96 protein-coding genes, 4 pseudogenes and 1 riboswitch (1 of these 101 only partly in view) are annotated in these 114,171 nt (G+C 69.1%); of the genes and pseudogenes, 47 read left to right on the forward strand and 53 right to left on the reverse strand.

What is annotated here, in order from left to right; translation table 11 throughout:
• The coding region (locus H180DRAFT_RS11750) for a transposase (RefSeq protein ID WP_139151381.1) at window positions 1-310 on the forward strand (310 nt) is incomplete at its 5' end.
• 614 nt (window positions 311-924) lie between these two features.
• Window positions 925-1,863, forward strand: coding sequence for a GHMP family kinase ATP-binding protein (locus tag H180DRAFT_RS11755; protein WP_055485990.1), 939 nt, complete (start codon window positions 925-927; stop codon window positions 1,861-1,863).
• Window positions 1,864-1,896: 33 nt separating this feature from the next.
• On the opposite strand, the gene H180DRAFT_RS11760 is transcribed toward H180DRAFT_RS11755, so the two are convergent.
• The 6 genes from H180DRAFT_RS11760 to H180DRAFT_RS11785 form a co-directional block, all read right to left on the reverse strand.
• The gene (locus H180DRAFT_RS11760) at window positions 1,897-2,718 is read right to left on the reverse strand and encodes an S-methyl-5'-thioadenosine phosphorylase (protein ID WP_055485991.1); all 822 of its coding nucleotides are present in this window, start codon (window positions 2,716-2,718) and stop codon (window positions 1,897-1,899) included.
• Window positions 2,715-3,497, reverse strand: coding sequence for an acireductone synthase (gene mtnC / locus H180DRAFT_RS11765; RefSeq protein WP_055485992.1), 783 nt, complete (start codon window positions 3,495-3,497; stop codon window positions 2,715-2,717). The genes H180DRAFT_RS11760 and mtnC overlap by 4 nt, the downstream gene beginning before the upstream one ends.
• Entirely contained in the window at window positions 3,494-4,078 is a 585-nt protein-coding gene (locus H180DRAFT_RS11770) for a 1,2-dihydroxy-3-keto-5-methylthiopentene dioxygenase (RefSeq protein WP_055485993.1), read from the reverse strand. The genes mtnC and H180DRAFT_RS11770 overlap by 4 nt, the downstream gene beginning before the upstream one ends.
• 4 nt (window positions 4,079-4,082) lie before the next feature.
• Window positions 4,083-4,745, reverse strand: coding sequence for a methylthioribulose 1-phosphate dehydratase (gene mtnB, locus H180DRAFT_RS30390; RefSeq protein ID WP_055485994.1), 663 nt, complete (start codon window positions 4,743-4,745; stop codon window positions 4,083-4,085).
• Window positions 4,742-5,785, reverse strand: coding sequence for an S-methyl-5-thioribose-1-phosphate isomerase (gene mtnA / locus H180DRAFT_RS30395; protein ID WP_254665988.1), 1,044 nt, complete (start codon window positions 5,783-5,785; stop codon window positions 4,742-4,744). Before mtnA ends, mtnB begins: the two co-directional genes overlap by 4 nt.
• A gap of 141 nt (window positions 5,786-5,926) precedes the next feature.
• On the reverse strand, window positions 5,927-6,835 hold the full coding sequence (locus tag H180DRAFT_RS11785) for a class I SAM-dependent methyltransferase (protein WP_055485996.1): 909 nt from the start codon (window positions 6,833-6,835) through the stop codon (window positions 5,927-5,929).
• Window positions 6,836-7,039: 204 nt separating this feature from the next.
• Between H180DRAFT_RS11785 and H180DRAFT_RS11790 the strand changes: the two genes are divergently transcribed.
• The 4 genes from H180DRAFT_RS11790 (at window position 7,040) to H180DRAFT_RS11805 (ending at window position 10,240) form a co-directional block, all read left to right on the forward strand.
• Window positions 7,040-7,813, forward strand: coding sequence for a TauD/TfdA family dioxygenase (locus tag H180DRAFT_RS11790; RefSeq protein ID WP_079100043.1), 774 nt, complete (start codon window positions 7,040-7,042; stop codon window positions 7,811-7,813).
• A 114-nt stretch (window positions 7,814-7,927) separates the two neighbouring features.
• Window positions 7,928-8,098, forward strand: a complete 171-nt coding sequence (rpmF, locus tag H180DRAFT_RS11795) for a 50S ribosomal protein L32 (protein WP_055485997.1) — start codon at window positions 7,928-7,930, stop codon at window positions 8,096-8,098.
• 6 nt (window positions 8,099-8,104) lie between these two features.
• Window positions 8,105-9,292: a GTP-binding protein gene (locus H180DRAFT_RS11800; RefSeq protein ID WP_055485998.1), complete on the forward strand. Its 1,188-nt coding sequence runs from the start codon at window positions 8,105-8,107 to the stop codon at window positions 9,290-9,292.
• Between the two features lie 120 nt (window positions 9,293-9,412).
• Window positions 9,413-10,240, forward strand: coding sequence for a class I SAM-dependent methyltransferase (locus H180DRAFT_RS11805; RefSeq protein WP_074466754.1), 828 nt, complete (start codon window positions 9,413-9,415; stop codon window positions 10,238-10,240).
• A gap of 19 nt (window positions 10,241-10,259) precedes the next feature.
• On the opposite strand, the gene H180DRAFT_RS11810 is transcribed toward H180DRAFT_RS11805, so the two are convergent.
• A complete protein-coding gene (locus tag H180DRAFT_RS11810; protein WP_254665989.1) occupies window positions 10,260-11,426 on the reverse strand; it encodes a GTP-binding protein in 1,167 nt (388 codons plus the stop codon).
• A gap of 865 nt (window positions 11,427-12,291) precedes the next feature.
• Between H180DRAFT_RS11810 and H180DRAFT_RS11820 the strand changes: the two genes are divergently transcribed.
• The 5 genes from H180DRAFT_RS11820 (at window position 12,292) to H180DRAFT_RS11840 (ending at window position 16,567) form a co-directional block, all read left to right on the forward strand.
• On the forward strand, window positions 12,292-12,768 hold the full coding sequence (locus H180DRAFT_RS11820; protein WP_079100045.1) for a Fur family transcriptional regulator: 477 nt from the start codon (window positions 12,292-12,294) through the stop codon (window positions 12,766-12,768).
• A 234-nt stretch (window positions 12,769-13,002) separates the two neighbouring features.
• On the forward strand, window positions 13,003-14,004 hold the full coding sequence (locus tag H180DRAFT_RS11825; protein WP_055486002.1) for an ABC transporter substrate-binding protein: 1,002 nt from the start codon (window positions 13,003-13,005) through the stop codon (window positions 14,002-14,004).
• A gap of 157 nt (window positions 14,005-14,161) precedes the next feature.
• The gene (locus tag H180DRAFT_RS11830) at window positions 14,162-15,166 is read left to right on the forward strand and encodes a FecCD family ABC transporter permease (RefSeq protein ID WP_254665990.1); all 1,005 of its coding nucleotides are present in this window, start codon (window positions 14,162-14,164) and stop codon (window positions 15,164-15,166) included.
• Entirely contained in the window at window positions 15,163-15,954 is a 792-nt protein-coding gene (locus H180DRAFT_RS11835) for an ABC transporter ATP-binding protein (protein ID WP_055486003.1), read from the forward strand. The genes H180DRAFT_RS11830 and H180DRAFT_RS11835 overlap by 4 nt, the downstream gene beginning before the upstream one ends.
• Window positions 15,955-16,267: 313 nt before the next feature.
• A complete protein-coding gene (locus H180DRAFT_RS11840; protein ID WP_055486004.1) occupies window positions 16,268-16,567 on the forward strand; it encodes a hypothetical protein in 300 nt (99 codons plus the stop codon).
• A 168-nt stretch (window positions 16,568-16,735) separates the two neighbouring features.
• Here the strand turns inward: H180DRAFT_RS11840 and rpsN are convergent, their stop codons facing one another.
• Both rpsN and rpmB read right to left on the reverse strand, forming a co-directional pair.
• On the reverse strand, window positions 16,736-17,041 hold the full coding sequence (rpsN, locus tag H180DRAFT_RS11845) for a 30S ribosomal protein S14 (protein ID WP_055486005.1): 306 nt from the start codon (window positions 17,039-17,041) through the stop codon (window positions 16,736-16,738).
• Window positions 17,041-17,277, reverse strand: coding sequence for a 50S ribosomal protein L28 (rpmB, locus tag H180DRAFT_RS11850; protein ID WP_055486006.1), 237 nt, complete (start codon window positions 17,275-17,277; stop codon window positions 17,041-17,043). Before rpmB ends, rpsN begins: the two co-directional genes overlap by 1 nt.
• Window positions 17,278-17,341: 64 nt before the next feature.
• Here rpmB and rpmG point away from each other — a divergent pair, with 64 nt between their 5' ends.
• The 5 genes from rpmG to H180DRAFT_RS11875 all read left to right on the forward strand — a co-directional run bounded on the left by rpmG (window position 17,342) and on the right by H180DRAFT_RS11875 (window position 21,061).
• Entirely contained in the window at window positions 17,342-17,506 is a 165-nt protein-coding gene (gene rpmG, locus H180DRAFT_RS11855) for a 50S ribosomal protein L33 (protein ID WP_055486007.1), read from the forward strand.
• Window positions 17,507-17,529: 23 nt separating this feature from the next.
• Window positions 17,530-17,784, forward strand: coding sequence for a type B 50S ribosomal protein L31 (locus tag H180DRAFT_RS11860; protein ID WP_055486008.1), 255 nt, complete (start codon window positions 17,530-17,532; stop codon window positions 17,782-17,784).
• Window positions 17,784-18,935: a CobW family GTP-binding protein gene (locus tag H180DRAFT_RS11865; RefSeq protein ID WP_055486009.1), complete on the forward strand. Its 1,152-nt coding sequence runs from the start codon at window positions 17,784-17,786 to the stop codon at window positions 18,933-18,935. Before H180DRAFT_RS11860 ends, H180DRAFT_RS11865 begins: the two co-directional genes overlap by 1 nt.
• Window positions 18,936-18,984: 49 nt before the next feature.
• Window positions 18,985-19,221, forward strand: coding sequence for a 30S ribosomal protein S18 (gene rpsR, locus H180DRAFT_RS11870; protein ID WP_055486010.1), 237 nt, complete (start codon window positions 18,985-18,987; stop codon window positions 19,219-19,221).
• Between the two features lie 490 nt (window positions 19,222-19,711).
• Window positions 19,712-21,061 carry a YibE/F family protein gene (locus H180DRAFT_RS11875; RefSeq protein WP_254666007.1) on the forward strand — a complete coding sequence of 450 codons (1,350 nt, stop codon included), beginning with the start codon at window positions 19,712-19,714 and terminating at the stop codon, window positions 21,059-21,061.
• Window positions 21,062-21,105: 44 nt separating this feature from the next.
• Here the strand turns inward: H180DRAFT_RS11875 and H180DRAFT_RS11880 are convergent, their stop codons facing one another.
• The 4 genes from H180DRAFT_RS11880 to H180DRAFT_RS11895 all read right to left on the reverse strand — a co-directional run bounded on the left by H180DRAFT_RS11880 (window position 21,106) and on the right by H180DRAFT_RS11895 (window position 25,383).
• Window positions 21,106-21,999: a metal ABC transporter permease gene (locus tag H180DRAFT_RS11880; protein ID WP_055486011.1), complete on the reverse strand. Its 894-nt coding sequence runs from the start codon at window positions 21,997-21,999 to the stop codon at window positions 21,106-21,108.
• A complete protein-coding gene (locus H180DRAFT_RS11885) occupies window positions 21,996-22,871 on the reverse strand; it encodes a metal ABC transporter ATP-binding protein (protein ID WP_079100048.1) in 876 nt (291 codons plus the stop codon). The genes H180DRAFT_RS11880 and H180DRAFT_RS11885 overlap by 4 nt, the downstream gene beginning before the upstream one ends.
• Window positions 22,872-22,885: 14 nt before the next feature.
• Window positions 22,886-23,824, reverse strand: coding sequence for a metal ABC transporter solute-binding protein, Zn/Mn family (locus H180DRAFT_RS11890; protein ID WP_055486013.1), 939 nt, complete (start codon window positions 23,822-23,824; stop codon window positions 22,886-22,888).
• 263 nt (window positions 23,825-24,087) lie between these two features.
• Window positions 24,088-25,383, reverse strand: coding sequence for a YibE/F family protein (locus H180DRAFT_RS11895; RefSeq protein ID WP_254666008.1), 1,296 nt, complete (start codon window positions 25,381-25,383; stop codon window positions 24,088-24,090).
• 588 nt (window positions 25,384-25,971) lie between these two features.
• Between H180DRAFT_RS11895 and H180DRAFT_RS11900 the strand changes: the two genes are divergently transcribed.
• Together H180DRAFT_RS11900 and H180DRAFT_RS11905 are read left to right on the forward strand one after the other, a co-directional pair.
• Window positions 25,972-27,801, forward strand: a complete 1,830-nt coding sequence (locus tag H180DRAFT_RS11900) for an IS481 family transposase (RefSeq protein WP_055486202.1) — start codon at window positions 25,972-25,974, stop codon at window positions 27,799-27,801.
• A gap of 375 nt (window positions 27,802-28,176) precedes the next feature.
• A complete protein-coding gene (locus H180DRAFT_RS11905; protein WP_338059620.1) occupies window positions 28,177-28,893 on the forward strand; it encodes a YaaC family protein in 717 nt (238 codons plus the stop codon).
• 63 nt (window positions 28,894-28,956) lie between these two features.
• Here the strand turns inward: H180DRAFT_RS11905 and H180DRAFT_RS30400 are convergent, their stop codons facing one another.
• From H180DRAFT_RS30400 to H180DRAFT_RS11915, 3 genes are read right to left on the reverse strand one after another with little or no spacing between them, the layout of a single operon-like run.
• On the reverse strand, window positions 28,957-29,568 hold the full coding sequence (locus H180DRAFT_RS30400; RefSeq protein WP_254665991.1) for a hypothetical protein: 612 nt from the start codon (window positions 29,566-29,568) through the stop codon (window positions 28,957-28,959).
• A 14-nt stretch (window positions 29,569-29,582) separates the two neighbouring features.
• Window positions 29,583-29,861: a hypothetical protein gene (locus H180DRAFT_RS11910; protein WP_055486015.1), complete on the reverse strand. Its 279-nt coding sequence runs from the start codon at window positions 29,859-29,861 to the stop codon at window positions 29,583-29,585.
• A complete protein-coding gene (locus tag H180DRAFT_RS11915) occupies window positions 29,851-30,423 on the reverse strand; it encodes a bifunctional DNA primase/polymerase (protein WP_055486203.1) in 573 nt (190 codons plus the stop codon). Before H180DRAFT_RS11915 ends, H180DRAFT_RS11910 begins: the two co-directional genes overlap by 11 nt.
• Before the next feature lie 393 nt (window positions 30,424-30,816).
• On the opposite strand from H180DRAFT_RS11915, the gene H180DRAFT_RS11920 reads away from it, so the two are divergent.
• Window positions 30,817-32,070 carry an NsdA family TPR-like regulatory protein gene (locus H180DRAFT_RS11920; protein WP_175437765.1) on the forward strand — a complete coding sequence of 418 codons (1,254 nt, stop codon included), beginning with the start codon at window positions 30,817-30,819 and terminating at the stop codon, window positions 32,068-32,070.
• A gap of 9 nt (window positions 32,071-32,079) precedes the next feature.
• Here H180DRAFT_RS11920 and H180DRAFT_RS11925 read toward each other — a convergent pair whose 3' ends face one another.
• On the reverse strand, window positions 32,080-33,006 hold the full coding sequence (locus H180DRAFT_RS11925; protein WP_055486017.1) for an aminoglycoside phosphotransferase family protein: 927 nt from the start codon (window positions 33,004-33,006) through the stop codon (window positions 32,080-32,082).
• 512 nt (window positions 33,007-33,518) lie between these two features.
• Between H180DRAFT_RS11925 and H180DRAFT_RS11930 the strand changes: the two genes are divergently transcribed.
• Window positions 33,519-34,100: an RICIN domain-containing protein gene (locus tag H180DRAFT_RS11930; protein ID WP_055486018.1), complete on the forward strand. Its 582-nt coding sequence runs from the start codon at window positions 33,519-33,521 to the stop codon at window positions 34,098-34,100.
• A 76-nt stretch (window positions 34,101-34,176) separates the two neighbouring features.
• On the opposite strand, the pseudogene H180DRAFT_RS11935 reads toward H180DRAFT_RS11930, so the two are convergent.
• Window positions 34,177-34,337, reverse strand: a pseudogene (locus H180DRAFT_RS11935) (ISL3 family transposase); the annotation flags it as partial.
• A 108-nt stretch (window positions 34,338-34,445) separates the two neighbouring features.
• On the opposite strand from H180DRAFT_RS11935, the gene H180DRAFT_RS11940 reads away from it, so the two are divergent.
• Window positions 34,446-35,072: an SRPBCC family protein gene (locus tag H180DRAFT_RS11940; RefSeq protein WP_254665992.1), complete on the forward strand. Its 627-nt coding sequence runs from the start codon at window positions 34,446-34,448 to the stop codon at window positions 35,070-35,072.
• Between the two features lie 33 nt (window positions 35,073-35,105).
• Here the strand turns inward: H180DRAFT_RS11940 and H180DRAFT_RS11945 are convergent, their stop codons facing one another.
• Window positions 35,106-35,702, reverse strand: a complete 597-nt coding sequence (locus H180DRAFT_RS11945) for a TetR/AcrR family transcriptional regulator (RefSeq protein ID WP_055486019.1) — start codon at window positions 35,700-35,702, stop codon at window positions 35,106-35,108.
• Between the two features lie 126 nt (window positions 35,703-35,828).
• Here H180DRAFT_RS11945 and H180DRAFT_RS11950 point away from each other — a divergent pair, with 126 nt between their 5' ends.
• The 3 genes from H180DRAFT_RS11950 to H180DRAFT_RS11965 all read left to right on the forward strand — a co-directional run bounded on the left by H180DRAFT_RS11950 (window position 35,829) and on the right by H180DRAFT_RS11965 (window position 39,333).
• Window positions 35,829-36,476 (forward strand): peroxiredoxin-like family protein, encoded by a 648-nt coding sequence (locus H180DRAFT_RS11950; RefSeq protein WP_055486020.1) that lies wholly within the window; start codon window positions 35,829-35,831, stop codon window positions 36,474-36,476.
• A gap of 413 nt (window positions 36,477-36,889) precedes the next feature.
• On the forward strand, window positions 36,890-38,518 hold the full coding sequence (locus H180DRAFT_RS11960; RefSeq protein WP_055486022.1) for a radical SAM protein: 1,629 nt from the start codon (window positions 36,890-36,892) through the stop codon (window positions 38,516-38,518).
• Entirely contained in the window at window positions 38,515-39,333 is an 819-nt protein-coding gene (locus tag H180DRAFT_RS11965; RefSeq protein WP_175437760.1) for a class I SAM-dependent methyltransferase, read from the forward strand. The genes H180DRAFT_RS11960 and H180DRAFT_RS11965 overlap by 4 nt, the downstream gene beginning before the upstream one ends.
• A 96-nt stretch (window positions 39,334-39,429) precedes the next feature.
• Here H180DRAFT_RS11965 and H180DRAFT_RS11970 read toward each other — a convergent pair whose 3' ends face one another.
• The 5 genes from H180DRAFT_RS11970 to H180DRAFT_RS11990 all read right to left on the reverse strand — a co-directional run bounded on the left by H180DRAFT_RS11970 (window position 39,430) and on the right by H180DRAFT_RS11990 (window position 45,001).
• Window positions 39,430-41,160, reverse strand: a complete 1,731-nt coding sequence (locus tag H180DRAFT_RS11970) for a PhnE/PtxC family ABC transporter permease (RefSeq protein ID WP_079100050.1) — start codon at window positions 41,158-41,160, stop codon at window positions 39,430-39,432.
• Window positions 41,157-41,903 carry a phosphonate ABC transporter ATP-binding protein gene (locus tag H180DRAFT_RS11975; RefSeq protein ID WP_055486024.1) on the reverse strand — a complete coding sequence of 249 codons (747 nt, stop codon included), beginning with the start codon at window positions 41,901-41,903 and terminating at the stop codon, window positions 41,157-41,159. The genes H180DRAFT_RS11970 and H180DRAFT_RS11975 overlap by 4 nt, the downstream gene beginning before the upstream one ends.
• Complete coding sequence (locus tag H180DRAFT_RS11980) at window positions 41,900-42,811, reverse strand: putative selenate ABC transporter substrate-binding protein (RefSeq protein WP_055486025.1); 912 nt, start codon at window positions 42,809-42,811, stop codon at window positions 41,900-41,902. The genes H180DRAFT_RS11975 and H180DRAFT_RS11980 overlap by 4 nt, the downstream gene beginning before the upstream one ends.
• A gap of 39 nt (window positions 42,812-42,850) precedes the next feature.
• Window positions 42,851-43,759, reverse strand: coding sequence for an Rv1678 family membrane protein (locus tag H180DRAFT_RS11985; protein WP_074466756.1), 909 nt, complete (start codon window positions 43,757-43,759; stop codon window positions 42,851-42,853).
• 132 nt (window positions 43,760-43,891) lie between these two features.
• Complete coding sequence (locus tag H180DRAFT_RS11990; protein ID WP_055486026.1) at window positions 43,892-45,001, reverse strand: radical SAM protein; 1,110 nt, start codon at window positions 44,999-45,001, stop codon at window positions 43,892-43,894.
• A gap of 113 nt (window positions 45,002-45,114) precedes the next feature.
• On the opposite strand from H180DRAFT_RS11990, the gene H180DRAFT_RS11995 reads away from it, so the two are divergent.
• The 3 genes and pseudogenes from H180DRAFT_RS11995 (at window position 45,115) to H180DRAFT_RS12000 (ending at window position 46,700) form a co-directional block, all read left to right on the forward strand.
• Entirely contained in the window at window positions 45,115-45,759 is a 645-nt protein-coding gene (locus H180DRAFT_RS11995) for a class I SAM-dependent methyltransferase (protein ID WP_055486027.1), read from the forward strand.
• 47 nt (window positions 45,760-45,806) lie between these two features.
• Window positions 45,807-45,953 (forward strand): annotated as a pseudogene (locus H180DRAFT_RS29110) (sodium-independent anion transporter); the annotation flags it as partial.
• Window positions 45,954-45,965: 12 nt separating this feature from the next.
• Entirely contained in the window at window positions 45,966-46,700 is a 735-nt protein-coding gene (locus H180DRAFT_RS12000; RefSeq protein WP_055486028.1) for a polyamine aminopropyltransferase, read from the forward strand.
• Window positions 46,701-46,841: 141 nt separating this feature from the next.
• Here H180DRAFT_RS12000 and H180DRAFT_RS12005 read toward each other — a convergent pair whose 3' ends face one another.
• From H180DRAFT_RS12005 to H180DRAFT_RS12035, 6 genes are all read right to left on the reverse strand, one after another.
• Entirely contained in the window at window positions 46,842-47,180 is a 339-nt protein-coding gene (locus H180DRAFT_RS12005; RefSeq protein ID WP_055486207.1) for a hypothetical protein, read from the reverse strand.
• Between the two features lie 143 nt (window positions 47,181-47,323).
• Window positions 47,324-47,447, reverse strand: a riboswitch (cobalamin riboswitch).
• Window positions 47,448-47,747: 300 nt separating this feature from the next.
• Window positions 47,748-48,758, reverse strand: coding sequence for a helix-turn-helix domain-containing protein (locus H180DRAFT_RS12010; protein WP_055486029.1), 1,011 nt, complete (start codon window positions 48,756-48,758; stop codon window positions 47,748-47,750).
• Window positions 48,759-49,121: 363 nt separating this feature from the next.
• Window positions 49,122-49,640, reverse strand: coding sequence for an ATP-binding protein (locus H180DRAFT_RS12015; RefSeq protein ID WP_079100051.1), 519 nt, complete (start codon window positions 49,638-49,640; stop codon window positions 49,122-49,124).
• A 695-nt stretch (window positions 49,641-50,335) separates the two neighbouring features.
• Entirely contained in the window at window positions 50,336-50,698 is a 363-nt protein-coding gene (locus tag H180DRAFT_RS12020) for a hypothetical protein (protein ID WP_055486030.1), read from the reverse strand.
• 64 nt (window positions 50,699-50,762) lie between these two features.
• A complete protein-coding gene (gene ctaD / locus H180DRAFT_RS12025) occupies window positions 50,763-52,469 on the reverse strand; it encodes an aa3-type cytochrome oxidase subunit I (protein WP_055486031.1) in 1,707 nt (568 codons plus the stop codon).
• Between the two features lie 625 nt (window positions 52,470-53,094).
• Window positions 53,095-55,266 carry a DUF1996 domain-containing protein gene (locus H180DRAFT_RS12035; protein WP_254665994.1) on the reverse strand — a complete coding sequence of 724 codons (2,172 nt, stop codon included), beginning with the start codon at window positions 55,264-55,266 and terminating at the stop codon, window positions 53,095-53,097.
• Between the two features lie 1,028 nt (window positions 55,267-56,294).
• On the opposite strand from H180DRAFT_RS12035, the gene H180DRAFT_RS12040 reads away from it, so the two are divergent.
• Window positions 56,295-56,990 (forward strand): CPBP family intramembrane glutamic endopeptidase, encoded by a 696-nt coding sequence (locus H180DRAFT_RS12040; protein WP_055486034.1) that lies wholly within the window; start codon window positions 56,295-56,297, stop codon window positions 56,988-56,990.
• A gap of 111 nt (window positions 56,991-57,101) precedes the next feature.
• On the opposite strand, the gene H180DRAFT_RS12045 is transcribed toward H180DRAFT_RS12040, so the two are convergent.
• The 5 genes from H180DRAFT_RS12045 to H180DRAFT_RS12065 form a co-directional block, all read right to left on the reverse strand.
• Window positions 57,102-58,445 carry an MFS transporter gene (locus H180DRAFT_RS12045; RefSeq protein WP_159033576.1) on the reverse strand — a complete coding sequence of 448 codons (1,344 nt, stop codon included), beginning with the start codon at window positions 58,443-58,445 and terminating at the stop codon, window positions 57,102-57,104.
• Between the two features lie 523 nt (window positions 58,446-58,968).
• Window positions 58,969-61,329, reverse strand: a complete 2,361-nt coding sequence (locus tag H180DRAFT_RS12050) for a GH92 family glycosyl hydrolase (RefSeq protein WP_055486209.1) — start codon at window positions 61,327-61,329, stop codon at window positions 58,969-58,971.
• A gap of 337 nt (window positions 61,330-61,666) precedes the next feature.
• Window positions 61,667-62,833 carry a hypothetical protein gene (locus H180DRAFT_RS12055; RefSeq protein ID WP_055486036.1) on the reverse strand — a complete coding sequence of 389 codons (1,167 nt, stop codon included), beginning with the start codon at window positions 62,831-62,833 and terminating at the stop codon, window positions 61,667-61,669.
• A 220-nt stretch (window positions 62,834-63,053) separates the two neighbouring features.
• Window positions 63,054-63,803, reverse strand: a complete 750-nt coding sequence (locus H180DRAFT_RS12060) for a nucleotidyltransferase family protein (protein WP_055486037.1) — start codon at window positions 63,801-63,803, stop codon at window positions 63,054-63,056.
• A 108-nt stretch (window positions 63,804-63,911) separates the two neighbouring features.
• Window positions 63,912-64,394, reverse strand: coding sequence for a GtrA family protein (locus H180DRAFT_RS12065; RefSeq protein ID WP_079100052.1), 483 nt, complete (start codon window positions 64,392-64,394; stop codon window positions 63,912-63,914).
• Between the two features lie 712 nt (window positions 64,395-65,106).
• On the opposite strand from H180DRAFT_RS12065, the gene H180DRAFT_RS12070 reads away from it, so the two are divergent.
• The 3 genes from H180DRAFT_RS12070 (at window position 65,107) to H180DRAFT_RS12080 (ending at window position 69,469) form a co-directional block, all read left to right on the forward strand.
• Window positions 65,107-65,412, forward strand: coding sequence for a hypothetical protein (locus H180DRAFT_RS12070; RefSeq protein WP_055486210.1), 306 nt, complete (start codon window positions 65,107-65,109; stop codon window positions 65,410-65,412).
• Between the two features lie 622 nt (window positions 65,413-66,034).
• A complete protein-coding gene (locus tag H180DRAFT_RS12075) occupies window positions 66,035-66,745 on the forward strand; it encodes a GNAT family N-acetyltransferase (RefSeq protein ID WP_079100053.1) in 711 nt (236 codons plus the stop codon).
• Between the two features lie 429 nt (window positions 66,746-67,174).
• A complete protein-coding gene (locus H180DRAFT_RS12080) occupies window positions 67,175-69,469 on the forward strand; it encodes an FdhF/YdeP family oxidoreductase (protein ID WP_055486040.1) in 2,295 nt (764 codons plus the stop codon).
• Window positions 69,470-69,511: 42 nt separating this feature from the next.
• Here the strand turns inward: H180DRAFT_RS12080 and H180DRAFT_RS12085 are convergent, their stop codons facing one another.
• Window positions 69,512-69,907, reverse strand: a complete 396-nt coding sequence (locus H180DRAFT_RS12085; protein WP_055486041.1) for a nitroreductase/quinone reductase family protein — start codon at window positions 69,905-69,907, stop codon at window positions 69,512-69,514.
• A gap of 241 nt (window positions 69,908-70,148) precedes the next feature.
• Here H180DRAFT_RS12085 and H180DRAFT_RS12090 point away from each other — a divergent pair, with 241 nt between their 5' ends.
• A complete protein-coding gene (locus H180DRAFT_RS12090; protein ID WP_074466758.1) occupies window positions 70,149-72,971 on the forward strand; it encodes a helix-turn-helix transcriptional regulator in 2,823 nt (940 codons plus the stop codon).
• Window positions 72,972-73,180: 209 nt separating this feature from the next.
• Here H180DRAFT_RS12090 and H180DRAFT_RS12095 read toward each other — a convergent pair whose 3' ends face one another.
• On the reverse strand, window positions 73,181-73,753 hold the full coding sequence (locus H180DRAFT_RS12095) for a hypothetical protein (protein ID WP_055486042.1): 573 nt from the start codon (window positions 73,751-73,753) through the stop codon (window positions 73,181-73,183).
• Window positions 73,754-74,055: 302 nt separating this feature from the next.
• Window positions 74,056-75,873, reverse strand: coding sequence for a LamG domain-containing protein (locus H180DRAFT_RS12100; RefSeq protein ID WP_055486043.1), 1,818 nt, complete (start codon window positions 75,871-75,873; stop codon window positions 74,056-74,058).
• A gap of 769 nt (window positions 75,874-76,642) precedes the next feature.
• On the opposite strand from H180DRAFT_RS12100, the gene H180DRAFT_RS12105 reads away from it, so the two are divergent.
• Window positions 76,643-79,369, forward strand: coding sequence for a helix-turn-helix transcriptional regulator (locus H180DRAFT_RS12105; protein WP_055486044.1), 2,727 nt, complete (start codon window positions 76,643-76,645; stop codon window positions 79,367-79,369).
• A 165-nt stretch (window positions 79,370-79,534) separates the two neighbouring features.
• Here the strand turns inward: H180DRAFT_RS12105 and H180DRAFT_RS12110 are convergent, their stop codons facing one another.
• Window positions 79,535-81,706 carry a LamG-like jellyroll fold domain-containing protein gene (locus H180DRAFT_RS12110; protein ID WP_055486045.1) on the reverse strand — a complete coding sequence of 724 codons (2,172 nt, stop codon included), beginning with the start codon at window positions 81,704-81,706 and terminating at the stop codon, window positions 79,535-79,537.
• 420 nt (window positions 81,707-82,126) lie between these two features.
• Here H180DRAFT_RS12110 and H180DRAFT_RS29815 point away from each other — a divergent pair, with 420 nt between their 5' ends.
• From H180DRAFT_RS29815 to H180DRAFT_RS12130, 5 genes and pseudogenes are all read left to right on the forward strand, one after another.
• The gene (locus H180DRAFT_RS29815) at window positions 82,127-82,267 is read left to right on the forward strand and encodes a hypothetical protein (RefSeq protein ID WP_159033577.1); all 141 of its coding nucleotides are present in this window, start codon (window positions 82,127-82,129) and stop codon (window positions 82,265-82,267) included.
• 199 nt (window positions 82,268-82,466) lie between these two features.
• Window positions 82,467-84,779: a xanthine dehydrogenase family protein molybdopterin-binding subunit gene (locus tag H180DRAFT_RS12115; protein WP_079100055.1), complete on the forward strand. Its 2,313-nt coding sequence runs from the start codon at window positions 82,467-82,469 to the stop codon at window positions 84,777-84,779.
• Between the two features lie 10 nt (window positions 84,780-84,789).
• Window positions 84,790-85,248 carry a (2Fe-2S)-binding protein gene (locus H180DRAFT_RS12120; protein ID WP_055486046.1) on the forward strand — a complete coding sequence of 153 codons (459 nt, stop codon included), beginning with the start codon at window positions 84,790-84,792 and terminating at the stop codon, window positions 85,246-85,248.
• 443 nt (window positions 85,249-85,691) lie between these two features.
• A pseudogene (locus H180DRAFT_RS12125) lies at window positions 85,692-85,970 on the forward strand (hypothetical protein); the annotation flags it as partial.
• Between the two features lie 954 nt (window positions 85,971-86,924).
• Window positions 86,925-88,013 (forward strand): class I SAM-dependent methyltransferase, encoded by a 1,089-nt coding sequence (locus H180DRAFT_RS12130; protein ID WP_079100056.1) that lies wholly within the window; start codon window positions 86,925-86,927, stop codon window positions 88,011-88,013.
• Window positions 88,014-88,302: 289 nt separating this feature from the next.
• Here the strand turns inward: H180DRAFT_RS12130 and H180DRAFT_RS12135 are convergent, their stop codons facing one another.
• The gene (locus H180DRAFT_RS12135; RefSeq protein ID WP_055486212.1) at window positions 88,303-89,361 is read right to left on the reverse strand and encodes a slipin family protein; all 1,059 of its coding nucleotides are present in this window, start codon (window positions 89,359-89,361) and stop codon (window positions 88,303-88,305) included.
• A gap of 324 nt (window positions 89,362-89,685) precedes the next feature.
• On the opposite strand from H180DRAFT_RS12135, the gene H180DRAFT_RS12140 reads away from it, so the two are divergent.
• The 4 genes from H180DRAFT_RS12140 (at window position 89,686) to H180DRAFT_RS12155 (ending at window position 94,279) form a co-directional block, all read left to right on the forward strand.
• The gene (locus H180DRAFT_RS12140; protein WP_055486048.1) at window positions 89,686-91,044 is read left to right on the forward strand and encodes an ABC transporter substrate-binding protein; all 1,359 of its coding nucleotides are present in this window, start codon (window positions 89,686-89,688) and stop codon (window positions 91,042-91,044) included.
• Between the two features lie 64 nt (window positions 91,045-91,108).
• Window positions 91,109-92,086 carry a carbohydrate ABC transporter permease gene (locus H180DRAFT_RS12145; RefSeq protein ID WP_055486049.1) on the forward strand — a complete coding sequence of 326 codons (978 nt, stop codon included), beginning with the start codon at window positions 91,109-91,111 and terminating at the stop codon, window positions 92,084-92,086.
• Window positions 92,083-93,018 carry a carbohydrate ABC transporter permease gene (locus tag H180DRAFT_RS12150; RefSeq protein ID WP_254665995.1) on the forward strand — a complete coding sequence of 312 codons (936 nt, stop codon included), beginning with the start codon at window positions 92,083-92,085 and terminating at the stop codon, window positions 93,016-93,018. The genes H180DRAFT_RS12145 and H180DRAFT_RS12150 overlap by 4 nt, the downstream gene beginning before the upstream one ends.
• Window positions 93,019-93,037: 19 nt before the next feature.
• On the forward strand, window positions 93,038-94,279 hold the full coding sequence (locus H180DRAFT_RS12155; RefSeq protein ID WP_055486050.1) for a family 1 glycosylhydrolase: 1,242 nt from the start codon (window positions 93,038-93,040) through the stop codon (window positions 94,277-94,279).
• A 120-nt stretch (window positions 94,280-94,399) separates the two neighbouring features.
• Here H180DRAFT_RS12155 and H180DRAFT_RS12160 read toward each other — a convergent pair whose 3' ends face one another.
• From H180DRAFT_RS12160 to H180DRAFT_RS12185, 6 genes and pseudogenes are all read right to left on the reverse strand, one after another.
• Window positions 94,400-95,548: a hypothetical protein gene (locus tag H180DRAFT_RS12160; protein ID WP_055486051.1), complete on the reverse strand. Its 1,149-nt coding sequence runs from the start codon at window positions 95,546-95,548 to the stop codon at window positions 94,400-94,402.
• Window positions 95,545-96,273, reverse strand: coding sequence for a hypothetical protein (locus tag H180DRAFT_RS12165; protein WP_055486052.1), 729 nt, complete (start codon window positions 96,271-96,273; stop codon window positions 95,545-95,547). Before H180DRAFT_RS12165 ends, H180DRAFT_RS12160 begins: the two co-directional genes overlap by 4 nt.
• Before the next feature lie 75 nt (window positions 96,274-96,348).
• Window positions 96,349-97,497 (reverse strand): putative T7SS-secreted protein, encoded by a 1,149-nt coding sequence (locus tag H180DRAFT_RS12170; RefSeq protein ID WP_074466759.1) that lies wholly within the window; start codon window positions 97,495-97,497, stop codon window positions 96,349-96,351.
• A 29-nt stretch (window positions 97,498-97,526) separates the two neighbouring features.
• The gene (locus H180DRAFT_RS12175) at window positions 97,527-97,817 is read right to left on the reverse strand and encodes a hypothetical protein (protein ID WP_055486053.1); all 291 of its coding nucleotides are present in this window, start codon (window positions 97,815-97,817) and stop codon (window positions 97,527-97,529) included.
• A 198-nt stretch (window positions 97,818-98,015) separates the two neighbouring features.
• On the reverse strand, window positions 98,016-100,361 hold the full coding sequence (locus tag H180DRAFT_RS12180) for an isoamylase (RefSeq protein ID WP_074466760.1): 2,346 nt from the start codon (window positions 100,359-100,361) through the stop codon (window positions 98,016-98,018).
• A gap of 73 nt (window positions 100,362-100,434) precedes the next feature.
• Window positions 100,435-102,360, reverse strand: a pseudogene (locus H180DRAFT_RS12185) (alpha-amylase family glycosyl hydrolase); the annotation flags it as partial.
• A 571-nt stretch (window positions 102,361-102,931) separates the two neighbouring features.
• Here H180DRAFT_RS12185 and H180DRAFT_RS12190 point away from each other — a divergent pair.
• Complete coding sequence (locus H180DRAFT_RS12190; RefSeq protein ID WP_074466782.1) at window positions 102,932-103,780, forward strand: endonuclease I family protein; 849 nt, start codon at window positions 102,932-102,934, stop codon at window positions 103,778-103,780.
• A 144-nt stretch (window positions 103,781-103,924) separates the two neighbouring features.
• Here the strand turns inward: H180DRAFT_RS12190 and H180DRAFT_RS12195 are convergent, their stop codons facing one another.
• The 3 genes from H180DRAFT_RS12195 to H180DRAFT_RS12205 all read right to left on the reverse strand — a co-directional run bounded on the left by H180DRAFT_RS12195 (window position 103,925) and on the right by H180DRAFT_RS12205 (window position 105,720).
• Window positions 103,925-104,491, reverse strand: a complete 567-nt coding sequence (locus H180DRAFT_RS12195) for an NlpC/P60 family protein (RefSeq protein ID WP_074466761.1) — start codon at window positions 104,489-104,491, stop codon at window positions 103,925-103,927.
• A gap of 269 nt (window positions 104,492-104,760) precedes the next feature.
• The gene (locus H180DRAFT_RS12200; RefSeq protein WP_055486055.1) at window positions 104,761-105,102 is read right to left on the reverse strand and encodes an SCO4225 family membrane protein; all 342 of its coding nucleotides are present in this window, start codon (window positions 105,100-105,102) and stop codon (window positions 104,761-104,763) included.
• Between the two features lie 243 nt (window positions 105,103-105,345).
• Window positions 105,346-105,720: an ATP-binding protein gene (locus H180DRAFT_RS12205; protein ID WP_055486056.1), complete on the reverse strand. Its 375-nt coding sequence runs from the start codon at window positions 105,718-105,720 to the stop codon at window positions 105,346-105,348.
• 335 nt (window positions 105,721-106,055) lie between these two features.
• Here H180DRAFT_RS12205 and H180DRAFT_RS12210 point away from each other — a divergent pair, with 335 nt between their 5' ends.
• Entirely contained in the window at window positions 106,056-106,949 is an 894-nt protein-coding gene (locus H180DRAFT_RS12210) for an RNA polymerase sigma factor SigF (RefSeq protein WP_074466762.1), read from the forward strand.
• 293 nt (window positions 106,950-107,242) lie between these two features.
• On the opposite strand, the gene H180DRAFT_RS12215 is transcribed toward H180DRAFT_RS12210, so the two are convergent.
• The 4 genes from H180DRAFT_RS12215 to H180DRAFT_RS12230 form a co-directional block, all read right to left on the reverse strand.
• The gene (locus H180DRAFT_RS12215) at window positions 107,243-107,416 is read right to left on the reverse strand and encodes a CsbD family protein (RefSeq protein WP_074466763.1); all 174 of its coding nucleotides are present in this window, start codon (window positions 107,414-107,416) and stop codon (window positions 107,243-107,245) included.
• A gap of 122 nt (window positions 107,417-107,538) precedes the next feature.
• On the reverse strand, window positions 107,539-108,972 hold the full coding sequence (locus tag H180DRAFT_RS12220; protein WP_055486057.1) for a prolyl oligopeptidase family serine peptidase: 1,434 nt from the start codon (window positions 108,970-108,972) through the stop codon (window positions 107,539-107,541).
• 714 nt (window positions 108,973-109,686) lie between these two features.
• Entirely contained in the window at window positions 109,687-110,535 is an 849-nt protein-coding gene (locus H180DRAFT_RS12225; RefSeq protein WP_055486058.1) for a SigB/SigF/SigG family RNA polymerase sigma factor, read from the reverse strand.
• A 306-nt stretch (window positions 110,536-110,841) separates the two neighbouring features.
• A complete protein-coding gene (locus tag H180DRAFT_RS12230) occupies window positions 110,842-111,972 on the reverse strand; it encodes a ferritin-like domain-containing protein (RefSeq protein WP_055486059.1) in 1,131 nt (376 codons plus the stop codon).
• 241 nt (window positions 111,973-112,213) lie between these two features.
• Here H180DRAFT_RS12230 and H180DRAFT_RS12235 point away from each other — a divergent pair, with 241 nt between their 5' ends.
• The 3 genes from H180DRAFT_RS12235 to soxR all read left to right on the forward strand — a co-directional run.
• Window positions 112,214-113,170 (forward strand): AurF N-oxygenase family protein, encoded by a 957-nt coding sequence (locus tag H180DRAFT_RS12235; RefSeq protein WP_055486060.1) that lies wholly within the window; start codon window positions 112,214-112,216, stop codon window positions 113,168-113,170.
• Between the two features lie 36 nt (window positions 113,171-113,206).
• Complete coding sequence (locus H180DRAFT_RS12240) at window positions 113,207-113,962, forward strand: TetR/AcrR family transcriptional regulator (protein WP_055486061.1); 756 nt, start codon at window positions 113,207-113,209, stop codon at window positions 113,960-113,962.
• Window positions 113,963-114,122: 160 nt separating this feature from the next.
• Window positions 114,123-114,171, forward strand: partial view of a redox-sensitive transcriptional activator SoxR gene (gene soxR, locus H180DRAFT_RS12245; RefSeq protein WP_055486062.1) — the start only. 428 nt of this gene lie beyond the right edge of the window; 49 of the gene's 477 nt are visible here — the first part of the coding sequence; the start codon lies at window positions 114,123-114,125; its stop codon lies off the right edge, out of view.

Genomic DNA, 114,171 nt, shown 5'->3' on the forward strand with positions numbered 1-114,171 from the left:
CGACGCCGGCCATCTGGCCTCTGCGGCCGGACTGGTGCCGGTCCCGCGTGACTCCGGGCGCCGCACCGGCAACCTGCACCGGCCCCAGCGCTACAGCCGCCGCCTGCGCCGGGTGTTCTACATGTCCGCGCAGACCAGCATCATTCGCGAGGGACCGAACCGGGACTTCTACCTCAAGAAGCGCGGAGAGGGCTGCAAACACGTCCAGGCCATCATCGCCCTGGCCCGCCGACGAGCGAGCGTGATGTGGGCGCTGCTGCGTGACGGAAGGGTCTTCACCTCCGCCCCACCGGTCACGCAAGCCGCTTGATTTCGTCATTGAGACTCCTGCTGGGGTTCTTCCTGCGGGTCCCGTCCCCGCCGGCTGCACTGCTCCGTCATGACGCGCGCCTCCCGCAGGAGGTGAACTCCGAGACATCCCGCCGCAGTTCTCGCGGCCCGGAGCGGCGCACGCCCCGATACGGCACGGCTGAATCCGGGCGGCTGCCTCGCGTCAGCGAGCATCAACCAAATGGAAATGATTGTCAAGACCACTATTGGCCACCGCGCACCGCCGGCAGCGCAGCGAGGCCACTCGACCCCGAGGACACCAATGCGCACAGGCAACGCCGGCTTGCCTCATCGCATCCGGATGAGTTAGAACGATTATCAGTTTCATCTCCACCACGACATCCGGCGTGGGCCCTCGATGCCGGCGTCGCAACAGCCGTCAACTGACCTCACGCGTACGCGAGAAGTCCCGTCCCACATGGCCCTTCAGCCGGGTCCCGTATCTGGTGCGGTCCCCTGAACCCTCAGCTGCCTTCACCGTGATGTGACATCGAGTCGGCCGCCGGCAGGTGTCCGGCGGATCTCGGACACACGCACTCGTGCGGTCGCAGAGCTACGGCTACGAGGAGGCGGCGCAGGAAAAGAGAGGAACACGTGAAGCGCTCCCACGACGTGACACCGCGACAGGGGCTGACGGGCACTGGCACGGCCTTCGGCACCTTCGGCGAACTTCTTCAGGGTGTACTGCCGGGGGATGGCGGCGACTTCCTCGTGACCCTGCCGGTCGCCAGGTGGAGCATGGCGACATTCCGTCAGGACCCGGGGGCAGACGGAATCACCGTCCGGCCCGTGCACAAGAAGAAAGCACTGCAGTTGGCGCACTTGATCGCCGAAGAGGAGCGCCGCCCCGTCGGCGGCGTACTGACCGTCAGCAGTGTGATCCCCGAGGGCAAGGGGCTGGCCAGTTCATCGGCGGACCTCGTCGCCACGGCCCGAGCCGTGGCGAAGACCCTCAGCACGCCGATGCCGCCCGGCCGGATCGAGCGATTGCTGGCCCGGATCGAACCGACGGACGGCGTGCTCTACCCAGGGATCGTCGCGTTCCACCACCGGGAGGTGCGGCTGCGCGCGGTCCTCGGATCCCTCCCGGCGATGACCGTGGTGGGGATCGACGAGGGCGGCGCCGTGGACACCGTCGCCTACAACCGCATACCCAAGTCCTACTCCACAGCGCAGGGTTACGAGTACGCCCGACTGCTGGACAGGCTCGCTGACGCCATCCCGCGTCACGATCTGGCGGAAGTGGGCAGGGTCGCGACCCGGAGTGCGCTGATGAACCAGCCGCTGCGGTACAAGCGGTCGCTGGAGCCGATGCGGGAGATCTGCCGTGAGGTGGGCGGTCTCGGTGTGGCCGTGGGGCACAGCGGCACGACTCTCGGAGTACTCCTGGACTCCCGGGATCCCTCATGTACGCGCAGGGCCATGGAGGCGGCCCGGGCGTGCGCGGAACTGGCTGACGGTGTCGCCGTCTACCGCACGCTCAGCTTCTCCGGCGTGCGAGCCCCCACCGCCGAACCCCTGCTCACGGTCTGAGGAAAAGGGCCGGGTTGGGAGCGTCGCATCGTTTCAGGGCAGTTCGAAGGGCAGTGTCATCCCCTGCGTCGCCCGTGCGCACGGCAGTTCCTGGACACTCTCGGGCAGGAGCTCCACGGCCTGGAGGACGATGCGGCGCAGTCGTTCGACGTTCTGGGCGAACAGCGCGAAGACATCCTCCTGGGCGACGCCGTCCTCGGGGCCGATACCGGCATCCAAGTCGGTCACCAGGGCCAACGACGCGTAGCACATATCCAGTTCACGAGCGAGCACGGCCTCAGGGTGACCGGTCATATTCACCAGCGACCAGCCCTGCGAAGCGAACCACCGGGACTCGGCGCGGGTGGAGAACCTCGGCCCCTCGACGACGACCATCGTCCCGCCGTCGACGGCTTCGCCGCCCATGACGGCAGCTGCCTTGAGGAGCGCCGAGCGTCCCGGCTCGTAGTAGGGGTCGGCGAACGAGACGTGCACGGCACCCTCGTCGTAGAAGGTCTGGACGCGGCCGCTCGTACGGTCCACGAGCTGGTCCGGCACCACGACCGTGCCCGGCCCCAGATCGCGGCGCAGTGACCCGGCGGCACAGGGGGCGAGTATCTGGCGGACGCCCACGGAGCGCAGTGCCCACATGTTCGCCCGATAGTTGATCTTGTGGGCGGGGAAACGGTGCCCCCGGCCGTGTCGCGGCAGGAACGCCACGCGACGTCCCCCGGCCGTCCCCACGGTGACCGCATCGGCCGGTTCACCGAACGGGGTGTCGACCCGGAGCTCTTCGGCCTCGGAGAGCAACTCGTAGAATCCGCTGCCGCCGATCACCCCTACGTCGGCCGCAGGGAGTCGGGGGTCGTCTGTCATCGCGGCCTCTCTGCAGGGGAGTTGGGGACGTCCGCTGTCCGGCGGACGGTTTCCGTGGTCCGGGAGCCGCTCAGCAACCGGAGCTCGTCCAGCGAGGAGACGACGACCCGGTGGCCGTCCACTTGGGCTCCGCGGGGGTCACCGGGGCGCCGTACGGCCACCGTCTGCCAGCCGGCCGTCGCTGCGGCATCCAGCTCGCGGCACTCGTCGCTGAGGAAGAGGATTTCGCCCGGCGGTGTGCGAACGGCCTCGGCGATGTTCCGGTAGGACTCGGCGTTGTGCTTGTTCCCTGCGTCGAGGAGGTCGAAGTGGTCGCACACGAGGCCGCTGAGGTCGCCGTGATTGCTGTGCGCGAACCAGTCGCGCTGGGCCGCGCGCGAGCCCGAGGAATAGATGAAGCAGTCAATGCCGGCGTGCCTCCAGAGGGCGAGCGCTGATGGCACGTCGTCGTAGACGTGGCCCGCCAGTTCGCCGCGTGCGTAGCCGTCGGCCCAGATCAGGCCCTGGGCCCTCTTCAGCGGTGGAGCCTTCAGGTCCTGGTCGGACCAGCGCTCCAGGGCCGTCACGGCCTCCTCCTCCCCGAGCGCGGCGTCGCCGGTGAAGTCCCGTATCTCTCGCAGGAGTTCCGCGTGGGCGCGCTCGCCGCGATGCGCCGCCAGCCAATCGGCGAAGCGCTTCCTGGCGTACGGGAAGAGCACGTCGTGCACGTGGGAGGCCGAGCCCGTGGTCCCCTCGATGTCGAGGACCACGGCCCGCACCGGCGTCGTCTCCGCCGTCATCGTGCCGCCCCGGCCTTGAGAAGAGCGTCGAGGCGGGGGAAGCGCTGTCCGATCGGGTCGCCGGTGAAGTCGCCCACCCATCCGTCGGCCTTCTCGAAGAAGCGGATCGCGGTGAATTCGGGGCGCGGTCCCATGTCGAACCAGTGGCGTGTGCCGGCAGGTACGGAGAGAAGATCGCCCGCCGTGCACACGGTCGCGTAGACGCGTTCGCCGATGTGGAGGTAGAAGCAGCCGGTTCCGTGCGCGAAGAAGCGCACCTCGTCCTCGCCGTGCCTGTGCTCCTCGAGAAAGGCCGAACGAGCCTTGGCTGCCTGCGCCTTCCACTCCTCGGTGTCCTCGGGGTGCAGTTGGGCGACGTCGACGAGGCCGAGCCCTTCGTGCGCGCACAACTCGTCCACCTCGGTCCGGTAGCGGGAGAGGACTTGTTCCTGGCTTGTGCCAGGGGTGACGGTGCCGCGCACGGGCCACCGGCGCAGCGTCACGGAGGAATCGCCCAGCGCTTCGGTGATCCGCTCGTGGTCCTCGGTGCGCAGCAGCACGTTTTCCGGGTCGTCCTCGGGCATGACTTGCAGCAGTGTCATGAGATCACTCCCTCTTCCATGGTTCTGCGAAATCGGTTCTCGTGAGGAGGAGCAGTTGGCAGATCGACTCCAGGCACTCCAGACGGTTTCGGGCCTGCCGGAGGTCGTCCCCCCATGTGGTGATGCCGTGATCGGTGATGAGGAGGCCGGGCGGTGCGTCGGCGGTGGCGCCCAGGTGACCGGCGACGTCCGCCGCGATCCGGGGCACCTCCCGCCAGTTGGGGAAGACGGGGAGATCACAGGCGGCGGGGTGTTTCAGGCCGAGGCCCTTGAGCAGTTCGAAGCCGGTGAGGGGCAATGTCCGGGTCCGCGCCGGGTCACCCGCGCGGCAGGCGACAGCGGTGGCGTAAGGCGAGTGGACGTGCACGACGGCCCGTGCCCGGGTGGTGCGGTAGACCGCCGCGTGGATGGTGGTCTCCGCCGAAGCCCGTGGCAGGCCGGGACTCAGCTGCCCGCCCGTGCCGGTGTCCACGAGTGCCATGTCGTGCCGCGTGAGGGTGCCCTTGTCCCGGCCGCTGCCGGTGATCACGGCATGCCCGTCCGGCAGCCGTACGGAGAGGTTGCCGGCCGTGCCCGGCATCCACCCGCGTTCATACAACTGCCGTGAGAGCGCGGCGAGTTCGTCTGCGACCTCCGTCTGTTGCCCGTGGGCGAGGCCGCCGCTCACGGTGCCACCGGGCTCGTCAGGTCGGCTTGACTGGATCGGGGCCGGAAGATGCGGTGTTCGGAGACGACGGCCGTGACCAGTTCAGCCGGGGTGACGTCGAAGGCCGGATTGTGGACCGCGGCGCGGGCGGGCGCGACGCCAATGCCTGCCAGCGATGTCACCTCGGTCGCGTCACGTTCCTCGATCACGATCTGCGAGCCGTCGGCCAGCTCCTCGTCCCACGTGGACCGCGGCGCGACCACCACGAAAGGAATGCCGTGGTGTGCCGCGGACACGGCCAGTCCGTAGGTACCGATCTTGTTGGCGACGTCGCCGTTCGCCGCGATGCGGTCCGCGCCCACCAGAACGCAGTCCACCATCCCCCGCGCCATGGCCGCGGCTGCCGCGGAGTCGACGCACAGCCGGTAGGGAACATCGGCCTCGCCGAGCTCCCATGCAGTGAGCCGGGCGCCCTGCAGCAACGGTCGGGTCTCGCCGACCAGCACTTCGCTGACCCGGCCGCGTCCGTGCAGGGCCACGATCGCACCGAGGGCTGTGCCGACAGCGGCAGTGGCAAGTCGCCCTGTGTTGCAGTGCGTGAGAAGACGCAGGGGCCCGTGGGGTATCAGCGACTCCACGAAATCGGCACCCCGTTGCGCCGTGGCCGCGTTAGCTGCCGCGTCCTCATCCAGCATGGCAAGGGCCTCTGCCAGTACGGCGCCGGGCCCGTCGTCGAGACGCGCCGCGGCCCTGCGTACGCCCCAGGCCAGATTGACGGCCGTGGGGCGAACCGCGCTCAGGCGTGCGGCATCGGCCCGGACGGCCGCGTCGTCGACAATTCCCCCGGCAGAGTTCCGGTGGGCGGACAGCGCCACGCCGAGGGCTGCCGCCAGCCCGATGGCCGGGGCACCGCGGATCGCCAACGTCCCGATGGCTTCCAGGAGTTGGTCGACTGTGCTCAGGCGGAGCAGGCAGTGTTCATGCGGCAGTACCCGCTGGTCGACGGCGAGGATGCTTCCGTCCTCCCAGCCCAGGGAGTGGTCCAGTTGAGGTGATTGCACCAGGTCACACCCCGTCATATCGCCACGGCCGGCGGGTGGGCCGGAACCGGGGCTGTGCTCGTGCGGCGGGGCAGGTCGTGCGCGTACTGGCAGACGGGCAGAAGGCGGAACATGGATCTCCTGTACGTGAACCGGTGGGTGTCAGAGAGGCGATGGTGGGCGAGTGGCATCACCGGGACGCGTCCTGCCGGGCCTTGGGCCGGCATCTTCGGCGCGTGGGGTGGATGTGACGCGGCACAACGTGCCGGTGCCGATGAGGACGGTGACGTCGAAGGTGTCCCTCCGTCCGGCGAGCAGCACCTGAGCGAACCGCCGCCGCACGCATGCCGTCGTCGCCGGAGACAGCCCATCGAGAACCGCCTTCAGGCGTGTCCTGAGCAGTAGCGGCCAGAGCAGATCCGGGTCGGCGGGCAAGGTCAGACGATGAGTGCGGATGTCGGGGAAGGACAGCGAGCGCTCGGCCAGCCAGTCCCTCAACGAGGCGGGCGTTCCAGTGGGGCTGTCCACTGCTGTCGACCACGAGGCCGAACCGGGAACCGCCTCCACCAGGCTGATTGCCTGCAGGAGCGTTTCAGCGAGCGGTTCGAGCGCCGTCTCGGCCCAGACGCTCACCGTCAGCCGCCCGCCGGGGCGCATCAGCTGGAGCAGCCGCTCCCTCGCGGAGGCCGGATCACGGAAGGCGTCCGTGCCTCCTGCGCAGAGGATGGAGTCGTAGCCACCTCTCCGCGGGGGCCACGTAAGGACATCGCCCTGCACGAAGTCCACGTTGCTCAGCCTGCGGGCGGCGGCCTCGCCGCGTGCCCGGATGATGAGAGGGCCTGAGGGGTCGACAGCATCGACCGTGCCCACCGGACCCGTACGCTCGGCGGCGGCCAGGGCGGTGGCTCCCGACCCGCAGCGCAGGGCGAGGACGTGTGCTCCCATGCGCAGTTGCGCCGCGTCCGCGGTAGCCGCGCCGACCGGCGTCCAGAAGAGCTCGCGCAGCCGTTCGTCACCTGCTGTCTCGCAGCCCACTGGCTCAGGCGCCAGTTCGTGCGTCTCCGTCTTCATGCCCGTCCTCCCAATCGAGCGACGAACCGGAAGCATATATGAAAATGAAAATCAATCCAAGGTCGGCTGTTCATAGGTACTGTTGCGACGGCGGCCGACTGGACCGACCAGGCCACCTGAGGTCGGTGGGGACGGCTCCGCCCGCGGATCTGCGGACCCACGGACGGCGAAGACCCGGTACTGCTTGAAGGGATACGAACAGCAATGCAGGAGATGCTCGCGGCCCCGGCCGATGCCGGACTGGTCCCCGAACGGCTCGACATGGGGTGCGCCGACGCAGTCTCGAGCTGCCTCGCGCGGGACGGCGCCGTCGTCCTGACCGGACAGGCTCCGTCTGCGCGGACCCTCACCGTCGCCGCAGCCTTCGCCCTCGGCGAGCAGCTGCGGCAGCTCTTCCCGCAGCGCCAGCGGTCCTCGTCCGAAGGTTCCCCGGTGCACCTGCACGCGGACAGCTTCGACGTCGTGGTGGACGTGGCCGGGGTGCCCACGAGGCGGCGCCACCCCGATGAGGACTTCGCCCTCGTGCAGCTCACTCGGCCGCCGCTGTCAGGGGGAGAGTCGTTCGTGGCCGACGCTTACCGCTTCGTGGACACTCTGCGAACCGCGGATCCGGAGCTGTGGGAGTTCCTGACGGTGACCGACGTCGACTTCTACGGAGCCTGGGCCGGCTTGCGGGGCCTGCCCTCAACTCCGCGCGCGGGCAGGCATGTCGAGTACACCCGAGGGGGACGTCGGATCGTGCGCCGCAGCGACGGTGCCGTACCCCTGCACCGGGATCCGGACGAGGAGCACATCAAGGTCATGCTGACCCGCTTCGAGGAGAAGGTCCGCGCACTGGAGAGCACGCTCCCCCGGTTCTCACTCGAGGAGGGGGACATCCTCATCCTCGACAACTACCGCTGCTGGCACGGCAGGGACGCACACGCAGGCGACCGCACGACCCGCATCCTCACCCTGCTCAGCGCCGAGGCACGCTGACCCGCGCGGCGGCCCCCTCTCCCCGCAAGCTGCGATTCCCCCCGAACAGACATTGCTAATGGAACCCATTTTCATCTAGTCTGCGGGGGCACGCACTCGTCACGGAGGTGCCCCATGGCCGTCCCCAAGCGCAAGATGTCCCGCAGCAACACCCGCCACCGCCGCGCTCAGTGGAAGGCCACGACGCCGCAGCTCGTGCCGGTCACGATCGACGGAACCACGTACCAGGTACCGCAGCGGCTGGTGCGGGCGTACCAGCGCGGGCTGCTGAAGCCCGGGGACTGAACCGGCATGGCAGGCACGGCACATGAGCGGCTGCCCGTCACGGTGCTCTCGGGTTTCCTCGGCGCCGGCAAGACCACGCTGCTCAACCATGTCCTGGGCAACCGCGAAGGACTGCGCGTCGCGGTCATCGTCAACGACATGAGCGAGGTCAACATCGACGCCGCGCTCGTGCGCGGCGGTGAGGCGGCCCTGTCGCGCACCGAAGAGCGTCTGGTCGAGATGACCAACGGCTGCATCTGCTGCACATTGCGCGACGATCTCCTCGAAGAGGTCGACCGGCTGGCTCGTGAGGGACGCTTCGACCATCTGCTCATCGAGTCCAGCGGGATCTCCGAACCGATGCCGGTGGCGGCCACGTTCGCCTTTCCCCGCGACGACGGTGCCGTCCTCGGGGACATCGCACGCCTCGACACCATGGTCACGGTCGTCGACGCCGCGAACTTCCTGCCGGAGCTGACGGGCGGGGACGGCCTGGCCGAGCGCGGCCTCGACCAGTATGAGAACGACGAGCGCACCGTCAGTGACCTGTTGATGGACCAGATCGAGTTCGCCGACGTCATCGTGCTAAACAAGCTCGACCTGGTGGACGACGGTACAGCCGCCCGCCTCCGGGCAGCCCTCACGCGGCTCAACCCCTCAGCCCGGATCCTGCCCGTCTCTCTTGGCCGCGTGAATCTCGAGGACGTGCTGGGCACCGGACTGTTCGACCTGGAACGTGCCCAGCAGGCTCCCGGCTGGGTCATGGAGCTCAACGGCGACCATGTTCCCGAGACCGAGGAGTACGGAATCTCCTCGACCGTCTTCCGCTCCGAAGTGCCGTTCCACCCGAGCCGGTTGTGGGAGTTCGTGACGGAACAGCTCGATGACGGCTCGTTCGGCCGGATCCTGCGGTCCAAGGGGTTCTTCCGGCTGGCAAGCCGCCCCCGAGTGACCGGTCTGTGGTCGCAGGCCGGCGCCGTGGCCCGGTTCGAACCCTCCGGCACCCACGATCCCGGCTCCCCTCAGGGGCAGGAACTGGTCTTCATCGGCACCGACTTGCGCCCCGCGGCACTGCACGAAGCCTTGTCCGGCTGCCTCATGACAAGCCACGAGAGCGTCCCGTCCGTCGACCCCTTCCCGGAGTGGGACACCTTCGGCATCGACGACGACTGCGAACACGACCACCCGGAGCAGGTTTCTGCCGTGCACAGGTGAAGTCGCCGGGCTGGACAGTGGCCGTGGGGGCCCTCCTGTCCAGCCCGGTCTCCACCGGACCGGAGGCTCCGGCTGAGTTCCCGTCACCCGGTGCGCTTGATGCGAGAGAAGGAGAACCCCGTGACGAAGCACAGTGTGCGGTTGGGGACGGTTCAAGAGACTCTGCTGATCCCGCTGTACGGCCGGGCGGTGGAGAATCGCAAGGCAGAGGCCATCGTGCGGGACCCGCGAGCGGAGGAGATCGTCGCCGCGATCGACTACGACTTCTCACGCTTCGATGACCTGCCGAGCCTCACCGGCGCGGTACTGCGCACCGCCTTGTTCGACCGGTGGGTGACGGACTTCCTCACCGCAAACCCCTCGGGAACGGTGGTGGAACTCGGCTCCGGCCTCAACACGCGTCACGAACGCGTCGACAGCACGCAGGCCCGCTGGTTCGACCTCGATCTGCCCGATGTGATCGCTCTGCGGCAGAACTTCTTCACCGACACCGCGCAGCGGACGACGATCTCAGCGTCAGTGACGGACGAGTCGTGGCCCGCCACGGTGGAAGAGGACGCGGAGGGCCCGTACATCTTCTGCGCCGAAGCCGTGCTGCCGTTCCTGGAGGAGACGCACGTCCACCACGTCCTCGGCATGATCGCGGATCGCTTCCCGGGCTCCCTGCTGGCCCTGGACACCGCCGGCCCGGGGGTCGTCGGCACGCAGGACACCCACGATGCTCTGAGCAAGGTCGAGGCCCGCATGCAGTGGTCCTGCACAGGGCCGGCCGAGCTCGCGGCGTGGAAGCCGGGCACGGACGTGCTCGCCTCGCACACGCTCAGCAGCCTGCCACCCCGGATGTACGAGCAACTGCCGGTCATCTACCAGGACATGCTCAGCCGCCTCGCTGAACAGGGCCTCCCCCAAGTCGAGGAATACCGGCTCAACCTCGTCCGGCTGCCGTAGTCGAGCGTGTGGGTGCGGGTCATGTGGGATCAGTGCCCCCGAGGAGCGGGTCCGGGACAGACGCCCAGAACTCCCTTCCCTGGGCCAGTTCTTCGTCGGTGAGCAGGACGGCGTCCAGCACCGCCTGGATCCGTCGCTCATCGAGATCGACGCCCGTGAAGGCGATCTCGTTGCGTCGCTCACCGTAGTAGTCGTGCCAGAACCATGAGGCGAGCGCACGCCGTTGCGGCGGGGCAGCCTCCCATGCACGGTCATCCTCCGCCTCCAGCCAGCCTCCCGCCTCTCTCAACTCCAGGTGGGCGCCTGCCGAGTGCCAGGTCACGACGGCGTCGGGGCGGCTGGAGAGCCACAGATGGCCGCGGCTCCGTACAACGCCGGACATGACGTCGGCCAGCGCATCGGCCAGCCTTCCGGCATGTACGGGGCGGCGGGTTCGCCACAGTACGGTCCGCACCCCGTTCTCGACGCCACGGTGCGCACTCGGCACGGTCACGGGATCCAGGCGGGCGCGCCGCTCATCGACGGCTCCGGGTGGCAAGCGGCATACGAGCGCCGGGCGGGACTGTGTCCCTGGTGTGCCTGCCCGGGCGAACGGCATTTGAAGGGCTCGCGTGTTGAGATGCCGGGTCAGCGAGGCGACGCCTGCGGTCCTGGGGCCGTCACTCCCGTCCGATGTGGAGGACACGATCAGGATGTCGGCTGCCTCGACCTGACGGGCCGCGGCTTCGGCGATCGTCAGAGGGTCGCCGTGCTCCGGCCCCTTCCACAGACGTACGGCGCGGTGGATACAGCTCATCTCCGCCAGGGACGAGGCGGGGTCGATCCCCACTACGACAGGCCCCGGGGCGAAGTGGTCCGCCAACGAGCTGCTGCCGACCGGAGCACCCCACAGTTCCACCACGAAGGGCAGAACATCGAGGTCCTCCGGAAGAGCAAGGACGATGTGGGGACATCGGGCGGCGTGACGGATGGAGAGAAGAGCCTGGCGGAGGATCACCACCGGGTCGCCTGTTGCTGCGAGGGAAGCTGTCTCCCGCAGGGTCGGGTCCACGCCGGAGAGAAGACGCTGTACCACCGGATACTTCGCGTCCCGGTTCTGGATGGAGACCGCCAGGACGGCGGCGTCCGGGGACGCGCTCAGCAACTCGTCGACGACGGCGCCCCGCACGGCAGGGCTGTTCCCCACCGCCACAGTCAGCAGACACTTGGACACGGTTCAGGCGCCCGTCAGTTGAGGTGGGCGCTGCGATGCGGCGACGGGCCGGCCCGAAGGATGCCTGGCAAGGTGTCATCGTCCGGCATCCCGGTCAGCAACCACGCGACCACCGCCTCCGCATCCGCCTCGGTGCGAATCGGCCCCAGCCGCGTCACCACACCTCTCGGCTCGCGGTCCTCCGAGCACGGCTGAACGGCGGCGTGCAGCCCGCGTGAACTGCGGCAGCGCAGCAGACCTCTCAGACAGCGAGCGGCAACCATCACCCTGTGAGGACAGCGGCTGACTCCCTGACGCAGCCGGTTCACCACCTGCTCATCAGCGGAGTCTCGGCAGTCGGTGCAAGCGACGAGTGTGAAAGGGCGATTCCTCGGGGCGGGTGCCGGACCGTTCATGGATCAGCCTCGCGATCTTGACGGAAGTGTTCACCGTTCGGACGGCATGCCGCACCGGCCCGCATGACCCAGGACTGGGCACGGGTGGCGCCGGTGCATCCGTTTCCGCGACCGAGCGGAGTTCGTCCGACGGACGTTGTCCGTCGGGTCCACGGGCGTTATTCTACAGAAACGACATCCATTTTCATTAGGGGGTCCGCGCTATGGCAGCCACCTACACCTGTCGGGCGTCCGCAGGCCCAGTTGGAGACGTCCGCCCCGCAGGGAGGCTGGGCACCGGCCGGCCACGCTTTGACGGTGGGGGGCGACTCCATCGCTGACAGCGCGACCCGGGACCACTGCGCACAGGACTCGACATCCTCCTGGCCACGCAGTGATTACCCGCCGGCTTCCTCGCTGACGTCCGTCCCCACCACCTCGACACGAGGAGGGCTGCGTCCACCGTGAGTGAGACCCGCGACAAGACTCCGCTCGGTGCCCGGCGCACCCGGCAGCGTCTCGACATCCTTCAACACCTCTCGTCCTCCCCGGACTTCATCTCCGCCCAGGGACTGCATGCGCGCCTCGCGCAGGCGGGGACGCTTGTGGGACTGAGCACCGTGTACCGCGCCCTCAGGGACCTGGAGAGAACAGAGCAGGTCGATGTCGTACGGAACGAAGCCTCCGGTGAGCGCCTCTACAGGAAGCGCTCGACCGAAGAGCATCAGCACTATGTGATCTGCCGCCTGTGCGGACGCAGCGAAGCCGTCGACGCGGCCATCGTCGAACAATGGGCCTCTCACCTCGACCAGCTCACCGGCTTCTCCAACGTGACGCACACACTGGAACTCAGCGGTGAATGCATGGACTGTGACCTCGAAGGCACGGCCGCCCAGCGCCCGGTTGGCGCTTACGCGGGGCAGCCTGCCGGCGGCCGCTGAACGTCTGGAGCCAGAAGCGCACACAGGCGCAAGCCCTTCGCGCCGCTCCGCCGCCCCCACGCCGGAGAAGGCAGGGGTTCCCCCTCGCCCGTCCCAAGTCCTGCCCGACGACGATGGATCGCACCGCAAGGCACCCGATCTGCAAGGGACTTGGCAGGGTGTAACGACAATCGTTGTCACGTTACAGTTGCGTTCACGACCCAGTTGCAACAGAGCTGCAATAGATGGAGGACCATGTCCAAGGGCATACGCATCACGATCGTGCTGGCACTTGCCCTGGGTGCGACGGCGTGTTCCAGCGCGCCACACCCCTCATCCGGCAAGAAGAAGTCGGGCACGGTCGTACGTAGCTGCGGGCAGTCACTTTCGGTGCCCGAAGCGCCCAGCCGGGCCGTCACCCTCGACCAGTCCTCGACCGAGACCTTGCTCGCACTCGGCGTGGCGGACCGTATGGCTGGGACCTCGTATCTGAAGACGAGCATCGCGCCCCGGTACCGGGCCGACTACAAGAAAGTGCCGGTGCTCAGCCCCAAGACCCTCACCAGCGAGCAGCTCCGAGCAGCCAATCCCGATCTGGCAGTTGCTTCCTTCGCCGAGCTCTACGGCAAGGACCGGGTCGGCACGCGCGAGGAGTTGAAGGACGCGGGCCTTCCCTCGTACGTGAGTGCCGTGGACTGTCCCCGGCACAACAAGCCGGGCATGACACCCTTCGATCTTCTCTTCAAGGACTACGAGAACCTCGGGCGCATGTTCCGGACGGAGCATCGCGCTCAAGAGCTGATCGACAGGCAGAAGAAGGAAGTTCAACAGGCAGCGTCCGTCCGGAAAAACGTGAAGGACAAGCCATCCGTCGTATGGATCTACTCGGTGTTCGACGGTGCCCCGTACGTTGCGGGCAAGGGCGGATTGCCGAGCGAGATGAGCAGGCTCGTGGGCGCGAAGAACGCATTCGACGACGTCAACGAGCAGTGGCCCGAGGTGTCGTGGGAAGCAGTTGCCGACCGTGACCCGGACCTGATCGTGCTCGGCGACATCCCCGAACTGGGGCAGCCGGGCGACAGCGCAGGCGACAAGCTGCGCATGCTGCGCGAGGACCCTTTGACATCGAAGCTCTCAGCGGTACGGAAGAAGCGGATACTCACCGTGCCGGGCATCGAAATGGATCCGTCGGTACGCAGCACCCATACCCTCGGCCTGCTCGCGGACGAAATGAAGGACCGCGGGTATGCCCGCTGACCCTGTTGATCAGGGACAAGCCGCAGCGGATCCCGCAGCCGCGCGGGAGGCCGCGCACATCACGGCATCGCTGCTCCACCCGTCCCACCGCGACGCTCCAGTCCCGGACGGGACGTACCACGACCATCGGCCCCGACGGGCGGAGGTCGGTCTCGGGGTGCTCCGGCCTGCACTCTTCCTCGGCGGCATCGCTCTCCTCGTGATTTCGATGGCGATCTCCGTACGCATCGGCATCAGCGACATCGGATATGCAGACCTCGGCAGGGTGCTGGGAAGCCGGCTCGGGCTGGCTGTCGAACCGCTGCCGGCGCTCGTCGACTCCCTTATCTGGGATCTGCGCATACCCCGCGTCCTTCTGGCGGCTTTCGTGGGCGCGACTCTGGCGTGCTGCGGAGCGGTCCTCCAAGCCGTGACCGGCAACGCCCTGGCCGACCCCTATCTGCTGGGCGTCTCCTCGGGGGCCTCCAGCGGCGCGGTAGCGGTCATCGTTCTGGGCATCGGAGCCGGTTCGCTCGGCGTGACGGGCGGAGCCTTCACCGGCGCACTCGCATCGTTCGGCGTGCTGATGCTTCTGCTGCGCCGCAGCGGCCTGGACTCCGTGCGGATTCTGCTGACGGGCGTCGCCGTGGGGCAGTTGTTCATGGCGCTCACCTCGCTGATCGTCATGGCCTCCGGTGACGCGGAGACGACACGGGCGGTGGCCCGCTGGCTCCTCGGCTCGATGGCGTCCGCCCGGTGGGACGGCGTGGCGATCAGCGCAATCGTCACAACGGCCGGGCTGTTCGTCCTGTGGTCGTGTTCCACCGCACTGGACGGCTTCGCCTTCGGTCAGGACACCGCGGCATCGCTCGGCATCAACGTACGGACGATGCAGAACGTGCTGCTCGTGGCGACCGCGCTGCTCACGGCGGTGGCCGTCGCGTTCGTGGGTGCGATCGGGTTCGTGGGGCTCATCGTCCCGCACTGCGTGCGGTTCCTCGTCGGGCCGCTGCACCGGTCCCTGCTGCCGTTCTCGGCGCTCGGGGGTGCGGTGTTCCTCGTGGCCACGGACGCGGTGGCACGGGTCGCATTCGCGCCCCAGGAGGTACCGGTCGGCGTCTTCACGGCGCTCATCGGCGCCCCGGTCTTCGCTGTCATCCTCCGTAAGCGGGGAGGACTATGAGGATCGACGTCGCACAGGTCGGCTGGACGGTCCGGAACAAGACCATCATCGAGGGCGTCGACGTCACGGTCGCGCCCGGGGAGACGGTCGGGCTCATCGGCCCCAACGGCTCCGGGAAGTCGTCGCTGTTGCGATGCGCCGCGGGGCTGCTCAAGCCGACACACGGTGCGGTCCGCTACGACGGGCACGACATCCGGGCATTCGGCCCTCGCAGGATCGCCCAGCACATCGCCTTCGTCGCGCAGACCTCCCACACCGCGGGCGAACTGCGGGTCGCGGACGTGGTCGCTCTGGGACGCACTCCCTTCCGCGACCGCTGGCGTGGCCTCAGCTCCACGGACCACCTCATAGTCGACGCCGCCCTCGCACGCATGGGCCTGACCGGTCTCGCCACCCGTACGTGGCGGACGCTTTCCGGCGGAGAGCAACAGCGAACCCACGTCGCGCGGGCGCTGGCCCAGCAGCCCTGGGGAATTCTGCTGGACGAACCGCTCAACCACCTTGATATCAGGTACCAGTTGGAACTGATGGAGATGCTGGCCGCCACCGACCAGACCGTTCTGGTCGCCGTCCACGACCTGGCCCTCGCTGCCAGATTCTGCGACAGGCTCGTCATGCTGGACCACGGCAGGGTCACTTCGGCGGGAATACCGCACGACGTACTCACGGCCGAGAATCTGCGGAACGTCTTCGGAACCGACACGGAAGTGACCCGCGACAGCCGGGGACGACTCACCATCAGCCACCGAGGTGTCGCACCCGGGCCCGAATCTCCTTCTCCCGGCTGACCTGCGCAAAGCGTCGGCCTCCGTGCGTACCCATCTCGGCGCGACTGCGCCCCCTCGCGAGGTGGGTTAACGGCGCACCCGGTCGTCGATGAGTGGGCGGGAGAATTCCACGTCTTATCCGGCTGGGTACCGGGAGCGGAAGGTGATTTCGATACTCACTGTCGAGTTTTCGACACGTTTGCAAATTGTTGTTTCCGGACCAGCAGCGTGGCACGCTTCAGTGAAATCCCCTAGCGGGATTCGCCCTCTTCCCGCCAGCCCAATCAAGCTGGCTTGACCTCAACGTCGGGAAAACCGACGGGAGTTGAGAAGAATGACAACAACCCAGCATCGTATCCACGACAGTCACAGCCACATGCACGGCGAAGGATGCGGACACGTCGCCGTGCCGCACGGCGACCACGTGGACTACGCACACGACGGCCACCTGCACCGCCATCACGATGATCACACCGACGAATGCGAGACGCAGGAGCACCGGGAACACCCCGGCCATGACCACATGCACGGCGAGGGATGCGGACACGTTGCCGTGCCGCACGGCGACCACGTGGACTACGTGCACGAGGGTCACCGGCACGCCGAACACCAGGGCCACTGGGACGACCACTGACATCGGGACCCACTCGTCCGAGAGTCGGCGATTCACGCTTCGACTGGACGAAACCCGGAAGCGGGGCTCACCGAAGCCGTAGTACTGGTCCGGTGAGCCCCGCTTCCGGTCTGGATCAGGCGCACGAAATGGATGTCACCGGCGGAAGGTAATGGCGACGGCGCAGGGTCACCAGGAGGACTTGGTCACTCCTGGCAGGTATCCCTGGTGCGCGAGCTGGCGCACGCGTACGCGTGAGAGCCCGAAGGTCCGCAGATGACCGCGCGGCCGTCCGTCGACCGCGTCACGGTTACGAACCCGAGTGGCACTGGCGTCGCGGGGCTGACGGCGCAGCTCGCGCAGCGCGGCTTCCTTCTCCCTCTCCGTGGAGGAGGGACGGCGCAGTATCTCCTTCAACTCGGCCCGGCGGGCCGCGTACCGCTCCACCACGGCCTTTCGCTTCTCGTTCTTGGCGATCTTGCTCTTCTTCGCCATCAGACCTTCCCTCCTCGGGCGCGGATCCTCGCGACGGCCTTTTCGATGCCAATCGCGTCGAGCGTCTTGATCCCCTTCGCGCTGAGGGTGAGCCGCACATGGCGGCCTTCGCTCGGCAGCCAGTAGCGCCTGCGCTGGATGTTCGGGTTGAAGCGCCGGCGGGAGCGGCGGTGCGAGTGGGAGACGGTGTTGCCGAACCGGGGCTCGGCGCCTGTCAGTTGGCAGCGGGCGGACAAGCGGTGACCTGCCTCTCATGGTCAGTAGTTTTGTTAATGGAAATCATTTCCATATACTACACGCATGCCAAGGAACGACCTACGCCCGATCGTCAAGCTCCGGTCCACCGCCGGCACCGGCTACACCTACGTGACCCGCAAGAACCGCCGGAACGACCCCGATCGCCTGACCCTGCGCAAGTACGACCCCATAGCCCGTCGGCACGTCGACTTCCGCGAGACCCGCTGACCCGCCAACGAAAGGAGAGCGCTATGCAGCCGGGCATACACCCCGCCTACGGTCCCGTCGTCTTCCGGGACAAGGCCGCGGGATTCGCCTTCCTCACCCGCTCGACCGCCACCAGCGAATCGATGATCGACTGGGAGGACGGCAACAGCTACCCCGTCATCGATGTCGAGATCTCCTCCAAGAGCCACCCCTTCTACACCGGCACAGCACGCGTCCTGGACACAGCAGGGCGGGTGGAGCGCTTCGAGCGCCGCTACGGCCGTCGTGAGGCCCGCTGATGGAGAGGCAGCCGAAGCTTCCCGTGGTGATCGTCTGCGGGCTGCACGCCGAGGCTCGGACCGAGGTCGTGCAGCGTCTGCTGCGGGCCGTGCCCGGCAGCGTCGCACTGCACCACGATCACTCGACGGCCTCACACGGAACCGTGCGGCGGACCATTCGCAGTGACGCCGGTGAACTCAGTGCCGGAGATGCCCCGTTGGTGAACGACTGCGCCTGCTGCGCCCTGCGCGAGGACCTGATCCCCGAACTGGAGAGGCTGGCCGCGGACGGCCTGACCCGGCTCGCCGTGGTGGAACTGTGGGACTCGGTCGAGCCCCAGGCCATGGCCGAAGTCATTGCCGCGCACGCTGAAGACGCGGTCCTCACCAATGTCGTCACGGCCGTCGATCCCGCGCTGGTTCTGCCCTGCCTCGGCAACGGCGACGACCTGGCCGACGCGGGACTCGCCGCCGCCCCCACCGACCAGCGGACCGTCGCCGACACCTTCGCCCGGCAGCTGGAGTACGCCCCCGTACTCGCCCTCGTCGACAGCCCTGACTCGGACGAGGAGGACGCGGCTCTGCTCAACCAACTCCACCCCACCGCCTGGCACATACACCCCGCTTCGCAGGAACTGGCAGCCGCCGCCTTCGCCGGATTCGACGTACGGGCTGCCGCCGCGGCCCAGGAGCCCGCGTGCGCCCTGCTGCCGCAGGAGGCGGACGAAAGCGGAGTGACCACCTACGTCTGGCACCGCGACCGCCCCTTCCACCCGGAACGGCTCTACCAGGCGCTGGAGGACCTCACCTGCGCCGCCGCCCGAAGCCGGGGACGGTTCTGGCTCGCCGACCGTCCCGACACCCTGCTGGCGTGGGACGCCGCTGGAGGCGCACTCAGCGTCGAGAACGCGGGCCCCTGGCTGGCCGCACTCCCGGACGCCGCCTGGGAGATGGTGTCACCGGAGCGCACAGCGGCCGCCGCGCTCGACTGGCACCGCGAACACGGTGACCGCTGCCAGCACCTGGTCTTCACCTCACCGGCCCTCGACCGGGCCGGACTCGAGGAAGTCCTGGAGTCCTGCCTGCTGACCGACGCCGAATACACCGAAGGCCCCGAAGGATGGCGACGACTGCCGCCCGCCTTCGCTCCGCTCCTCGACCACGCGACCTGACGCCACCCGAACAACCCGGCGCCCGCATCCCACCCTTGGAGACCACCCCATGTCCCGTCACAACGCCCCCCGCAAGCCCGCCAAGCCCCGCCGCAACCCGCTGGACGCAGCCGGCATCACCTACATCGACTACAAGGACACCGACCTCCTGCGGAAGTTCATCTCCGACAGGGGCAAGATCCGAAGCCGCCGCGTGACCCGGATCAACGCCCAACAGCAGCGGCAGATGGCACGGGCGATCAAGAACGCTCGCGAAATGGCACTGCTGCCTTACGGGAGCCGGTGAACGCGACTGCGCCGAAGGCCGGAGGAGTACTGCCCGCCGCAACAACGAGCCCTCCGGCTTGTAACAACCGCCCCGCTTGTCGTGAGCACTGCCTGTGAGAAGCGGGTCGGTGGGCTGGATCGCCCTGTACCTGCGTGCCTCCGGGCAGTCGGCTCACCAGTCCTCGGACGATGCTGCATCCGTAGGCATGGCATCACTCAGGACGCGCACTACAGTGAGACGGCGGCGGAACAGTCGCGGACGACGAGATCGGTCGTTCCAGGGCCACGTCCGTTCCGGCGTGGCCAGGGCGACCCTGTGCGGGACGTGTACTCATGACGGAGACAATCCGGCGCCGCACTCCTGAAAGCGTTGGGAGGATCAGGGGGTGACCAGAACTCCTCCGTTCCTCAACGGCAGGCAGGCTCCGGGCTCAGCGGGCTCCCAGCGGGTTCCGGGCCCCGGCCATGCCCAGGAGCGTCGCGAGGAGCCCCCCGCACCGGGCCACGCACTGGAGCACGGACATGCACACGGTCATGGGCCTGCGGCTCCGGTGTCGCGCCGTCTGCGCAAGGTGATCGCGGCGGTTCTGATCCCCTTCGCCGTGGCCGTCCTGGCCGGGCTCGTCGCGCTGTGGCCCGGCGGAGTGCCCGAGAAGGGCGGGCCCAGCGGCGTCGGCTTCGACAGGCCCACCCTCCCGGCCCGTGTCACCGCCGTGCGGGTCGTCGACTGCAAGGACGTGAACGCGCAGCCGCCCGCGGGGCAGCCGGGCCAGACCCCCGGGCAGTCCGCGGGCGCCGGCGGCCAGGGCGGCGCGGGCAAGGCCGGCGGGACGTGCCGCAAGGCGACCGTCGAGGTCACCGGCGGCAAGGACAAGGGCAGCACGTTCACCGAGGTCATCACCCCCGACGCCACCCGCACCTACTCCGCCGGGCAGGACGTCGTCGTCGCCTACGCCGCGAAGGCGCCGCCCGAACTGCGCTACAGCGTCATCGACGTCGACCGGAAGCTGCCGATGGTGCTGCTCGCGGGCATCTTCGCGCTGTTCGTCGTGCTGGTGGGGCGGCTGCGCGGCGTACTCGCGCTGGTCGGTCTCGCGGTGAGTTTCGCGGTGCTGAGCCTGTTCATCCTGCCCGCGATACTTCAGGGTTCGAATCCCCTGGTGGTCGCGGTGATCGGAGGCAGCGCGATCATGCTGGCCACGCTGTACATGTGCCACGGCCTGTCCGCCCGCACCTCCGTGGCCGTCCTGGGCACCCTGATCTCACTGCTGCTCATCGGTGTGCTCGGCTCCGCCTTCATCGGCTGGGCCAATCTGACGGGCAACACCGACGACCAGACAGGCCTGGTGCACGGTCTCTTCCCCGGCATCGGCATCCAGGGCCTGCTGCTGGCGGGTGTGCTGATCGGCTCGCTCGGCGTGCTCGACGACGTGACGGTCACGCAGACCTCGGCGGTGTGGGAGCTGAAGGAGGCCGATCCGGGCGCCGGGTGGCGGAAGTTGTACGGCTCGGCGATGCGCATCGGGCGGGATCACATCGCCTCGGTGGTCAACACCCTCGTGCTGGCCTACGCGGGCGCCGCGCTGCCGCTGATGCTGCTGTTCTCCATCGCGCGCAGCGGCGTGACCGCGGTGGCCACCAGCGAGGTCGTCGCGGAGGAGATCGTCCGCACCCTCGTCGGCTCGATCGGGCTGGTGGCCTCGGTGCCGGTGACGACGCTGCTGGCCGCACTCGTCGTCTCCTCGGACCGGCACAGGGCCCCGGCGGAAGGCGTCCCCGCAGGCGCCGCCGCACCGAGGGAAGCGATGAAGCCGGCAGTTGTCAGCCACCGGGGCGGGAAGAGGAGAAGGCCCAAGTGAGCCGCAAGGCGGCAACAGGCCCTTGACGCCCGGTGCGCATCACGTCAGCCGAGTTCCAGGACCCTTCTTCTGCCTCCTCTTCTGCCCCCGAACTTCCTGGTCCGGCGGGTGCCCGCCAAGCGGCAGACGACGTAGATCACGAACGAGACCGTGGTGACGTACGGGCTGATCGGAATGCTGCCACCGAGGGCGAGCAGGATGCCGCCCTCGATCGAGGCCATCGCGAAGACCACGCTCAACACGGGCAGCAGCACAGGTGAGGCTGTGATCCGGGCCGCGGCAGCCGCGGGGGTGACGACGAGAGTGAGGACCAGCAGCGCTCCCACGATCTGCACCGACAGGGCGACTGCGAGCCCCAGCACGACCATGAAGGCGAACGACAGCGCCCGTACCGGCACTCCCCTGGCTTCGGCCACCTCGGGGTCGGCGCTGGCGAACGTCAGCGGTCGCCATATGACCGCCAGGGCGATGAGCACCAGGGCGGAGGTGCCGAGCAGCCATGACATCTGCGGAGTGTCGACGGCGACGATCTGTCCTGTGAGGATGCCGAACTTGTTTGCCGCCCGGCCCTTGTAGAGGGCGAGGAAGAGGACGCCCAGACCGAGGCCGAAGGGCATCAGAGTGCCGATCAGGGAGTTGCGGTCGCGGGCACGCGAGCCGAGCAGGCCGATCGTTCCGGCCGCGATCAGTGATCCGATGATCGAGCCTGCCACGATGTTGGCCCCCAGCAGCAGTGCCGCTGAGGCGCCGGCGAACGACAGCTCGCTGATGCCGTGCACCGCGAACGGCAGGTCCCGCCTGATCACGAAGACACCCACAAGGCCACCGACCAGACCCAGGGCGGCACCGGCGATGAGCGAATTGCGTACCAGGACGAGCAGTTCCCCGTAGTCGTCGAAGTTGAAGATCTGCTGCCAGACGCCGTCAGCAATGATCAAGACCGTGCTCCGTCCGGCAGTTCGGGGTGATGCGACGAATCCGCCATCTCGTCAGGGGCTCCGACGACCATGACCCGGTCCCGGACGCGGATCACGTCGACTTCGGTGCCGTACAGCTGCGAAAGAGCGGCCGAGGTCAGCACCTCCTCCGGTGTGCCGGCCCGGTAACCACCCCGGGCGAAGTACAGCACCCGGTCCGCCAGTTCCAGCACGGGGTTGATCTCGTGGGTCACGAAGACCACGGCTGTGCCGTGTGACCGGCGCCTGCCATCGACGAGCCCGGTAACGGCCCGCTGGTGATGCAGATCGAGGGAGAGCAGCGGCTCGTCGCACAGCAAGATCCGCGGATCGGTTGCCAGAGCCTGGCCGACGCGTACGCGTTGCCGCTCCCCACCGGACAGAAGGCCGACGGGGACGTCCGCGTACGCGGCGGCCCCGACCGACTCGAGGGCGTCGTCCACCCGGTGGCGGACCGTGCCGCCGCGCAGCCGCGGTCCGAAGAGATGTCCGTCGATGCCGAGCCGGATCAGATCCCTGGATCGGAGGGTGGCGTGTGCGGGCAGTGAGGCCTGCTGCGGGATGTAGCCGATGTGCCGGCTGCCCCTGTGAGGCCGACGGCCGAGCACCGCCAGCTTCCCGGCGGACAGCTGCTGCTGGCCCAGCACGGCGCGGATGAAGCTGGTCTTCCCCGAGCCGTTGGGTCCGAGCACGGCCAGGAACTCCCCCGGCCGCACGTCGAGATCCAGGCCCTGCCACAAGACGCGCTCGCCGTAGGACAGAGCAGCGTCGCGGAGGCTGATCACGGGGTCGTCGGCCGCGGCATCCGCGCCGCGTCCCTCCGTCCTGCCCTGTCGTGGGCGGGGTATTGGCATCGAAGTCCGCTGCCTCACTGGTCCAGCGCGCTCGCGAGCGCGTCGACGTTCGCGGTCATCCAGGCGATGTAGCCCTTGCCCTCCGGGAGGGTCTCGGTCACGGAGACGACAGGAATCCCGGCCTTCTTGGCTGCCCCCTCGACCTTCTTGGTCTGCGGGCCGGTGGTCTGCTCGTTGTAGACGAGGGCCTTGACCTTCTTGCCGCTGAACAGCGCCAACGTGGACTGCAGAGTCTTCGGCGAGACGTCGTCGCCCTCCTCGATGGCCTCGCTGAAGGCTTCGGGGGTCTTGTTCTCCAGTCCGCTCGCCTCGGTGAGGTACAGCGGCACGGGCTCGGTGATGGCCACAGCCTCACCCTCGTGGTCGCTCTTGATCTGCCGTTCCTTGGCTTCCAGCGGCTTCAGCTTCGCTTTGAAGGCCTTCGCGTTCTTGGTGAAGGTGGAGGCGTGGTCAGGGTCGGCCTTGGCCAGGCCGGCGGCTATGCGGTCGGCGAGCTTGGCGACGGAGGGGAAGTCGTACCAGACATGCTCGTTGAGCTCCTCGCCCTCCGGAGCGGTCCTGCCGGAGGTCTTCACCGCGTTGATCACCTCAGGGGACGCGTTGTTCCCGCCCTTCAGCATCCGGTCGACGAAGTCGTCGTACCCGCCGCCGTTTTCGATGACGACCTTCGCTTTGGACAGTGCCAGCTGATTCCGGGTGTTGGCTTCGTAGGAGTGCGGGTCCTGGCTGGGGTCACTGACGATCGAAGTGACCTTCACCCTCCCCGCACCTATCTCCTTGGCGATGTCGCCGTAGACGTTCGTGGAGGCCACCACCGGTACGGCAGATGAGGAAGCAGCGTCCTGCGAGGTGCCGGAGTCGCTTCCGGAATCGGACGAGCTGCTGCAGCCGGTCAGAACGGCCAGGGACGCGACGGCTATCAGCGCTGGATGCCGGGACCAGGACGTACGCATGGTTTTCCTCCGCAACAAGATGGCAGGTACGCCGAGCGCGGGACCTTGCCTCGGCCTCAGCAGCGAGGCTAGATGGAAACGGATGTCAAGACCATCTTCGTGGCGTCCAATATGAAAATCGTTGCCAATTATTGACTGACAGACACTCCCCGGAACCAGGCGGGATCAAGCGGTCCACGGAACGCGAACCCTGGGCACCACCAACCCAGCAGCGGTCTTGGTGGCGAACCAGAGGCTCCGAGTCAGCGCCCCATGCGCAAGGTTCAGGGCGTCGATGACGGGGAGTTGGGCGCCGTCGACGGGCCTTTGCCACCCATGAGGGGCCGGTGCGCGGAAACGACCAGGGCGGCCAGGAGTGTCGTGATGGGCACTGACGCGACCAGACCGATGCTCCCCACAAGCGTCCGCAGGATCTCCTCAGCCACGATCTCGCTGTTGGCGACTCTTCCCAGGCTGCTTCGCGCGACGGAGAAGAGAAGCAGTAGGGGCAGCGCTGCACCTGCGTAGGCGAGCACCAACGTGTTGACCACCGAGACGATGTGGTCCCTGCCGATCCTCATCGCTGCCTTGTAGAGCTGCCTGGCCGACATGGCGGTGTTTGCCTGTCGCAACTCCCACACGGCCGAGGTCTGCGTGACCGTCACGTCGTCCAGGACACCGATTGCGCCGATCACGACACCGGCCAGCAACAGACCGCGCATGTCGATCCCCGGGAAGAGATCGTGGATGAGTCCGGTCTCCTCCGAGGTATTGCCGCTCAGCACGGCCCAGTCGATGAACTGCGAGCCCAACACCCCGATGAGCAGCAGCGACACGAGCGTGCCGAGCACGGCGACCGAAGTGCGCGCGGTGATGCCGTGGCACCCGTAGAGCGCGACCAGCATGATGGCGCTGCTGCCCACCACCGCGACTGCCAGCGGATTCGAACCGTGCAAGATGGCCGGGAGAATGAAGAAGGAGAGAACTGCGAAACTGACGGCGAGAGTGGCCAGGGCCAGCAGCCCGCGCAGCCGACCGACGGCCACGACGACCAGGGCGAAAATCCCTGCCAGCAGGGTCATCGGCAGGCTGCGGTCAATGTCGGCGACCCGGAACTGCGCCTCACGCGGCGCACTGGGCTCATATGCGACCACGACATCCTGGCCGCTCTGAAGTTGGCGAGGCCCATCGGCCTGCACGTCCTCGATGAACCTCCGTCCCTTGTGAGGGCCCGACGTGACCTCGACGATGGCCGTCCTGCAGGTATCGCGACGTCGGTCCGTCTCCCCTCGGCCCAGCCCACTCGAGCCGCTGGACTCCGGGAGCGGTGAGCCGGAATCCGGCTGCGCGCAGTTCCTGGTGTCGACCCTTACGACGCTGCCGCTCTCGGTCTGCTGATCGAACCCGACCCCGCTGCGCTTGCGATCCGGCACCCCGTCAGGCCAAAGCACGAGAATCCCGACCGCGACCGCCACGATGAACGGGATCACGACCGCCGCGATGACCTTGCCCAGGTGCCTTGGCCCGGGTTCGGTAGGTCCATCGCCGGGCGAGTGCCCATGCGGGTGCGGTGCGGCCATCATGGACTCGTCATCGCAAGCGACCCTGGCCGACGAGCGGGAGAAGCAACGCACCAGACAGTGGTGCCGCCTCCTCTGTTGTTCCGACTCCCGCGACCGAACCCGGAGTTTGATCTGATCACTTCTCTTGGCAGCGCTCTGGACAAGACGCTCTTCTCACATGGATGACGCGTTATTCGGGTTTCCGCAAGTATGCATCGGGTCACCGACGCCGAATGGGACCACACGCACAACAGGCCTTCCTGGCGAATCACTGTGAGAACGATGCTGAATGTATCTTCCCCCGAGCCTGGTCAGGGGAATTCATTCTGCGATGACGTGCCACATCCACAGTTGCCGACCCCCGCCTGCGCACGCTCGGCAACCCATCGGGCGCCGTGGTTCCCGCTACGGAAAGAACCCCGGTCCGGTGTTCCTTCCAGGGTGCCGTTCAGGGATTACCGGAGTCCGGCACGGAGTCCGGCACGGTCAATTGTCGGTGTGAGGTCTCAGGAGATGCTTGACCGTTCGTGCTCTGGACATGGTTGACACGTTCGCCTGAACTTCCGCGATGTCCCGTCCCCCGATGAGGCTGGGGTGCTTCGGTCGGTGGTCGTGGATGTACAGCAGTTGGCCGAGTACCGCTACAGGGCCGTCCGCGAGGTGCTCGGCGGGTCTCCAATCGGTGAAGTCGCGGCCCGCTATGGGACCTCGCGTCAGACCCTGCACGACTGGCGGCGTCGGTTCGAGCAGGAGGGCATTCCGGGCCTGATGGACCGCTCCCGGCGCCCGCGAAACAGCCCCACCCGCCTGTCCGCCGAGGTGGAAGCCGAGATCTGCGAACTGCGCCGGCGGCATCCTCGGTGGGGTGCCCGCCGGATCTCCCACGAGCTGGCCGGCCGCGGGCTGGAGTCGGCGCCGTCGCGGGCCACGGTCCACCGGGTGCTGTCCCGCAACGGCCTGGTCCGCGCCGAGGAACAGCAGCACCCGCGCAAGTACCGCCGGTGGCAGCGCGAGGCGCCCATGCATTTGTGGCAGATGGACCTGGTCGGCGGGGTGCCGCTGGCCGACGGGCGGGAATGCAAGATGGTCACCGGCATCGACGACCACTCCCGGTTCGTCGTAATCGCCTCCGTCGTGGCCGTGCCCAGCGCCCGAGCGGTGTGCTCGGCCTTCACCGCCGCAATGCGCCGCTACGGGGTGCCCTTCGAGGTCTTGACGGACAACGGCAAGCAGTTCACTGGCCGTCACACTCGTCCCCAGCCGGTGGAGGTGCTCTTCGAGCGCATCTGCCGGGAGAACGGCATCAACCAGCGGCTGACCAAGCCGCGTTCGCCCACCACTACAGGCAAGATCGAGCGTTTTCATCGCACTCTCCGCGAGGTGTTCCTCGATCACGTGGTGCCGTACGAGTCGCTATCCGCGGCACAGGAAGCGATCGACGGCTGGGTACACGCCTACAACCACTCCCGACCGCACCAGGCCCTGAACATGGCCACCCCGGTCAGTCTCTTCCGCCCCCACGCTCCCGTCCGCGCCGGTGACGAGCATCCCAAACCGCCAGTCGCTGAGCCGGAGTTGTCCATCGAGGTCATCGAACCGCCGCCGGTTCTGCCACCGCAGGGGACCGCCGTCGAATTCGACGTGCGGGTGCCGCCCAGCGGCGAGATCACCCTGGTGACGGGCAGGCAGCGAGTCGGCATCCACCAAGCCCTGGCCGGCAGAACGCTGACCGTCTGGGCGAACCACCGCAGCGTCCACTTCCTCCTCAACGGGCACCTGGTCACCACGGTCCCGTCCCGGCTGCGGCCAGAGGACATCGCCTACCTGACCATGCGCTACGGCGCCCGTCCCGCCGGTCCCGAGCCCGCACCCGCGGCCCTGCCCCGGGCCCGCTGTGGCACGGCCGTCCTCGCCGCCGGCGAACCGGTCGAGGTCGACCGCAAGGTCCGTCGCGACGGGATCGTCTGCCTGGCCGGCGGCCGCTACCAGGTCGGATTCGCCCTCGCAGGCCGCACGATCGCCCTCCGACTCGACGGGCACCTCATGCACGCCATCGCCGACAACGCTCTGATGGGAACCTGGCCCTGCCCTATTCCGGCCGACCGTCTTGGGCAGATTCACGGGGCACGGACGGCCACGTCTCCGCTGCCGCCTCCGCCCCTGCCGGCCGGTGCTATCCGGGCCCAGCGCAAGGTGCATGCGAGCGGCCGTTTCATGATCAACGGCCAGTTCATCAAGCTCGGACCACGGCATGCCGGAAAGATCGTCACCATCGTTATCGAGGACACCCACTACCGGATCCTGCACGGAGAGGACGAACTCGCGGTCAGGCCCCGCAAGAACCTCGGACCGATCACCCGGCTCTACGTCAAAGGCATGGGCACCCAGAAGGATCGTCAAGGATCTCCTGACGACAAAGCGTCAAGGAAGTCCTGAGACCACACACCGACATGCTGGCACGATGGGGAGATGGTTCGCAGGCCGTACCCTACGTATCGTGACCAGACTTACCCCCCAACAGCAGCAGTATGGAGGGCGCTGCGGGAACTTCGTGCTGCCCCGCCCGGCGATGCGAGTAGTAGCAGTTGGCGCCACAGGCTTTTCAGCGCATCGCTGGAGCAGTCGGAACAACTATTCACCGCAGCTGCCACAGTGGGGCCAGCTTCTAGGCCTCTCGTGCTCTTCTACGGGCTGAGCCAGGCAGGTAGAGCCATCGCGGCGTGCGCCCCAGTCCCCAACGACAAGTGTCGCCTGAACGGTCATGGCATATCTGCCACTCAATTGGATCAGTCAGACGTGGGCTCGGTAATCGTGAAGGACAAAGGGAAAGCGGGAGCCGAGTCGTTCACACAGGTCGCGGAGATACTCGGATCGCGATCTCTGCCTGACGAAGCACGCCTGGCGGACGTATGGGCAGCGATCTTGGAAGTCAGCCTCTGGCCCTTGCAGTCGACAACCCATCCGCAGCTTGCAATCAACCGTGAGACTTACCAGGTGGACGCCAGCACCCTGCAGGCCATGGTCTCCGGTTTGCCCGGCGATCTTCAAAACCACGAGGACCCTACGGACCGCGAACAGGCCCTGAGTGCGTGGCTTTCTGACTATCCGGCGTTGAAGGGTTACCGCTTCCGGTCGACTGGCGCCATCCCCGATAGCGGGCCAGAGAGCTGGAATGAGCGGCAAGGCACCATCGGCTGTCGGCTCATTTGGGATGTTGGACATGGCGAGGACGTCGCGGAACGCAAGTTTGACGAAATTGCCCCATGGAAGGGGCGCAGCCTGACGGACTCCGAACGGGCGATCCACGCAAGACTCGGCGGTGACGACCGTCAGCTTCACCCCTTGCTGGCCTGGTGGGCGGTACTCTTCGCCCTTTCGATGCTCGCTCGCTATCAACCGGGGCAGTGGACGATGCAAATTGATGTGAATCGGAGCAAAGACTCTGTAGCGATCGAATACCTCCTGGACAGTGCTCTCGCCACCGTGCCGGAGCTGATCCTTGCTGCTATCGACGAGGTGACGGCCTGACAACCCAATAGCTCCGCCGCCCCCACCGCTAGTACTCCAGCAGCGGTTCGTTACCTGGCCTGGTCAGATAGTGAACCGCTGCTGGACTACTAGCCCCGGGGTCTGCCGTCGTTCGAGCTGCGGCGCTGGGGCGCCGGTCTCGACGAACGGCAGACCCCCACGACGCAGCAGCGTCAATCGCAGATCGTATGTGGCGGGTTCTCGTCGGCACTTGTCGCCATGTTCGCCAGGGCGAGTGACATCAAGGCACAGCATGCCGCAGACATGAAGAGGCCCCCGTACACCGGTCGTTGGCAAGAACGGCCGGGCCGAGCGTAGGGGGCGGTTTTCGGGGCGGTCACTCGCGGGAGCGTCGGGCGGGAAACTGCTCGGCGGACGGGCGACGTTACGAGCCATTTCGATGGACAGGCCGGCCGTCAGGGCGCGGGTCAGCAATTCCGCTGCTGCCGGGCGAACTTCACCGAGGCAGACGATTCTGTCGCCGCGCACATTGACGTCTGCTCGTAGGTTCGGCAGATCGGTTTCCAGGCCCAGAGCTCGAAGAGCCTCGGCCAAGGCGTCGGCCCCGCGACGGCCTTCCATCCAGCCGCGTACGTAGGGCACGCCCGATTGCAGGTCCTCGGCGCTTGGGGCGCATACGTCTCGACGGCCTGTCATTTCGCTCACCTCGTTCACCGCTCGCATCGTTCCTATGGCCCCTCAGTGGTGTGCACGTCGCTCGGACACTCCAGGGCCAGCCGAAGCAGCTCCGCGAGACGTTCCGCGGTCTGGGGCGCGATGCGGCCAAGCTCGATCATTCCATGACCGAAAGCGTTCAAGTCGGCGCGCAGGTAGGGGAAGTCGCGTTCCATGCCGGCTGCAATGAGAACGTCGCGCAGTGCCGCCATCGCATGACGCGCGGCGTACCACTCGCTGCTGTCCAACGGTGACCAACTCGGGTCCTTCGGGAAGCCCCGCTCAGCATTCATGAGCTACCTCCGGCGACAGGGCGTCCAGTCGGCCTTGCGGTTCGCAGAGTGTCGCTTCAAGATCTACGCGTTCGCGCTCGTACTGCTCGGCGCGGTCGATCAGAGCGGAAGTTGCCACGAGCATCGCAGCGAGTGCCGCAACCCGCGCAGGCGTGGCCTCGGGACGCCGTGTCGGAGCACGAAGCCAGGCGTATCGGTCGGCGCTCAGCGGCATTGGTCCAGGGGCGACAATCACTGAGCCTTCGTCCAGGTACCGATAAGAGAGAGCATCGGTCGTCTCGTTCAGCACCATGCGGGTGAAGCGCGCCCGCTGACCGGACGGCAGGAAGAAGCCGGTTCGCCGCGCTGAGCGGTCCATCATTACGGGACCCATGGGCATGTTGTGGCGCGTCAACTGCTCGAAGGTCTCTAGTCCCACTCGCTGAGCGACAGAAACCACGTCGAAGTAGCGGCCAGCCGACAGCGGGTACGGTGCCCTCGGATCAGCGGCCCAGTGCTCCCGGCATGCCTCCGGATCGTCCGCGGAGGCGGAGAGCCATTGGATGCCACGCTTGCTCATCATCTGCACGTCGTCTCACCTCAGTTGGCGACGACCACCGGTTGGCCGCCGTATGACCACCTTCCGGGCAACGCCTGTGAACTGGGGAGATGACGAGAGGTGACGTGGGGTGACACGCCCCGCAGCAGCACGTCTCCTCACGTCACTTCCGGGCTGAGTGGCCGGTTATGAGCAAGGGGAAGACACGGAAGCGTGGGGTCCTTACGGTCAGACGGAAGGGCCATTACAGGTGGAACGGGAAAGGCGATCGTGACGGATCAGGACCAGGTCGCCAGCTCTGCAGTAAACGAACTTCGCGCCGCCCGAAAGCAATTGGGCTGGGGGCAAGGCCGCCTTATCGCAGAGATGCGACGAGCTGCCGCGCGCAAAGGTGACCAGCTACCCGGTGACGCGAGCGTGAAGCGACGAATCGCGAGCTGGGAGAACGGGCACAGCGTCCCGGATGACTTCTACGGGCCTCTGGTATGCGAGGCGCTGGGGAAGTCGCCGGTCGAGTTGGGGCTTGGACACCTACTCGCCCAAGACATCCAGTTGTTGGACGTTCGCTATCCCCCAAACCCGGAGGAAGCGTTCCGGTCGGTCGACCAGCTCTGGCGTGCTGATTTGCACGGTTACGAGCCGCTGCTCCTGTCGGAAGCGTCGCAGCCGGCTTGGAGCGAAGCTTCTCTCCGATGGCTTGTGGCACCCGAGCCGTCGTTTCCGGTCTCGCCCCCGAAAGGGACTCTGCAAGTCGGTCTCGCCGACGTGGACGCGGTCAAGTCCACCAGCGACATGTTCTCTGAGATGGATGACCGATTTGGTGGGGATCACGGTCGGCAGGCAGTCATCCAGTACCTCAGCCGTGATGTGGCCCCGCTCCTCACCGGCAAGTACACGGAAGCCGTTGGCCGCGCGCTGTTCTCCACCGTCGCTGAGTCGACGCTGCTGGCCGCTTGGATGTCGTACGACACCTGCCACCACGGATTGGCACAGCGGTACTTTCTCCAAGCGCTCAGACTCGCGCAGGACGGGGACGACCGTCGACTGGCCGGGAGCATCCTCTCGGCGATGAGTCACCAGGCCACCTTCATCGGCAACTTCACGGAGGCTGCAACGCTCGCGCGTGCAGCCCGCATGGGCATCGCTGGAGTGGCAACGCCGACGCTGATGGCTCAGTTCTACGCCATGGAAGCCCGCGCCCTGGCCCGCTCAGGCGATGCGCGCGGGTGTGAAACGGCTCTGGCCGAAGCGGCGAGGCTGCTGGAGAGCGTGAACAACGACAACGAACCGGAGTGGATCACCTACTTCGACCAGGCCGAGCTCGCGGCAGAAGCGGCCCACTGTTTCCGAGACATCGGGAAGGCTCAGAAGGCAGTCAGCCAAGCCGAGAACGCCATGAGCGGTAGTCACGTACGAAGCGACTTCTTTGCCACGATGGTTCTAGCGGATGCTCACCTTGCGGCTGGCGACGCCGAAGAGGCGTGCATCATCGCGCTGGACGCGCTCGACATGGGGACTCAGCTCAAGTCCAAGCGTTGCGCCGGCTACCTTGCCGAGTTCCGCGCAAATTTGCAGCAGTTGGGCAATGCTGCGCCCGCCCGGGACTTCCACGAACAGGCCGCGGAACACCGTCTGTGGCAGGAGGCCAGCGAAGTGAAGCTCCCGTACTGAGACCAGCTCTCAGTACGGCTGCCAGCCTCGTCGACTTCCTCCCGTGCGGATGTCGTGCACGCGGCGCGGGAACTCCTCTGCTGCACGCTCATTTGTGTGCACCTGCTGGCCGAGCCAGAGCGTCATCATGAGTTCGCGGAGGTCGGCCAGAACCGGATAGCCAGGCCAGTTCATGATGTCGAAGCCGTAGTGATGCACGAAGGACTCGTACTCGCTCCGAGTGTGCCAACCGAAGCGGTCGTAGTAGAGCGCAGTGAGGATCAGGTCCCATTCACGTTGCGCGAGACAGGCGCCGTCCAAGTCGATGAGGAGCGCGCGCCCGTCCTGGCCCCGTAGCGCGTTACCGACGTTGGCGTCTCCGTGGATCATCCCGAAGGGGAGCACGAAGTCCAGCTCATCGTAGTCCTTGCGCAGCTTCTCGGCCCGCTCCTCCAAGAAGGTCCGGTCATCGTCGCCAACAGCGTCCAGGAGGCCGAGGCTATGCCAGACCTTTGCGAAGGGATCGAAGTACGGGAGGCGCAGATCCTCCGGTTCCTCCAGCCAGTGCAACCAGCGGAGCAGGTCCCCGAGTTCGTCCAGACTCGCGTACTCCAGCGTGTCCTGAGCGTTCTCCCAGTACGTCACCACACGGTCGCCGATGAGCGCCGGCTGCTCGACCCCGGAGACGATGCGTGTAGCCGGGAAGCCCTCACCTTCCAGCCAGCGCGCGACCCGCACGGCGTGCGTCATGCTCTCCATGCTGGCCGGGTCGCGGGCGATGCGTACGACCACGGGAGCGTGGGCGAGGCGATAGACGGCGTTGGAGCCGAGGCGCAGCAGCTCCGCCCCCGAGGCATCGAGTTGGGCCGCCGCACAGGCTTCGCGGAGAACGCCCTCCGCGCTCTCCGCGGTGAACTCCCCTGCCCCGTTCTGGGACTCGCCTTCGCCTGAGACCATGCAGTCGACGCTACTTGCCGGAGGAGGCGGCTGACAGACCGCCCACGTAGTAATGGCGTAATGATCTTGACATCATCCACGTCACCAGGCCAGGAACCGCAGGTCAACGACCTACGCGCCAGCCAGCTTCCCCGGCCTCCGGAGCCGTGTGCGCAGGTTCGAATCCTGCCGGGGGTACTTCGCAGCAACCAGCGTGAATCTGCCGCTGACCTGCAAGGACGCCACACACGAAGAGCCGGACTCAGTCCCACTGAGTGCGGCTCTTCGTCATTGCTGGGGACTGATGCAGGGTCTGGTGACATCGCCTACCCCTGCATCAGTCTCTTCCTTCTTGGATGCGGGAAGTTACCGAAAATGCACGCCGCCGGCCTACCCAGCCCGACCAGGCCGCATGCCTCCCCGGCAGTCGGCCTGACACCATCGGATGGTCTCCCCCTGAGAACGCTCCGAGAGGCCACATGTGGCATTCAGGATCGTGCCGGACCACTTGGTTGAGAAGGGAAGGCACCTCCATGCCCACGCTACGCAGTACCGCCATCGCCGCCTCGTCCGCCGTTCTGGCCCTGTCCGGCCTCGTTGCCGCCGGCGCGACGCCGGCAGCCGCCGAGCCCGGCTCCCGGGACCTCATCAACAAGAAGGACGGCTCGCGCCTCGCCCTGGTGGACAACAACACTGCGGCTGAGGGGGCCTTCGCCAACAGCCTGCGAAACCCGGGATGGAAATACAGCACGGAGGAGTGGACATCACAGCTCGTCAGCGGGCGACTGTCTGACGGCACATACAACCGGGTTCTCAAGAACGTGGCAGCGAACAAGTGCCTGCAACCGCAGAGCGCGTCGCCCACGCGCGGAATGCGCGTCGTGGTGAAGACCTGCAACGGCTCGGACCTGCAGCGGTGGAACCTCCAACCCGAGACGGTCGGCGGCACGAATACGGGCTGGTGGATCTGGCGCCCCGCCGTCAACAGCAAGCTCGCGCTGACGATCGACGCGTACGGGAACGGCAGCTGGAACACCCTCTACCTCGACACCTCCTACCCCTCCTCCGACAGGCTCTGGGCCCTGCGGCCGAACGACCAGCCGTGGCGCAACTGACCGTGCACCGCAAGGCGCCGTGTTCCCCCACCTGCTGAAGGGCCTGTCCCCGGTACACACCACTCCGGGGGGCCTTCCGGGCGAGCCGGCGCGGGGAGATGTGACTGCGGTCGGCGTCCGCGCGGCCCTGGTTGACGTACTTGTGCAGGAGGTTGAGGCAGCCGGTGAACCCGAGGGCCTTGACTCTCCGAAGAGGTGCGCACCAGGGGCGGCGGGGTCGAAGGAATGCGCCCGCTGTTACGGGGGGACCGTCGACGGGCAGCAGTTCACGGAGGCCGCCTTGGGCTGCCCGCATCCACATCTGTTCGCCAGTGTCCGCCAGTATTCGCCAGGGAGATCAAAGCCATGTCGCGTTCTCGGACGGCGTCACCGTGGAAGCCGTACCGGAGGCCGGCCGATGACCGGCGCACGGCGGCACGGATCGCCGCGTGGACCGTCGGCATCGGTGGTGTCCTGGGCGGTGCCTACCTGGGACTGGTGACAGGGGCGGTGCCCGTCGACGTGGGCACGGGCAGGCGCACCCGGCCGTTGGGCCCGCAGACCGTGGACATCGCGGCGCCCCGGGAGGTCGTCTTCGACGTGGTGGCACAGCCGTACCTGGGCCGCACTCCGCGGGCCATGCGCGAGAAGCTGCACGTGCTGGAGCGGGGCAGCGACCTGGTGCTGGCCGAGCACTTCACGCCCGTTGCGGGCGGAAGGCTGAGGGCGATCACGGTGGAGACGGTGCGATTCTCCCCGCCTGAGCGCATCGACTTCCGGCTGGTGCGGGGCCCGGTTCCGCAGGTGACCGAGTCCTTCGTGCTGAGCGGGCACGCATCGGGGACACGGCTGGTGTACGACGGGCAGATGGGCACCGACCTGTGGCGGCTCGGACAGTGGTGGGGAGCTGCGGTTGCCGCCCGCTGGGAGGCCACGGTCGCCGCCTCGCTCGCTTCGGTCAAGGAGGAGGCGGAGCGCCGGGCCGGGAGTTGAGGCCCGTGTGACGGTGTGACCGGCTCACCCCGATCACATCGCTGGTCCGCCGAGCGCGTCGAGTGCTGAGTTCACTGTGCTCCTGAGCCGGCGTGCATCCGCCCCGGCGCGGGATCGCAGGTTCACTCCGTGTGCGAGCAGCGCCAGCACATCGGCCGCGGCGGCGGGATCGCTGCCCGGGGCCAGTTGACCGCGCTCCTGTGCGGCGAGGAGGGCCCCGTGCAGTGCGTCTCGCAGGCGGTCGTGCTGCCGGTCGAGGAGGGCCCGCACCTGAGCGTCGCCGTTCTCGGCGCCCACGTGTGCGTTGGAGACCATGCAGCCCCATCCGGCGTACTCGCCCGAGCAGCGCGTATTGATCAGCCCGGTGAAGAACTCGGCGACGGCGGGCAGTCCTCGCCGGTCCTCCGTGAGGCGCTCGAGGACCGGCCGTGTGCGGCTCTCGGCATAGCGCTCCAGAGCGGTGCGGTAGAGCTCCGTCTTGCCGCCGAACGTGGCGTACAGGCTGGAGCGGTTGAGTCCGGTCGCGTTCACGATGTCCTGGATGCCGGTTGCGGCCACGCCCTGGCGCCAGAAGAGGCGGACCACCGTGTCCAGGGCCGCGTCCGGATCGAAGTGCTTGATGTCCGGCATGGCCACCCCGTCATCTTGAAATGAGAGTTCCAAGATACCGCTCCCGCATGGTGACGGAGTCCGGTCGAGGAGCTATCTTGAAACGGTCGTTTCAAGATTTCACCCGGGTCCGTGAGGAGTCCCCCGATGAGCCTCAGTGCCGAGCTGCGCGCCTTCTACGACGCCCGGCAGGAACAGATCCCTGCCGGCATCCGGGAGATCATGAACCGCGCCGGACGGGACCTGTCCGAGTCCGGCCAGGCCCGACGCGCGCTGTCCGTGGGTGCCCGGGCACCCGGCTTCGGCCTGCCGTGCGCCACCGGACGGACCGTCACGCTGGACGGCCTGCTTGCCGAAGGGCCGGTGGTACTGGCCTTCTATCGCGGCGCATGGTGCCCGTACTGCAACATCGCCCTGCGCTCCCTGCAGCAGCACCACGACGCCATCGCTGCGCGCGGGGCCCGGCTGGTGGCCGTCTCCCCGCAGATCCCCGACGAATCCCTGTCCCTGACGGAGAAGCACGAGTTGGTCTTCGACGTCCTCAGCGACATCGGCTCCGACACCGCCAGGCAGTACGGACTCGCCTACGACCTGCCGGGCGACCTGGCCGGGGTCTACGACAAACTCGGCTTCGACCTGAAGCGGGTGAACGGGGGCCACGCACGCACTCTGCCGTTGCCCGCCACCTACGTCATCGACCGGTCCGGCACCATCCAATGGGCCTTCGTCGACACCGACTACACCAAGCGCGCCGAACCGGCCGACATCCTCGCCGCGCTCGACTCGCTGAGCTGACCTCGGCCCGCACGGAGGGCTCATCGGTCAGCGCGTTTGCAGTTCCCGCCCCTCTCGCGGGCCTAGCGTGCGGGCATGAACGCTGCGGTTCGTGGTGCGGTTCGTGGTGCGGTTCGTGTTCGGTGCGCCGTCTGCCGCCACGGCGGCTGCGCAGCCGGCTTCCCTCAAGCCGATGCCCGCGATCGTGACGGCGTACGGGCCGGTCGCCGACGTGGGTGCTGCCCGTCTCGCTGTGGCGCTGGTCGCGGGCGAAACGGTCAGCGGGCTCCGGCTGCCGGCCCGTCCGCGACCGAGGGCGGTCACGCCGGTGCGGGTGTCACCGACGCGGTCGCGCGCCTCCGGCCCGACCCTCCCCGAGCCGGCCGCCCGCCGGTGCCCCGCTGCTCCCGCCCTGACGACCAGGAAGGCCGCGCATGCCTGAGACGCCCCGACGACCCCGGCCGACCGCGGCACGGCACAAGGCAGACCGCGACGAGGTGTTCCTCGAGTTCACCAAGTCGATCTGCCCGCTGTGCAAGACGCCCGTAGACGCGCAGGTCAACATCCGTGACGACAAGGTCTACCTGCGTAAACGCTGCCGTGAGCACGGCGGGTTCGAGGCCCTGGTCTACGGGGACGCCGAGGAATACCTCTCCTCGGCCCGGTTCAACAAGCCCGGCACGATTCCCCTCGCCTTCCAGACCGAGGTGCGGGAGGGCTGCCCGAGCGACTGCGGACTGTGCCCGGAGCACAAGCAGCACGCCTGTCTGGGGATCGTCGAGGTCAACACCGGCTGCAACCTCGACTGTCCGATCTGCTTCGCCGACTCCGGCCACCACGCAGGGGGGTCCTCTAAGGCCGAAGGCGCCGGGGGCGGCTACGCCATCACGCATGAGCAATGCGAACGGATGCTGGATGTGTTCGTGGAGTCCGAGGGCGAGGCCGAGGTGGTGATGTTCTCCGGTGGCGAGCCGACCATCCACAAGAACATCCTCGACTTCATCGACCTCGCTCAGAGCCGCCCGATCAAGAATGTCACCCTCAACACCAACGGCATCCGCCTCGCCACGGACCAGCGGTTCGTCGCCGAACTCGGCCGGCGGAACCAGGTCCCCGGCAAGTCGCTGAACATCTACCTCCAGTTCGACGGCTTCGATGAACGCACCCACTTGGAGATCCGCGGCCGGGACCTGCGTACCTTCAAACAGCGGGCCCTGGACAACTGCGCGGACAACGGCCTGACCGTCTCCCTGGTCGCCGCCGTCGAGCGCGATCTGAACGAACACGAGCTCGGCGCGATCATCGAATTCGGCATCGACCACCCGGCAGTGCGTTCAGTGGCCTTCCAGCCGGTCACTCACTCCGGGCGGCATGTGCCCTTCGATCCGCTGAACCGGCTCACCAACCCCGACGTGATCAAGCTGATCAATGCCCAGCTGCCGCAGTGGTTCCAGAAGGGTGACTTCTTCCCCGTACCCTGCTGCTTTCCGACCTGCCGCTCCGTCACCTACCTGCTGGTGGACGGCCCGCCCGGGGACCGCACCGTCGTCCCGATCCCGCGTCTGCTGAACGTGGAGGAGCACCTCGACTACGTCACCAACCGGGTCATGCCCGAGGCGGGCATCCGCGAAGCGCTGGAAAAGCTGTGGTCCGCCTCGGCGTTCATGGGCACCGAGACGACCGAGGAGAAGCTGCGAGCCACCGCCGAAGCCCTGGACTGCGCAGACAACTGCGGCATCGACCTGCCCGCGGCGGTGAAGGACCTGCGCGAGAAGGCCTTCATGATCGTCGTGCAGGACTTCCAGGACCCCTACACCCTCAACGTCAAGCAGCTGATGAAGTGCTGCGTCGAGGAGATCACCCCGGACGGCCGGCTCATCCCCTTCTGCGCGTACAACTCCGCCGGCTACCGCGAGAAGATCCGCGCACAGATGTCCGGTGTCCCCGTCGCCGACGTGGCGCCCAACGCTCTGCCGCTGGCAGCACAGCTCACCGACACCCCCTACGGTTCCAAGACCGCCCTTCACACATCCGCGACCGCCGGCGAGGAGGGCCCGGGATGACCGACCAGCGACCCGGCCCTTCCGCCGTGTCCGGCGACGGGCTCAAGGACTGCTGCGCGGCCGCATACTCCTCCGACGTGGTCGCCCTGCTGCTCGGCGACTCCTACCATCCTGGCGGCACCGCCCTCACCCGGCGCCTTGCCGAGGGCCTTCGGCTCACGGAGTCGGGCCGCGTACTCGACGTGGCCTCGGGCCGCGGCACCACGGCTCTGCTCCTCGCCGACACCTACGACGTGCGGGTGGACGGCGTGGACTACTCCCCGGCCAACACCGCCTTCGCCCAGGGCGCCGCCTCCACCGCGGGACTCGGCGACCGCGCCGCCTTCATCACGGGTGACGCCGAGGGCCTGCCCCATCCGGACGGGATCTTCGAGGCAGTGGTGTGCGAGTGCGCCCTGTGCACCTTTCCCGACAAGGCCCGGGCCGCCGCCGAGTTCGCCCGCGTCCTGGTCCCCGGCGGCCGGGTCGGAATCACTGACGTCACGGCCGTCCCCGACCGGCTCGCGCCGGAACTGACCGGTCTTGCCGCGCGAATCGCCTGCATCTCCGACGCCCGCCCGCTGTCCGAATACTCACGGATCCTGGCCGCCGCAGGACTGCGTACGGTGCGCACCGAGCGCCACAACCAGGCGATGACCCGCATGATCGACCAGATCGAGGCGAGGCTGAACCTGCTGCGGATGACCGCCTCGGCCAAGCTCACCGCCGCGGGCGTCGACCTGGACGCGGCACCGGCCGTCCTTGCCGCCGCCCGCACTGCCGTCGCCGACGGCACCCTCGGCTACGCCCTGCTGATCGCCGAGAAGTCCCCCTGAACGGCACGGCAGAGGAGGCCGTCATCATCGGACGGGACGGCGCCGCGGAGCGCACCCCGTGCACGTCGGAGGGGCTGAGGTCGTCGCGGCGCGGATTCAGGCCCGCAGCGTGCGCCGCACCCGCCGCCCGAGCATCTCGACGGCGAGGCTGACCAGCAGCGAGGCCAGCAGAACGCCGGTGACCACGGGGTAGTCGAAGGCTGCGAGACGGTCGGTGAGCAGTCGGCCCAGGCCCGCGGCTCCGACGGCACCGACGATGGCGGTGTCCCGCACGCAGATCTCGAACCGGTAGAGCGTGTAGGTGGTCAGATGGTTGGCGGACGGCGCGGTCATGGCCGCAACGGCGGAGACGACGCGTGACGTGCCGGTGGCGCGCAGGGAGTTCCGGGGGCCCAGGTCGATGGTCTCCCAGGCTTCGGCGACCAGCCGGCCGAGGATGCCTCCGGTGTAGAGCCCCAGGGCCAGGGCCCCGGGCAGTACGCCGGGGAAGAGCCCGAGGAGGGCGACGACGGCCCATACCGTCGGGGGGATCGATCGCAGCACCAGGAGCAACAGCCGGGTCACCCACCACACGGCTCTCCGGCTCCAGGCCGCCGGACCGTTCCGTTCGGAGCGCGGGCCGGCGGCCCAGGGCCCCACGGTAAGAGTGATCAGTACGGCCACTGTCATGGCGAGCACTGCCATGGCCAGCGTATCGAGGGTGGCGCCGGTCAGGACCGGCCAACCGCCTTCGGGAAGTTCGGGCGGCCAGAGGTCCAGGAGCAGGCGTGCGCCGAGGTCTTGGGTGCGCGCGGAGGCAAGCCCGGCCGGTGAGAGGCCGACCCACCACCACGCGGCCACCATCGCCGGTGCTGTCAGGATCAGGGACCAGCGGGTCGGACGGGACAGGCCCTGCGGCGGCCGGCCCTCGTCGCGCGGGCGTTTCCGTCCCACCGACCAGTCGGCGCAGGTCACCACTGCGCCGTCGGATCGGACGCGGGTGCTCCACAGTTCGACCGCGGCCGCGAGCAGCAGCAGGGCCGCGACCAGTGTCCAGACCTCGCCCCAGTTGCGGGACTGGAGGCTCACGGAGAGTTCGAGCCCCAGGCCGCCGACGCCGGCGACGCCGAGTACGACGGCGGATCGCAGTGCGCATTCGAAGCGGTAGAAGGAGTAGGACAGCAGCAGTGATGCCGTTGCCGGAATGAGGGCGTAGGCCAGCGCGGGACCAGGGCGGGCGCCTGCGGCGCGGAGGGCACGCAACGGCGCGTCGGGCACGCTGTCGAAGGTCTCTCCGAAGACCTGGGCGCTCTGCGCGCCGAAGGGCAGCGCGAGAGCCAGGACCGCGACGAGGGGGTCGAGGCCGAGCACGCTGACCAGGAACAGCGCCCACACCAGCTCATGGACCGAGCGCACTGCCACCAGTACGCCGCGCAGCGCAAGACGTATTGCACGGACCGGCCACGGCGGCGACGCCTCCCACGCCGCATCGCTGAGGATCAGCCCGCCGGCCAGGCCCACGACCAGCGCTCCCGCTGTGCCGAGCATGGCCAGGGCCAGTGTCGTCGCCGTCGCTTCGAGCACCACGGTGAGGAAGCCGGCCTCGAGGGAGGGGTGCAGCGTGGTGGCAGCGAGGTCGTCGAGCAGGGACAGGCCGCCTCGGTTGACCAGCTCTCCCCCGGCGGGAAGCGCGCGCTGGACCGCCCAGGCCAGCAGCCCGGTTACCGCTGTCAGCCAGGCGAGCCGGCGCAGCATCACCGCCCGGCCGCTCACGGCCTTGCGCCCCGGCGGACCCGTCGAGGACGCGTCGCTCGGCGCTGGTGGCAGAGCGTCGATTTGGAGCGTCATGTGAGCGCGTAGAGATCGTGCAGGGCCGTGTCGCCGACGTCGGCGGCCGGGCGGTCGAACACGATCCGGCCCTCGCGCAGACCCACCACACGTGTGCAGTGCTCACCGGCGAGTTCCGGCTGGTGGAGGCTGACGACGAGCGTCCGTACGGCAGGCGAGGTGCCGAGCAGGCCGAGGACGCCTTCGGCACGTACGGGGTCGAGGCTGGAGACGGGTTCGTCGGCGACCACCAGCTCAGGAGCCTGCACCAGGAGCCGGGCGATCGCCACCCGCTGCCGCTCGCCGCCGGAGAGACGTTCGGTGCGTTCGTGGAGCGCCCAGCCCAGGTCGACACGGTCGAGTGCGTCCCGTACGACGCCGAGCGAGCGCGGCCAGACCAGCGAGGCCAGCGCGCGGGGGGTGCTCCACTGGCCGAGCCTTCCCGCGTTGACGTTGTGGAGCACCCGGACCTGCTCGATCAGGGCGAGATCCTGGCTCACGGAGCCGATGCGTCGCTGAAGCATCCGCCGCCGCGGGCCGGAGAGGAGCGCGGGGTTCTCGCCGAAGACCTCGACGCTGCCCGTGGTCGGCTCCAGCGATCCGTTGAGCAGGGCCAGGAGCGTGCTCTTGCCGGCGCCGCTGGTGCCGAGAACTGCCACGCGCTCACCGGCACGGATCGTGAGGTCGACATCGTGCAGCGCCCGGTGGCCGCCGAACGTGCGGCCCGCACCTCGGAGCCGGATCACCGGCGACGCGTCGGTCACCGCAGGAGCCCGAGGTCGCGGGCGGCGTCCTCGACCCGGCCGTAGGCGGAATTCCCGGCCCGTACGAAGGACTTGGCTCCGAAGAGTTTCAGCAGCTTCGCGTCCTCGGCGTCGTCCCGGTCGAGCCCCAGGAGCAGGTCGAGGACCTTCTTGCGTGTGCCGCTGCCGAAGGTCTTGTCGAGGTCGGGGCGTGCCAGCCAGTGGTAGTCCGGGTAGCCGGGGGTGCGCCACAGCACTTCCACGTTGCTCAGATCGACGTCGTCCGCCTCGGCGGTGGCGTCCCAGACCTGCTCGTTGACGGCACCCGCTTCGAAGCTGCCCTTGGCGACGGCCTCGATCGTGGCGTCGTGCGAGCCGGAGAAGCCCGGCGTCCCCCGCAGGTCGCTCTGCTCGAGACCGGCCTGCCGCATGAAGTACTGCGGCATGAGGCGGCCGGAGGTGGATGTCTCGCTGCCGAAGGTGAAGGTGTGCCCTTCGAGGCCGCGCAGGCCGTCCTGCGATGTGAACGGCCGCAGGCCGGAGCGGCGGTTGGCGATGAAGAGGCTGTGGAAGTCGGGGTCGATGTCGCGCTGGGCGATGGCGTCGGCGCCGGGGGTGCGCTCGCGTGCCTGCACGCCGGTCAGACCGCCCATCCAGGCCAGGTGTATGTCGCCGATCTCGAAGGCCCGTACGACGGCGGTGTAGTCGGTGACGGGACGGTAGGCGACCTCGAGCCCGGTCGCGTCGGCGAACCGCTCGGCCACCGCCGGGTAGAGCCGGCCCAGCAACTCCGGGTCCTGATCGGGGATGGCGGATATCCCCAGTTGCCGCCCGTCCGAGCCGCCTCCGTCTCCCCCGCCGCAGCCGCCCAGCAGTGTCGCGCCGGCGGCGAGGAGCAGCGTGCGGCGGGTCATCGGTCTCACGGACATGGGCACTCCCTTGATGCGAGCCGGATGATGAGCGGGACGTCACTCGCGGGGCGAGGCCCGCCCCGGAGCACGGCCGGCCACCGCGGCGACCAGCGCGACGGTCAGCAGGAAGGCCGCGGACGTCGCATTGCCGCCCAACAGCGGGTCGCCGAAGCCGACCTGGATGTAGAGGGTCGCTGCGGCCGCGGCGGCGACGACGGCCGCCACCCGCCCGGCGAGGGCCTTCCCGCTGAGGGCGGAGAGCAGCAGCAGGCCGCCGGCCAGGACCAGTACGAGTCCGCCGATGACGTTGTATTCGCCGAGGCTGAGCGACGGATCGGCCGAACCCAGGGCTTCACCGCGGGGGTTGAGGGGATCGCCGGCCGAGAGGATCACGCCGACGACCCCGGTGATCAGCGCGATCGCGCCCCAGATCCGGCCGAGGGTGCGGGCCGAGCCGGTACCGGCGCGTACCGCGTCGAGCGCGAACACCCGCCCCGCCGAGGAGAACAGGACGGCCACATGGGCGCCGATCATCAGCCAGTACGCCCACGGCCATTCGTGCGGGCCGTAGGCGACCGAAAGGCCGATCGCCAAGGACTGGAGGACGCCGAGCGCCGCGGCCACCCGTACCCAGGCACCCGTCAGCAGCAGCACCGCCAGGGCGGTCTCGACGATCAGCACCCCCCAACCGAAGATCACGATGTTGGGCAGTACGAGCTCCTCCACGACCCAGCTGTACGGCGGGAACACCGGGTGGCTGACCGCATAGGACGTGAAGTGATACAGCCCGCTGTCGGTGTCCTGCCCGAAATCCGGGGGACGCTTCCACGCCACGTTGTAGAGCCACATCAGACCGAGCAGGACGCGGAGGAAGGCGGCGGCAACGGCCTGCTCGCGCCGTACCTCGTCGGTCGCGGGACCGAGAAGCCAGCGTGGCAGCGTCGTCCTGGGCTTCGTGGCCGTCACCCTTGCCTCCTTCGTCTGCTCTGCCTTCGTGTTACCGGCCGCCCCGGCTGCCGCCGCCTGTCACCGTCGAGCGCCGGAAACGAACTGTCAGCGAGCAGGCGGGAGTTGACTCGGCGAGACCGCGGGACCGGGTCAGGCACAGCGGAAGACCTCCCGTCCCGTACGGGCGGCGGCGTCCTGGACGGCGAGCGTGTCACGTACGACGCCGAACACCTCGGCGAGCGGCAGCGGTGCGTCGGCGATCCGCAGATGCGGGTTGGTGACCGCCACCGGGTGCCACCAGGCGCCATCCGCGGTGAGCGTCGGCTCGGGCTCCAGATTCTCCAGCGAGACGTGCACACCCTGATCGGCGAAGCCTTCCTGGGCGACCGGCCGCACCACCCGGTCCGGCGAGGCGATCCCCAGTTCGTCCAGCCGCCTGTGCAGAGCTTCGACACCTTCCGGGTCCTCGTCGTACAGCGTTGCGGCCACCCGCACCCGGAACCCGAGTGAACGGGCCAGCTCGATCCCTTCGAACGCCCGCGACCACGATCCCGTACCCCGCTGCCGGTCGTGCAGTTCGGGGGTGGCCGAGTCGAGACTGACCTGGAGCACCACGTCACGGTCGAGGTCTTCGAGAGTCTTCCGCCGGCTGCCCCGCGCGAAGATCATGGCATTGGTCAGCACGGTGCGTTCCAGACCGCCGGCCGCCGCGACGAGCGAACCCAGCTCCGGATGCATGAAGGGCTCACCGCCGGTCAGGAACACCTCGCGACCGCCCTGTGCGGTGAACTCCTCGAACACCGCGTCGGCGACAGCCGGCTCGAAGCGCCGCGCGGCGGCCCTGGGCGAGGACTCGGCGCAGCAGTACGCGCAGGCGAGGTTGCAGTCGAAGTTGGTGTAGATCCACAACCGGCGGCCCACCGGCGTCCGCTCGCCCTGGCTGAAGACGGTCGCGGACCGGGCCGCCGACTGAGCGCTCCTGCCCGCCTTGCTCACCGCGAACCACCACGGGCCCCCGTCCGACTCGGCGACCTCCGCGACGACGTCATGTCCCACGAGCCCGGCCCATGCCGGCAGATCGGATACGACACTGACCTCCGCGCTGCGCACACCGAGCACCTGTCCCGGCTCGAGCCGCCGCATCGCGCGCGTGATCAACAGCAGCAGACCGCTTCCGCAGTCCATGTCGCCGCCGTCGACCACCGTCTCCACCTCACCGAGGGAACGCGGCGTCCGATCACCGTCTGCCAGCTCGACCATGGACGTCACCGTAGCGACGAGACCGGACGACCAGCAGGGAATCAGTCCTTACGGAACGATGACAACACCTTGCGAGGACCCGGGCCGGACCCCGGCGGCCTACCATCGGAGACATGACCGACCACGGCGCAGGGCGCCCCGAGGACGCAGCCGCCCGGACGGAGTTCTGGGAGGGCGTCCACCACAGCAAGGACGTCGACGGCGTCTCCTGGTGGCAGTCGGTCCCGGGACTCTCCCTCGGCCTGGTCGACGACACCGGCCTGGGTCCGCACGAGCCGATCATCGACGTGGGCGCCGGCTGGTCGACGCTCGTGGACCACCTGCTCGAACGGGGTTACCGCGACCTGACGGCCATCGACCTGTCGGTCACCGCGCTCCAGACGGTCCGTGACCGGCTCGGCCCCGCGGGCAAGGACGTCCAGCTCACCATGGCCGACGTACTCGACCTGGACATGGGCCGTCAGTACGCGCTGTGGCACGACCGCGCCGTCTACCACTTCCTCACCGAGCCCGAGGAACGCGACGACTACCGCGCCTCGCTGGAGCGTTCACTGCGACCGGGCGGCTGGCTCGTCGTGGCGACCTTCGGACCGGACGGACCGACCACATGCAGCGGGCTGCCGATCGTTCGCTACACCCACGCCCAACTCGCCGACCAGTTCCCCGGCTTCCAGCTCATCGACACCGCCGGCGAGGACCACCTCACCCCGTGGGGTACCTCCCAGCAGTTCACTGCGGTTCTGCTGCGCCGCACCTGAACCACTCGCCTGTCGAGGCGCGGGGCACCTGACTGGACCTGGTCAACGTCTCAGGCGTGGTCGATCCCGACGGCACTCAGGCCGTCCACGCGGTCACCGGCGAGTTGTTCTTCGCCTCCTCCAACGACCTCGACCACCAGTTCGACTACAAGGGCGATCCCGACGAGGTGGTCATCGACCTCTCCGACGCCCACTGAGGAGACTCCATGAGCGCGCGTTTCGAAGAGCTCGACTGGCGACCGACGCCCATGGGCGACATCAGCCTCCGGCGCCGTAGAGACCCAGCCACAGGCTCGGACATCTTCGAGGTCAAACTCGGTGACGAGTTCCTCATGTCGAGCCTTTTCACCGCCGGAGAGGCCGCGCTCGCCCGACTCGGGCTGGCTCAACTGCCGGAGGACGGACTCGACATCGTCGTGGGCGGCCTCGGCCTCGGCCACACCGCCGAGACGGTGCTGAAAGAGGCGCGCGTACGGTCGCTGACGGTCGTCGAGGCACTCGGAGAGGTGATCGAGTGGCATGAACGGCACCTGGTGCCCCTGGGGCCTCGGCTTACTGCCGATCCGCGCTGCCGACTGGTCGCGGGCGACTTCTTCTCCCTGGCGCAGAGCGCGGACGGACTCGATCCGGACCTGCCCGGGCGCCGCTTCCACGCCGTCCTGCTGGACGTCGACCACTCCCCGAGCCACGTCCTGCACCCGAGCCATGCGCCCTTCTACCAGCCGCAGGGGCTGCGGCAGCTGGCCGAAAGACTGCACCCCGGCGGCGTGTTCGCGCTGTGGTCGGACGACCCGCCGGAGGAGAGCTTCAACTCGGCGCTCGCGGAGGTCTTCGCAGAGTCCGCCTCACACGTCGTCACCTTCGGCAACCCGCTGCACGGCGGCACGTCCTCCAACACCGTCTACGTCGCGCGCACCTCGGCGCATGCCCCGGAGCCGTGAGGCGGACCTGCGCCTGAGTGCCCGCTGGGCGACGCCGACTGTCCACTTGCTCCATGTGCGTCGCAGCGCGGCGCAGCACATACGGCCGGCTCCGGCATGTAACCGCTCACGTGCGTCATCAGGGCGGCTGACCTGGCGCTTTCATGGAGCGGGCCGGGCAGGCGCCCGTCGCGGCGGCGTGATGAGGTGCAGGTCGAGAATCTCCGGACGGGGAGCGACACCCGGGCCGCCCGACCGCACCCAGGCCGTGGCGTCCTCGGTCGCGTCCGGGCTGTTGACCAGCCCCAGCCAGACGGGTCGGCCGCCGGCGGCACGGCCGTCGGCGGAAGGCTGTACGACGATGACGTTGGCCTGGTCACAGACGTCCAGACAGTCGGACACGCGAACAGGCGCCTCTTCGCGCAGGCGAGCCGTCTGCGCCGCGTGATCCAGACCGGTCACCTTGGGGCTGCCGCAGCAGCAGTCCCGGCACACGACTATCCGGCACGGAGCAGGGCCGGCCGTCTCCGCTGCCGCCGCTGCCTCCGCTTCGTCGGATGTCTCATCGACCGATGACTCGGGCACGCCGAACCGTTCCTCTCTCCGGGGAGATCCGCCCCGGCACGTCGAGGTGGCGACGGCGTGAGTCTCCTGGCTCCCGGGTCAAGGCTCACCCCGGCCTTCCCACCCGCCTCGGGCAGTGGCCTGTCGGGGATCCGCTCGCCGGTCACAGTGGCGGGACCGCGCCGGATTCACACCGGCTTCCTCGGACCGCCGTCGCCATGACGTCGGCCATCATTCCATCCACGTGCTGACCGTCCCCGAAGGGCACCGCCGGTCCCGGCGTGCTCACTCCCCCCTCTGACACCCCCTGGCATCCGCTGCTCGCGGGGAGGCCCGGCTGGTCCGGGACTTCGACGAGGGGCTGTGGCAAGCGATGCGCAGCAGCGGGAGGGCGCTTCCGGGCAGACGGGTACGTCCCGCCTTTCATGCCGCTCGGCCGCTGCCGACAAACGGGCATGCGCCGCTGCTGCGGCCCCGGTTATGCGCCCTGGGACGGCTGCGCGGTCAACGGGAGTCGGGACTGCCGCGCGGCGTCTGAGCGTCTGCGGTGTCAGTGTCCGTCTCGTGCCGCATTTCGCGCGGGCTCATCCCGAAGCGTTTCCGGAACGCGGTGCTGAGGGCGCTCGGTGACGAGAAGCCCGACGCGTATGCCAGGTCCGTGATGGTCACGTGCCGATAGGCGGGATTCTGCAGGCGTTCCCGTATCAGCCTGAGGCGCTCCTCGCGGATCAGCTCCCGGGGCGTGGTGCCGGCGTGCTGCAGTGCCAGCTGAATCTGCCGCAGTGACCATCCCAACGCACGTGCCACCGCCTCGCCGTTCAGCCCCGGGTCGCCCGCGTGCTCGCGCACATGGCGGCGCACCACCGCCTCCACCTCGGCCAGATGCTCCGGCGCATCCGGACGGTCGTCGCCCGCGGCAAGCATGCACAGCAGCTCGACAATCCGGTCGGACACCGCATCGAACTGGCTGGCGGTGAGCGTCTCCCGTACCTCGTGGAGGCTGGTCACCATGTCCCCCACCACGCGGCCCAGGCCTGATGCCAGGTCAAGTCCCGCGGTCACCGGTGACTTCCGGTTCAGCCGGCTGTCCACCTCGTGAGCAGGGATCGTCATGCTGAGTCCCTCGTAACGATCGTAGAGAGTCTGGTACGACCCGTTCACAGGGATCAGGCCCGCGGTCCCGGGCACCATCTCTGTTTCCTCGCCGTCCTGGCGGTGCACGGCCCTTCCGGACAGCATGATCACGAACCGGTAGTCCTCGTCCGGGTGCCGGCGTACCTGCTGCGGGGTCCGGAGGTATCCGAGCTTGTCCGACCAGCACTTCGCGAGCTGATAGGTCCCCGTCTGCTGTCGGATCGTTCCGGCGCGGAAGGAGTCGCCGTGCGGGAATCTCAGGTCCATCCGACAGTGGACGGACGAGACATGATCGGTCCAGAAGTCGGCGCGCTCACGTGGCGCCACATCCCCGATCGACGACGAGTCGACCACATAGGTCCCTCTGGTCCTCTCAAACACCCTTCATCGCTCCCTCACTGTCTTTGACCTGGTGATGGAAGGGGTGTTCGCCACAGCACCCGGCCGGCAGGACCGTGGCAGAAATCACAGCGGCAGCGTAGTGCCGGGTTTCCGTCGTGTCCGCCGAATCCGACGGAAGTGGCTACGCGATGTGCTCCCCGGCCCGGAGTCCGGGGATTCGGCCTGGGTCGTCCGACCCTTCCGGGTCACGTCTTCCGGAGGCCTGCCGCTTCGTACCGGAGCCGGCTGTCGCAGCAGGTCGAAGCCGGCTTTATCGTTGTCGGCTGTCTGCGACAGTCGGCGACATCACGCGGTGAGACTCGGCAACCCGAACTTGGCACCGCTGCCCAGGGATTGGCGCCCTCATTCGGCGTGACGGCCCGGCTGGGGGTGTGGAAGCCGTCCGGGCGCAGGCCGGTAGGGGAGGTCGGCCCATGTCACGCTGCCTTGACCGTTCTCACGGGCCCGGACTCCCCATGTTTCCGAGAAGGCCTTGACCAGGAGCAGTCCGCGCCCGCTCTCCTCTTCGAAGTCGGCAGACCGCAGGCGCTGTTCCCCCGACCGGCGCCCCTCGTCTGCGACCTCGACGCGCAAATGCAAACCGGTCACGCGCAGTCCGCAGCCGATCTCCACGCTGTCGGTGTGGAGCACGGCGTTGGTGAAGAGTTCGGAGATCACTAACTCCGCGTCCGTGCGCACGTCTTCATGAGCACCCCACTCACGCAGTCGCGACACGACACATCGCCGTGCTTCGGAGACGAAAGCGTGGAGCGCCGGCAGCTGAAAGGCGTCCTGGAGGGTCAAAGGGGCTGCCTTACGGGGCTGTGCCGATCGTGGACCATCGGGAGAAGAAGCCACGGCGTGAATTCCAGGATCAACCATGTGCGTCGTCGTCAGCTCGGCCGCACTGAAGCGCGGGTGTGAGCAGGGAATTCACGGACCGGTCCGGCCAGGGCAGATGACGCGTTCCATCAGACCCGGGTCGGGTCTCGGGACGGGGGCCGCAGACGTCGGCGCCCGTCGCATCGCGGGCGAAGACGCGAAGGGGAACACCGTCGTCCTTGCCGGAGATCACCGCAAGGTGGGCTCTGCCGGGCAGGTGGGTGCCGAGTTGGAGCGGGAACCGGTCGACTGCGCGTGGATGAGGAGTACCGGCCATCACGGTGTCCTTGAAGGTCGATGGGGAGCAACCACCCGGCGGCACAAGGGCAGTTGTGATGCGGAGGCCTGCCCCGTTGCCATTGCTCCATGGATGAGTCTGATTCAGTTGCCCGCCCTGCCGCCTGCAGCGCAGCAGGTACCGGGAAGGTAAAGCGGAATGGGACTCTCGTACTTCTGTCTGCACGCAGAGAAAGTTTCCCCAGTACGCACGGATCGCCGGACCGGTGCTCCTCCACCGTGCAACCCGTCCCGACGTCGCGGCGGTCGACTGAGCCGATGCGGCCCGGAACAGACTCAGCGCCCTGCCTCGGGCTCGGTCCGGCTTCGCCGGAGGCCGGAGTCACACCCCCGGGCGGGATATCCGGAAACCGCCGCCGGACGGTCACGGCCGAGGAGACGCGCGCCGGTTGGCTTCCTCAGCGGTCGAGCACCAACACCAGATTCAGCACGCTCACGCTTGTGGCCACGAGGAGCAGCGCGGTCACCTTGCACAGCAGACCCCGCCGGAGTTTCTCGTACCGGTCTGCGTATTCCCGTTGCAGTTCGGTGCCGCGTCGTCTGATGGTTTTCAGCATGCGCCGGGTGAGGTCCAGACGGTCTGCCGTGTAGATGCGCACGACTTCTTCGTACTGAGCCTCCGTCAGCCACGGCAGGAGGTCGGCGAAGGCCTCGGCTTCCGCGCGTGCCGTGCGCCGGTAGGTGTGCGCCATCAGGTAGCCCTCGATCTGGCGGAGCCCCGAGACGGCCGCCTCGCTTCCCTCACTGTCAGGGCGGGTCACGGCTTGCGCCCTTCCCTTGCCGGTGGTGGGGCGGAGCAGGTGACGACGGGCCGTCCGCCGGACGTCATGAGCGAGATGCTCCGTCTTCGGGTTCGATCACATCTCTTCCGCCCGCCCTGTACCGCTCGTCCATGGTCCGCATCGCAGGGTGGTGCAGGTCGAACGCCGGTGATTCGGAGCGGACTCGTGGGAGCTGGCAGAAATTGTGCCGTGGCGGGGGGCAGGAAGTGGCCCACTCCAGCGACCGCCCGTATCCCCAGGGATCGTCCAGGACGGTCTTCTCGGACGAGTGCGCGGTTTTCCAGACGTTGTACAGGAACGGCATCGTGGAAAGCCCCAGGAGAAAAGCGCCGATGCTGGAGACCGTATTCAGTGCGGTGAAGCCGTCAGCGGCGAGGTAGTCGGCGTAGCGGCGGGGCATGCCTTCGGCGCCGAGCCAGTGCTGAACCAGAAAGGTCGTGTGGAAGCCCACGAACAGGGTCCAGAAATGGATCTTGCCAAGGCGCTCGTCGAGCATGCGGCCGGTGAACTTCGGCCACCAGAAGTAGAAGCCGGCGAACATCGCGAAGACGACGGTGCCGAAGACGACGTAATGGAAGTGGGCGACGACGAAGTAGCTGTCGGTCACGTGGAAGTCCATGGGCGGGGAGGCGAGCAGCACGCCGGTGAGTCCGCCGAAGAGGAAGGTCACGAGGAAGCCCACGCTCCACAGCATCGGCGTCTCGAATGACAGCGAACCCTTCCACATCGTGCCGATCCAGTTGAAGAACTTCACCCCGGTGGGCACGGCGATGAGGAACGACATGAAAGCGAAGAACGGCAACAGCACCGCTCCGGTCGGAAACATGTGGTGAGCCCAAACCGTCACTGAGAGCCCGGTGATGGCGATGGTGGCACCCACCAGGCCGACGTAGCCGAAGATGGGCTTGCGGCTGAAAACGGGAAGGATCTCGGTGATGACACCGAAGAACGGCAGCGCAATGATGTAGACCTCGGGATGCCCGAAGAACCAGAAGAGATGCTGCCACAGCAGAGGCCCGCCGTTTGCGGCGTCGTAGATGTGGGAGCCGAACTGCCGGTCAGCCTGAAGCGCGAACAGTGCGGCGGCGAGGACCGGGAAGGCCATCAGCACCAGAACACTCGTGAGGAGTACGTTCCAGGTGAAGATCGGCATCCGGAACATCGTCATTCCAGGCGCCCGCATGCAGATGATTGTTGTTGCGAAGTTGACCGCCCCGAGGATCGTTCCGAAACCTGACAGGGCCATACCCATGACCCACAGATTGGCGCCCATGCTGGGCGAGTGCTGGCTGTCCGAGAGGGGCGTGTAGGCGAACCATCCGAAGTCGGCGGCGCCTCCGGGCGTGAGGAAACCGATGATTGTGATGAGACCGCCGAAGAGATAGAGCCAGTACGACAGCATGTTCAGCCGCGGAAAGGCCACATCAGGGGCCCCGATCTGCAACGGCATGATGGCGTTGGCGAAGCCGGCGAACAGCGGAGTGGCGAAGAACAGCATCATGATCGTGCCGTGCATCGTGAACGCCTGGTTGTACTGCTCGGCGGAGATGATCTGCATTCCCGGTCGGGCTAGTTCCGCTCTCATCACCATCGCCAGGAGCCCGGCGAAGAGGAAGAAGACGAAAGCGCTGATCATGTACAGCGATCCGATCTTCTTGTGGTCCGTGGTGGTCAGCCACGTCACCAGCACCGCCCCAGGGGTGCGTCTGGTGACCCGCTCCTCCTGAGGCTCGGTCAGTACGGCAGCCATGGGACGTTCCTTCCGATTCAGGTGGACCAGGTAAAAGCCCCCGGCAGGCTGCTGGACCGGGAGATCCTTGAGCAGGGGCCGGCACGGCGCAGACCTTTCGTACCGTCCTCTGCGTCTGAACGGACGCTTTAATCCCTTCGTGGGCCCGGCACGGACCGACGGTTACGTTCCGCGCACCGCGCTCGACGGCTCCCGCCGGTACGGGTGCAGGGCACGCGTCGTGCGAACTCCGTTGCCGGGTGCTCACTTGTGTCGGCCTGCTGGACGGCCCGGAACGTCAATCGTGAATTCGCGGAGACCGGACCGGACGGGTAGCCGGGCCACTTCGTTGACGGCGAGGCCGTAGTGATGCACTGCGGACTCGTACTCGCTGCGTGTGTGCCGGCCGAAGCGGTCGCAGCAGGGCGCCGTGAGGACCAGGTCCATTCACGTTGCATGACCGGACCGGCGCGGAGTGCTCTCCATGTGGGCGAAGCGCAGACGACGCGGACGCCTGCGGGCGCATGGCGAAGGCCATGGGCCGGTCCTATTGGACGCACCAGGTATTGGACGCACGAGGTCCCGTACCCGCTCGCGGTGAGCGGGTACGGGACCTGGGCGTTCACAGCCGCTGGGTCACGGCGATTCAGCGCCGGGCAAGGTGCCTGCGACGCAGCCACCACACCTGGGCGCTACCGGCAGCCACGACTGCGGCCGCGATCCCGATGATCAGGCCGAGCGGGGTGTTGGAGCCGGTGCCTGCGAGGTCGCCGTCCCGGTCCTTCGCCAGCTGGGCCGACTCGTCCGCTTCCGGGGACGGATCATCCCGGTTCACGGCTGCAGGCGTGGAGTTGCCCGCCGCCGAGTCCGATGCCGAGGAGGAGTCGTCCCGGTCCTCGACCGAGGGCTCGGAGTCGTCCGGCTTGGAGTCCGACGGAGTGGAGTCCTCCGGCTTGTCGTTGTCCGGCTTCGAGTTTTCCGGCTTCGAGTTTTCCGGCTTGGAATCCGACGGGGTGGAGTCCTCAGGCTTCGAGTCCGACGGAGTGGAGTCCTCCGGCTTGTCCTCCGGCTTCGACTCGCCCGGCTTGTCGTTGCCCGGCTTCGAGTCGCCCGGGGTGGAGTCCTCCGGCTTCGAGTCCTCCGGCTTCTCGTCCGGCTTCGAGTCGCCCGGCTTCGAGTCCGTTCCCCCTCCGCCTTCTTGGCCTTCTCCGCCTTCCGTGTCCTCGGACTTGCCCGGGCAGTCCTTGTTCTCGTTGATGCAGTCCACGGCTTCCTTCATCAACTTCGTGGGCATGACGTTGATGAAGTCGCTGTGGTCGGTGATGGGCTTGTGCAGCTGCTCCGGGAAGGAGTCCACCGCGAACGGCGTGTCAGCGTCGAGCAGGTTCTTCTGCGGGATGTCGTACTTGATCGTCTGCTGAAGCTGCGGGACGTTCTGGAAGCCCTGGGGGCAGTTGCCCTCGTCGTCCGAGAACTTCATGTGGTCGCGGTGGTTGCCGCTGTCCGTGTTCTGACCGTCCCAGCAGTTCTGGAACTTGAACGTACGGATGGTCGCGCTGCCCTCGGGGCAGATCGGGTACTTGTCCTCCAGCTGACGGTCCTCGAAGCCCTCGCAGCTCCACGAGGCGTTGGCGTTCTCGTCGCCGTTGGTGAAGGACTTCGCGTCACCGGTGATGATGCGCAGGAAGCGCGGCATCTCGACGACCTGGTCGGCACCGCCGGAGGTGAACTTCAGCGTGGCGTCGGGCTGGAGGATGCTGCCGATGTTGAGGTCGTTGGCACCGCCGTCGCCGGGCTGGGCGTCGGCCCCGTCGCCGCCACCCACCTGGTCTTCCTCGCCCTGGCCCTGGTCCTCGCCCTGGCCCTGGTCCTCGCCCTGGTCCTCACCCTGACCTTGGTCCTCGCCCTGGCCCTGGTCCTCACCCTGACCTTGGTCCTGGCCCTGGTCCTCACCTTCGGCCGGGGGCTGCTCCTCGGCCGGGGGCTGCTCCTGACCCTGGTCCTGGCCCTCGGCCGGGGGCTGCTCCTGGCCCTGGTCCTGACCCTGGTCCTGGCCCTCGGCCGGGGGCTGCTCCTGACCCTGGTCCTGGTCCTGGCCCTGGTCCTGACCGGCGTCGTCACCGGTCCGCTGGCCCTGCGGCTTCTCCTGGCCCTGGCTGCTCTGCTTCTGGACGTCGCCTTCCTGTACGGCGCCCCGCTGGTCCTCGTTGCCGTCCAGTGAACGGATGACGGGCCAGTAGTGCGTCGACTGGTCACCCTTGGCGCACGTGGTGCGGGCTGCGGCGAGGGACTCGTCGCTGGAGGCAGCGTTGGTGTCCTCGTTGCCCACGTAGTCGTGCACGTGGTGTGCGCCGTTCAGAACACCCGGCGCGGCGATCACGTTGTCCGAGTTGAAGTGCTCTTCCTCGTTGTTGCCGCACTTCGTCTCGAAAGTGCCGCCCGGGTCCTCCTCCTTCGAGGCGTTGGGCTCGACGTCTTCGATGTTGACGAAGTCGGCGGCGACCGGGCCCTGGATCTGCCGGCCGTCCTCGTCTCCGCCGTCCTGGCCTTCCTGGGTGGCCTGGTCCTGCATCATCTGGCACTGGGCCATGGACTCCAGATCACCGGGGGCCTGGCCGCCGGCGTTCCTGATGTCCTGCCCCATGCTCCGGATGGTCTCCGAGCGCTGCTGCCTCAACTGGCCGAGCGTCTCCTCGGAGGTCTGCTCCTGGGAGTTCCACTGGCCGTAAGCCTGCGCGACCTGCTGGTCCAGAGTGGCGAGCTTCTGACCCACGGGTTCCTTGGCGCCCTTGGGCACCTGGCCCAGTGCAAGGCTCACATCAGGACAGTCGATCGTGCTGGCGGCAGGAGCAGGGGCTTCGTTCGATCCCGCGAAGGCGCTCACGCCTATCGCCGCCGCGCCGCCGCCACCAACCACCAGCGCTGCGACGATCGCTACCGTTCTGTTCGCCGTGCGCGAGCGTCTGTGGCCTTCACTTCTCATATAGCTTCACTCCACTCATTTCGCCTCATTCAGCGCCTCGAATTTCTCGCGCCCCGTGCCCTCCGGGACCGTGAAATGATCAAGGGAAATGGCGTTGGCCCGGGTCGTAGCGAATGACAACACCATTGAATTGCAGGTCTGATCGCGTACAAGGCCTAGGCCTACAAGGCCCGAAGACGGCCGTGAGCCTAGCGCAGCCTCTTCACGAAGATGGAGTTCTCGTACTGATGGCACAACTTTGTCGTGACCGTGGTCGATCCCGTGCGGACGTCCTCCATCGTTCTGAGTACACCACCGAGAGGATTGAGCGGTGTAGCAGGGGATTTGCGGTGAATTGTTGAAGGAGTCCCGACGAGATGACGTCCTGGCTCTTCCCTGCAGCGTCGATGCTCTGGTACTCGGCACCGCTCCGGCCTCGTCGCGGCTGCGCTGTGCCGTCGCGGCGGTTTCCGCGCAGCGGCGGCCGGAGCATCCCGCCCGTCGAGGTGTGCACCCGCGGCCGGCCGCCAGGCGGTAAGCCGCTCAACCGACGGGCTGGGAACTGCGTGTTGGCGGTGCCGACCGGTCTGCGGCGATGCTGCGACCGGGAAGGACTGCCGGAGGACCTCTGCCGGGAGGCCTTGCGCCGGAAGGCTCGCACTTCCGGTGCGTGAGGCGCCTCCCCGGGCCGCAGGCCCCGGGGTCGGGGTCGGGGTCGGGGTCGGGGTCGGTCGTGAGCCTCCGTCGACTCCCCTGATCCAAAGGCGCGACGAGCCGTGATGCGGCATGCCCACCGGACCTGCGCCTCCCGTCAGTGTGGCTGATTGGCTTTCCGGGCTCGGTAAGTCATCGTCGACGGGGCGGAATTCGGAAACGGGAGTTGCATGCAGGACGAGGCGCACGCCGGGATTCTCACCCGACGTCAGGAGCTGGCCGAGACGGGTGTTTTCCTGCTGCTGATCGTGCCGTCGATGGCGTTGTCGTTTCTCGCGGAGAGCCGGGGAGCCTTGCCTTTTCCCGTGGTCGCCGCCTCGACGATCCTGCGTGATGCGGGCCTGGTTGCGCTGATTCTGCTTCTGCTGTCCCGGGCCCGGCAGCCCGTCGCCGCCGTCGGCTGGGTCCGGCGCGACATCGGGCAGGAGATCCTCGTAGGGCTCGCGCTTTCGGTACCGGTGCTGATCGGCGCCGCGTTGCTGGTCGCCGCCCTTCGAACCGCGGGTCTGTCCAGGCCTCGGACGGGTGCTGCGGGGCTGCTGCCCTCATCCGGTTTCGGCGACCTGCTGCTCGCCATCGTCCTCGTTACGGTCGTGGCCGTCGCCGAGGAGACGATTTTCCGCGGATATCTGATTCTGCGGTTCAAAAGCGTTCTTCAAAACCGCGCCTGGGCAGTGCTGTTGTCGACGCTGGTGTTCTCCGTCGGCCACGGATACGAAGGAGGCGCCGGCGTGTTGACGGTCGGTATGGTCGGTCTTGTTTTCGCCGTCGTCTATGAGTGGCGGGGAAGTCTTGTGGCCCCGGTCGTGATGCACTTCGTCGTGAATTTCGTCTCGATCGTGCTGGGGCCGCTGCTGCGTCGCTGACCGCGGCCGCATCCCTCATTGCCGGATCCCTCATTGCGAGGTCCCTCACGGGAGCTCCCTCATACGAGTTCGTAGAAGCTCTCGCCGTCGAGGTAGCGCACGGTGCCCACATCATGCAGGACGGTCTCCTTCACCTCGTGGCGGAGGTTGACGATGAGCGGGTACGTCAGGTCGTTGCCGGTCGGCCGTGCCGGAGTCCTCGGGGGCGGGCTGCGGCGCCGGTATGTCGCGGACCTTGGGCGACAGCACGAGGAACGCCGCGAGCAGACCGAGCACCACCGCACCGCAGACGAACGGCAGCGACACGCCCGTCTGGTACAGCGCCGTCGCGGCGAGCGGGCCGAGGACGAGGGTGAAGCCGTTCGTGGCGGAGATCAGCCCGGCCACGCCGCCCTGCTCGTCGGCGCCGACCCGCAGGCTCAGCACCGAGTTGTAGCCCGGGATGGCCAGGCTGTGACCCATGCCGGAGAGCACGGTGGCGGCGAAGAAGACCGGAAGGCTGTCGGCGAAGACCATCACCACGAAGGCGACGCCGGTCAGCGGCACCCCCACCCGGAGCAGCCGCAGCGGCCGCCACTTGAGGAACGGGATGACGACGCCCTGCACCAGCATCATCGGAAGCCCGCCGGCCAGCAGCACATACCCCGACCACTCGGCGGTCTCCCGCGTCGTCAGGCCCAGCCGGTCCTGGAGGAGGAAGCCCACGCTCATCTGGAGCATGCTGACGGAGAGATAGACCCCGACGCCGGCCAGCAGGAACGGCCAGACCCGCTCGTCCCGGAGGCTCAGCCGCGGCGCCTTCGTCCTCGGCCCGTCGGAGCGCGCGTCCTTGGACAGCCCCACCCATACGGCGAAGGCGGGCAGCAGGATCAGTGCGGGCGCCAGATAGAGAGCGGCGACCAGCCCGAAGTCGGCAAGCAGGCCGCCGAGTCCGGGCCCGAGGACCAGGGCGAGGCCGATGGCCGCTCCCACCCGTGCCATGCCTTTCACGCGGGTCTGCTCGTCCGGTGTGACGTCGGCGACGTAGGACTGCGCCGCGACGGGCAGCGCTGCCAACGCGCCGCCGAAGACGAGGCCGCGGGTGACCAGCAGCAGTGCGAACGTCGCCAGGGCGCCGATGGTGCCGATCAGCCCCAGGTGCGCGGACACGGCGAAGGCGAAGAGGCCCGCGGCGGCGCCGAACAGCGAGACGACGAGCAGCGGTTTGCGGCCGTGCGTGTCGCTGCGCCGGCCCCACCAGGGGCTGACGAGCGCGACCATGGCGGCTGACGCGCTCATCACGATGCCGAACTGGAATTCGCTCAGGGAGAGTTCACGCGCGAGCGGCGGAAGCACGGGCGTGAGGATCTGCTGGCCCGTGTATCCCCCGAAGACCGCCAGGTAGATCAGCAGAAAGCTTCGCCGGGGCGGGCTGCTGGAGCCCGTCGGCGTGGCTTGTGGCGCCGCAGTGGTCATGTTCTTCCCATCGATTCCGGTTCGGCCGACGTCCTGTGGTCCGGCCGGCATCTGCCCGGGCGGGGGATGCCGGCCCTGCTCCCCTCCGGTGCGACGTCGGAGTGGTCAGTCTTGTCCGAGGTAGTGCTGATCTGCTGTCAGTTTCCGCTATCCAGCGGTCTGTTGTGCGGCAGTCGGGGTTGCCGGGCCCCTGGACCGTGAGGCTTCGGCGCAACTGCCCGGCGGTGATCCGCCGCCGTACGCCGCGGTCCGCCGCCGTACGCCGCGGTCCGCCGCCGCCCTCTGCCGCCTCTGCCGCCCACCCGGGCCGCCTGTGCCTCTGCGCCCTCACGAGGGGCGCAGCCCCAGGGGGGCCAGTGCCGCGGTGAGCGCGGCGCTCGCCGTGTCGAGCCCGCGGCGATCTCCGGACCGACGACAGCCGGCCGGTGGAGCTCCTCCGCGCCGCCGCTCACGGAGCCCGTCCCGCGTCGCGTCGGACGCCCCTTCCGCGCGGCCGGTTCAGCAGGGGTGGTGCGGCGGGGGTTCAGCGCGGCCGGTTCAGCGGGGGTGGTGCGGCGTCGGGGGATGTGCCCCAGGTGGACGGGGAGTTGCCGACCACGAAGGACAGCTCTCCCGTCCTCCGCAGGGTGCCGGTGGTGACGTATGTGCGCTCCAGGTCCCGGCCGCCGGTCTCGGCCGACTGGATGTAGCGGTGCGTCCGCGAAGTTCCCGGGGCCTTCACGGTGAACCGGCCGCGGGGGTAGTAGCGCCGGTCCAGGCTGAGGTCGACGCGGTCGAAGACCGGCGTGGACAGGCCCCAGGTGTCGGTGCCGGGCTGGACCGGGAAGATGCCGATCGAGGACAGCACGTTCCAGGCGGACATCGTCCCGAGGTCGTCGTTCCCGGTCATGCCGGTCGGGGTGTCGGTGAAGAGCGTCAGTGCCGCGTGGACCACGTCGGTCGTCTTCCACGGCTGGCGCGTCGAGAGATAGGTGTACGGGGCGATGAGGTCGGGCTCGTTCTGCGGGTTGTACTTGTCCGCGTTGTAGTAGTCGTAGGGGCCGTTGACCCACACCTCCCGGGCTGTCCTCTCCGGGTCCTTCAGCATCTTGTCGTGGGCGAAGAAGGAGTCCAGGCGCTCGTTGGCCGCCTTCGTGCCCCCGATCAGGCCCACCAGGCCGGGCAGGTCCTGCGGCACCAGCCACTGGTACTGCCATGAGGTGCCCTCGTGGAAGCCCACGCTCTTCGCCGGGTCGGCCGGGCCCGCGAACTCCCCGCCGGCGTCCCGCGCGCGGAAGAAGCCCGTCGACTCGTCGAAGATCTCCCGGAAGTTCTGGGCGCGCCGGGCGTAGCGCGCCGCGTCCGCCTCGTGGCCGAGGCCGTCGGCCATCCCGGCGAGCATCGCGTCCGAGAGGGCGTACTCCAGGGTGGCGGAGGCGGCGTGGTCGTAGGCGGAGTCGCCGGGCTTGGTGTGCGGGCGGCCCTTGATGTACGGGACGAAACCACGCTCCAGATACTCCGGGTTCCCCCCGCGGCCGAGCGCCGGTGAACCGGCGGGCGGCAGGCCGTCGGCGTTCTTCTTCAGCGCGCGGTACGCCCGCTCCTCGTGCCCGTGGAGCAGGCCCTGCTCATAGGCGCCGGTCAGGAACGGGGTGACCGGGTCGCCGGTCATGATGTTCGTCTCGACGGTGCCGTAGCCCCACTTGGGCAGCCACCCGCCCTCCTCGGCGTTGTGCAGCACGGAGACCGCCATCTCTCGTGCCTCACGCGGCGCGAGCAGCGACAGGAGCTGGTTCTGCGTGCGGTAGGTGTCCCACAGCGAGAAGTTCTGGTAGTAGGTGAAGCCCTTCGCCCGGTGGATCTTCTTGTCCCAGCCGGTGTAGCGGCCGTCGACGTCGCTGCCGATGCTGGGGGCGAGGAAGGAGCGGTACAGGGACGAGTAGAAGGTGCGCCGCAGCGCCTGGCTGCCGCCCTGCACCTGTACGTCGTCGAGCCTGTCCTCCCACGCGGTCCGGGCGGCCCGGGCGACCCGGTCGAACGAACGCCCGCCCTCGGCACGCAGGTTGAGCCCCGCGCCCCGCGCGTCGACGTACGACAGCGCGGTCGTGGCCTCCACCGTGCGGTCCTCACCGGTGTCGAAGCGCACCCACGCGCCGTTGCCGCCGCTCCCCGCCTGCGACTTCTGCGAGCCCTCGGTGACCTTGCCGCCCTTCCACGTCCCGGAGGCGGTGAAAGGCCGGTCGAAGCGGGTGACGGTGTGAACGGTGTAGGGCTCGGTGTCGTCGCAGAAGCCCCGGCCGGTGATCGCGGTACGCACCGTCCGCTCGTCCACGATCTCCACCTGCGTGGAGACAGTTCTGTGCAGCGACTGGCCCGCGTTGAGCAGGACGTTGGCCTTGTCGGTGGCGGGGAAGGTGTAGCGCTGCACGCCCGTGCGCTGCGTAGCGCTCAGTTCCGCCTCGATGCCGCCCCGGCCGCCGAGCTTCGCGCGGTAGTAGCCGGGCCGTGCCGTCTCGTCCGCGTGGTCGAAGCGTGCCGCGTACTCGGCGTTGTCGGTCTCCGTGACCTCACCCGTGGTCGGCAGCACGGGCAGATCGCCGCCCAACCCGCAGCCCACGCCGGAGAGATGGACGCTGGAGAAGCCGCGGATGCGGTTGTGCGAGTAGTCGTAACCGGTGTTGTGGCCGGTGTCCGGCGACAGTTGCACCATGCCGAACGGGACCGCGGCACCGGGAAAGGTGTTCCCCTCGTTCTCGCTGCCTATGAAGGGGTTGACGAGATCCACCGGCCGGCCCTCGCCCGGAGCGGCCGGCCGCGGGGCCGCACCGGTGACCGCGCCGGCGAGCAGCGCGACGACGGTCAGCGCCACCGCGGTACGCAGGCGCAGGCGCCGGTTCCACTTCATGAAGAGACCCATGGCGGAACCTCCGGGTGCGGGCCGAGGCCCGGCGGTGGCGCGAACTGCGGGGCACCGGCGGGCCGTTGTCCGCGAAGAGCAGGACAACATGGAGACAACGTTGTCAGATTCAGCATTGTTCGGCCCGCGCGGCAGCGCCGTCAAGGGGCAGCCGGGACGCGTTTCACCGGCGGGGTGTGACATCGGCAACCGCACCGAGCCCTGTGCCCCCGAGCCCTTGCGTCCTGAGCAGGAAGTGCGCCGTGGCAGACGTCCCCCGGAACCCTCACGCGCCGTGGGCCCGGGGTGCGCTCAAGGGGCAGGGGCCCGCGGGACCGGGGCGCCGTCACGGTGCCGTGGACGCCCACATGAGCAGATAGACCCCGTACGCGACGGAGAACGCCGCAAAGACCCCGGTGACCGGGACGGATACGCGCAGCCGCGCTCCGGCCGCCGCGATCGCCGCGGGGAGGAGCAGCGGAAAGGCCGGCATGAGGAGCCGGGGCTTGACGGCGAAGTAGTGGGAGCCCCCGATGGCGACCACCGTGATCGCGATGCTGTACACCACCAGGGGCGGGCAGGGGCGGCTCCGCAGCAGACACAGAAGGCCGGCCACCGCAGCGACGACGACGGCCGCCGCCACGAAGTAGGAGAGCCCCACCGACCCCGGAACAAGCTTCTCCGAGGCGAATTCCAGGGCTGAGCGGCCGAAGTCGAAACGCGAGCCCCACCCCCGCTGAACCCTGAAATAGCCCAGGGGTGCGCCGGTGTCGAACCCGACCCAGGCCAGGTACCCCAGGTATCCCAGCGGCGCCACGGCCGGCGCCGTCCACACCCGCCAGTCCCTGCGGGAGGCCGGCTCCCGCCACAGGGTGAGCGCTGCCGCGCAGATGACCGCGAGGGCGACCGCGAAACCGTTCGGGCGCGAGAGCCCCGCGAGCACCGCCAGCGAGCCGGACCGGATCCAGCGGGAGGTGAGCGCCGCATGGAGCGACCATGCGGCCGTCGCCGTCAGCAGGGACTCCGAGTAGGCCGTCGTCTGCACCACGGCGTTCGGCACTACGCCCCACAGAACCGCGAGCCAGATCCCCGTGGTTCTGTCCCGTACGACCGTGCCGACGGCAAAAAGGCCCCACGCGGCGGCGAGTGCGGAGAGGGACGCCACGAGGATTCCCGCTTCGCCGGCGGTGACGGGAAGGACCGTGGACAGGACGCGTTCCAGGCCGGGAAGGAGAGGAAAGAAGGCCCGGTCGTCGTACACGAATCCGGAGGCTCTGAGGACCGTTCCGTAGCCGTCCGTGGCGATGCGCGCGTACCACTTCGCGTCCCAGGCATTTCCCAGGACCGCTCCGAGGTGCTGCCCCTGCGTCCAGGCGTGGACCGCGACGGCCAGCATGCCGGTCAGGCGGATGGCCGCGTAGATGCCGAGGGCGGGCGCCGCCTGCGACAGCGCGAGGCTCGCCTGCCTGAACAGCCGGCTCTCACGCTTCTCGCTCTCGGCCGGGTTGGCCATGGACCCTCCAGCGGGTGCTGTGACCGGTCAGGTTCACCGGCCCGCGACGCCCGGCAAGCCTTCCCGGCCACGGCACCAGGCGGGCGCAACGCAGCCTCAGCGCGTCAGGCCCGGGCTTGTCGGGGCTCGGGGCCCGGAGCCTGATGCGGGCCCCGGGAACAACGCGCCGACGCAACTTGTGCGCACAGCAGTTGCCGGCGTCCCAGGAGTCGCGGCGCGCTCAGTGGACGGAGTTCCCTGCCCGCAGCCCCGGAGGCAGGGCCGCCTCCGACGACTCGATCTCCTTGGAGGCCTCGATCACGTCCTTGACGGTGTCGATCCCTCGCCAGTAGCCGGTCACCCGGTATCCGACGAGCCGCCCCTCCTCGGCCAGCCTCGGAAACGTGGTGTCCTCGTGGTCCCCCGTCGCGGGAAGGAGCCCGACCACATCCGGGTCGAAGACGTAGATCCCGGCATTGATCCAGTACGGGAGCCGGGGTGACTGCGTGAACCCGCGGATCCGGTCTCCGTCGCCGAGGTCGGCGAGTCCCCAGCTCGAACGGTACGGCGACAGCGCGACGGTGACCGACCCGCGTCGACGGGCGTGGTGCTCGGCGAGTTCCCCGAGGGGGAACGTCGTGATCACGTCGCCGTTCAGGGCGAAGAAGGGTGCGTCGGGCTCCGCGAGGTGCGCGGCCCCGAACTTGAGCGCTCCGCCCCGCCCCAGAGGCTCGCTCTCGACGGCGTACCGCACCGTCACGCCGAAGCCGGAGCCGTCGCCCACGTAGTCCGTGATCATCTCGTGCCTGTAGCCGCCGCTGATCGTCACGGACCGCACACCGTGCTCCGCGAGCCACGCGAGCTGGTGGCCGACGATGGGGGTGCCCGCCACCTTCACCATCGCCTTGGGCGCATCGTCCGTGTAGGGCCGCATGCGGGTGGCCCGGCCGCCCGCCAGTATCAGCGCCTGCGTCACCGAGGATCCGGACATCCTGCTTCCTCCGTCGTCTGGGTTCCGGGCTCGGCGCCCGGTGCGTTCCGTGAGGCAGCACCCCGGGTCGTACCGGTTGCTGCGGCGTCCGGGCAGAATCCGATTCCGCTACCCGTCCGCCGGACTGCCGGCACGGCTGCCGACGGTGTCGGTCCGCGCCCGGAAGACCCAGGTCCGGTACGAGCAGAAGCGGAAGCACGTGGCGACTGCGATTCCCAGCCCCTTGAAAAGGTTGCTCTGGAGGCCCGAGTTCCAGCCGAACCAGTTCGTCGCCGAGTAGAGCACCCCGTTCTCGATCGCCAGGCCGACCACGCTGAACAGCACGAAGAAGGAGAATTCCCGGGCATGGCCCCTCCTTTGCCGGTCGCGGTAGGTGTAGTAGCGGAATCCGAGGTAGTTGGCGAATATGGCGGCGCTGGTTCCGGCGAAGCTGCACTTCTCCACGGTCAGCTGGGTTGCGGTCCGGCACAAATTGAAGACCGCGAAGTTCACCGCCACTCCGAACCCGCCCACGACCGCGAACTTCGCGATCTCGTTCGCCAGTGCGGGTATCCGCGGACGTTTAGCACCTGGCGTTTTTCCTTCGGGCATGGGCAGTCCAGGGGCGTGTACCGGAAAGGGCACCTGTGGATGTTCTGCCGGGGCGCTGACGGCGGAGAACGCGGTCGGGCCCCGATGGGCCGGCCCGCCCGGCAGCGGCGCCCGGGCCGGCGAACCTGTGCGGTGCCTCACCCCCGGCGCGCGGAGACAATCCCGGGCAGGATCCACCGGTACTTCGCGGGCACAAGCGGTTCATCCGCACCGGCGGTCCGGACGCGATTTCTCATCGGGTGCTGCGTGCTGTGCTCTGTGCTCATGTTCTGCGTACGGGCGCGCGGAGACGCGGAATTTCGACTGGATGGTGTGCGTGTGGCCGGTTCCTGCACCGACCGCGGCCCCGGTGGAATTTCATGCATGGGGAATCGGTGGAGAGCCGGGCGGACGGCGGAGACAGCGCCGCTTCTTCCACCCGCTGCTCCCACCCGAATTCATTTCCGTCACTCGCCCATGCAAGCACGATTTCCACCGGGCCGCCCGGCGGGTGCGAGTTCGGGCGGCCGGGCGGGTGTCCACTCTCCGCTGCCGGACGTGCACGGGGAACCGGATCACGGCGCCGCGGTGCGGCCGGGGCCGGCCGGAGACCGCAATGACCTTGATCTTCTCCGCGGGGGCCGTTCCCGTCACGGAAACAGCCGCGGTCCCACACCCGGTCTCGCGGCACCTCCTCGTCGGAACGGGGCACCGGCGCCGTACTCTCGGAAGCATGGTTGATCCTCAGAAGTCCGAGCCCGACGCCCTGTACGAGGACGCGAACCAGGGCGTGGAGGATGCCCGTCGGCACGTTCGCGAAGCATCGGCCGGAACGGACATCTCCCGGCTCGAGACAGCACTCGACGAACTGGAAGCCGCGCTCGCCCACCGTGAAGCCGCCCGCCTCCGGCCGCAGGACGACGACTGGCTGCTCACAGCCCTCGGCGCGGCGAACGCGATCGACCCTGAGTACCACGGCGAGACGGCGGACCGTCCTACGGACTCCCCGTCCCGTGCGAACGAGGAGGAACCCGACTGAGCGCCGCCCCCAGCGTGAACAGACCCCGCGAGACGCCCCCGTCACGTGCCGGCAGCACCCAGGCCGTTCCGGTACAGGGAGTGACAGTGGCTTCTGACCGACTGCCGGTTCACCGTCGATCGGCTGCCATCCACTTCTGACCCGGCTGCATCCGCCCTCCGTACGCCCTGTGACCAGCTCGAACGCTGGCAACGGGGCTTTCTTGTGCATACAGGGGCCGTCAGCGCAGGACGGGGGTGCGCCGGGCTCGGGCCGGGAGGCGGGTGGGGACGGGTGGGGACGGGCCTGCACGTGCGGTCACGAGCGCCTCCCGGACGTGGCCGGACCACCGTCGTCTCCCGCAGGGACCGCCCCGGCTTCGGCTTCTGACCGCGGCACCTCCTGACCACGCGGCGCCGCACCGGACCGCGCACCCAGGGGCTGTCTGACAGGAGGCGTGGCACCGCGCCGCCGGTGGCGGGCTTCTGCCACGTTCACCGGCCCGGCGCGGGCCCGGACGCCTCTCCCGCGAAGAGGCGGATGTGAAACCTGACAGGGCCGAGAAGCCGGCGGATTTGTCCAAGTTGAATGACGTGTCACATGCCACTTACGTCGAACGGTGTGCGGCCGCTAGCGTGCCGTCATGACAGCGCGGGCCCCCGCTCCCGTGGCCTTGAACGGCCGGCACGTCATACTGGAGCCGCTCAGGATCGATCACGTCCCGGACCTCTACGCCGCTCAGCGCGGCGTCGAGACGGACTGGGGCTGGCTGCCGGTGCTCGCGCCCCGGTCGCAGGCGGAGATGCGTCTCATAGTGGAGCAGCGTCTCGCCCAGCAGGCCGCCGGGGGCGCCTTCCTCTTCGCCGTGCTGGACGCCCGTACCCGGCGCGCCGCCGGCTGGATCGCCTATCTCAACATCAACGTCATCGATCAGCGGGTGGACATCGGCTGGCACTGGCTCGGGGAGTCGCTGTCGGGCACGTACGCCACCGTGGAGATCCATCTGCTGCTCGTCCAGCACGCGTTCCACCTGGGTTTCTCGAGGGTGGAGTGGCAGCTCGACGACCTCGACCGTGCGGGGCACGACACGATGCTGCAGATCGGTGCGCTCCGTGAAGGGCTGTTGCGCCGGCACCAGAAGAGGCCCGACGGCACGTGGCGGGACACCGCTCTGTATGCGCTGCTCTCCCCCAGCCGCGCCGCCCCTCCCGGTCAGGCGCAGCTGGCGGTTCCCGCGGCCCCCGCTCCCGCCGCCCCGGCGGCGCCCTCCTGGCCGGCGCCGTCGCCGGTGCCGCCGCAGGGCATCCGGCCCCGCGTCGGGCTTCCGCCCGCGGGCCACCGGTACGGGCCGTGAGGTCGCACCGCGAACGGCGGTGACCTGCGACGACCTGGGAGGGCCTGCGGTTGCCTGTGGGTGACCGCCCGGTCCGCCCCCGGCTACCCGCGTGCTCGCCCCGTCCGCGAACCGCCGCCGCCGAGCGGGCTGTTACCACCGAGCGGGCCGTTGCCGCCCCCGATCGTCCCGACCACCGGGGATCGTCCCGCGGATAGACGGCGCCTATCCGCTGATCGGCAACAGCTCTTTGACAGACCCGGTCCCGCGGAACAAGGCTGGAGCAGCCGCGGACAAGGCCGAACGCAGACAAGGGCGGCGATTTCCGGCCCGGCCCGGTTACGCCTCTTGAAGACGCGGCCACCGTGGCCTCGCCGGATCGCACCGGCCTCGACGGAGCGTCAGCGGCGCCGAGTTCGCGCCACACGCCAGAAGGGGACCGAGCAGACCATGCGCAGCAGCAACGAGGATCCGGCCGACGAGCTGTCCGTCACCCCGCCCAGAACCTGGGCGACGGGTGTGCCCGGCGTGACGCACGCCCTCCAGTACTCGCTGAGCCAGACCTCCGTGCGTCGTACGGCTCTGACACTGCTGAACGTCAACCAGGACAAGGGCATCGACTGCCCGGGGTGTGCCTGGCCGGAGCCGGGGGCGGGGAAGCGCAGCCGCAACGAGTACTGCGAGAACGGCGCGAAGCACATCAACGACGAGGCCACGTCGCGCCGCGTGACCGCGGAGTTCTTCCGCGAGCACTCCGTCTCCGAGCTGGCCCAGAAGTCCGACTACTGGCTCAACCAGCAGGGCCGGCTGACGGAGCCCATGGTCAAGCGCCCCGGCTCGGACCACTACGAACCCATCGGCTGGGACGAGGCGACCGGCCTGCTCGCAGCCGAGCTGCGCGGCCTCGCCTCCCCCGACGAGGCTCTCTTCTACACCTCCGGGCGGGTCAGCAACGAAGCCGCTTTCCTGCTCCAGCTCTTCGCCCGCGCGTACGGCACGAACAACCTGCCGGACTGCTCCAACATGTGCCACGAGTCGAGCGGTTCGGCGCTGATGGAGACCCTCGGCACCGGCAAGGGCACCGTGAGCCTGCAGGACATCCACGAAGCCGACCTCGTCCTCGTCGTCGGCCAGAACCCCGGGACCAACCACCCGCGGATGCTCTCGGCGCTGGAGGAGACCAAGCGCAACGGCGGCCGGGTCGTCGCCGTGAACCCGCTGCCGGAGGCGGGGCTGATGCGGTTCAAGCACCCGCAGAAGGTGCGCGGCGTGATCGGCCGCGGCACGGACATCGCCGATCAGTTCCTGCAGATCCGTCCCGGCGGCGACCTCGCCCTCTTCCAGGCACTCAACCGGCTGCTGCTGGAGGCTGAGGACGAGGCGCCCGGCGAGGTGCTCGACCACGGCTTCATCGACGCCCACAGCACCGGCTTCGACGAGTACGCGGCGCACGCCCGCCAGGTCAGCTGGGACGACGTGCTCAACGCGACGGGGCTGGCCCGCGAGGAGATCGAGGCGCTGCACGCACGCGTCCTGCGCTCGCGGAAGGTCATCGTGTGCTGGGCGATGGGGCTCACGCAGCACAAGCACGGCGTGCCCACCATCCGCGAGATCGTCAACTTCCTGATGCTGCGCGGCAACATCGGCAGACGGGGGGCCGGGGTCTGTCCCGTGCGCGGCCACAGCAACGTCCAGGGCGACCGCACCATGGGGATCTGGGAGCGGATGCCGCAGCCCTTCCTGGACGCCCTGGAGCGGGAGTTCGGCTTCACGCCGCCCACCCGGCACGGACTGGACTCGGTGAACGCGATCAGGGCGATGCGCGACGGCCGGGCCCGGCTCTTCGTCGGCGTGGCGGGCAATTTCGTACGGGCCAGCCCGGACAGCGGGGCCACCGAAGAAGCCCTGCGCAACTGCCGTCTGACGGCGCACATCTCGACCAAGCTGAACCGCTCGCACACGGTGTGCGGGGAGACGGCGCTGATCCTGCCGACGCTCGGCCGCAGCGACCGGGACGTCCGGGCCGGCGGCGAGCAGTTCGTCACCGTCGAGGACTCGATGAGCGAAGTGCACGTCTCCCGCGGCAAGTTGCCCCCGGCCTCACCCCACCTGCTCAGCGAGGTGTCGATCATCTGCAGGCTTGCGCGCGCCGTCCTCGGCGAGGCGACTGCCGTTCCCTGGGAGGAGTTCGAGGCCGACTACGGCACGATCAGGGACCGCATCTCCCGGGTCGTGCCGGGGTTCGAGGACTTCAACGCGAGGGGCGCGGCGCCCGGCGGCTTCCGGCTGCCGAACCCGGTCAACGAGCGCAGGTTCGCCACCCTCTCGGGCAAGGCGGTCTTCACCCGCAACGAGTTCACCATGCTCCGGGCGCCGAAGGGGCATCTGCTGCTTCAGACGCTGCGCTCCCACGACCAGTGGAACACCGTCCCGTACGCGATGAACGACCGGTACCGCGGCATCCACAACGCCCGGCGGGTCGTGCTGGTCAACCCGGCGGACCTGGCGGAGCTGAACATCGAGGACCGGGCCGAGGTCGACCTGGTCGGCGTCTGGCACGACGGCGTGGAGCGGCGGGCGAAGGGCTTCCGCGTCGTCGCGTATCCGACGGCGCGCGGCTCCGCCGCCTCGTACTACCCGGAGACCAACGTCCTGGTGCCGCTGGACAGCGTCGCGGACATCAGCAACACGCCCACGTCGAAGGGCGTCGTGTGCCGCCTGGAGCCCGCGGGGCTGCCCGTGTGAAGCGGTCCCGGCACGGGGTGCGGCCCCGGCGGGGTCCGGCGGTCACTCGTCGAGGTCGACGCGCACGGACAGCAGGTTCGTCCCGAAGGCCCGTACCGCGGCGCTGTTGAGCCGCGGAAGGGTCTTCAGCCGGGCGACGGCGTCGTCCTCCGGGACGAGGTGGGCCGTGCCCGTGTGCCACCGCCCGTGGATGCGCACGCGGACGCGCGGGTCGGCCTGGATGTTGCGGATGTACTGGGACCTGACCCCGTACTCGGAGACGAGCCAGAACTCGTTGCCGGTGCGGCGCCCGCCGACGGGGGTGCGGCGCGGCAGGCCGGAAGTGCGTCCGGTGGTCTCCAGGAGGACCTGGCCCGGCAGACGCGTCGTGACGGGGTTCCCGACCCGGCGCTGGAAGGCCGTGACCGCCTGGAACTTGAGCTCCTGATAGCGGGACATCTGCTGCTGGTTCTCCTCTGGTCCGGCTTGTCCGCAAGGTGTCCATTCTCGTCTGCCGTGGTGCGTACTGCCCCACGGGGGCCGGGACTTGACCGTACGGCAGCCGCCAAGTCAGGGCTCTGGTGCATTAGTACGAATACGTGATACATAGCGGGCACCGGCCATCGGTGGCATGTGCATCGCTCGCAGGCGGCCCGGTACGGCGAGGAGTTCGTGACGACTGGGCGAGGAGCGGCCTCTCGTGTGCGAGCAAGCGTGGCAGCGGCAGTTGGCGTGCGCGCCGGACGGCGGACCGGCACGCCCGGCGCTGGTGCTGGTCGGGGCCGCGGCCGGTACGGGGAAGAGCGAACGGGTGCGGCGGCTGCTGGAGTCTCCCGACGCGAGAGCCGTGCCCCGGCTGGTCGTCGCGTTCGGCCCATCGGGTGCCGTGGACATCACCGATCCCGCCGCCTGCGTCTCCCATCCGTCCCTGGAAGCCTCACTCGCCTCGGTGCGGCCAGTGCTGCTGGTCGCCGAGGACCTGCACCACGCCGGCGAGCACGATCTCGGGCTGCTGCGCGGCCTGCTGCGCGAACCGCCCGCACGCCTCGTGGCGGTGCTGACGTACCGGCCGGAACAACTGCCGCGGCCGGGCCTGCCGTTGGGACGTGCGGTGGACTACCCGGCCCGGCTCTCCGTCACCCGCTGGGAGCCGCCTCCCCTGGACGAGCAGCAAGTACGCACACTGGCCGGGAAGTTGCTCGGCGCCCGGCGCTGCACCCAGGGCTTCGTCACACGGCTGCACCAGCGCTCGGCGGGCGTGCCGCAGGTCGTCGTGGATCTCCTGTGCACCCTGCGCGACGCGTGCGGCAGCCGCGAGCGGGGGCACTTCACCGCCGCGGACGTGGACGGGGCGGGGGTGCCGGTACGCCTGGCGGAACTGGTGCTGGAACGGCTGGGCACGCTCCCGGAGGCGTGCCGCCCGGTGGTCCGGGCGGCCGCGGTGCTCGGCGCTCCGGCGGGCGCCGGGGACCTGGCCACCGTGGCCGGGCTGTGCCGCGAGGCGGGGCACGAGGCGCTGGTCGCGGCCCTGAAGGCGTCGGTCCTGCGGGAGACGGAGCAGGGACGGTACGGGTTCGCGGTGCCGATGGAGGCCACGGCCGTCTACGAGGAGCTGCCCGGCCCGGTGCGGGAGCAGCTGCACGAGCGCGCCGCGTCGATGCTCGCGGGCAGGACACCGGTCCCCTGGACTCAGGTCGCCCGCCACTGGAGGGGCGGCGGCCGTACGGAGGAGTGGCTGCGTGCCGCCGAACACGTCGCGGACACCGGAGGCGACGGCGTCGGTGACGGTGCCGGAGACGGCGACGGCGACGGTCACGGCGGCCCCGACGGCACGTTCCCCGAGGACGAAGCCCGCTCGGCCCTGCTGGAGCAGGCGCTGGACGCAGGCGGTCTGCCGCCCGGACGAAGGGGCCGGCTGGCGCTGACGCTGGCCCGCGGCGCCATGCTGGTGCCGCGTTCGGAGGGTACGGCGAGTGCGTTGCGGCGCATCGTCGACGACCCGTCGCTTCCGGCGGGCGCCCGTGGCGAGGTGCGCCTCGAACTCGGCCTGCTGCTGCACGGCCAGAAGCGCCGGTTCCGTGAGGGGCGGGCCGAACTTCGCCTGGCGGCAGAGGAGTTGACGGAGCGGCCCGCTCTCGCCGCCCGCGCCTCGGCCGCGCTGGCCAACCCGTTCTTCCCCGGCCCCTCCCTCGATGAGTGCCTCGGCTGGCTGCGTCGCGCGGAGGAGGCGGCGCTCGCGTCCGGGGACCGGACCGCGAGCACGGCGGTCGCGGTCTGCCGGGCGACGGTGCTGATGAACTTCGGTGACCCGGTGGCCTGGAGGCTGGTGGAGGAGCTGCCGCGGACCAGCCCGGACCGTGCGGGACGTCAGCAGGTGGCCCGGGGGCTGTGCAACACGGCCAACGGCGCGGTGCACCTCGGCCATCACCGCCGCGCCGGTGAACTCCTCGCACAGGGCGTTGAGTTGGCGGTACGCAGCGGCGCACCGTTCCTGGAGCGGCTGGGTCGCGGCACGGCCCTGTTCCGCGACTGGCTCACGGGCCGCTGGGACGGTCTCGCTGAGCGGTGCACCGTGCTCGTCGCGGAGGACGGCGTCGCGAACGACGCCCGGGTGGTTCTCGCGATGCTCGCACTGGCGAAGGGCGAATGGGCCTCGGCTGAGGACTGGCTGCCGCGCCCCGCCCCGTCGCCGCAGGACCTCCGGGACGGCGAACCGTGGAACCCGTGCGGGCCGGAAGAGGCCTGGGAGACGTGCGAGGCACCCGTCGCGGCCACGGCGGCAGCCGCGTACGTCCGTCTGCACCTCGTCCGCCAGGACGTCGACTCGGCGCGGCGGACGGCCGATTCGGCGTGGTCGTGGCTGCGGAGGAAGGGCGTGTGGGTCTGGGGCGCGGCCCTCGCGCCCTGGGTGGTCGAGGCCCGCATCCGGGCCGGCCGGCCGGCCGCGGCCCGCGCGGCGGCCGAGGAATTCGCGGACGGCCTGTCGGGGCGGGACGCCCCCGCGGCGACGGCGGCGCTGCTGTGGTGCCGGGCCCTGCTCGCGGAGGCGGCGGGCGAAGCGCAAGCGGCGTCCGGACAGTTCGAGGAAGCGGCCGCCGCGTACGCACGGCTGCCGAACCCTTACGCCTCGGCCCTGATGACCGAGAGCGCGGGACGCTGCGCCTTCGTCCCGGGCGGCGACCCGGAGGCGGGCGCCCGGAGCCTCGCGGAGTGCGTGGAGCGGCTGGCGGACCTCGGCGCGGTGTGGGACGCCGCGAGGGTGCGGGCGACGCTGCGTGCGCACGACCCCGCCGCGGGACGGCGCCGCTCCCCGGGGCGGCCCTCGTACGCGGAACGGATGTCCCCGCGAGAGGGGGAGGTGGCCGAACTGGCCGCCACCGGACTGACGAACAGGGAGATCGCCGCCACGCTCCATCTGTCTCCGCGGACGGTGGAACAGCACGTGGCGCGGGCGATGCGCAAGCTCGGCATCAGCTCGCGTCAGGCCCTGGCCCGGCGGGCGGAGTCGGCGGGGTGCTCCTGAGCGCCGCCACGGCCGCCCGCTTCCCGCCGCGTGGCGGCGGAACGGCGGCGGAACGGCGGCGGAACGGCGGCGGAACGGCGGCGGAACGGCGGCGGAACGGCGGCGGCGGGCAGGTGCGCGTTCGCCGCGCACCTGCCCGCCGCCTGTCGCGTCGTCTCACCCTGCGGCCCCGCACGGGCACGGGAGCGGGCGGACGGCGCCGGTACCGGTCAGCACATCGTCGGACGCATCACGTCGTACGCGCTCGCCCAGCTCGCGCAGCCGGGGTCGGAGTGCCCGTACCAGTTGTGCCCGAACTCGTGCGCGGCGAGCAGGGCGAAGTCGCTGACGAGGGTGGAGAGCATGATCCTGTCGCCCTGGCCCCAGTTGCATCCGACGACGTTGCCGCCGCCGCAGCCCTGCACGTATCCGCCGGTGCACTCCACGGGAGTGCCGCTGGAGGACGTCTCCTGGGCGTCGCCCCAGAAGTTGGCGCCCTGGCGTATGGGGCCTTCGAGGCCGCTGCACGACGAGGTGATGTGGTAGCTCCAGGCGGTGAAACCTGAGCGCTCGTCACGAGGTGCGTCGGGGAGACTGCCGGTGCCGGGGGCCTCGCCGGTCGGGAAACGGTCGGAGAGCACGCCTTCGCCGGCGGCCTGCGCGCTCTGCGCGGAGACGGACTGTGCGGCGTCGGAACGGGCCGCGGCGCCGATCTCGGCGGCGGTGGCCGAGGTGGGGAACGCGAAGACGAGTGCGAAGACCAGAGCGGCGGCGCCGGTCAGTCTTCGTAGGAGCGTACGCATGGACAATCTCCTCTGTGGGGGGCGGCGTGCACCGCGTCGGCAGATCCCGTCCGGGGCCGCCGCGAATCCTCGGGCCGAACTGCGGCCCGCATACCGGTCGCCAGGAACGTACTCACGTATCCGCGGCGTGCCTATACGGGTGCGGCGATATACGGATACGCAAGAAATCCCCGCCGCCGGGCCGCACCCGGGCCTCCTCGTTCCATGCACGACAGCGCCCCAAGTCCCCGTCATGCGGGGGTACTTGGGGCGCAAAAGGTGTTCAGGGACTGCGGCCGGGGGAGTTCGGGGCTCTCCTCCGGCTACTTCGCCAGGGCGGCCACCTGCCCGGCGGTGAGCGCCTTGCCGAACGCCCTCACGTCGTCGATGCTCCCCAGCGTGCCCCGGAAGCCCTCACCGAACGACAGCCCGCGGCCCACGGCGAAGCCGCCCTCGGAGGCGAAGTCCCCGTCGTGCTCGGTGACGTCCTCGAGCCTGCCGTCGACGTAAAGGCGGATCTCGTTGCCGGGGTCGTCGTAGACACCCGTCAGGTGGGTCCACTCACCGGGCTCGGGGCCGAAGTCGGCGGCCGCCTCGTCGGCGTCGGCGTCCTCGGCGTCCTCGTCGTCGTCCTCGGGGATCCGCATCTCCCAGCGGTCCTCCTCGGCGTCGTACTGGAGCATGAAGCCGCTGGCCCGGTCCGCGTCCTGGCTCACCACGACCTGACGCTCCTCGGTGTCGTCGAGCCGCACCCGCGCCGAGACGGAGAAGCTGCTCTCGGTGTCGACCACGGGACCGTCCGAGACGACGGCCTGCCCCCCGGCGAACTGCGCCGCCTTTCCGACGACCCTCGTGGGGGGTGAGCCCCTGAGGGCCCCGTCGTTCCCGTTCTTCGAAGTGTCCGCCACCACCCCGCCCTTGACGTCGTCGAAGAGCCACTCGAGCAGCGCTCCGCCGACGGGCGGCCTGGAGGCGGGCGGCGGGGGCTTGCCGCCCTTGGAGGGCGGCTTGGAGCTGCGGGTCGCCGTGACGGTGGCGGTCGCCGTGGCCGTGGCGGTCGTACGGGCGGGCCCCGGCTTCCCCGGAGGCTGCGCGCTCTGCGACGGGCCGGCCTCGTTGCTCTGCGACGCGCCGGGACGAAGATTCCCGGAGAAGGCGAACGCGGCGGCGAGGGAGGTGAGTCCTATGAGGGCGAGGGTCTGCAGCACCCGGGTGGCACGCCTGCTGCGGCCCACGGGACGGACCGGACCCCAGCGCCCGAAGAGGCGACGCCGCGACCCGCCCGGCGGCTGCGCCAAGTGGACCCCGGCCGGGAGGAGTTCCAGGGCGGTTCCGACGGGGGCGTCCTCCTCCGCCCTCATGGCGCCGTACTCCTCGCCTCCCCAGGGCAGCACCGCGTCCGCCAGGAACCCGCCGCAGTCGACGCGCAGGCGCCCCAGGTCGGCGACGGCCCGCGAGCAGGCGGCGCACACCTCCAGGTGCGGCGCGAGATCGGCCGCCATGTCGAGGGACTTCTCCTCGGCGTAGGCGAGGACCATCCGGTGGAAGGGCCGGCACTCGTCGTCCAGACCGGCCTGGTGCGTCTGTACGTAGACGTTGTACAGCTCGCTGCGTGCGCGCCTCTCCAGGAGGGAGACCGCTTCGGTGCCCGGGCCGAGGATCTCCTCGATGCGCTCGCTCTCGTCGTGCTCGACGGTCCTGTGCCACAGCACCGCCTGGCTGTGGTCGGCGACGCCCTCGAAGGCCCGGGCCGCGAGGGTGGGGGTCAGGAAGGCCGCCTCCTCGGCACCCCCCTCACCGGCCGGGGGCAGAGGTATGTGTGCCTGGACCCAATTGATCAAGTCCTGGTTGAGAACGCTCCGTTGCTCGGTGCCGGCCCATGCCGCAGCGGTGCGCAGGACGACCGACAGTGCCCGCGGACGGACCGCGCCCGCGGTGCCGTCCTCCGGCCGCAACGCCTGCCTCCACGCCTGCCCCGCCAGGGCGTCGGCCGCGGAGGACGTCACGACGCAAGCCGACGCGAAGACCCTGACCGCCTGGAAGTGCCGCTGTTCGAGCTCCCGGAGCGCAGCGGTCGACGGCTCCCCTCCCGCTCGTACGAGACGGAGCAGTTCCGCGTCGGACTGGCGCGCGCGTTCCATGCGTTCGTTCAATCTCCCCGGCGGTCCCGGCCCGAACGAGTCGGCTGCTTCACCTGGTCGAGGCCCGGACCGCGTCGGCGGCAATGGTCGACGTCCAGCTCAGCGGAAGGATGCTGAAAAGGCCATAGGCAATATGTACCTAGCCTGGGACTGCTCTTGATGCCGTCGTCCAATCACCCTGCGGGGCGGGGCCGAGCGGTGTCGCATAGCCGGAAAGGGTGGTTACCGGCGGGTCCGCGCGGACAGGGGTTTGAGTTCCGGCATGAGGAGCAATGCCCAGTCCGGACCCGGCAGACGGAGCAGCCGGGCTGCCGGATCCCGGCCCGGCCGTCGAGCTGCTCCGCTGTCCGGGCGTCCCGGTCGCCGGCGCGGGCGCCCGGGTTTCCGGCGCCGGTGCCGCAGCTTCGGACTCCGGCCGGCCGACGCCCGGTTCGGCTCCGGAACCCCGCCGCAGGCCGGGCCGCACGCCGCCGGCCGCCTGCGGTCACCTGCGCAGGCTCTCCTCCCTGATCGCGGCGGCACCCTCCGGCCCCGTCCCGGGCCGTCCCGGCCCGCCGCGGGCCGCCCTCCGCTGCGGCGAACAGGCTCCCGAACGCCGCCCAGGTGCCGCCCGCGCACACCGGATGGGTCCGGACGCGCGCCCGGCACGTCACATCCTCGACAGCGCCCGAACCACTCAAGATGCGCCAAATCCCGTACGTACGGGGCTCCTCCGGCGAGAGGGGTTCCTACTCTGCACCGAGCCGACTTCCTGGAAGGGGGCGACATCGTGGAAGCTCCGACAGCATGGCCGTTCGTCGGGCACGAGCGCGAGCTCGCCGACTTCGACGAGGCCCTGGCGAACGAGCAGTGCCACGCTTTCGTCGTGCACGGCCCGCAGGGCATCGGGAAGTCGCACTTCGCACAGGTCTGCCGGGAGCGGGCCGAGCGCCGTGGCCATCCGGCCGGCAAGGCGGTCGCCGTCTCCGAACCGGGCTTCCCCCTCGCGTCGTTGGCGCATCTGCTGCCGTCCGGCGCCGGCGTCGGCGACGCGGTGTCCCTGTTCGCGAGCGCCCGCGAAGCCTTCACGGGAGGGATTGCGGGAGGGACTGCGGGAGGAGGCCCCGGGGAGAGGCCGAGAGGCTCCGCCTCCGGCACCGCCGCCCGGCGGAGGTTCACGCTCGTCGTCGACGACCTCGACGGACTCGACGAGGCCTCGGCGTCGCTCACGGCTCAACTCCTGGAAGCCGGAGCCGCGTTCCTCCTCGGCACGGTCGGGTCGCTGCAGAACCTGGGGCCCGTCGCGTACTGCCTGCAGTCGGGCGGCCGGACGCGCAGGGCGGACCTGAACCCCCTGAGCGAACCGCAGACCGGCGAGGTCATGGTCCGGGTGCTCGGCGGCCCGGTGGAACCGCGCACGGTCTCCCTGCTGCACCGGGTCAGCGGCGGAAATCCCTGCTATCTGCGGGAGTTCGTCCTCAACGCCCTGGCGGAGGAGAGCCTCGTCGACGACGGGGAGTCGTGGACGCTGATCTCGGACCTCGGCCCCACGCCCCTCCTCTCGGAGATCGTCGAGAGGCGCCTGGCGGGCGTGTCCCCGGAGACCCGCAGGACCCTGAACAGGATCGCGCTGTGCCAGCCGGTGGAGGCGGCCAGCCTTCCCGACGGTGCGATGGACGAGCTCGAAGTCCTCGGATTCACACGGCCGTTGAGAGAGGGCCGCCGCGAGTCGGTCGCCCTCGCACACCCCGCGCACGAGAAGGTGCTGCGCGTGGCGATCCCGTCCCCGGAACGCAGGCGCATCCTCAGCGAGGAGGCCGAACTCGTGCGGGCCAGGGGCGCGAAGAGGTTCACCGACAAGCTCCGGATCGCATCCTGGCAGCTCGCCGCCACGGGGTCCGCGGACCCCGACACCCTGCTGCGGGCCGCGACCCTGGCCCGCCGCACCCAGAACTTCCGTACGGTGCGCGAACTTTCGCGTGCCGCGTGCCGCGAGGGCGAGGATTTCCTCTCCCGTCTGCTGCTCGCCGAGTCGCTCTACGAACTGGGCGATCTGGCCGGCGCATGGGAGGTCTTCGAGGAGGCGGCGGAGCGGACGGACGGGGAGTTCGACCGGCTGCTCCTCGCCATCGGCAGGTCCAGGCTGCTCGCGTGGGGGTTCATCGACGCGCGCAGGGCGCTGGACGTCAACGCGGAGGCTGCGCACGAGGTCTCCGAACCGCGGCACCGGGACGCCCTGACGGCGGCCCGCGGCGCGATCCTCGTGGCGTTCGGCAGGCCGGAGGAGGCGCTGCGCGTCGTGGACGCCGCCGGCTGCGGGAGTGCCGCGGCGTCCCAGGGCCCCGTGGGCGTGCGGTGCTTCGAGGGCAACTGCCTCGCCGGCGTACTCGGAAACGGCCCGCGGGCCATCGCACTCGTGGCCACGGGCCGGGTGCGGGAAGGCCTGGAGTCGGCCCGCGAGGCGTACGAGGAAAGGGTGCGCCTGGAGGAGACCCCGGCGATTCCCCACCCGGTCGAGTACCTCAGCATCGTCATGTTCGCGCTGGAGGAGGAGGGCAGGCTCGACGAGGCGTACAAGACCGGCGAGCGGGGCTGGCAGGAGGCACTGGCCGACGACGTCGCCGGTGCGGAGGCACTGATCGCCGCGGCGCTCGCGCGCTGTTCGCTGTTGCTGGGCCGCCCTGCCGAGGCACGGCGCTGGGCCGCGCAGTCCGCCGGTGTCGCCTCACGCAACTCCTTCCCCGGCACCCTGCACATCGCACTGGCCCGCAAGGCCGAGGCCGCCGCCCTGATGCAGGACGTCCCGGCCGCGGCGAAGGCCGTCGAGGCCTGCTCCCAACTGCCGCGCTGGGGCGCCTTCCGCTCCGAACTGCCGCTGGGCCAGGCGTGGTTGCTGTCAGCTCAGGGAAAGCAGCAGGCGGCCCGCGGAGTCCTGTGGGAGGCGGCGGAGGACGCGCGGGCCGCGGGTCACCTCGCCAGCGAGGCCAGGATCCTCACCGACATCGCCCGCCTGGGCGACGCCCGGGGCGCCGAGGCGAGGCTGCAGCACATCGCCGGGACGTCGGACGGTGCGCTCACCGCCGCCCGGGCCTCGTACGTCGCCGCTCTCGCCGCCGGAGACCCGGAGCGGCTCATGCGGAGCGCCCATGTGCTCGCGGGGGCCGGGGCGTCACTGGTCGCGGCGGAGGCCGCCGCCTCCGCCTGTACGCAGTGGACTCACCGCGGAGAGCAGCGGCCGGCCACGGCGGCGGAGAACCTCTCCACGTCGCTTCGGCGCCAGTGCGAGCAGGCCCGCACGCCGGGGCTCACGGCGCTGGGGGCGGCGAAGCATCTGACCGCGAGAGAGGCGGAGATCGCGGGGCTCGTGTGCTCGGGCCTCACGAACGCGGAGGTCGCGGAGTCCGTCACGATCTCCAAGCGGACGGTGGACAACCATCTCCAGAACATCTACCGGAAGTTGGGGGTGCGCAGCCGGCGGGAGCTGAGGGCCGCGTACCTGAAGGAGGACTTCTCCTGACGCACGCCTCGACGAAGAGGGGGACGGCTCCTGCCGGTCGCCCCGAGCCCGCTTCTCCTCGTGCTCCTCGTGCTCCTCGTGCGGACCGGCCCGCTCCGGGCCTCCGGGGCCTGCGCGTGCAGTCGCCGGCCGGCGGCCCGCGCATCCGGTCGGGCCGGCGGCCGGTCACCGGCCCGCGAGAGCCGCCGCTTCACTCGCGGAGAGCGCCCGCTTGAAGGCCCGCACATCGTCGATGACTCCGTCGAAGCCCCGTACGAACTCCTCGCCGCCCAGCGCTCGGCCGACGGCGAAGTCGCCGTCCGCGTCGACGACTTGATGGCGGCCACCGGTGACCCTCCGGATGATCTCGTCGGCGGCCCGTTCGGCATCGCTGTTCCCGTAGTTCTGCGAGGCTCCTCCGAAGTACCCGCCCGCCGCTTCACCGGAGTCGGCGTCACCGCTGAAGTCCCATGAACCGCCGTCGAACCGGGAACCGTTGCCAGTCCCGTTGCTGTTGCCGCTGCTGTCGTACCCGTTGCCGTTGCCGTTGCCGTCGCTGCCGAAACCGTCGAAGCCGTCGCCTCCGCCGGAGGTGGTCGTCGACGTGGTGGTGGTCGTACTGAAACCGTCCACGAAACCGGAACCTTGCTCCACATCGGCGGTGTCCTCGAGGTGCCCGTCGATGTACAGGCGGATCTCGCCCGCCCCGGCGTCGTAGACGCCCGTCAGATACGTCCACCGGTCCGGCTCCGCACCCCGCGACGAACCGGCCTGGACCAGATCGGCGTCCTCCTCGTCCTCCTCCGGCATGATCATCTCCCAGCGGTCCGCCTCCGGGTCGTACTGGAGGGAGAAACCGCTGATGTTCTCGGCGTCCTGGCTGACCACCGTCTGGAAGTCCTCGGTGTCGTTCATCCTGGCGCGTGCCGAGACGGAGAAGCTCCCGGACGTGTCGACCACCGGGCCGTCCGCCACGACGGACTGCTCCCCGAAGAACTCCAGGCCGCTGCGGGCGGTTTCCGGGAGCGGGTCGCCGTCGAGGGTTCCGCCGACACCGTTGCCGGAGGTGTCCGCGGTGGTCCCGTCCCCGACAGCGTCGAACAGCCACTCAAGTGCCGCTCCCCGCACGGGCGATGAGGGCTTGCCGCCCTTCCCCGGGTTCCCGGGCGGCTTCGTCGCCGTGACGGTCGAGGTGGCGGTGGCCGTCGGCTCGGCACGTCCGGAAGGAGCCGGCGGCCCGGAGGTGGTCCCGGGACGCGGACCGGCGCCGTTCTGCGCCCCCTGCCGCAGACCCCCCGTGTAGGCGACCGCAACGACGAGGGAGCACAGACCGACGAGCGCGGCCGTCAGCGCGAACCGGCGGGCACGCGGGCTGCGTTCGCCGCCGAGGAGGGCCGCCGTGCCCGGCAGCGCGGACGCGCGGGCACGGAGCACGCCGAGGACCCGCCGCCCGGGCCCCGCCGCACTCGCCCAGACACGCGCTCCGGCACCCGCACCACGGCCCGGTTCGGCGCCTGGCGTACCGGTGACGTCGAGGGTCTCCGAGGAGACCGTGTGCGCCGCCAGGGCGTAGTCGGCACCTCCCCACGGAAGCATCGCCTCCGCCAGAACGCTCCCGAACTCGAAGCGCATGCGCTCCAGATCGTCCACGGCCCTCGCGCAGTGCTCGCACCGGTCGAGGTGGGCGACGAGATCGCCCGGCGTGTTCATGGACGTCTGCTCCGCGTAGGCGAGCAGCATGCGGTGCAGCCGGCGGCACGCGTCGTCCACCGTCGCGTTCTGATGGAGGCTTACATAGGTGGTGTAGAACTCCCTGCGCGCACGCCTGTTGAGCAGCGAGACGTCCTCGGTCCCCGTGGCGAGCAGCTGGTGGACCGCGGCGGCGTCGTCGTGCTCGACCTCGTGGTGCCACAGCACGGTCTGGCTCCGGGCCGGCAGACGCTCGAAGGTCTGCGCAGTGAGGGAGGAGGAGCGCTGGTCCGTGAGCCTCGCGGAGCCCGCGTCCCCGTCCGCCGCGGCGTCCACGCCGTCCCCGGCGGCTTCCTCGAACCAGTCCACCAGGCCCGGCGCGAGCTCGCTGCGCCTGCCGCCACGCAGCCATTCCGCACCGGTGCGCAGCACAGCCGCCAGCGCACGCGGACGCATCGCCCCCGTGATGTCCTCGTCCAGGGGCCGCAGTGCCTGCTCCCACGCCCGGCCGGCGAGCTCGTCGCCCGCCGCGGGGCTGACGACGTACGCGAAGGCCCGTACGGCCTGGTAGTGACGCTGCTCCAGCTCCTCGCGCGCGCCGGACGTCCTCTCCCCCTCCTCCTGGGCGAGGCGGCGCAACTCGTCGTCGGACAGGCGCGTGAATACCATCCGTTCGTTCATTCCCCTGGCAGTTGGCGGCGTCTCGGCCAAGAGACCGACGCTGGACCTTTGAGCACGGCCGCGGCACGGATGACCGCACTGACGGCCACTCACCCAGAATCACAGACCGGTGACAGCTCGGGCATGAGCAATAAGTACCTAGACCGGCCGTCCGCTTCCGGCCCCGTCCCGCCGCGGCCACGAGGCGTGCAGGGTGAGGGCCCGGACGGCTCACGTTCTCCGACGAGTGGGTCGCGGACCTGACCCGGCGGTACGGGCTGCGGCTGATCGGCGAACAGCCGCAGAGGTGAAGGAGAGGCGACGACACCGTCGGGGACTCCGCTCACGCGGCGGCCGCGAAGGCCGGCACCGGCCCCCGGCGGGCGCCTGCCCTCCCGCACGGGTACGCACTCCGCGGCGGCCCGCCCCATGAACGACGAACCGCAGCCGGCGGAGCGCCCGGAGAACGAAGACCCGCCGCGCCAGGAGGAGTTGGGCACCGGGATCCGCGAGGCGAACCGGCAGGGCCGCGCAGGCCCCTGCGGTCCGGCGGTGGACCGGGCGCGGTGAGCGACCCCGACGGCGCGGCGAGCACCCGGTGATGACCGTGGGTAACACCTGCTCGGAGTGTGTTCACGCCTTACCAACGCTTACGCACAATCGTCACGGAAGGCACATTGCCCGGCAGGGCGGGGCGCGGAAGTGTGTGCGCCAAGCCGGATCACGGGACCGCCGTCCCGGCAGCCGTCCTGTTGCGAAGGAGCCCACGATGGCGGGAGCGGATGGGGAGGCCGGCAGGGCCGGCGCGCACGCCGCGCACAGCACACCCGACGAGGCGGGTACGGGCACCGGTGGCAGCCGCCCCCGTGAGCACGGCAGGCGCAGGTTCCTGACGTACCTCGTCGCCGCTCCGACGCTGGCCGTGGCCACAGGCATCGGCTCGGAGACGGCCGCGCCCCGCGAGGCGGAGGCGGCCGTCCCCTCGCCCCCGGCGCCCGCCGACCTCCTCGACCTGGGGGACGTGCTGATCCTTGCGGCCAAGCCCACCTCGGGCCTGCTGGTGCTGAGGATCGACGAAGAGGGCACTGTGCACTTCCGGCTGCCGAGGGAGGAGGTCGGCCAGGGCCTGACGACCGCCGTCGCCATGCTCGTCGCCGAGGAGCTGGACACGCCTCTGGAGAACGTACGGGTCCAACTCGACGACGCACGGCCCGAGTTGGTGTTCAACCAGCTCACGGGCAGTTCGAACTCGATCAGGTCGCTCTACGGACCCGTCCGGCAGACCGCCGCCGCCGCCCGCGGCCGCATGCTCGCGACCGCGGCGCGCAAGTGGGACATGAAGCCGGAGGCCCTGTCGGTGCGCCGGGGTGTGGTCCTCGGGCCGGGCGGCCGGCGCGCCTCGTACGCCTCGCTCGCCACTGCCGCGGCCGGTGGACGCACCGAGGAGCTGAGCGGCGCCCTGACGGCCACGAAGCCGGAGTCGGACCAAACGCTCGTCGGCGTGCCCACCTCCCGCCTCGACGCCCGGGCGATGGTGACCGGGCAGCAGCAGTACACCCTCGACCTGGACGTGCCCGGCGCGAAGCCCGCCATGGTGCGACGGCCGCCGACGCTGGGCGGCACGGTGAAGTCGGTGCGCAACGAGGCCGCAGTGCGCGCCATGCCGGGCGTGCTGGACGTCGTCACCGTCGAGACGGGTGTCGCCGTCGTCGCGGAGACCTTCGGGCAGGCACTGGACGGCACACAGGCCCTGGACGTCACCTGGGGCAGGGGCACCGTCGACGACCTCTCCGACGACGGCATCCGCAAGAAGCTCCGTGCCGCGACCCTGCCCCTCACGGTGCCTCCCGTACTGACCGGGCACACCGACGCAGAGTTCGACTTCGCCTTCGTCAGCCACGCTCCGCTGGAGTCCAACTCGGCGGTGGCGGACGTGCGCAAGGACCGGGCGACGATCTGGTCGGGGCTGAAGTCGCCGATCGTCGCCCAGCAGACGATCGCCGCCGAACTGGGGCTGCCGCAGGACAAGGTCACCGTCCATGTCATCCAGGGCGGCGGCTCGTTCGGGCGGCGGCTCTTCTTCGACGCGGCGCTGGAGGCGGCCCGCATCTCGAAGAAGAGCGGGCGGCCGGTCCGGCTGATGTGGTCACGCATCGACGACATGCGGCACGGCCGGATGCGGCCCGCGACCCACCACAAGATCCGCGCCACGCACTCCCTGGGCAATGTGATCAGCTTCGAGCACCGCGTCGCAGCCGTCGAGACCGACCTGCGGCACGGGCTCGGCGAGATCCTCACCGCCAACGCGGCGAAGCTTCCGGTCGCGGGGAACGCGAGCATCGCGCAGTCGCTCTTCCTGACGACGGTGAAGTCCCCGTACAACTTCGGCGTCACGACCCAGCTGCTCAACGAGGTGCCGCTGAGGATGCCCACCGCGTCGTGGCGGTCGGTCTACTCGGCGAACACGCGTGGCGCGGAGGAGATCGTCGTCGACGAGATCGCGAAGAAGCTGGGCAAGGACCCGGTCGCCTTCCGGCGCGAGTTCCTCAAGTCCGCGCGCCAGCGCGCGGTGCTGGACAAGGCCGCCGAGGACGGCGAGTGGGGCCGGAAGATGCCGGAGGGCTTCGCGCAGGGCATCGCCTTCCACGACGAGTACAAGTCCTGTACGGCGTGCCTCGTCGAGATCGACGCCCGCGATCCGAAGGAGCCGCGGGTGACGAAGGCCGTCATCGCGGTGGACGTCGGGCGGCCGGTGAACCCTCGCGGGCTCGAGGCGCAGATGCTCGGCGGGCTGACCGACGCCATCTCCACGACGCTGCGGGCCGGGCTGCACATCGACAAGGGGCTCCCGCTGGAGGGCAGCTACTCCCAGTTCCACTACGCGCGGCAGGAGAACAGCCCGCGGGACGTACGGATCCATGTGATGCCCGCCGAGGACGGCGGGGAGCCCGGGGGCGCCGGGGAGCTGGGCGTGCCCGCGGCGGTCGGGGCCATCGCCAACGCCTACGCGCGTGCGACCGGCACCAAGCCGCGCTCCTTCCCCGTGAACTTCGACGTCGACTTCGACCCCTTCCCGCGTTGAGGAGCCTCCGTTGCCTTCCCACACCTTCTCCGTCAACGGCAGGAGCGTCACGGTCGACGCCCCTGACGACCTGCCCCTGTTGTGGGTGCTGCGCGACCTGCTCGGCGTGCGGGGCCCCAAGTACGGATGCGGAATCGACGTCTGCAAGGCCTGCACCAGCCACCTCGACGGCCGGGCGGTGAACCCCTGCGTCGTGCCGGTCTCCGAGGCCGACGGCAAGGAGGTCACGACGATCGAGGGCCTCGCCGACGGCGACAAGCTGCACCCGGTGCAGGAGGCGTGGCTGGAGCAGGACGTCGCCCAGTGCGGCTACTGCCAGCCGGGCCAGATCATGGCCGCGGTCGCCCTGCTGCGAGAGACGAGCAATCCCTCGGACGAAGACATCGACGCGATTGCGAACGTGTGCCGATGCGGCACCTATTTCCGCATCCGTGAGGCGATCAAGAAGGCGGCGGCGATGATGCAGTAGACGGCCGCGGCAGGTGCACGCCCCTGGACCGCGGTGTGTGGGTGCGGTGACGGCAGTAACGCCGTCGCGCCGCCCCGGCGCTGAGGGAATGCGGGCACCGGATTTCCGGACGACTGTGTCCCCTGGAGCATCCCGGGTATCCGCACCCCGCGGCCGTGGCCGTTCTTCTCCTTCGAGAATCCTGCGACGAGACGCTGTTTGCGCGTCGGATTGGGACCGATCCCGTGAGTGACACCGAACCCATGCCCCGGCAGCCGTACCACCCCGGGCCGAGCGGCCCCCCTCCGGGCCCGGCCTACCGCCAGGGCGGCCCGCCCCCGGGTCCCGGCTACGGCGGCCCGCCTCCGGGCCCCGGCCACCAGGGCGGCGGCCCGCCCCCGCCACCGGACTACGGCTACAACCAGCCTCCGGCGCCGCGCCGGGAACGCCGCCCGCGCGGCGACGGCGAAGGCGCACGTCGCGCCGCGCTGATCATCCACACGATCGCGGACATCGCAGCCGTGATCCTGGGCCTGTGGATCCTGCTGTACATGCTGGAGGCGAACCAGGCGAACCCGTTCGTGGAGTTCGTGAAGAGCTCGGCGGACTGGCTGGCCGCGTGGGCGCAGGACATCTTCACGATGGAGAGCGAGGGCCTGCGCGTCTTCTTCAACTACGGCCTTCCCGCGCTGATCTACCTGCTCATAGGGCACGGGATCTCGGCCCGGGTCCGCAGGCTCTGACGGGTCCCGCCACACCGGTACGGCCCTGAGGAACTCTCCCGGGGAGAAGGCGTGGCCGTGAGACGCGGCCACCGGAACGGAAGCAGCCCGCGTCCTGAGGACGCCGGGCCGCGATCAGTGGACCGGGCGATGCCGGGTCCGCGATCGCTCACGGCGCGCGCCCCCTGCGCGGCGTCCACTTGGACGCGGCGCAGGGGGCGCTGCCATGTGAGGCCGGCGGAGGACGGGCCGGCTCCGGATGCGGCGGCCGGCCGCCGCCGGCGGCGGGACGTTCCGCGCCGGGGGACCTCCGGATCCCGCGGAGAACGGAGGGCCCCGGCTGGGGGCGGGTGCGCCGCCCTCGGCGGCGGAACCGCGCCGCCGGGCCATCCGCGGGCAGCCGCCCTCGCGATGACCGGCGGACGGCGACGGATGGCAATGGACGGCTGGAACCGCCCGATTCCCTTTGGTCCCGAAGGGAATTGCCGTGCCCGCAGCCACTTTTGTTACCGACTCATGACAGTCGCAGTGCGTGACATTACCGCTTCGTACGACTGACTTTTCCGGACCGATACCCGCACCCGAACGGAGATCCTTTCCCCGGGCGCGTGAGATCGGTGCTCCATTCATGTTTCCCGGCGGGCACGAAAATCCCTGGCGGCACCCGGAGAGACACGCACCGTCCACTTCCGATTACACGGCTCACGCGAGCTCCATCGACGCGGCACATCCGGGCGCGAAGGGGAATTCCCCTCCCGAAAATCGGGTCAAACCGGCATCAACTGCCCGCAGAGATCGGGCATAAGCCCACAATCCGCAACCATCGACTTTCCTGTAGAAACAAATTGAGACCGGCTGGAAGAGTTCCGAAGAGAACTGCGGGGGTGCACTGCACAAAAGAGCTCCAGCACTGTTTGAACAATTCCGTTCCCGGGTGACACTGTGAGCCGAAAGCCGTCTCGAAGAGGTGCCGATATGGTGTCAGCCAAACGAGCCGTCGCCCGTGCCGTTTACGGATCCCGCTATGACAGCGTCCCTTGGGCGCAGCGCGTCTATGTCAGGCCGGGCGAGCGGGCACTGAGGGAGATGCAGTGGCGCCGGCTGCTGCACACTTCGCCGGTGATATCCCTCGACGAATACCGCTCACGCGTCAAACTCGGCGCGATCGAGGAGTTCATCTCCTGCCACATGTGCGGCGAGTCCAGGCAGCAGCCGCTCTACGAACCGTCCAAGCTCAAGAAGAACGGCAAGACCGCGTGGTCGTACCACGTCGTGCGCTGCCCGTCCTGCGGCTTCCTCTACCGCAACCCCAACATCCTGCCGGAACGCCTCGGTGACCTGTACTCCAAGAACTACAGCACCTTCCTGACCGGCGACTACGCCTCGAACCGGCAGCGCCGGTACCGCCAGGCCATGGACGCCTTCAAGCCCGTCTTCGACGAGGGCGGCGGCCGCCGGCTGCTGGACTTCGGCTGCGGGGCGGGGTACTTCCTGGAACTGGCCGAGCAGCGCGGCTTCGACGCTCACGGCGTCGACCTGTCGCCCGACTCGGTCAAGGAGGCCAACGAGCGTCTGACGTCGGCGACCGCGCACTTCGGCGACCCCCAGGACGTACCGGAGATCGCCGCGGGCGGCTTCGACGTCATCACGCTCTGGTCGGTGCTGGCCCATCTGCCGCGCCCCGTGGACGACTTCACCCGCTTCCGCAGCCTGCTGGCCCCCGGCGGCGTGCTGATGATCCTCACCGTCAACGCGCAGTCGCTGCTGCTGAAGGCGTACGGCTCCCGGTGGAACGGGTTCACCCGCAACCACCTGATGTTCTACTCACGGGAGACCATGCCGAGCCTGCTGCGGCACGCGGGTTTCGCGGGAGTGGCCTTCGAGCCGTTCTACGGCGACAGCGTCGAGGCCGGTACGACGCGGCTCTCGGACGCGCATGCCCAGCGCCTGCGGCGTTCCGTCAACGCCAGCGACGGCGGGAACATGCTGCGGGCCCTGGCGTTCGCCGACGAGGAAGCGATCGAGCGCTGGGGCGACGGCCGTCCGGTGCACCGGGTGACCTGACTCCGGGGCCGGCCCGGGCATCCCCCGGCCGCCGCCCGCGACGGCCGAGGCCGGTGCGGGAGCCGAGCGGAAGGCGCGCCCTCCCCCGGTTCCCGCACCGGCCCTCGTCGTGGGCGAACCGGCCTACGTCGTGGGCGAACCGCCGGGCGAAGGGCGAACCGGCCTTCGTCGTGGGCGAACCGCGGGGCGAAGGGCCATCCGCGATCGGGCCTTCCGCGCATGCAAGTTGCGGCCGCGCAGCGCACATACGCTCTGCGAACGGCCGCGGCGCCTCGCGACAGCCGCAGCGCTAGCGACGGCGGCGGCTCTCCGGGACCGACTCGTCCTCCGGCGCCGAAGCCCCGGACTTCCCCTCGTCCGCCGCCTCGGGAAGTTCGTCGGGGACGTCGTCCGGCGAGATCGCGCCCGGAGCGGGCCCTTCCGGTACGGCCGCCTCCGGCGGAATGGAGGCATCCGGCGGCACTGCCGCGCCGGGAAGGGACTCCTCGGAAGCGGCTACCTCCGGCAGGGACTTCTTCCGCCCGCCCTTGGCGCCCTTGACCTTGCCGGCCTTGGCGGTCCTGACTCCCTTGCCCCCGTTGCCGCCGTTGCCGGCACCCTCGTGCGGCGTCTCCAGAAAGCGCAGCAGCTCGACGGGGAAGGGGAGCACCAGCGTGGAGTTCTTCTCCGTGGCCACGGAGGCGACGGTCTGCAGCAGCCGCAGTTGCAGCGCGGAGGGGGTCTCGGACATCTGCTCCGCCGCCTGGGCGAGCTTCTTCGACGCCTCCAGCTCGGCGTCGGCGTTGATGACCCGTGCACGCCTGTCGCGCTGTGCCTCCGCCTGGCGCGCCATCGAGCGCTTCATGGTCTCCGGCAGCGACACGTCCTTGATCTCGACGCGGTCGACGGTCACGCCCCACTCCACCGCAGGGCTGTCGATCATCAACTCCAGGCCCTGGTTGAGCTTCTCGCGATTGGAGAGCAGGTCGTCGAGCTCGCTCTTTCCGATGATCGAGCGGAGCGACGTCTGCGCCATCTGCGAGACGGCGAAGCGGTAGTCCTCGACGCGGATGATGGCGTCGGCGGGCTGGACCACCTTGAAGTAGACGACGGCGTCGACGCGGACCGTCACGTTGTCGCGCGTGATGCCCTCCTGCGCGGGCACCGGCAGCGTGACGATCTGCATGTTGACCTTCTGGAGCCGGTCGATGCCGGGCACGATCATGGTGAACCCCGGCTGCTTGACCCCCGACTGAAGGCGTCCGAGCCGGAAGACCAGACCTCGTTCGTACTGCCGGACCACGCGTGCCGCTGCCATCGCGTACAGGACGCACGCGATCACAATTCCGACGATCACCTCGACGACCATGACGGCCTCCTGCACTGCCACACAAGCCCGGCATTCAGGGAGAGAACCTCCTTCAACGGTAGCGCCGCACGGACGTCGGGGCGAGGGGTGCGACAGGACCGGGAGCGGAACCCGGCCGAAGTCCGCCGGCGAGGAACCCGGCACAGAAGGTGACAGAGGGCTCACGGGCCACAGACGCCGCGCAGATCCGCACGAATCTTTGGAAACAACCCTGTACAACGTTGAGGTAAACGTTGTAATAAGGTCCCCCGACGCCCGCTTCCACGGTCCGTCGATCCCTTCCAGCCGTCTCTCGCAGCCAGGTACGAACACCCGGGAGGACCTATGCGGAACCACACCCCCGACGGCCTGTTCCGGCGCACCGCACGCGGGCGCCCGCTCCGCCGCACCGGCATCGTCCTCGTCACCGGCCTGGCCGTATCGCTGAGCGCGTGCACGGGCCAGGGCGCCGGCGGCAGCGGGTCGGACGACGCGGGCTCGTCGAAAGGCACGACCACACTCACGTTCTGGAACGGCCTCACCGGCGGCGACCGCAAGACCATCGACAAGCTGATCGGCGAGTTCAACGAGTCGCAGAAGAAGGTGAAGGTCAAATCCGTCCCGATGCCGTGGGACGTCTTCTACCAGAAGCTGCTGACCAGCGTCAGCTCGGGCAGCGGCCCCGACATCGTCGCCATGGACGCGGGCCAGATACCCAAGTACGCCGACAAGGGCGTCCTGGCGCCCGTCGACGACTTCTACGACTCGAAGAAGCACATGGACACCTCGAAGCTGGTGCCCGCGGCCGTCGACAGCTCGAAGTTCGACGGCAAGAACTACGGCGTCCCGCTCAACATGGCGACGCTCATGCTGTTCTGGAACAAGACCATCTTCAAGGAAGCCGGCCTGGACCCGGAAAAGCCCCCGGAGACCTGGGACGAGTTCGCCTCGATGGCGCCGAAACTGAGCAAGGACAAGAACGGCGACGGCAAGCCCGACAAGTACGCAATCGCCCTCGCCGACCACGAGACGGTCCCCATGTATCCGATCCTGCTCTGGCAGGGGGGCGGCGACGTGGTCAGCGAGGACGGCAAGAAGGCCACCCTGGACGACCCGAAGACCCTGAAGACGCTCAAGTACTGGGTCAAGCAGGTGCGTTCGGAGCAGGTCTCCCCCATCGGACTGGGCGGCGCCGACGCCGACAAGCTCTTCCAGACGGGGAAGGCCGCGATGGAGATCGTCGGCCCCTGGGTCACCACGTCCTTCTCGGAGGCGGGGGTGAAGTACGGCGTCACCCGGCCGTTCAAGGGCCCCGAAGGCCAGCAGACGCTGAGCGGCGTCACCTCGTTCGGGCTGAGCGCGAAAGCGAGCCCGCAGACCAAGAAGGCGGCCTACGAGTTCTTCTCCTTCTGGAACAGCAAGGAGTCGCAGATAAAGCTCTCCGAGGGCACCGGGTTCCCGCCGGACCGCACCGACGTCGACCCCGAGGAGCTGAAGGCCAATCCGCATGCGGCCAAGTTCGGCGCCCCCGACGTCACCAAGAGCGCCCGGCCGTACCTGCCCGGCCTGGTCGACGGCCCGACGATCTCCGACCAGATCTTCTACCCCGCGCTCCAGCGTGCGCTGAACGGCAAGGGAAGCGTCGAGTCGGTCTTCAAGAAGGCCGACGCGCGTGTGCAGGCGGAGCTCGACAAGCAGAAGTAGCGGCCGCGGCCGGGCGGTTGCCCCCAGCACCGCCCGGCCGGTCACCGCACCGATGGAGGTAGACATGCGAACGGCAGCTGATCCAGCGGCCGTCCCCCGCGCCGGTCGTGCCACGGATGCTGCCGCACGCTCCCGGCCCGGCCGTCCCGCCCGGCGCCGCGGCCCCACTCAGCGCACGCGGCAGGCACGCGCCGGCTGGCTGTTCCTGGCACCCAGCCTGGTGGCGCTGGCCGTGTTCGTCGTCTGGCCGATGGTCCAGGCCGCGTACCTGTCGTTCACGGACTACAACCTGATGCAGGCGGCGCACTGGGTCGGACTGGCCAACTACCGGCGGCTGCTGGACGACCCGGAGGCGTGGAACGCCCTGGAGAACACCCTGTTGTACGCCGTCGTCAGCACACCCGTCGGCGTGGTGCTCGCGCTGGCTCTGGCCCTCTTCCTGAACCGGGCGATGGCGCTGCGCGGGTTCCTGCGCTCCGCCGTGTTCCTTCCGTTCGTCGTCTCCCTGGGCGTCGTCTCGATCGCCTGGGCGTTCCTCCTCGACCCCAACATCGGCCTGCTGAGCCACTGGTTGTCGGCGGTGGGGATCTCCACCGAGCAGGGCTGGCTGGAGGACCCCGGCTACGCGATGGCCGCCGTGATCGCCGTCGGGGTCTGGAAGAACCTGGGCTTCTACATGGTGATGTACCTGGCCGGCCTGCAGTCGATACCGCCCGAACTCCACGACGCGGCACGCGTGGACGGCACGAACGCCTGGCAGCGGCTGCGCAGCATCACCTGGCCGCTGCTGGCCAACCAGACCATGCTCATCACGATGATGGCCGCCATCGGCACCCTCCAGGCCTTCGACCAGATCTACGTGATGACGCACGGCGGACCGTTCTTCCAGACCGAGACGCTGGTCGTCTTCACCTACCGGATGGGCTTCGAGCGCAACGAGTTCGGTTACGCGGCAGCCATCTCCTGGGTGCTGCTGGTGCTGGTCTTCGTGCTGTCCATGCTTCAGTTCGGCTACTTCCGCAAGCGGGCGGTGACCCTGTGACGACCACACCGCACAACTCCCGGCGTCCGCGGGCCTCTTGGGCCCCGGGCCGCACGTCCCGGCGCGGGGCGCCCCGACCCGGCGCGACTCCCCCGGCCGCCCGCCGGGGTGTCGACCTCGCGCTGGTCTGGCGGATCAGCACCGTCGTGGCGGCGGCGGTGATCGCGCTGGCGGTCCTGCTGCCGCTGATCTGGATGCTGCTGGCCTCCCTGCGGCCCGAGCAGGACATCGTCACCAGCCCGCCGACGCTGTGGCCGCGCTCCTTCACCCTGGAGCACTACCTCGACATCTGGCAGGAGCTGCCCTTCGCGACGCTGTACCGCAACACGGTCATCTTCGCCGTCACGGTCACCGTCGTCTCCCTGCTCTTCGACTCGATGGCCGCCTACGCACTGGCCAGGCTCCAGTTCAGCGGACGCGAGGCTGTCTTCGTGATCATCCTGATCATGCTGATGCTGCCGTTCCAGATCACCCTCGTCCCGCTGTACGACCTGCTGAACAACCTCGGCCTGGTCAACACCTTCACGGGAATAATCGTCCCGCGGGCGACCAACGCCTTCGGCATCTTCTTCCTCCGCCAGTTCTTCCTCTCCCTGCCCAGGGACCTGGAGGAGGCGGCGCGCGTCGACGGCGCCTCGGAGTGGCGCATCTACTGGCGCGTGGTGCTGCCGCTGGCCCGTCCGGCGCTGCTGACGCTGGGGCTGTTCCACTTCCAGTTCAACTGGAACGACCTGCTCTGGCCGCTGATCATGACCTCCGACACCAGCCGCGCCACGCTCCCCGCCGGGCTGTCGCTGTTCATGGGGCAGCACGTCACGCAGTACGGGCTGCTCATGGCCGGTGCCGTGCTCTCCCTGCTGCCGGTGATCGTGCTGTTCCTGCTGATCCAGCGCAGCTTCGTGCAGGGCATCGCGACGACGGGCCTCAAGTGAGGCCCGGGAGGGAGGACTTGTGAACCGCTGGTTCGAGGACGGAAGGCTGCGCTTCGCAGTCGGCATCGAGGACACCTTCGTGCCGCAGGAGTCGGCGGGCCACCGCAAGCTCGACGAGTACGAACTCACCCAGCACTACGCGCAGTGGCGTGAGGACCTCGACCGCGCCGCCGACGCCGGCGCCGAGCTGATCCGCTGGGGCATCCCCTGGTACCTGGTGGAACCGGCGCCCGGCGACTTCCGCTGGGAGTGGCTCGACGAGGTCGTGGCGCACATGGACCGCCTGGGCCTGCGCTGCGTCGTCGACCTGATGCACTACGGGACGCCGCTGTGGCTGGACAACCAGTTCCTCAACTCGGAGTATCCGGAACGTGTCGCCGCATACGCTGCGGCCGTCGCCGAGCGCTACCGCGGCAGCCTGACGGACTGGACGCCGCTGAACGAGCCCGTCATCAACGCCGTTTACTGCGGGGAGAAGGGCCTGTGGCCGCCGTGCCTTCGCGGCGACGACGGCTTCGTGAAGCTGATCGTCCAGCTCGCGCGCGGCATGGTGCTCACCCAGCGGCGGATCGCCGAGGTGCAACCCGAAGCCGTCTTCGTCCACGTCGACGCGGGCTTCCGGTGGGTGGGTGAGACGACGCAAACGGCTCCCCTGGAACACCTTCTGGAGCGGCGCTTCGTCGGACTGGACCTCGTCCTGGGCCGCATCGACGACGGCCACCCGATGCACGGCTACCTCACCCGGCACGGCACGACCGACCAGGACCTGCGGTGGTTCCGGGACAACGCCGTGACGCCCGACGTGATCGGCGTGAACTACTACCCCGCCTTCACCACCTCGCGCTTCGAACCCGCGACGGGCACCGAACATCCCGTCGAGGCCGGCACCGAGGGCCTGACCGACCTGCTGCACACCTACGCCGCCCGCTACGACCGGCCGCTGCTGGTCACCGAGACCAGCCGCGGCGGCCCCGCCTCGGAGCGCCTCGCGTGGCTGGAGGAGAGCGTGGCGCTCGTACACCGGCTGCGTGCGAGCGGCATGGACCTGATCGGCTACACGTGGTTCCCCTTCTTCGCCCTCGTCGACTGGCTCTATCGCGAGTCCGACGACCCGGCCGACCACTGGCTCGTCCAGATGGGCCTCTACGACCTGGAACGCGACGCGGGCAACACGCTGCGGCGCAGGCCCACCCCTGTGGTGGACCGCTTCAGGGAACTGGCGCGGGAGGTGCGGGCGGAGGCGGACGCAGGCGGCCGGTGACTGCCGGCGGCGACCGGCGTCGGCAACTGCCGTCGATGGCACGTGAGTTCACCTTGCCGCGCTCTCCAGCCCCGGGGGGCGGTTCAGCCCGCGCCCGTGCCCGCCCCCGTGAAAGTGCGGTCAGCCGAAGTCGCCGACCAGGGAGGTGGCGGTGCCGCGGGTGCACACGGTCGCCACGTCGACGAGGAGCCGGCCCTGCTCGGCGTCGGCGGTGAGCGAGGCCGTGTAGCCCTGGGCGCTGACGGAGTCCCCGGGGCCGGTGAAGACGGCGTGGCCCTCTGCAACGGCGTCCTCCGTGAAGCCGTTGCCGATCAGGTGGGCGCGGGCGGCGGCCAGCATCTCCCGCAGCGTCGCAGGCGCCAACTGGACCATCTCCCAGTGGTGGCGGACCGTGCAGCCGGAGGTGAGTCCCCTGGAACGGCACGGCGGGCAAGCCGCGGGAGTGAGGTCGTCGGACTCCTCTCGGACGGGGCCGCGCATTCCGACAGCGTCCAGGACGAGGCTGGAACGGTGACGGACGGCCTCGGCCAACTCCTGGGCGACCGTTACGGGTTCGGGCTGCGACACCTGCTCATGCGGCTCGGGATGGGCGGGTGTCCCCGCTGTTCGCTCCAGTTCCCGCTGTTCGGCCAGGTCCTCGTCGGTCGCCCAGTCCAAGGTCCCGAGGATGGCGTCGAACATCTCCGCGTACATGTCCCAGGCGCCCGCGGAGGGCGAGTTCAGTTCGAAGACCATGGTCTCGCCCTGCCCCGGCAGGGGCACGTACGTCTGGATGACGCCCTGACGGAGAGTCTGCGGCTGCCCGTCGGGAGACAGTTCGGGCGGGACGCTCACCTCCAGGCCACCGACACGGGTCACGGCGGGAGTGCTCTCCAGCGGCAGGGCGCCCGTGCGGACATCGTCCTGTCTGTAACGCCGCTTCAGCAGCGACTCCGTGGCCTCCGCCGCCTCCTCCACAGTTCCCCCGAGTGACGGGACGCGGTTGACCAGGACCGTGGCCATCGTCGGCTCGCCCTCGTGCTCCACGAAGCAGATGCCTGCGTACTCGGCCTCTGCCTCGATGAGCCGGGCAGTCTGCCGCAACATCATCTGCGCGAAGAAGTGCTGCTCGTCGGTGCTGCGGTCGGCCATCACCTTCCTCGCCAAGTCGACGATGCGGTCGGCCAGTTCGTCAGGCTCGGTGGCATCCACGGGAAGGGGGTGGAAGAACGCCGGCATCAGCCAGCCGACGTGCAGCTCCGTCCTGCTCCCCGTCGCAGGTTGCGTCATTTCCTGAGCTCCGGCTCGGGGTAGTTCGCGTTGGGCGGGATCGGGTCTTCCTTGGTGAGGGTGTGCGGGAAGACATCGGTCAAGCCCGGCATGCTCTCGACGCTTTCCGTGTAGAGGGTCATCCAGCTGCCGTCGGCGAAGCCGTACTGCACCTCTCGCATGCTCCCCCCCTTGCCGGAGATGTCCCGGGTCCACTCGAGTTGCTTGCGGTCGATGCGCCAGCCGATGTCCACCGCGTTGGCGAAGTGCTTCTTCCGGTACGTGTCAGGAATATGAAGCAGCATGGTGTCATCGGCCGTGACGCACAGGAGATTCATGACGCGGGTCTTGGAGCGCGGCAATGTCGCGACGAGAAGCTGTGCCGCCGTGCTGTTCGCGGTCCCGAAATACAAGCCGGCCTGCCGGGCCGCATCCGCCTGCGGCTTGTTGGAGGCTCGTGCCGACTCGGCACGCTCCTTGGCCGCGATCTTTTCGTCCGAGAACTGAATCTTGCGTACGGGCCAGTCGAAGGTGAGGGTCCGCACCGCAATCACGAAGAGCTTTCGCAGAGGAGCCCGCTTGACTCCCGGCCCGGACAACACCCAAGGCCGCTGCTTCCACGGAGTCTCGAGTGAGTCGTGCACCACGGCACGACTCACTCTGAAGAGCCCCGACGGCTGCCTGCCGTCGGTGGCTTTGAGGGCGGCCGCGCGCAGCTTTTCCGGTCGGCTGTTGGCCTCTGCCATGGTGAGTGCCCCTCAGTGTGCTGAAGTCAGGTTGCAGTGGGAGATTTTGGCGCCCGGGCCGCAGGCGACCTCTCCTCAGTTCTTGGCGGCATTCAGCGAACCGTAGCCGAAGGACCCTGACTTGACGCCGAGCTGGGTGTACTGGTTCATCTTGATGACCTGCTCCTTGCTCAGGGTCTTTCCGAAGCTCTGCGCGATCTTCTGCCCGGCGGGCTGGAACAGATGCTTCTGCGTCAGTGGCGTGTGCAAGCCGCTCTTGACGGAATTGGCGGCAGTCGAGAGCTTCGACCCCTTGGCGGCCGTCGCCAACGCCACGGCACCCTTCCCCGCGGGAATCACCGACAGCGCATCCAGCCCCATCTTCGCCCAGCCGCCCTTCTGCCCGCGCATGCCCTGAACGGCGTGGCCGGCCATCGCACCGAGGGCGAAAGCACCGGCGGCGACGCCCAGGACGGCGCCCACGGCAGAGCCGACTCCGGGAATGATCTGGCAGGCGAGGGCCGCCGCTCCGAGGCCCGACGAAATCGTGGAGAGCAGGTCGGCGTTCTCGGCGAGCCAGTCGCCGGCGTCGCGGGCGACCTCCTTGAGGCCGTCACTGATCCGCTCCCACAGCCCGAAGTCCGGCGGATGGTTCTCGGACGCCTTGATGATGGCAGCCTCGGCCTCCTGCGCCCGGTCGTTCCACCGGCCGTAGATCTCCTCGGCCTCACGGATCAGCTTCTCCAGCTTGTCCTGCGCCTGATCCACCTCGGCCCGCTGACCGGCCAGCTTCTTGTTGAGCCGGTCGGCCTCGTCCGCGGGCATGGGGCCGAGCGCCCTGAGGCGGTCGTTCTCGGTGTTGTACGCATGTGTGAGCCGGTCGGCCTCGCGCCGGGCCGTAACAGCCTCTGACTCCAGGTTCTGCGCCGACCGCTGGAATGCGGAGAGCTGTCCGTGCCAGGAGCGCAGCGCCTTTGCGCAGTCCCCCATGGAATCGGTGCCCTGTTTCAGGTACTTGGGCAGTTCGCCGAGCTTCTTCGAGAAGCGCTCGGCCGCCTCGCCCTCCCAGGAGCCGCCCTTCTTCCCGATGGATGTCAGCAGTTCATCGAGTTCGCCCAGTTCGGTACTGACGGCCTTCACGTCCGCGGCCAGGTCGTCGATGGCTTCCAGGTTGCCCTTGGCGGGGTTGAATCCCAGACCGGGCCAGGCGTCGTCGCCCAGGATGAAGATGCTGCGATAGGACATGCGGCGTTCCCCCTCGTGCTTACGCCTTGTTACTTCGCGCCGAAGCCCTCGGCGGTGGACTTCTCGCCTGCCTTGTACGCGTCGATGGTGGTCCGCAGGCGGTCCTTGATGTCCTTGGCCGCGTCCTCGATGCGCTTGATTCCGTCGTCCCACTCCGACTGGAAGGTGTCGCAGGCGTTGTCCAGCCCGTTCGTTCCAAGCGTCTTCGGGCCGACGTTCTTGAGGCGCTTCCGGGCCTGCTGCATGCGTTCGTCGCACTCTTCGAGTTTGTGCAGTGCGCGTTCGGTCGCGGTGATGTCTATCTGAAAGCCCGTGCTCATGCCTCTCCCCGTTCTACCGGCTGCGAGCCCACTACACCTTTGACGACGTTGCGCGTCAACTCGCCCTCAATAGCGCAGGGTTGAGGATCCTGTGACGGTCCTCCCGAGCCCTGGCCCGCGTTGCCCGGCCGGCCGAATGAACACGTACCGCCCGCCGGCCGCCTCATCACCAGGCGGCCGGCGGGCGGTACCCAGCCGCTACTTGGCGATCAGAACGGCCACCGACCTGCCGCCCAGCTTGTACTTCTCACCCTTGCCCCCGACGGGCTCTTCCGAGCCCGGCTCGGCAACCTGGCCCGCGCCCTCGGATGCGGCGCCCGTGTCGGTGACGCGGTGCCACTCCTTTCCTTCGCCGGGCGAGGGCAGCGTGAAGTCCACCGCCCCGGACGAGCCGTTGTAGGCGACGTAGAGCCCGTCGGCCGGGTCGTCGAACTCGGTGCCGTCGATGCGCCAGGCCAGCGCCTGGTTGGACGCGTCGTTCCAGTACGCCTCATCGGGCGCGGCGCCGGCCGGGGTGAACCAGTCCAGCTGACCTGTGCCGTTGCCGTTGGTGTCCTTGGACGTGTAGAAGTCCGCCGGCCTCAGCGCCGGGTGCGCCTTGCGGAATTCGAGCAGCCGGTGCGTGTAGGTACGGAAGGTCTCCTGGTCCGAATCGAATTCGTGGCTCAGCCAGTTGGCCTCGTTGTCGAGGTTGTACGGGTTGTTGTTGCAGCGGGTGCTGCGCAGCACCTCGTCGCCGCCGGTCATCATCGGCGTGCCCGCCGACATCATGAGGAAGGCGAAGCCGTTGCGGGCGGCCTGCCGCTGAGCGGCCGCCCCGCCGCCCTGGTCCCAGGAGATGTTGTCGTCCGATCCTCCGTCGGAGGGTCCGTAGGGCCAGGCCTGGTCGTTCTTCTTCTCGTTGCAGGCGTACAGGTCCCGCTGGGTGAACCCGTCGTGGGCGACCATGAAGTTGACCGAGTTGAAGGGCCGGCGCCCGTCGTCGCCGTAGAGGTCCGAGGAGCCGGCGAGACGCGTCGCGAGCTGCCCCGGAGTCACCTTCCGGTCGGGCTTGTTCTGGTGTGCGCGGAGGGTGTCGCGGTACTTGCCGTTCCACTCCGACCAGCCCGCCGGGAAGTTGCCGACCTGGTACGTGCCCTCGCCGAGCGCCCAGGGTTCGGCGATCCAGTCGGTGCCCTCGCCGCCTCCGGCTCCGCGCGCGGGCATCTCCTCGGTGATGCGGTGCAGCGCCGTCTTCGGGTCGGTGGCGCTGTACTTGAAGCATCCGTGTTCGCAGGTGTTGCCGAGCACGGAGGCGAGGTCGTGCCGGAAGCCGTCGATGCCGAGCGTGTCCTTCCAGTACCGGAGGGAGTCGATGACGAGGTTCTGTGCGACCGGGTTGTAGGTGTTGAAGTTGCCGCCGACTCCCGTGTTGTCCACGGGCTCCTGTCGGTCGTCCGTCAGGGAGTAGTACGTGGGGTTGTCCAGGCCTCGGTAGGAGTGGATGCCGTAGGTGTTCTTGTCGCCCTCCTTCCACGGGCCTCCTTCTCCCGTGTGGTTGTAGACCACGTCGGCGATGACCTTGATGCCGGCGTCGTGGTAGGCCTTGACCATCGCGCGGAACTCGCGGGTGGGGCCGCCGGGTGAGTCGTCCGCGGCGTAACGGCGGTCGGGGGCGAAGAAGTTGTCGGTGACGTAGCCCCAGTAGTTGTCGTCCGCGCTGCTGTCGGGGTCGGCGTCGTTGGCGTCGTTCTGTGCCTCCTGCAGGGGCAGGAACTCCACGGCGGTGACGCCGAGTTCGGCCAGCTCCTCCGCCTTGGCGGCCGCTCCCTTGTACGTGCCGCGTTCATCCGCGGGAATGCTGCTGTCGTTCTTCGTCAGGCCGCGCAGATGTACCTCGTAGACGATGTCGTCCTTGAGCGCGCGCCGGGGTTTCTCGCCCGTCCCTCCCCCATCGCCGGGGTCGGTCTCGGGCAGCACGATGCCCTTCGGTGCCTGGGTGCCGCTGTCCTTGCCGCGGTGCTCCGGGCCGGAGCCGTAGACGCCCTTGTCGGTCATGCCTTCACGCAGCGGGTCGTGGCTGACTTCGCGGGCGTACGGGTCGAGGAGCAGCTTGTTCGGGTTGAACCGGTTGCCCTTGCCGTCGACGTCGGAGACGAAGCCGGCCTCGGAGCCCTTCTCCCAGTCCTTGTCGTAGGGCCAGTTGGGGCCCCAGGCGCGGTAGCCGTAGTAGACGGTGCCCTCGATGCCGTACTTCTCACGGAGTTCCGCGACGGTGACCGTCGCCGTCCATGTGCCGTCGGCCCCGGACTCCTTCTCCAGGAGCAGGCTCCCCTTCTCGGCGGCGCCGGCGGCCTTGTCGTAGAGCTCGACGAGCATCCGCGTCGCGGCGGAGGAGTGCACTCGGAAGGTGATGCTCTCGCCGCTGCCGTCGTAGTGCGCGCCGAGGGCGGGAGCCGCCGCGGTGGCGGCCCGTGCCGGCTGGCCCGCCGACGGCATGAGGCCGACGACTGTGGCCAAGGTGGCGGCTGCCGCCGCCAGTCTCAGGAAGCGCAGGCGTCCCAAGGGACTCAACTCCTCGATGTGGGGGGTGAATGGCCCCGGGCCGCATGCAGGCCCGGGGCCTTGGGGGTGGTGGCTACTTCAAGTACGGGCCTGACGGGCCGACCTTGCCGGGTGCAGGGTTCCCCGGGAGGTCGAGCACGTAGGCGCGCAGATTGCCCTTGCCGGGTGCTTCGACGGAGAGCTTGCCGTCGGTGACGTTCCTGGTGTCGCCCGTGACGGCGTCCTTGTACGTGCCGTCGGGGATGCCGTTGAAGGCGGCTGCGCCGGAGACCGTCACGAGCACGAAGCTGTCGGTGTCGCCTGAGGTGTAGCGGCGCTTGTACGCCATCGAGCCGTCGATGCCGCTCGTGGAGTACTGGCCCGTCTGCAGGGCGGGAACGGCGCGCCGGATCCGGTTGAGCTGCTGCAGGTGCTTGACGAGCGGCTTGTCGAGGGTCTTTGCGACCTCGCCCGTCGCGCTGTCGGCCCTGCCGAACTCCGAGGCCTCGACGCTGCCTTCGAGGTGCTCGCCGAAGTAGGCGCGGCCGGTGGTGGCGAGCGGGCACGTGGGACCGCAGTCGATCTTCTTGCCGGCCTGGAACTCGATCTCCGATCCGTAGTAGAGGGTGGGGATGCCGCGGAAGGTCCACATCAGCGACATGTTCTCGGCCCAGGCGTCGGTGCCGCCGTCGTAGCGCGTGGAGGACTTTCCCGGCCCGTAGTCGTGCGAGTCGACGTAGACGGTGTTGTACGTGGCGTCGTTGTAACTGTCGTCGGAGTCCTTGCCGTTGCCGAAGGCGTTGGCCGCGTCGCCGAAGTTCATGTGCATCCGCATGTCGATGACGTTCATGCCGGAGAACTTCGAGTGGTCGGGGGCGTGGTACTTGTTCCCGTCGAGGAAGGCGTTGGTGGACGTCGGCTGGTTCTCCGGGCCCTGCTTCTGCTCGTACTCGTACATCTCGAGCGAGGCCTTGGCGTCGTCGTCGCTGTACTCCTTGCGTTCCTTCCAGGTGAAGAACTGGGTGGAGTGGTTGACCGAGCCGCGGTTCCACTTGTCGTTGACGAACGCGGCCACCTCGCCGAAGACGTAGAAGTCCTGCGCCTTCTCCTTGCCGTACTTCTCCACGAGGCGGTCGTGGAGGGCCGGCAGGAAGCGGCGGTTCCAGGTGGTGCGGGGGATGTGGACGGCCGTGTCGATGCGGAAGCCGTCGACGCCCATGTCGATGTATTTGCTGTAGGCGTCGGTCAGGTACTTCTGCACGCTCTTCTGCTCGGTGTCGAAGTCGGCGAGGTCCTCGTGCAGCCAGCAGCTGCGCGAGTCCTCGCCCTCCCAGTTGCCGAGCCAGCACTGGTGGTACTTCGAGGCGGGGAAGAGGCCCGAAGTGGGGCTGGGCCACTGGCAGTTGTAGAGCTTGTAGCCCTCGGGGCTGCTCTCACCGGTGGGTTTGCCCCAGTCCTTGCAGGTGTTGCCTTCGGGCTCCTCCTCGGACCAGAGGTCACCGTTGTAGGTCTTGCCCTTTTCGTTCTCCTCCAGGGGGTTGTACTCCTTGCCCTCCGTCTTCTTGTCGTAGTACCAGCTCCACTCCTTGTCGCGCTTCCCGAAGAAGGTGGGGGTGCTCAGGCCCTTCGCGCCCCAGCGGGAGCTGTGGTTGTAGACCACGTCCTGGTAGATCTTGATGCCCTTGGCGTGGGCGCTGTCGATGAGTTGCTGGTAGGAGACGCCCTCCGACTCCAGCCGCGGGTCGATCCGGTAGAAGTCCCAGCCGTGGTAGCCGTGGTAGTCGTAGTCGGACCGGTTCAGGACGACCGGCGTGATCCAGATCGCCGAGAAGCCCAGCGCCTTGATGTAGTCGAGCTTGTCGGCCAGGCCCTTGAAGTCGCCCCTGAACATGGGGTCCTTGTGGGCCGCGTTGCCCGACTTCTCATGCTGGCTGCCTCCCCTGTTGTTGGACGCATCGCCGTCGTTGAAGCGGGCGGTCATCGCGAAGTAGACCGAGTCCTTGCGCGGGTCGCCGCCCAGCATCGTCGCCGGTGCGGCCGCGGCTGCGCGGCCGTCTGCCGGGGCGGGGGCCGGCCGCGGTCCGGCGAGCCCGGTCGCCGGAAGCAGCGAGACGACGAGGCCGGCGAGGATGAGAGCGAGGAGTGCCTGGATACGGGCCCGCGGCCCGTGCGGTGGGGGGATGCGCATGCGCACAACGGCTCCTTCACGTCGCGTCGGAAGGGCCGCACGCACCAGCAGCCGGTAGTCGATTCCCCTGTGGGGGCGGGAACTTGAAGGGAAAGTAGCGGCACCGCGAAGAGCTGTAAACCCTTCCTGCAAGATTCAGGAAGCTCTTGCGAGGCTCCCGCCCCCTTCCAACACGGCCTGATCATGGGGCCGTTGAGTGAGTGAGATGCGGACAGCTCAGGGTGACGACGCGCCAGGCTTCACCACTTCTTCACAGCACAGTTTCGTATACGTCCCGCATCGGTGTTCGAGGCAGTGGAAAGCTTCACCACGGCCGACCACCCATCGGCCGGTGCCGTGCTGCGACCCCCACACTGCGCACACGGCGCCACATCCTCGGGGAGAGGACGCCAACGTGGACTTCATACGTTCCGCAGCGCGCCGCAGAACGCTCGGCGCACTCGCCGGCACCGCGCTCATAGCCGCCGTCGTACAGATACCCGCCTCGGCGGGCACGGCCACCGCACCGGACAAGAGCTCCGCACGGGCCTCCGGTACCGCGTCGGCCTTCACGGCAGCGGAAGAGGACGACTACTACCAGGACGCCGAGGGCAAGACCGGCGAAGAACTCAAGACGGCTCTGCACGGCATCATCAGCAATGGCGTGACCACACTCTCGTACGACGAGGTCTGGGACGCGCTGAAGGAGACCGACCAGGACCCGGACAACTCGGGCAACGTCATCGAGCTGTACACCGGCAAGTCCATCTCCAAGGACAGCAACGGCGGCGACCAGGGCAACTGGAACCGCGAGCACGTCTGGGCCAAGTCCCACGGCGACTTCGGCACCGCCGACGGACCGGGCACGGACGTGCACCACCTGCGCCCGTCCGACGTGCAGGTCAACAGCATCCGCGGCAACAAGGACTTCGACGAGGGCGGCAGCGAGGTCGAGGGCGCGCCGGGCAACTTCACCGACGACGACTCCTACGAGCCGCGCGACGAGGTCAAGGGCGACGTCGCCCGCATGATCCTCTACATGGACGTCCGCTACGAGGGCGAGGACAGCTTCCCGGACCTGGAAGCCAACGACGAGGTCGACAACGGCTCCAAGCCCAACATCGGCCGCGTGTCCGTCCTGAAGCAGTGGAGCGAGCAGGACCCGCCGGACAAGTTCGAGGAGAACCGCAACCAGGTCATCTTCGACAAGATCCAGAAGAACCGGAACCCGTTCATCGACCACCCGGAGTGGGTCGGGGAGATCTACAAGTAGGGGGAACGGGCCGCGGGCCCGGTACGAGCCGGGCCGCGGTGACGCCCGCCCGGTCGTGAGGACGGCACTGTGCCCTCGTCCCGGAAGCAACTCTTCCGGGACGAGGGCACAGTCACGGGGCCGCTGAGCAGCCTGCCCGCTGCCTCAGTACTTCTTCGGGCGGTAGGCGTCGTACTGGTCCTTGCCGATCCCGTAGCTGCGCGTGCTGTGGTCGGTTCCGTAGCCGCCGCGCTGCTCGTAGGCGCGGTAGGACTTGTGCGCGGCGCTGGTCCACTTCTCGAAGATCACGACGTGACGGGTCGTCGAGCTGCCGTTCGCGTCGATGATCAGGTCGCCCTTCTTCAGCTGCGACATCTTGATCTTCTTGGTGAACTGCGAGGACGCCAGGCCCACCGTGTTCGTGCCCGGCTTCCCGTACTTGAGCGCCATGCTCACGTAGCCGGAGCAGTCCGTGCGGTAGCCCCGGAACGTCTTGCTCTGGCTGTAGGGAACCTGGTGGCCGTCGATCGCCGTCAGCCAGGTCCTGGCCCGCTTGATGACGGTGTTGCGGCTGATGCTTGCCTGGGTGCCGGCCTCCGCCTTCGTCTCGCGCGCCTGAGTGCCGGCGGCGCTCCCGGCCGGAGTCTCACCGGCGACTGCCATGGGTGTGAGGGACGCCAGGACGGCGGCGCCCGCAACCACGGGAAGAACTATTCGTGTCCTGCGGTTCATGTGTTCCCCGTTTTCATCGGGTTTCTCTGGTCGGGCTGTCGGCCGGGCGCAGGCACGGGAATCCGCGTCGGATTCTCCCAACTCGCGGATTTCATCGGCCTGTTGCCCGACGACGGGAACGCTAGGCGTGTTGAACTGAACGCGTCAATGCATTCCATGCCCGTCCGGGGATTCCGATGACGAATGTCAGGCGGGGCATTCCCGGGCGTGTGCCGGGTGCCTCACGAAAACGCGCACACGTCTGCCCCTGTGACGGTTTCCGGCTCGGGTCAGGCCTGTGACGTGCGACGTCGCAGCCAGCGCAGCAGCAGGCCGAGCCCGGTGGCGTTGACGAGCGCCGCGACCGCGAGCAGCAGAATGAAAAGCGGGAGAGTCACCGCAGTCGGCAGCACAAATCCGATTGCGCCGGCGAGCAGCACGACGGGAAGACTCGTCGGCAGCGTGGCGAAAATGGGCCAGACACCCGCGAAAGAAGGGCCTTCGTCGTTTGCGAAAAGGGCATCGAAAGCCGTCCAGATCAGCAATGCCGCACAGGCCGTCAGATAGATGCGGGACGGCCAGTTGTCCGTCGCCGCCGAGAGAATTCGCTTCCAGCCGCTGCGGTCCCGCATGGTTGCTCTTCCCGATCGGTGAAAGATCTCCAGGACAGATGACAGTCGCGCGTGTTCCGGCAGATCCTCCGCTCATTCACCGCCTGGCGCATGAGTACTTGTACTCAGATCCGCGGCTTGCGGGAAGCCCGGAGGGCCGCGGCACCGACGGCCGCGTTCAGGTGCGCGCCGAGACCGGTCCGGCCCGTACTCCCGTCAGGTCCGCGGGGACGGGCCGGGCCCGGGAGCCGGAAGTGCGGCTTCTCAAGCCAGAGACGGACCGCTGCGGTCCGGGTGCAGCCACTGCGCGCGCATGGTCTTGCCGCGTGCCGATGTCAGCACTTCCAGAGTGTCGGCGCACTGCTCGACGATGCGCAGGCCCCAGCCGCCGCTGCCGTCGAGCTTGCCCGGCCGCCAGCGCGGAGGGAGCGGCACGGAGTCCGTGACCTCCACCCGTACGCGGTACGGCCCGGCCTGGACCCGCAGTTGCCACTTTCCCCGCGCGTGACGCTGTGCGTTGGTCACGAGTTCGGAGACGACGAGGAGCACTCCCGTCAGGTCCACCCAGGCGCAGTCCCGCGCCAGGTGCTCCTCCACGGCCTTGCGTGCCTGTCCGATGTCGGTGTACACCGAGTCCATCAGCAGGGCTTCTTGTTCCCCTCCGCCTGTCGCCGCAGGGCTGTGACCCGTGGGCACCAGGCATCACCTCCCGTCCTCTGCCGAGGACGCATTCTCCTCGACGCGCCGTCCGTACGCCTCTCTCACGGAAACCCGGACTCTCGTCGTGGTCGCTTCAATCGGTCCCAGGTCCGCCTGCCCACCGGCGCCTGCCTCATGCCAACTGGCCCCGCACGGCCGCTCCGAGGCGCCGCAAATCAGCCCAAAAGGACAACCGCTCGAAGCCGTAGGCTTGTTCAGTGAGAAGCCGGGTAGGCGATTGAACCCGACGTCGAAGTGAAGGGCAGGTCCACGCGATGACTTCCGCAACGCCGACCGTCACGACAACGGAGGAAGCACCCACCGGGTCGCCGTCCGTAATCGAAGGGCGGGGAGCCGGAAGTACACCGGAGGGGCTGCCCGTCGTCGACGAGCCGGAGAAGCTTGCTCCCGAGGACGCGCGTCAGCTCTCGAAGACGCTCTTCGACAGGCTCGAAGTTCTCGAGGAGGGCACGCACGAGTACCAGTACGTGCGCAACACCCTCATCGAGATCAACCTGACTCTCGTACGGTATTCGGCGCGCCGCTTCCGCTCCCGCGGCGACGACATGGACGACATCGTGCAGGTCGGCACGATCGGCCTCATCAAGGCGATCGACCGGTTCGACCTCTCGCGCGAGGTGGAGTTCACCACCTTCGCGATCCCGTACGTCGTCGGTGAGATCAAGCGCTTCTTCCGTGACACGACGTGGGACGTCCGCGTTCCGCGCCGCCTCCAGGAGATGCGCATGGATCTGGCGCGGGCCAACGACAAGCTCACCTCGACGCTGGGCCGGTCGCCCCGCGTGAGCGAACTGGCCGAGCATCTCGGCGTGAGCGAGGAGGAGATCGTCGAGGGCCAGGTCGCGGCCAACGGCTACAACTCCTCCTCCCTCGACGCCACGGTCAACGACGAGGAGGGCGAGGCGTCCCTGGCGGACGTGCTGGGCGAACGTGACGAGGCCATGGACCTGGTCGAGGACTTCCACGCCCTCAAGCCGCTCCTCGCCGAACTCTCCGAGCGCGACCGGAAGATCATCGAGCTGCGCTTCGGCGACGAGCTGACACAGGCGCAGATCGGCGAGCATCTGGGCCTGTCCCAGATGCACGTCTCCCGGCTGCTCAGCCGTGCGCTCTCCGCCCTCCGCGCCGGCATGCTCACGCAGAACTGACATACGCACGCCCGCACAAGGGCATCTGATGCCGCCGCTGCCGTGGCAGTCCCGTGACAGGGTCTGCCACGGCAGCTTTGGTGTCAGGGCATGCGTCCGTGCGTCAGGGCAACGGCAGTCCGTCGGCACGCCATGGCAGGGTGGGGCGGGGCGGGGCAAAGGACGGCAGGGCCAAAGGCAGCCGAAGGGCCCGTGACGTCCGCAGCGTCACGGGCCCTTCGTCTCCCTGCGCGCAGCGCCCGCGGAAACCGCGGCGCCGTGCGGTGCACTCGGCGGTGCGCTCGGCGGTGCGCTCAGCGCCGGAAGGCGTCCTTGGCCTTCTCCGCGGCCTGCCGGGCGTCGCCCTTCGACTGCTCGCGGCGGCCTTCGGCCTCAAGCCGCTCGTTGCCGAGCTTGCGGCCGAGGACCTCCTTGACCTTTCCCTGGAGCTGCTCGGTCCTGGCCTGCTTCTTCTTCTCAGCACCCACGGTGAGTCCTCCCCACGAGATTCCTTCTGACGTGTTGCGGCGGGTGCCCGCGCAACAGGGGCGGAAACACCGGCTGTTGCCATGCGTCGGTGCCGGCGCGGGCGCCGCCGGTGCGCTGCCGCTCAGCTCTCCAGCGGGCAGCTCCTCGTCAGCTCCGCCTGCGTCGCCCCGTCCGGCCTGGGCACGTCGCGGCTGCGCGGCGGCTTCGTGCCGTCGCCGAGCCAGCGCTCCAGCGCGGTGAACGCCGAACGGTGGCACGGCGTGAGCGGCCGCAGCTTGTCGGGGAAGGCGTCCGCGAGCGAATCGACGTGGTTGCCGTCCTCGACGCGGTAGTAGCGGAAGAGCCCTCCCCGCCCCGACTCGCGCACCATGCGGGCGTAGACGTCGGAGTCCTCCCCGATGGGGAGCAGGGTGTCGAGGGTGCCGTGCAGCGTGATGAGGGGTTTGCCGATCCTGCCGGTGAGCCCGGCCTTTGCGACCGCGCGGCGGACGTCGTCCGGGCGGTCCTCGTACTCGTAGTCTGCGTCGCACGGCGGACCGTCCGGGTCTCCGGGCGTGCAGAACGGGGTGCCCGCCTCGGTGTCGCCGTCGAAGCCGGGATCCATCTCCTCGCGGTAGATGCGCTGCGTGAGGTCCCAGTAGTTCTCGTGGTGGTAGGGCCACAGGAACTCGGAGCCGCGCGGGAAGCCGGCGCCGTGCAGGGCCTTCCTGGCCTTGTCCGCCCCGGGGCCGCCGGCGGCGTACGCCGGGTAGTGGCGCAGCGCCTGCGGCAGGAAGGTCAGCAGGTTGGGCCGCTCGCCGCCGGCCCGCCACAGCGTGCCCTCCCAGTCGACGCCGCCGTCGTAGAGCTCCGGACGGTTCTCCAGCTGCCAGCGCACGAGGTAGCCGCCGTTTGACATGCCGGTGGCCAGGGTGCGTGCCGGGGCCCGCCGGTAGTGGTCGGCGACCGTCGCGCGCGCTGCCCGCGTGAGCTGCGTGACCCGCCGGTTCCACTCGGCGACCGCGTCACCGGGTGTCCGGCCGTCGCGGTGGAAGGCCGCTCCGGTGTTGCCCTTGTCGGTGGCTGCGAAGGCGTAGCCGCGCCCCAGCACCCAGTCGCCGATGGCCCGGTCGTTGGCGTACTGCTCGCGGTTTCCGGGGGCGCCGCTGACGACCAGGCCGCCGTTCCAGCGGGCGGGCAGCCGCAGAACGAACTGGGAGTCGTGCTGCCAGCCGTGGTTGGTGTTCGTCGCGGAGCTGTCCGGGAAGTAGCCGTCGATCTGTACGCCCGGCACGCCCTTCGGTGTGGGCAGCTTCGCAGGGGTCAGCCCGGCCCAGTCGGCGGGGTCGGTGTGTCCGCTCTCCACGGTGCCCGCGGTCGTCAACTCGTCGAGGCAGACGGCCTTCTGATGTTCGGCGCCGGGCACGCGGGGCATGTCCGTCCGGGCACAGCCGCGGTCCGCACCCTGCTGGGCGGCGGCACCGCCGGGCGCGGGGAAGGAGAGCAGCGCGGCGGTGAGGGCGGCTACTGCCGCGAGTCGGTACGGGCGTACGGCGGCGCTGCTGACCCGTTTCATCGCAGAGGTCTCCCTGGGGGCTGTGTCCGGCCGGAGTCGGCCGGGCCGGTGTCCGGCCTGATGAGTGCACGCAGGCTACGAGCCGCTCCATCCCCCGCACACGTGACGGACCGCCACCTTCGCGGCCCCTGCGGTGGTGCACGGCCACACGCCGTACGCACGGCGGGCCATCGCCCGCAAGGGACGGCGGCGGCTCTCCGCCTGGGACGGCGAACTCCCCCGGACGCCATGCCGGTTGGGCGGCTGGCCGCGGACGCAGGCCCACGGACGCGTGCCCACGGACGCAGGCCCAGGCTCGCTGACGTGAGCGGCGCCGGCAGCTCCGGCAGCGGCCCCCGAGCCCCGGCCGACGGGCCATGCGGAGCTGTGGCCGAACACGGCCTGGACACCGGTCACTTCACCGGCCGCAGTGCCCGGAGCAAGTATTCGGCCGAGCAGATCACGCACGCACGCGGAGGCGGAGCACGGCCGGGGGCGGGCTCTCCCCGGGTCGCCGGAGTGCGGACACGCCACCGGCGACCGGTCCTGCGGAGCGCCGCGGCGGCCATGTGCCCGCATCCCCTGCGTACACGCGCGTACGCGCAGCACAACGGCCCGCCCGCGTCCCCGGCCACCTGGACGCGGAACCGGCCGGGTCTCGCCGCGGGCAGCGGAAGCAGCGGGGGGCGCCCGTGCACCGGGGAGGACCCGCGCCGGCGGCGGTCGGACCGGCGGTCAGACCGTCATCGCGGCCCGCGCCGGGGAGGGCTCGTGAGCGCGCGCCGCCACCTCCGCCTCGACCTCCCGGTGCAGGCGCTCACACGTACGGCTGATGAGCCGCGAGACGTGCATCTGGGAGATCCCGAGCTGCTCGGCGATGCTGCTCTGCGTCATGTCGCAGAAGAAGCGCAGGTAGAGGATGTAGCGCTCCCGCTCCGGCAGGTTGCGCAGCTGCGGCTTGACCGCCTCGCGGTAGGTGACGCGCTCGAAGCCCGGCTCGGTGGCGCCGAGGGTGTCGAGCAGGGAGTAGCCGTCCTCGTTCTTGGACAGCTCGGCGTCGAGCGAGAGCGCACTGTAGCTCTCCAGCGCCTCCATGCCGATGACGACGTCCTCCTGGCTGAGGCCGCTGTGCTCGGCGATCTGCGCCACGGTGGGCGAGCGGTCATCGAGCGTGACGCCCAGTTCACGGCAGCTGGCGCGTACGCGGTTGCGCAGCTCCTGCACGCGTCGCGGCACGTGCAGATCCCACATGTAGTCGCGGAAGTGCCGCTTGATCTCTCCGACGATCGTCGGCACCGCGAAGCTCTCGAAGGCGCACCCCCGGGCCGGGTCGTAGCGCGCGACGGCCTTGACCAGCCCCAGCGCGGCGACCTGCTGCAGGTCCTCGAGGTTCTCGCCCCGGTTGCGGAAGCGCTGGGCGAGGCGGTCGGCCATCGGCATCCAGGCCCGCACGACCTCCTGGCGCAGCTCCTCCTTCTCCGGCCCGTCCGGCAGCGACGTGATGCGCTCGAAGTGGGCCGCGGTGTCGGGTGCATCGTCATGCGGGTGACGTGCGTGCTTCGCACGGAAACGGACTGCTGACATGACCTGATGCCTCCCGGTGCTCGGTGAACTCGGGTAGCGCGTCACCGCGGGAGATGGCACAGCGGTCAGGCGCGCGGCGGCGCCGACCGCCTTCCCGCAGCTGTGCCTACTGGCCGAAGCACAAAAGGGGTCAAAACACCTTAAGAGTAATGACACCGTCCAATACTCCCGATCTCCTTCAAACTACGTCGATGCCGTCTCATGTGCCACACGTACGCCGTGTTTCACCCGAGCCCGTCCGGGGACGCACGAAGGCCCCGGGCGTGCAGCAGCACACCCGGGGCCAGAAGTCCCAGCCGTCCGGCGTCAGCGCCCGGAGTCGGCCTCCGCTTCCTCGCGCTCACCCTCCGCGATCGCGTCGGCGACCTCCGCAGTCCTCTCCGCTTCCTCCGCGGCGAACCGTTCCGCGTCCAGCTTCTCGGCGATCTCCTCGTCCTGCGCCATCAGCAGATCCAGGTTCTGGTTGCCCATCTCGAAGACGCCCATGTCGAGGTACGCGCGCTGGAGCCGCTCGCCCCACAGCCCGATGTCGCGCACGCACGGCACGATGCGGCTGAAGAGCAGCTGCCGGAAGAGCTTCAGGAAGTCCGACTGCTCGCTGAAGGTCTCCGCCTCCGCCTTCGGGACCCCGAAGTTCTCCAGCACCTCGACGCCCTTGAGGCGGTCCCGCATGAGGTAGCAGCCCTCGATGACGAAGTCCTCGCGCTCCCGCAGCTCGGCCTGAGTCAGCTGCTTGTAGTAGTCGCGCAGCGCCATGCGGCCGAAGGCGACGTGCCGGGCCTCGTCCTGCATGACGTAGGCGAGGATCTGCTTGGGCAGCGGCTTGTTCGTGGTGTCGCGGATCATGCCGAAGGCGGCGAGCGCCAGCCCTTCGATGAGCACCTGCATCCCCAGGTAGGGCATGTCCCAGCGGGAGTCGCTGAGGGTGTCCCCGAGCAGCGACTGGAGGTTGTCGTTGATCGGGTAGACCATCCCGACCTTCTCGTGCAGGAAGCGCCCGTAGATCTCGGCGTGCCGGGCCTCGTCCATGGTCTGGGTCGCGGAGTAGAACTTCGCGTCCAGGTCGGGGACGGACTCCACGATCCGCGCCGCGCAGACCATCGCACCCTGTTCACCGTGCAGGAACTGGCTGAACTGCCAGGAGGCGTAGTGCTGCCGCAGGTCTGCCCGTTCGGCCTCGTTCATCTTGTCCCAGTAGGACGTGCCGTAGAGCGACATGGCCTCGTCGGGGGTGCCGAGGGGGTCCTTGGGGTCGACCTCGAGGTCCCAGTCGATGCGCAGCTGCCCGTCCCACTGCTTGTCCTTGCCCTTCTGGTAGAGGGCGAGGAGACGGTCGCGGCCGTCGTCGTAGTCCCAGCTGAAGCGGGCGGCCCCCGAGGCCGGCACCTCCCACTCCCCGGCTCCCGGGCTGTTGACGTAGAGGTCGTGCGTGGTCATGGACGCCTCCTGACTCCGGGATGCTGGGTTCCCGCCCGGGCCAATCAGGGCCCATTGGCAGGCAGTTGGCAGGCTCACACGGCTGTTACCGCGGGGTCAACAAATCCTGCGCAATGTGTGTCGCGGGGATTGACTCGCTTGCTGACACGCAGTCTCATAAGACGCTGACGACCTTGCGGTCTCCCCGGAGCCGGGGATCCAGGGGAAGTAACCTTCGGTAACTCACGAAGAGGTGCCCAGCATGACGATCACCCCCGACACGGCCACCGACGACAAGACCGGGATCCAGCCGCTCCGGGACGCCCTCGGCCTGCTCAAGGACCGCGAGCAGGTCGCCGAGCGCCTGCTGGACTCCTCCAAGAAGCACTCGTTCGACCCGGACGAGGAGCTGGACTGGGACGCTCCCTTCGAGGAGGGCAAGTGGTTCTGGCCGCCGGAGCTCGTCTCGCTCTACGACACCCCTCTGTGGAAGCGGATGTCCGAGGAGCAGCGCCTCGACCTCGCCCGCCACGAAGCCGGCTCGCTCGCCTCCCTCGGCATCTGGTTCGAAGTCATCCTCATGCAGCTGCTGGTACGCCACATCTACGACAAGCCGCTCACCAGCAGCCATGTGCGCTACGCCCTCACCGAGATCGAGGACGAGTGCCGGCACTCGAAGATGTTCGCGCGGATGATCACCAAGAGCGGAGTGCCCGCGTACCGCGTCTCCCGCCTGCATCACAACCTGGCGCGGCTGCTCAAGTCCGTCTCCACGACGCCCGGGTCGTTCACCGCCACGCTCCTCGGCGAGGAGATCCTCGACTGGATGCAGCGGCTGACCTTCCCCGACGAGCGGATACAGCCGCTGGTGCGCGGTGTCACCCGCATCCACGTCGTCGAGGAGGCGCGGCACGTGCGGTACGCCCGCGAGGAGCTGCGCCGCCAGATGGTCAGCTGCCCGCGCTGGGAGGCGGAGTTCACCCGCATCAGCTCGGGCGAGGCGGCCCGCGTCTTCTCGATCTCCTTCATCAACCCCGAGGTCTACACGAACGTCGGCCTTGACAAGCGCGAGGCGATGGCCCAGGTAAAGGCCAGCGGCCACCGCCGCGAGGTGATGCAGACCGGCGCCAGGCGGCTCACCGACTTCCTGGACGAGATCGGCGTCATGCGCGGAGTGGGCCGCAAGCTGTGGGTCAGCTCGGGTCTCCTGGCCCGGTAGGGACCGGCCGGGAGGCGTCCCGGTTACGCTCATGGGATGAGCAGCAGCGGCACGGCACCGGCGTATCGCAGGCTGAGCGTGGACGAACGGCGTACGCAGCTGATCGGCACCGCGCTCGGCCTCTTCGCCCACAATCCGCCCGAGGACGTCTCCCTCGACGACGTGGCGGCCACCGCCGGCGTCTCGCGCCCGCTCGTCTACCGCTACTTCCCGGGCGGCAAGCAGCAGCTGTACGAGGCGGCGCTGCGCACCGCGGCCGACGAGCTGGAGCAGTGCTTCGCCGAGGCACAGACCGGGCCGCTCACGCAGCGGCTCGTGCGGGCGCTGGAGCGCTACCTCGCATTCGTCGACGAGCACGACGCCGGTTTCATGGCGCTGCTCCAGGGCGGCAGCGTCGTACAGACCTCGCGCACGCACGCGATCGTCGACGAGGTGCGCCGCACGGCCGCCGACCAGATCCTCTTCCACCTCGGCTACGAGCCCGGAGGCAGGGAAGCGGGGCCCCGGCTGCGCATGACGGTCAGCACGTGGATAACGGTGGTCGAGGCCGCCTCCCTGATGTGGCTGGACCAGGGCAAGCAGCCGCCGGTCTCGGAACTTCGCGACTGGCTGCTGGACCACTTCGTGGCGCTGCTGATGGCGTCCGCCACGAGGGACACGGAGACCGCCCGCATCGTCCGGCACGCCCTGGACCTGGAGGAGGGCGACGGCCCGGTCGGCGAACTGGCCCGGCGGATGCTGCCCGTCGTCGGCGACAAGGGCCATCTCCTGGACGTACCCGGCAGCTGCTGACCGGAGCGGGACCGGACGGCCCGGGAACCGGACAGGCCGGCAACGGAACCGGAAGGGCCGGGGCCGGAAAGGGACCGGACCGGAAAGGGACCGGACCGGAGGTAACGGGGCGACCGGAACCGAACTTAAATGATTCTTGAAGAAGGCCTATTCTGGCTCCATGTCCACGCAACTGTCCTGGCAGGCCAAGGAGGCCACGGTCGGCGAAC

Origin of the sequence: Streptomyces sp. WMMB 322, from assembly GCF_900090145.1 — a bacterium.
Lineage (GTDB): Bacteria > Actinomycetota > Actinomycetes > Streptomycetales > Streptomycetaceae > Streptomyces.

Excerpts from the sequence above, each read along its gene's own strand:
- H180DRAFT_RS11760 (WP_055485991.1), bottom strand. The coding sequence starts at position 2,718 with ATGACAGACGACCCCCGACTCCCTGCGGCCGACGTAGGGGTGATCGGC.
- mtnC (WP_055485992.1), bottom strand. The coding sequence starts at position 3,497 with ATGACGGCGGAGACGACGCCGGTGCGGGCCGTGGTCCTCGACATCGAG.
- H180DRAFT_RS11770 (WP_055485993.1), bottom strand. The coding sequence starts at position 4,078 with ATGACACTGCTGCAAGTCATGCCCGAGGACGACCCGGAAAACGTGCTG.
- H180DRAFT_RS11785 (WP_055485996.1), bottom strand. The coding sequence starts at position 6,835 with ATGAAGACGGAGACGCACGAACTGGCGCCTGAGCCAGTGGGCTGCGAG.
- H180DRAFT_RS11790 (WP_079100043.1), top strand. The coding sequence starts at position 7,040 with ATGCAGGAGATGCTCGCGGCCCCGGCCGATGCCGGACTGGTCCCCGAA.
- rpmF (WP_055485997.1), top strand. The coding sequence starts at position 7,928 with ATGGCCGTCCCCAAGCGCAAGATGTCCCGCAGCAACACCCGCCACCGC.
- H180DRAFT_RS11800 (WP_055485998.1), top strand. The coding sequence starts at position 8,105 with ATGGCAGGCACGGCACATGAGCGGCTGCCCGTCACGGTGCTCTCGGGT.
- H180DRAFT_RS11825 (WP_055486002.1), top strand. The coding sequence starts at position 13,003 with ATGTCCAAGGGCATACGCATCACGATCGTGCTGGCACTTGCCCTGGGT.
- H180DRAFT_RS11835 (WP_055486003.1), top strand. The coding sequence starts at position 15,163 with ATGAGGATCGACGTCGCACAGGTCGGCTGGACGGTCCGGAACAAGACC.
- H180DRAFT_RS11840 (WP_055486004.1), top strand. The coding sequence starts at position 16,268 with ATGACAACAACCCAGCATCGTATCCACGACAGTCACAGCCACATGCAC.
- rpsN (WP_055486005.1), bottom strand. The coding sequence starts at position 17,041 with ATGGCGAAGAAGAGCAAGATCGCCAAGAACGAGAAGCGAAAGGCCGTG.
- rpmG (WP_055486007.1), top strand. The coding sequence starts at position 17,342 with ATGCCAAGGAACGACCTACGCCCGATCGTCAAGCTCCGGTCCACCGCC.
- H180DRAFT_RS11860 (WP_055486008.1), top strand. The coding sequence starts at position 17,530 with ATGCAGCCGGGCATACACCCCGCCTACGGTCCCGTCGTCTTCCGGGAC.
- H180DRAFT_RS11865 (WP_055486009.1), top strand. The coding sequence starts at position 17,784 with ATGGAGAGGCAGCCGAAGCTTCCCGTGGTGATCGTCTGCGGGCTGCAC.
- rpsR (WP_055486010.1), top strand. The coding sequence starts at position 18,985 with ATGTCCCGTCACAACGCCCCCCGCAAGCCCGCCAAGCCCCGCCGCAAC.
- H180DRAFT_RS11885 (WP_079100048.1), bottom strand. The coding sequence starts at position 22,871 with ATGCCAATACCCCGCCCACGACAGGGCAGGACGGAGGGACGCGGCGCG.
- H180DRAFT_RS11890 (WP_055486013.1), bottom strand. The coding sequence starts at position 23,824 with ATGCGTACGTCCTGGTCCCGGCATCCAGCGCTGATAGCCGTCGCGTCC.
- H180DRAFT_RS11895 (WP_254666008.1), bottom strand. The coding sequence starts at position 25,383 with ATGGCCGCACCGCACCCGCATGGGCACTCGCCCGGCGATGGACCTACC.
- H180DRAFT_RS11910 (WP_055486015.1), bottom strand. The coding sequence starts at position 29,861 with ATGAATGCTGAGCGGGGCTTCCCGAAGGACCCGAGTTGGTCACCGTTG.
- H180DRAFT_RS11915 (WP_055486203.1), bottom strand. The coding sequence starts at position 30,423 with ATGATGAGCAAGCGTGGCATCCAATGGCTCTCCGCCTCCGCGGACGAT.
- H180DRAFT_RS11925 (WP_055486017.1), bottom strand. The coding sequence starts at position 33,006 with ATGGTCTCAGGCGAAGGCGAGTCCCAGAACGGGGCAGGGGAGTTCACC.
- H180DRAFT_RS11930 (WP_055486018.1), top strand. The coding sequence starts at position 33,519 with ATGCCCACGCTACGCAGTACCGCCATCGCCGCCTCGTCCGCCGTTCTG.
- H180DRAFT_RS11940 (WP_254665992.1), top strand. The coding sequence starts at position 34,446 with ATGTCGCGTTCTCGGACGGCGTCACCGTGGAAGCCGTACCGGAGGCCG.
- H180DRAFT_RS11945 (WP_055486019.1), bottom strand. The coding sequence starts at position 35,702 with ATGCCGGACATCAAGCACTTCGATCCGGACGCGGCCCTGGACACGGTG.
- H180DRAFT_RS11950 (WP_055486020.1), top strand. The coding sequence starts at position 35,829 with ATGAGCCTCAGTGCCGAGCTGCGCGCCTTCTACGACGCCCGGCAGGAA.
- H180DRAFT_RS11960 (WP_055486022.1), top strand. The coding sequence starts at position 36,890 with ATGCCTGAGACGCCCCGACGACCCCGGCCGACCGCGGCACGGCACAAG.
- H180DRAFT_RS11965 (WP_175437760.1), top strand. The coding sequence starts at position 38,515 with ATGACCGACCAGCGACCCGGCCCTTCCGCCGTGTCCGGCGACGGGCTC.
- H180DRAFT_RS11970 (WP_079100050.1), bottom strand. The coding sequence starts at position 41,160 with ATGACGCTCCAAATCGACGCTCTGCCACCAGCGCCGAGCGACGCGTCC.
- H180DRAFT_RS11980 (WP_055486025.1), bottom strand. The coding sequence starts at position 42,811 with ATGTCCGTGAGACCGATGACCCGCCGCACGCTGCTCCTCGCCGCCGGC.
- H180DRAFT_RS11990 (WP_055486026.1), bottom strand. The coding sequence starts at position 45,001 with ATGGTCGAGCTGGCAGACGGTGATCGGACGCCGCGTTCCCTCGGTGAG.
- H180DRAFT_RS11995 (WP_055486027.1), top strand. The coding sequence starts at position 45,115 with ATGACCGACCACGGCGCAGGGCGCCCCGAGGACGCAGCCGCCCGGACG.
- H180DRAFT_RS12000 (WP_055486028.1), top strand. The coding sequence starts at position 45,966 with ATGAGCGCGCGTTTCGAAGAGCTCGACTGGCGACCGACGCCCATGGGC.
- H180DRAFT_RS12015 (WP_079100051.1), bottom strand. The coding sequence starts at position 49,640 with ATGGTTGATCCTGGAATTCACGCCGTGGCTTCTTCTCCCGATGGTCCA.
- ctaD (WP_055486031.1), bottom strand. The coding sequence starts at position 52,469 with ATGGCTGCCGTACTGACCGAGCCTCAGGAGGAGCGGGTCACCAGACGC.
- H180DRAFT_RS12040 (WP_055486034.1), top strand. The coding sequence starts at position 56,295 with ATGCAGGACGAGGCGCACGCCGGGATTCTCACCCGACGTCAGGAGCTG.
- H180DRAFT_RS12045 (WP_159033576.1), bottom strand. The coding sequence starts at position 58,445 with ATGACCACTGCGGCGCCACAAGCCACGCCGACGGGCTCCAGCAGCCCG.
- H180DRAFT_RS12050 (WP_055486209.1), bottom strand. The coding sequence starts at position 61,329 with ATGAAGTGGAACCGGCGCCTGCGCCTGCGTACCGCGGTGGCGCTGACC.
- H180DRAFT_RS12055 (WP_055486036.1), bottom strand. The coding sequence starts at position 62,833 with ATGGCCAACCCGGCCGAGAGCGAGAAGCGTGAGAGCCGGCTGTTCAGG.
- H180DRAFT_RS12060 (WP_055486037.1), bottom strand. The coding sequence starts at position 63,803 with ATGTCCGGATCCTCGGTGACGCAGGCGCTGATACTGGCGGGCGGCCGG.
- H180DRAFT_RS12065 (WP_079100052.1), bottom strand. The coding sequence starts at position 64,394 with ATGCCCGAAGGAAAAACGCCAGGTGCTAAACGTCCGCGGATACCCGCA.
- H180DRAFT_RS12070 (WP_055486210.1), top strand. The coding sequence starts at position 65,107 with ATGGTTGATCCTCAGAAGTCCGAGCCCGACGCCCTGTACGAGGACGCG.
- H180DRAFT_RS12075 (WP_079100053.1), top strand. The coding sequence starts at position 66,035 with ATGACAGCGCGGGCCCCCGCTCCCGTGGCCTTGAACGGCCGGCACGTC.
- H180DRAFT_RS12080 (WP_055486040.1), top strand. The coding sequence starts at position 67,175 with ATGCGCAGCAGCAACGAGGATCCGGCCGACGAGCTGTCCGTCACCCCG.
- H180DRAFT_RS12085 (WP_055486041.1), bottom strand. The coding sequence starts at position 69,907 with ATGTCCCGCTATCAGGAGCTCAAGTTCCAGGCGGTCACGGCCTTCCAG.
- H180DRAFT_RS12095 (WP_055486042.1), bottom strand. The coding sequence starts at position 73,753 with ATGCGTACGCTCCTACGAAGACTGACCGGCGCCGCCGCTCTGGTCTTC.
- H180DRAFT_RS12100 (WP_055486043.1), bottom strand. The coding sequence starts at position 75,873 with ATGGAACGCGCGCGCCAGTCCGACGCGGAACTGCTCCGTCTCGTACGA.
- H180DRAFT_RS12110 (WP_055486045.1), bottom strand. The coding sequence starts at position 81,706 with ATGGTATTCACGCGCCTGTCCGACGACGAGTTGCGCCGCCTCGCCCAG.
- H180DRAFT_RS29815 (WP_159033577.1), top strand. The coding sequence starts at position 82,127 with ATGAACGACGAACCGCAGCCGGCGGAGCGCCCGGAGAACGAAGACCCG.
- H180DRAFT_RS12115 (WP_079100055.1), top strand. The coding sequence starts at position 82,467 with ATGGCGGGAGCGGATGGGGAGGCCGGCAGGGCCGGCGCGCACGCCGCG.
- H180DRAFT_RS12130 (WP_079100056.1), top strand. The coding sequence starts at position 86,925 with ATGGTGTCAGCCAAACGAGCCGTCGCCCGTGCCGTTTACGGATCCCGC.
- H180DRAFT_RS12135 (WP_055486212.1), bottom strand. The coding sequence starts at position 89,361 with ATGGTCGTCGAGGTGATCGTCGGAATTGTGATCGCGTGCGTCCTGTAC.
- H180DRAFT_RS12140 (WP_055486048.1), top strand. The coding sequence starts at position 89,686 with ATGCGGAACCACACCCCCGACGGCCTGTTCCGGCGCACCGCACGCGGG.
- H180DRAFT_RS12145 (WP_055486049.1), top strand. The coding sequence starts at position 91,109 with ATGCGAACGGCAGCTGATCCAGCGGCCGTCCCCCGCGCCGGTCGTGCC.
- H180DRAFT_RS12160 (WP_055486051.1), bottom strand. The coding sequence starts at position 95,548 with ATGACGCAACCTGCGACGGGGAGCAGGACGGAGCTGCACGTCGGCTGG.
- H180DRAFT_RS12165 (WP_055486052.1), bottom strand. The coding sequence starts at position 96,273 with ATGGCAGAGGCCAACAGCCGACCGGAAAAGCTGCGCGCGGCCGCCCTC.
- H180DRAFT_RS12170 (WP_074466759.1), bottom strand. The coding sequence starts at position 97,497 with ATGTCCTATCGCAGCATCTTCATCCTGGGCGACGACGCCTGGCCCGGT.
- H180DRAFT_RS12175 (WP_055486053.1), bottom strand. The coding sequence starts at position 97,817 with ATGAGCACGGGCTTTCAGATAGACATCACCGCGACCGAACGCGCACTG.
- H180DRAFT_RS12195 (WP_074466761.1), bottom strand. The coding sequence starts at position 104,491 with ATGAACCGCAGGACACGAATAGTTCTTCCCGTGGTTGCGGGCGCCGCC.
- H180DRAFT_RS12200 (WP_055486055.1), bottom strand. The coding sequence starts at position 105,102 with ATGCGGGACCGCAGCGGCTGGAAGCGAATTCTCTCGGCGGCGACGGAC.
- H180DRAFT_RS12205 (WP_055486056.1), bottom strand. The coding sequence starts at position 105,720 with ATGGACTCGGTGTACACCGACATCGGACAGGCACGCAAGGCCGTGGAG.
- H180DRAFT_RS12210 (WP_074466762.1), top strand. The coding sequence starts at position 106,056 with ATGACTTCCGCAACGCCGACCGTCACGACAACGGAGGAAGCACCCACC.
- H180DRAFT_RS12220 (WP_055486057.1), bottom strand. The coding sequence starts at position 108,972 with ATGAAACGGGTCAGCAGCGCCGCCGTACGCCCGTACCGACTCGCGGCA.
- H180DRAFT_RS12225 (WP_055486058.1), bottom strand. The coding sequence starts at position 110,535 with ATGTCAGCAGTCCGTTTCCGTGCGAAGCACGCACGTCACCCGCATGAC.
- H180DRAFT_RS12230 (WP_055486059.1), bottom strand. The coding sequence starts at position 111,972 with ATGACCACGCACGACCTCTACGTCAACAGCCCGGGAGCCGGGGAGTGG.
- H180DRAFT_RS12235 (WP_055486060.1), top strand. The coding sequence starts at position 112,214 with ATGACGATCACCCCCGACACGGCCACCGACGACAAGACCGGGATCCAG.
- H180DRAFT_RS12240 (WP_055486061.1), top strand. The coding sequence starts at position 113,207 with ATGAGCAGCAGCGGCACGGCACCGGCGTATCGCAGGCTGAGCGTGGAC.